Origin of the sequence: Bacillus sp. SRB3LM (genome assembly GCF_015712745.1) — a bacterium.
GTDB classification, from domain to species: domain Bacteria; phylum Bacillota; class Bacilli; order Bacillales; family Bacillaceae_G; genus Bacillus_A; species Bacillus_A thuringiensis_K.
Genome location: NZ_VWVQ01000007.1, coordinates 1 through 115,343, shown reverse-complemented (window position 1 = coordinate 115,343; position 115,343 = coordinate 1). Strand labels below are relative to the sequence as shown.

Genomic DNA, 115,343 nt, shown 5'->3' with positions numbered 1-115,343 from the left:
TAGCGTTGTTTGCTGCAGGAATTATTTTTATCCCGCAAGCATTTGTAACCTCAGCTTGGCAACTATTAATTCTTCGATTTTTATTAGGTATCGCACAAGCAGGATTATTACCTTCCGTACAAACTCTACTAAAACAACATACACCAACCCATGTTACGGGACGAATATTTGGATATAATCAATCATTTCAGTTTTTAGGAAATATGATTGGTCCAGTGCTCGGGGGACAAATTGCAGCGCATGCAGGTTTTCAATATGTTTTCCTCTCTACATCATCACTATTATTTATTGCATGTATCTGGGTTTATTTTCATAATAAGAACGAAGAGGTATCAGAGAAACGACATTTGGAAGTTAGTTAACTAAGTGAATGAAAAAAGGATGAAGCAATGATTGCTTCATCCTTTTCTTTAAAATTTAAGACATAGATAGCTTAATGTACCAAGCTCATAACTACGGTGAATGACTTCACCGCTGTTCTCGCCACTTCCCATTGCAATAAACAAAGGAACAAAATGCTCTGCTCTTGGTACTGCTAATTGTGCATGAGGAGCATTTTTCTCCCAATTAAACAATGCATCTTTATCGTTATTCTGCATATGTTTAATAATCCAATCATCAAATTCAATTGCCCATTTTTCAGGTGTAGTTTGATTCCATTTCAGTGCTCGTAAATTATGAACGGTAACGCCACTACCGATTACTAAAATATCTTTTTGTCCAAGTCCTTTAAATGCTTCTCCAATTTCAAATTGTTCTTTTGCAGAAAGGAATGGATTTACTGATATTTGCACGACAGGAATATTTGCTTCTGGATACATGCGGTGCAGAAGTGTCCATGAACCATGATCTAAACCTCTCGTCATATTATGATGGACTGGAATACCTTTGTTCTTAAATTTTGTTTCTAACATAGATGCAATGCTAGAAGAGCCTTTCGCACGATATTTGATTTCGTATAACTCAGGGGGGAAACCTCCAAAATCATAAATTGTTTCATACTCGTTATCTGATGAGGAAATCGTTAATACTTCACTTTCCCAGTGAGCAGTGAAAATAACAATTGCTTTCGGTTTATATGTTTCTCCAAGTGTTTTTAAAAATCGTGTATAGTCTGTATCTTGAATAGCGAGCATAGGCGAACCATGTGCTAAAAATAGTGATGGCATCATAATAGAAACCTCCCAAAAATATAATAATTACTTTATGTAAGTAACTATATAATTTTACGGATGATTCGTCAACATATTAATTTAAGAGCTAATTAGAAAAGTGAGTCATTTGTCATAATGAAGGCAATTGCATATAATACATAGTAAGAATAATGAATGGATATTCATTTTTAAAGATACATAATAGAGTTGGGAGCTGACGAAATGAACGTACAGGAAAGTTTCGTTACGGCATTGGATGGATCGGAAATTTATTTGCGTAAGTGGTTACCAGAAGGTGAACCGAAAGGGATTATTCAAATTGCACATGGTATGACAGAACATGCAGGTGTTTATACAGACTTTATTGATGCTTTATTAGAAGCAGGCTATGGTGTTTATGCACATGATCATAAAGGTCATGGGAAAACGGTGAAGAGAGAAGAAGATTATGGTCATTTTGAACCAAATATAGGGTGGAATCAAGTTGTATCGGATGTTATCTTTGTTTCAGAAAGGATAAAAGAAGAGCAGTCAAGTCCTTTGTTTTTACTAGGACATAGTATGGGTTCTTTTTTATCAAGACGTGCTGTACAACTTAGGGGTGAACTATACGATGGATTTTTGATTTCAGGAACAGGTGGAAATCCAGGGCTTTTAGGAGTTATTGGTCATAAAGTAGCAACAATTGAGATGAAGTTGCGTGGGGCAAAAACGAAAAGTCCAATGTTAAACTTTTTATCTTTCGGAAACTTCAATTCGAACTTTAAGCCAAATCGTACAAAATTCGATTGGTTATCTTCAGATAATAATCAAGTTGATAAATATATTGCGGATCCGTTATGTGGTTTCATTTGTACGACGAGTTTTTACCGAGAATTATTTTCTGGTGTATTAGAAGTAAATAAACTAGAAGAATACAAGAAGACGCCAAAGAATCTTCCAATACATATATTCTCTGGTGATCGTGATCCTGTTGGCGATATGGGGAAAGGTGTAAAAGAAGTATATGAAAACTATAAAAAATGTGGTGTGAAAGACGTGACACTACGTTTATATGAAAATGGTAGACATGAAATGTTTCATGAAGTAAATAAGGATGAAGTATTTAAAGATTTAATTTCGTGGTTAAATGCGCATAATAAATGAGAAAGATAAGCCCAAACTGTTTACAGTTTGGGCTTATCTATTTTACAGAAATACGGGCAATAAATTCTTAAATTCACTTTACTTAATAAAAAATAAATCTTATTCTATAGTCGTTAAAAAATAAAGAAATATTGTATGAGAGGAAACCTCAATTTTCTGAAGTGAGGTTTTTTGTAGTAACGAAGTAATAGTGAATAAAACTAATTTTAAAAATAACTTAAAATCAAACTATTTATAAAGAAACAGATGCCTGTTCATAATAGTAGTATAATAGTGAATGAGGTGTTAATAGAATGGAAGATAGAACATTAGGTTTATTACTAGATGTTGTTGGGGAATTATTTTCAGATGAAATTTCAATTGCTGTTTCGAATACGAAAGAATATATTTACTATCGGCCAAGTAAACGAATTGATTTAAAGATTAGTGCCGGGGATCCCATAAAGGAAGGAACGATTGCTCATAAAGCGATGGTGATGAATCAAAAAACCTCTGAGTTTATGAATCGGGATGTTTTTGGTATTCCTTATCATGGAATGGCTGTACCATTTTCCAACAATGGAAAGCTTGAAGGGTGCGTAACGGCAATTTATCCAGCTTTAACGGATGGAAAGTCAGTCGTTACTTTAAAAACAACAGACGGCTGGATTCCGGTTCCTTTTTCAAAGGTTATGTATTTAGAGGCTAAAGATAAAAAGACGTATGTGAATTCAGAAGAGTTATCAGGAACACATAAATACTCTCTGCAAGAATTCGAATACTTGCTTCCTAAAGATTCATTTATTAGATGTCACCGCTCATTTATTGTAAATGTTAATCATATTAAAGCGATTTATCCTGATACCCATTCTACTTTTGTACTTTCGATGGATAATGGTGAGAGAGTACCAGTTAGTCAATCATACGCTAGTTATTTCCGTAAGCTTCTAGGATTCTAAATTTTTCTGCTTTAGAACCTAGATTTGCTGTTCTGTCTGAATTTTCGGCATTGTATACTAAAATCCCTATTTTGATAGTGTTAATGTGTAAAATAATTATGAATATTCAATGAGAGAGGGATTACATATGGAGAATAATTTAGATAGAATCAGAGATCAACGTCTAAAAGATCGGGTAGTTACACCTGAAGAAGCAGCTTCTTGGATTCAAAGTGGAATGACTTTAGGCTTAAGTGGGTTTACACGTGCAGGTGATGTAAAAGCAGTCCCATTTGCGCTTGTAAACCGAGTTAAGAATGATGAATCTTTTAAAGTAAATGTTTATACTGGGGCTTCTTTAGGCTCGGATGTAGACAAATTATTTGCTGAGGCAGGAATTTTAGGGAAAAGATTACCTTTCCAAGCTGACGCGACTATGCGAAAAGGAATTAATAACGGAGACTTTTTATTTGTGGATCAACACTTGTCTCATACAGCAGAGTTACTCCGCGCAGACGTTCTGGATATAGATTTTGCTATTTTGGAAGCGGTTGCGATTACAGAGGACGGAATGATTATTCCAACCACTTCAATTGGAAATTCCTTAGCGTTTTCCTTAAATGCTAAGTCTATTATTATTGAAATGAATATGGCTCAATCCGCGCAATTAGAGGGGCTACACGATCTATATGAACCAGGTAAACAAGGGGAGAGACTTCCAATTCCGCTTGTGAAAACAGATGACCGAATTGGAACAATCGGTATTCCAATTGATCCTGAAAAAGTGAAGGGAATTGTGTTTACGAATCAATTGGATTCGCCATCGACAATTGTTCCTCCGGATGAAGAAACTGTTATTATGGCACAGCATTTAATAGAATTCCTTCGAGAAGAAGTCAAAGTAGGCCGATTAACAAATCGTTTAGCGCCGTTACAATCAGGAATTGGTTCAGTGGCTAACGCCGTATTGCACGGAGTGTTAGATTCAGAATTTGAAGATTTAGAAGTATATTCCGAGGTTTTACAAGATGCAGTTTTTGATCTTATGGATGCTGGAAAAGTCAATTTTGCTTCTTGTTGTTCTATCACGCTTTCTGAAGAGAAAATGCAACAAGTATTTTCTAACTTTGAAAAATATCGTGACAAATTAATGATGCGTCCACAAGAGATTTCCAATCATCCTGAAATCATTCGTCGCCTTGGATTAATCTCAATTAATACGGCTTTAGAATTAGATATATACGGAAATGTTAACTCTACTCACGTTTTAGGTACAAAAATGATGAATGGTATTGGTGGTTCTGGTGATTTTGCGAGAAATGCACGCCTAGCTATCTTTGTTACGAAATCGATTGCAAAAGGTGGTAACATTTCAAGTATCGTTCCTTTCGTTTCGCATGTAGACCATACTGAACATGATGTAGATGTTATTGTCACTGAACAGGGGTATGCCGACTTAAGGGGACTTGCGCCAAGAGAAAGAGTGGAACTTATTATTGAGAATTGCGCACATCCAATGTATCGTGATCAACTACGTGCTTATTACGAAGAAGCAAAAACAAGAGGTGGACAAACTCCTCATATTTTAGAAAAAGCTTTTTCTTGGCATACGAATTATGCTAAAAATGGAACAATGCTTGAAGCGGTAGTAGAAACTGTATAGAAATATAAGAATGATTCTTAGAATAATATGCTATAAAGATTGAAAGAAAAGAACGCCAATTTTCAGGAATGGCGTTTTTTTCTTTTAAAAAATTATTATCTATTATGAAGAATTATAAAAGTAATCTCTTATTTACGGAAATAAGAGGTTTTTTAAATTAATTTTCGAATCATTTTATAGTGTATATCTCGAAGGTGAGGAGAAAGAATCATGAAGATAAGAAAAGCGTTATTAAGTGAAGCAAATGAATTGAGTGAACTCGCACTACACTCAAAAGCAACGTGGAATTATAGTGAAGAATTCATACTTGCTTGTAAGGAAGATTTAACAATTACAGAAGAGTACATAAAAAATAACTTTGTATATGTTTTAGAAAACGATAATACGAAGATTGGTTTTTTCTCATTTTTACGTAATGATAAAGCTCTCGATTTCCTGTACATTCATCCCCGATACAAAGGGAAAGGCTACGGGAAAATACTTTGGGAGTATGTAATAGAAAAAGCAAATGAACTAGGTTTAAAAAGTTTTACGATTGATAGTGATCCGAATGCAAAAGGATATTACCTGAAAATGGGAGCACAGTTAATCGGAGAAACACCATCAACTGTTTTTAAGAATCGTTTACTGCCCCTTTTGAAATATGATGTGTAAAACAATTAATAGTAGGAGAAGCTGAGAATGGATCATGTAAAGAGAAAGCAAATATATGAAGCACTAATAAGATCGTGGTCGATTGAAACAAGCTCAAAGTGGACAATTGAAAATCCAGCAAAGGGACAATGTGGTGTTACAGCTCTAGTCGTTCAAGACATATACGGAGGGAAAATTAAAAAGACAAAAATAGGGAGCGTGTGGCATTTTTATAACTTTATAGATGGGCAGAGGTTTGATTTTACAGAGGTTCAATTCAATGAAAACCTGAATTATTTGGATGTGGAATCAAATCGGGAAGAAGCATTTGCAGATACAAATGAAAAACAATATAGCATTTTGAAGGAAAAGATAATGAAAGAATTGAAATTATCTTTTGACTCTTAATCTTTAATAAGTTACTATAATGGTGGTAACTTATTAAAGGGAACTTCATAGAGTTGAAAGGGGAAATACTTTTGAAAACAACTTATGTAAACGCTACAATCGTAACGATGAATGAACAAAACGAAGTGATAGAAAATGGATATATCATTGTAGAAAATGATCAAATTATAGATGTAAAGAGCGGAGAATTCGCTAATGATTTTGAAGTAGATGAAGTAATTGATATGAAAGGAAAGTGGGTTTTACCAGGACTTGTAAATACACATACACATGTTGTAATGAGTCTCTTAAGAGGTATTGGCGATGATATGTTATTACAGCCGTGGCTTGAGACGAGAATTTGGCCACTTGAAAGTCAGTTTACTCCAGAGCTTGCGGTTGCTAGTACGGAATTAGGATTACTTGAAATGATGAAAAGTGGTACAACATCATTCTCTGACATGTTTAATCCAATTGGAGTAGATCAAGATGCAATTATGGAAACGGTATCAAGGAGTGGGATGCGAGCTGCTGTTTCAAGAACTTTATTTAGCTTCGGAACGAAAGATGATGAAAAGAAAGCAATCGAAGAAGCTGAAAAATATGTGAAGCGTTACTATAACGAAAGTGGTATGTTAACTACGATGGTTGCACCACATAGCCCATATACATGTTCTACAGAATTGTTAGAAGAATGTGCACGTATTGCAGTAGAAAATCAAACGATGGTTCATATTCACCTTTCGGAAACAGAGCGTGAAGTACGTGATATTGAAGCACAGTACGGAAAACGTCCAGTAGAATATGCAGCAAGTTGCGGATTGTTTAAACGTCCAACAGTTATTGCACACGGTGTAGTATTAAATGAAAATGAGCGTGCATTTTTAGCAGAACATGATGTTCGAGTAGCACATAACCCGAATAGTAATTTAAAACTAGGATCTGGTATAGCGAATGTAAAAGCGATGTTAGAAGCAGGAATGAAAGTAGGAATTGCAACAGATAGTGTGGCATCTAACAACAATTTAGATATGTTTGAAGAAATGCGTATAGCAACATTATTACAAAAAGGTATACATCAAGATGCAACAGCATTACCAGTTGAAACAGCTCTTACACTTGCGACTAAAGGGGCTGCTGAAGTAATCGGCATGAAACAAACAGGATCACTTGAGGTCGGAAAATGTGCTGATTTTATTACAATTAATCCATCTAATAAGCCGCATCTACAACCAGCAGATGAAGTATTATCGCACCTTGTATATGCTGCTAGTGGAAAAGATATTAGCGATGTCATTATTAATGGAAACCGTGTCGTTTGGAATGGCGAATGTAAAACGTTAGATGAAGAGCGTATTATATTTGAAGCAAGTCGTTATAAACGAGGTTTGCAAAGATAGATAATTATGTGGCAGTTGAAAAAAGCTATCCTTTAAAAGGATAGCTTTTTTCTTGAACGAATAAATATTCAAAAGAATGTCGCATCTTTCTGTTATTATTTCTGCTATAATATATTACGCTTTATAATATTTTATATTTAAGGAGAACAACTCATGAAGCGAAAAAAGAGCCATTTAATGGTAATGGCACTTGTTACATCTTTATTATTAACAGCTTGTAATAATAAAGCAAATAAAAGTGATACAGAGGTTAAAAAACAAGTGTTAAATGTAACAGTATCAGAAGAAATTCCTTCTCTGGACACTGCTAAAACGATGGATGGTACATCAGCACACGTTATGCAGAATATATTTGAAGGGTTATATGTATTAAATGATCAAGATCAGCCTACTCCAGCCATAGCAAAATCGTTTAAAAGGAGTGAAGATGGTAAGAAATATACATTTGACTTGCGTAAAGATGCAAAATGGTCAAATGGAGACAGTGTAACAGCAAACGATTTTATGTTTGCGTGGAAACGTGCAATTAACCCTGAAACAGCATCTCAATATGCGTCTATGCTCTTTTATGTGAAAAATGCGAAAGAGATTAATAAGGGAGCAATATCTCTAGATGAACTTGGAGTTACGGTTATAAATGATTATAAGTTAGAAGTTGAACTCGAACAGCCAGTTCCGTATTTTTTACAGTTGTTAGCACTACCTATATACTTACCACAGCATGAATCATTTTTGAAAGAACAAGGAAACAATTATGCATTGGAACCTAGTAATCTCATATATAACGGTCCATTTGTATTAGAGAAATGGAAGCATGAACAAGAGTTTCAATTAAAGAAGAATGCTACATATTGGGATCGAAAGAAAGTGAAATTAGACGAAATAAACTTTCATATCGTAAAGGATACAATGACAGCTGTAAATTTATATGAAGCCGGAGATTTGGATCGAGTACCTATTAATTCGCAAGTTGTAGACAAGTATAAAGGGAATAAGGAATTACATATGTCGAGTGATCCTGGAATTGCTATGCTTCGTTTTAATGAAAAAAATACCGCGTTAGCAAATAAAAAGGTGCGTCAATCTATTTCATTAGCGTTAAATAAAGATGATTTCGTTGCTCACTTTATTAATAACGGAGCAAAACCTGCAAGTGGACTTGTACCAGTTGGTCATGTAAATGAAGTGACTGGTAAAGATTTTAGAAAAGAAAACGGCGATATTTCCTCATATGATTTGCAAAATGCTAAAAAGCTTTGGGAAGAAGCGAAAAAAGAACTTGGAGTAGAGCAAGTAAACCTCGAGTTTTTAACGTTTGAACAAGATAATGCAAAACGGATGGCAGAATATATAAAAGGTGATTTAGAAAAGAATTTGCAAGGACTCGCGATACAAATTAAACAACAGCCATTTAAGCAAAAATTACAGTTAGAACAAACAGGTGATTACGATATAACTATGGCAAATTGGGGACCTGACTATAAAGACCCAATTAGTTACTTAGAGATATTTACGACGGGTAATCTAAATAACAAAATGAATTACTCTAATTCTCATTACGATGAATTAATGAAGAAAGCGAAAACTGATTTTGTACTAGAACCAGAGAAACGATGGGGAGCATTGCTAGAAGCTGAGCAGGTATTATTAGAAGATTCAGCTGTAGCTCCACTCTATCATATTGGCTCAGCATATGTACAAAAGGATTATGTAAAAGGAATTGAGAAGCACCAATTTGGTGGTATTTATACTTATAAGAATGCTTATATTGCTAATGAATAAATACAAAAAACCTTACTTTTTAAAAGTAAGGTTTTTTACACATGAATTCTATTAAACCGATTTTAATAAAGAATAAAAATTCGTGTCATAGGGGATATCATCTTGATACATATAATTTTTTAGAACTCCTTCTTTTTCAAATCCTAATTTTAATAGCACCTTATTTGAAGCTTCATTTTCAAGAAATACAATTGCTCCGATCCGTTTTAAATGAAGTGTGTGGAAACCGTACGATATAACTTCAGAAACAGCTTCCGTCGCATATCCTTTTCCCCAGTGTTCAGGGAGGAAGGCATAGCTTATATTGGCTCGTTTATGCTCAGAAGACCAATCGTGAAATCCGATTGTTCCGATGAGTTCTTTCTTGCCTTTTAATTCAATTCCCCACTTTATACCGCTTCTTGCATTGTAACTCAGCTTAAAGTTATGAATAATTTGTCTCACTTGATCAAGATCCTGTAATGGTTTTTGGCCATAATAACGCAGTACGTCAGTATTAGAAAAGCATTGTAGTATACTCGGTGCATCTTCTTCTTTAAGTTCTCGTAAAATGAGTCGGTCGGTTTTCAATATAGGAAACATGCTTTCACTCCATTTCTTCTGAAACTAGAATGTGTTTTTATTATATAATCTAGTCTGAAAATAAAGATTATTCAAGTGAGAAGTACGGTTTTAATTTATGATAAAATTGATTGTGGAATATATTTCAAAAAGAGGTTTGTATATGGAGAAAAATCTAATTTTAATTGTAGATGATGATCAAGATATTGTTCGATTTGTGAACGTAAATTTAATGCAAGAAGGTTTTAAAGTTTTTAGTGCTCATAATGGAGAAGAGGCTTTAGAAATAATAAATAATAACAGAATTCAACTTGCTATTTTGGATATTATGATGCCACAAATGGATGGAATAGAATTGTGTAGAAGGATTAGAGAGAAACATAGTTTACCAATTATGTTTTTAAGCGCAAAATCATCGGACGTAGATAAGGTAATAGGATTTAGTACTGGAGCAGATGATTATATTGTGAAGCCGTTCAGTACAATTGAATTTATAGCGAGAGTGAAAGCTCAATTAAGAAGGTATACATATTTCAATCAAAATGTTGCCCAAGAAATAGAAAAGAAAATAAACATTAGAGGTTTAGAAATAGATGAAGTGTCTAGAACTGTAATGTTATATGGAGAAACAATCAATCTTACGAGAACTGAATATGATATTTTGTACTTAATGGCCGCTGTAAAGAATCGTGTATTTACTATTGAAGAAATATATGAGAGCGTTTGGAAAGAAAGGGCCTATGAAAGTAATAATACAGTAATGGTTCATATTGCAAGATTAAGAAATAAAATTGAAGAGAATCCAAAAGAACCGAAGTTTATACAAAATGTTTGGGGAGTCGGATATAAAATTGAAGATTAGATCTTTACAGGGTATTAGGGCGAAATTTTTTTTAGCTTTCATATGTAGCATCTTGTTAGCGACTGTAAGTATAATAGTGCTTCAAATTTTAGTTGGAAATATATATAGTCATGTTAATGCGTTAGAAGAAAAATATTCATTTTTATACTTTATAGTTTTTTTGATTTTTACTACGACATACTTTGCATGTATGACAAAAACAATGATGAAAAGATTGTCTGAAATTAATAAGAACGTGAAGGAAATAAGTAATGGTAATTTTGAAGTACATATACCTATTTCAAAAAATGACGAGATTGGTGAATTAGCGACGAATGTAAATAGAATGGTCAAAAGTTTAAAAGAGTCTATCGAGAATGAAAAAAAATCACAGGAAATGAAAAATGAAATGATTAGTAATATTTCTCATGATTTACGAACGCCAGTAACATCTTTAATCGGTTATGCGGACCTGTTAGGAAATAAACTCCATTCGAATGGAGAAGAATGTGAACAGTATGTAAGTATATTAAAGCGAAAAAGTTATGAATTAAAACATCAAGTAGATGATTTATTAGAATACTGTCAAATAAATTATAGAGAGATTGAATTACATAAAGATGAAGTAGATATGAAAGCATTAATTGAACAAATCATGATTGGCTTTGTACCACAATTAGATGATGCTAATATGAGCTTTTATATTAAAAGTGATGAAGTGCTGTATGTAGAAGTTGATGTGGCACTTATAGTGAGACTATTTGAAAATATAATAGGTAATAGTATTATGTATGGAAAAGATGGAAAGGAAATTGCAATTGGAATTTCCAATAAAACAATGAATGTTGAAGTAGAAATTAAAAATTTTGGACAATGTATTCCGGAAGAGGACCTTCCTTACGTTTTTGAGAAATTTTATCGTAGTGAAAAATCACGTAGTTCTTATACTGGTGGGAAAGGAATGGGGCTTGCAATTTCAAAAAGTATAGCCGAGCTCCATCAAGGGGATCTAACTGTACGTAGTAACGATAAAGAAACAGTTTTCACTGTGAAATTACCGCAGTATAAAAAAGTAAGAAAGTCGTAAGTATTTCTTTTATATGTCGTAATTTTTACTTTGTATCATTGAGAAAAAGGATATGAGAGTAGGGATGCGACATGTGGAAGAAATTTTTATTAGTGATTATAGTTTCTTTTTTAATTATAAGTTGGATCTTAGTTTATGTAGCTAAAGGCGTTATATCAGTCATTTTTTGGTGGAGTATACAAGCCTTTAGCATAGTATCACTCTTTATTTTGATAGGATCAGTTTTACTATTTGTGTGGAAAGGGATTTTCAGAAAGCGAATAGATAGAGCGCTACTCTTCATCGTTCTTTTCTCTATAATTGGAGCTTGGCCTTTAGGGTGGTTTGCTAACATAGGAGGACTTGCTTATCCAGCAGATGTACATTCTATGAATCCTAAAGCAGTAGTTCGCTTTCCTTTGAATGAACGAGCATTAGTGGGATGGGGTGGTGATCGATTAGAAACGAACTATCATGTTATAAAACCAAATGAACGCTGGGCATATGATGTTCTTATTCCGCCTGCTGAAGTGAAAAGTAGTAAGTTAGAGGATTATGGAATATATGGAGCGGAAGTAATGGCACCAGCTTCTGGAACAGTTGTATCTATCAATAATGATGAAAAAGATGTAGTTCCAGGAGAGGATGATTTTCAGTCAATGGCGGGTAATCATATTTATTTACGACTAGATGAATCAGGGACATTTATGGTTCTGGCCCATTTAAAGAAAGGATCAATTAAAGTGAGGGAAGGACAACATGTAAATGAAGGAGAGGTTCTTGCTCAAGTCGGTAACTCAGGAAGTTCAAGTGAGCCGCATTTACATATTCATCATCAAAGGCAAGATCCGTCCAAGGTAAGTATGTTTTTTGCGGAAGGATTGCCACTTTACTTTCGAACTGAAAATGGTATCATGATGCCGGAAAGAGGGACATACATAAGTGGTAACTAGAAGAAAATCATTTCATCCAAAAAGGGTATTCCAAATTAAAATTGGAATACCCTTTTTCATTACCCTACAAAAGTTTGATACAGTAAGAAAATATTTAAAATGATAACAAGTATAGCAATTATCCATGCGATAAATGTTGTTATGCGGTGGTTAACGAGTGCACCCATTATCTTTTTATTACTTGTAAACATAATAAGTGGTACTAATGCAAATGCAATACCGAATGATAAGACGACTTGGCTCATAACGAGAGCGTAAGTTGGATTTACACCTAAAGCGATAATAACTAATGGTGGAATCATTGTAATAAATCGGCGTAAATATAACGGAATATGCATTCGAATGAAACCTTGCATAATAATATCACCCGACATTGTACCGACAGAAGAGCTAGATAGTCCTGCTGATAAAAGTCCAATCCCAAATAATGCAGCCGATACAGGACCTACTAAATTGGTAAATTGAGTGTAAGCAACATCTAAATCTTCAACGTGCAAGCCGTTTTTAAAGAATAGAGCAGCTGCTACAATTAACATACTTGCATTAATTGCTCCAGCAATAACCATTGCAATAATAATATCGATAAACTCGAAGCGGAAAATCTTTTTCTTTTGTTCATCATTTGTTCCGACTACGCGCCGCTGCGTTAAGGCGGAATGTAAATAGATTGCATGCGGCATAACTGTCGCACCTAAAATCCCTGCTGCAAGTAATATACTATCTACACCATGAAATCTTGGAATAAATAGTCCTGAAAGAAGGGGACTTAATTCTGGTTTTGCATAAAAAACTTGAATTCCAAAAGCGATTACTACAATGAAAATCATTCCTGTAATAATAGCTTCTAGTGGACGAAATCCTCTACGTTGAAACTCAAGAATAATAAATGATCCGGCTGCAGTAATTAAAGCGGCAGGTAGCATCGGGATTCCAAATAGTAAGTAAAGCCCCAAAGCAGCTCCAATAAATTCCGCTAAATCTGTAGCCATAATAACTAGTTCACCTTGTATCCATAAACCGATAGACACAGGCTTTGGAAAGTTTTCACGAGCTATTTCGGGTAAATTGTTTCCTGTAGCAATTCCTAATTTAGCTGATAAAGTTTGGATTAATACAGCCATTAAGTTAGAAGCGAGTATAACCCATAATAGTAAATATCCATATTGTGAACCAGCTGCGATATTTGTAGCAAAGTTGCCAGGGTCAATATAAGCAACGGATGCGATAAAAGCGGGTCCTAAAAATGGTAACAGTCTTTTCCAACCTTTTGTTTCTCCACTTAAAGCTAAGTGAGCTGATTGTACAGTTGTACTTTCAGAAGGGAGATGTTCATCTTTTGTTATATCTTTATTCATAGTAGTTTTCCCCTTTAAAATGTTAACTTGATGAAATTATTGTATGTATTCTTACTCATTATTTCAATACATTTAAATATGTTATGTGATAATTTCATTTGAACACGAAAGTTTCCTTAATGCAAATTATATGCCTTTATGCAATGGATGGTGTGATAATGTAAAATAAATTGGGAGTTTATGGTGTGATGACGTAGGGAAACATAATAAATTAAAGGGTTAATTTTGAAATTTATGTGAACATAAAGCCGATAATCCAGCATATTAATTGATGGAATTGCATTTGTATGATATATAATATATTGGGATTACAACATAACCATAGTGTTTTGATGTGTAATCTTGTTTTTTATTTTTGTTAACTGATAGAAAATAGTATAAAGAAAAGAAAATGGGATTCATTTTCTTATTATATATGTTTTGATATGAACGTTAACTTATACATGATTTTAAAAATTAGATAGGTGGTAGAAATACATTGGCAACTACAAAACCATACAGAGTATTACTATATTACATGTACACAACAATTGAAAACCCAGAAGAATTCGCGGCAGAGCATTTAGCATTTTGTAATTCACTTGAATTAAAAGGAAGAATTCTTGTAGCAAAAGAAGGTATTAACGGAACTTGTTCTGGAACTGTAGAACAAACAGAGAAATACATGGAAGCAATGAACAATGATCCACGTTTTGACGGTATCGTATTTAAAATAGATGAAGCTGATGGTCATGCATTCAAGAAAATGCACGTGCGTCCTCGTCCAGAGTTAGTTACACTTCGTCTAGAAGATGACATTAACCCACACGAAATAACTGGGAAGTATTTAGAGCCAAAAGATTTTTATGAAGCAATGAAACAAGAAGATACAGTTATCATTGATGCACGAAATGATTATGAGTTTGATTTAGGCCACTTCAAAGGTGCGATTAAACCTGATATCGAATCATTCCGTGAATTACCAGATTGGATTCGTGAAAATAAAGAAGTACTTGAAGGTAAAAAGATTTTAACTTATTGTACAGGCGGAATTCGTTGTGAGAAGTTTTCTGGCTGGTTAGTTCGTGAAGGCTATGAAGATGTAAGTCAGCTTCACGGCGGAATTGTAACGTACGGAAAAGATCCAGAGGTACAAGGTGAGCTTTGGGATGGACAATGTTACGTGTTCGATGAGCGTATCGCTGTACCAGTAAACCAAAAAGAACATGTTATCGTTGGTAAAGACCACTTTACAGGTGAACCTTGTGAGCGCTATGTAAACTGTTCAAATCCAGAATGTAATAAGAAAATTTTATGTTCTGAAGAAAACGAAGCGAAATATTTACGTGCATGTTCTCATGAATGTCGTGTAAGTCCACGTAACCGCTACGTAATACAACATGAATTAACGGAAGAGCAAGTAGCTGCTGCATTAGAGCAAATCGAAGCAGGGAAGTAAGAGGAAAAAGGCTAATCTAAATTTTATTTTGGATTAGCCTTTTTCATATTCGATTCTTTTTTGTCGTTTTTTGTCGGTAAGTCGATATGTTTAAATAATCGCTGATATATTTTGATTTGCGTCGATATAATTTGAAAATCGCTGATATATTTCGAGTTGCGCCGATATAATTTGAAAATCGCTGATAAAAATTTCACTTACTGAATTGTACTACGTATTTGTAGTTTAAAAATAATCTTCTTTACTTCTTATCGTCTTTCTCTCTCACAGCAGAAAGTACAGTTTGTTTTACCCAAGCTTTTCTTCGTTTATGTTGTAGACCCCATTGGTATAAACTTTGGGCTCCTAAAATAAGTGAAATGACAATACCGCTAATCGCAATTAATAGAGCGAAAAATTCAAGAGGTGACGATATTTTGTTTGAATCGGTGTTTCTTAAAAGGTCAATCATAGTAAACCCTAACATTTGGCCCACTACAGAGTAGAGCGTTAAAATTAATAATAAAAGGCTATCTTTTTTAGAGGCGACGTTTTCTTGATATTTAAACAAACTATCAAGATTTTGTTTCGCGTTCGAGTATAGAACCTCAATATTAAAAAGTTTTCTTAAGCGGAAGAAAATATCTTCACTCTGTGATTGGGATACTAATTCTAAAGAAAAATAATTAGCAGTGAACGAATTGATCGAATAAATTAATTTCTCTATTTCATTAGTATCTTGTTCAATATTTAGCTCAGCATAGGCGTTTGCCATTTTTAATAAAACAATTTTATGGAATAGATTTAATAATAAAGCGTAATAAAATTCCCCATACATTTGACTAGCAAGTTTAGAGATTTCGCGTTCGCCTTCATTTGTTACACATGTAAAAATATGTTCTTCCATAATGAAATAACGATTTGGAGCCCATCTCTGGTAAGCGTGTTTTTTTAAATAGTCATGAATGTAAGGAAGGTTATTTGCACTCACATAGGGCTTACCATCACTTGTTAATCCGGAAAGACTAGAAGTACGATAAACATCCACTTCATTAAGTTCCATACCTTCTTTTAGTGACAATAAAGTTTGGACGTACATTCTTTGGTCTTCGAAGAAAGGGAAGGTTTGAAAGTATGAACTTCTTAATCTCTTCTTTTCAAAGAAATCAGTTACACCATGAAATAAATAACCAAAAATGAATTTTTCAACTTGGGAATACTTTTTTCCGTTACATTCAATACAAATAGTCTCATTCGTATCATTTTTAGTTTCAAGTACACGGAAGCGAGCAGCGAATTCGATTGCTTCAGATAAAGTCATGTTTGGAGCAGTGTTTACTTCTGTTCGAATTGTTAAGAAGCCAAGTTCATAGGGACAAAGTGTTACATCAATAGAGTGTATATTAAATGGGATTGAAATAAGGTTTGTTGTTAAATGTCCAGTTAAGTTAAGGTCCTTTGAATAACGTTGCAAGCCCTTTTGATGCTCTGAGTGAGGAAAGAGAATTTTATTGGTAAATGAAAGATAGTATGCTTCCATATTTTGATGTGAAACTTTAAACTCCCCATAATATGTATTTTCATCATCGAGATGATCGAGCCGAAAAGGACGAAAATCGTTTTTTTGTAAGAAAGGGAACATATTTTGTTCATATCCAGTTTTAAAAGAAAACGGGAATATAAATTGAAATATAGCTGTTGCTACATCTTTTTCCTCAATTGCTTGTATTGCCTCCATCTACATTGTTTCCTTTCCGTATATGCTATAGAAACAACATGCCCAAATTTATTTGAAAATAACCACTGTTTTATACCCGATTGAGAGTGAAAATTCAGCTTATTTAGCAGAGGACATGTATAATGTTATGTATACTAAAAGTTATAAAATTTTATTTTGAAAAGGGGGATGCTGTATGCGGATTTTAGTATTAGGCGCTGGTGGAGTCGGAGGATTTTTTGGTGGCAGATTAGTCGAAAAGGGAGAAGATGTTACATTTCTTGTTCGTAGTAAACGGAAAAAACAATTAGAGGAAAGAGGACTTGTAATCCGAAGTGTTAACGGGGATTTTTCCTTTCAACCGAAATTAATAACGAAAGAAGAGAGAACTTCTCCATTTGATGTCATTTTATTTTCAACAAAAGCGTATCACTTAAACGAGGCAATTCAAGATTTGAAGCCGTTTGTTGGCGAAAATACTGTAATCATTCCATTGTTAAATGGTATCGCTCATTTATCGCTATTACAAAAAGAATTCGGCGAAGAAAAAGTAATTGGCGGTTTATGCTTTATCGAGACGACGTTAAACGATCAAGGAGAAATTGTACAAACTAGCGCTGCCAACAGACTTGTGTTTGGAGAAATTAAGTCTCAAAATTCAGAGAGAGTAAAGCATATTTCTAAAGCATTTGCAGGTACGAAATCTAGTTTTGTTTTAAGTGAAAATATTACGCAAGATATGTGGCATAAATATTTATTTATTACTGTAATGTCCGGTGTGACAACGTTAATGCGTGCACCAATTGGACCAATCCGTGAAAGTGAAGGCGGCCGTGATTTTATCCGTAATGTGTTTGAGGAATCTGTACAAATCATGAGAGTATTAGGAGCTCCAATAAAGGTTAATATTGTCCAGGAACATATGAAAACAATTGATAAAATTTCGTATGATATGAAGTCATCGATGCAACGTGATATGGAGAAGGGGTCGTTTATTGAAGGGAAGCACTTGCAAGGATATTTACTGGATGTAGCAGAGCAATTTTCTATAGCGGCACCATTATTAGGCACTATATATCAAAATTTAAAGGTGTATGAAGAGATGACCTTTAACAGATCTGTAATAGAATTAGATGTATGAAAAAATAAAAAAGATAGCAATATATAAGTGTATTGCTATCTTTTTTATTTTTTTTATGACAAATTATTTATTTCTTTTCGTTCTATCTGTCAAATTTATTTCCTGTTCACGTTTACCATATAACTGATTAATTTCATTTGCTACTGCATCTAAATATGAATCGGAAAAAATAGGCTTCTTTTCTTTAGACATAGGGGTCTCCTTTGCGGATTTTTTAGTATTCATTATGTATATTTCTCAGTGGATTATGCACAATCATTTTAATTTTTTTCTTATTAAAAATTTTTGTTTACTTTTTGAAAATAAAGGAGTATTATAATCCACAGTTTCAATTTTCTAAATCGCTGAAACCGCATGGTACGGGGGACCCGTTTTTACGGATTAGTACATAATCCGATGGGGTGAATCCTTAAAAAAGGTAGGGCTACTCATAGGCCCGAATCCGACAGCTAACCTCGTAAGCGTTATATTGAGAAGGAAGGTGGAGCTTGTGCGACAAAAAAAATAATGTCTACAAGTCTATTTCGCTATGGCTTGTAGACATTTTTTGTTTTCTGAGGAAATAGTTTACTGGCTGCAACAAGCAGAAAAGTTCGTACAAAATTATTGGAGAGTGGACAGCATTGGTTTCATCTATTAAAAGATTTTTAATTGGAAGACCGTTAAAATCAACGGAGCTTGGAGAACAAAAGCTTAATAAAACGAAAGCTTTAGCTATTTTATCTTCTGACGCATTGTCATCAGTTGCTTACGGTCCAGAGCAAATTTTAATTGCTTTAGCAGGTGTTGGAGCGATCGCTTATTGGTATTCCATTCCGATCGCTGTTGGGGTATTAGTATTATTGACAGCCCTTATTTTATCTTATCGTCAAATTATTTTTGCTTATCCGCATGGCGGGGGAGCGTATGTTGTATCAAAAGAAAATTTAGGGATGAATCCAGGCTTAATTGCTGGAGGATCTTTATTAGTTGACTATATTTTAACTGTTGCGGTAAGTGTGTCCGCTGGTACAGATGCAATTACGTCTGCGTTTCCTAGCTTACATGCACACAACGTAATTATTGCGGTTATATTTGTTATATTAATTACGATATTAAATTTAAGGGGAGTAACGGAATCAGCTTCCGTTTTAGCATATCCTGTTTATTTATTCGTTTTAGCACTATTTATATTAATTGGTGTGGGCATATATAATATTTTAACTGGTCATGTTTCACCCACTTTACATGCGCCAATTGGTACACCAGTTGCAGGGATTAGTTTATTTTTATTACTAAGAGCATTTGCATCAGGTAGTTCTGCTTTAACAGGTGTTGAAGCAATTTCAAATGCAATTCCGAACTTTAAAGATCCTGCGCCAAACAATGCTGCAAAAACATTGCTTGCAATGGGTGCATTACTTGCTGTGTTATTTTCAGGAATTGTATTTTTAGCTTATTATTACGGAGTGACTCCGAGTAAAGAAGTAACAGTTGTTTCTCAAATTGCTGAACAAACATTTGGACGTAATTTCATGTACTATTTCATACAAGGTACAACAGCTTTAATATTAATTCTTGCTGCTAATACAGGTTATTCTGCATTTCCTTTATTAGCGGTTAACCTTGCAAAAGATAAATTCATACCGAGAATGTTTACGATTAGAGGAGACCGCCTAGGTTACTCAAACGGTATTATTATACTTGGAGTTGCTTCGATTATTTTAATTGTAGCTTTCCAAGGACAAACAGAACATTTAATTCCACTATATGCAGTAGGTGTATTTATTCCATTTACACTTTCTCAAACAGGGATGGTATTAAAATGGCTTCGCGAAAAGCCTGAAGGATGGGCTTTAAGATTAACGGTTAATTTAATTGGTGCAGTTATTAGTTTTATCGTAATGAGCATGTTCTTTTTAACTAAATTTGCACAAGTTTGGTCGATTCTTATTTTCTTACCAGTTATTATCTTCTTATTCCATCGAATTAAGAAGCATTATGATGCAGTGGGTGATCAATTAAGTTTAAAAACTTGCGAGCCTCTTATTCCAATTGAGGGGAATGTAATTGTCGTTCCTGTAGCAGGTATGACGCATGTAGTAGAAAATTCATTGAACTATGCGAAATCGCTTTCGGCAGATCAAGTTATCGCAGTATATGTTGCTTTTGACAGAGAAGAGGAAAAGAAATTTGAGGAGAAATGGAAGAAGTGGCAACCTGAAGTAAGGCTTGTTACATTACATTCTCATTATAGAAGTATTATTCAGCCGCTAACGAAGTTTATCGATACAGTGCAATATAAGGCAAGTGAATCGAATTACCGTGTTACGGTCGTTATACCACAGTTCATTCCGAAAAAAGGTTGGCATAACATTCTTCATAATCAATCCAGTTTACTTATACGTGCGTATTTACTTTATAAAAGAAATGTTGTTATTACGACAGTTCCATATCATTTGAAAAAATAAGAAAATTTTTTAAGGATAGCTTCGCGAAAATGAAGCTATCCTTTTTGTGTATATGCTATGCATAATTGCATATGGGGTTAAAAATTATACTAATATAACTTCATTGGTTATTTGAAAGTAGTGTTTTCTGTTGTGATATATAGATATTTCAATCGATAAAGTGAATCGGATTATATTTTGAAATAAGGACATGAAAGCTTGAAAATAAAGGGAATGAAAATACTTCTTTACGATATATAAACAGCTGTGTTTAAATGACCTTACAGTACAAAACTTATATGGAAACAAAATAAAATTTCATATTTACGTATGTTGTTTAGTTTAAAATGAATAATATTTTTATGTAATATATTCACTGTGTGAATGTGGGAATTTCGATGAAATAGAAAATTTATACAATATTATTCATACTAAACACATATGAAAAATAATAAAATGTTTTGTGACGATAAGTAAGTACTGTAGCAATACGAGAGAGGTGGTTCATACATAGATCACGTTGAGAACGTTCTCTATTTTAACCATCTCAAATTATGGGCAAGAAAATAGAATAATAAAATGCGATAGTAATAGTTGCTAATACATAGGAGGAGTTAAAGTGAAAAAGACTTTAATTACAGGGTTATTGGTTACAGCAGTATCTACGAGTTGCTTCATTCCTGTAAGCGCTTACGCTAAGGAGGGGCAAACGGAAGTGAAAACAGTATATGCGCAAAATGTAATTGCTCCAAATACATTATCCAATTCAATTAGAATGTTAGGATCACAATCACCGCTTATTCAAGCATACGGATTAATTATTTTGCAACAGCCAGACATTAAGGTGAATGCGATGAGTAGCTTAACGAATCATCAAAAGTTTGCAAAGGCGAATGTACGAGAGTGGATTGATGAATATAATCCGAAGCTAATTGACTTAAATCAAGAGATGATGAGATACAGCACTAGATTCAATAGCTATTATAGTAAGCTCTATGAACTAGCAGGAAACGTAAATGAAGATCAGCAAGCAAAAGTAGATTTTATGAGTGCATATGGAAAATTACAATTGCAAGTACAGAGCATCCAAGAGAGTATGGAGCAAGATTTATTAGAGTTAAATCGATTTAAAACAGTATTAGACAAAGATAGTAACAACTTATCAATTAAAGCCGATGAAGCAATAAAAACACTGCAAGGATCAAGTGGAGATATTGTGAAATTAAGAGAAGATATTAAAAGAATTCAAGGGGAAATTCAAGCTGAACTAACTACTATTTTGAATAGACCTCAAGAAATCATTAAAGGTTCTATTAATATCGGTAAACAAGTATTTACAATCACAAATCAAACTGCACAAACGAAAACAATCGATTTTGTTTCTATTGGTACTTTAAGTAATGAAATTGTAAATGCTGCAGATAGTCAAACGAGGGAAGCAGCTCTTCGCATTCAACAAAAGCAAAAAGAGTTATTGCCACTTATTCAAAAGTTATCACAAACTGAAGCAGAGGCGACTCAAATTACATTCGTTGAAGATCAAGTAAATAGCTTTACAGAATTAATTGATCGTCAAATTACAACTTTAGAAACGTTATTAACCGATTGGAAAGTTTTAAATAATAATATGATTCAAATTCAAACAAATGTTGAAGAAGGCACGTATACAGACAGTAGTTTACTTCAAAAACATTTTAATCAAATTAAAAAAGTAAGTGATGAAATGAATAAGCAAACAAATCAATTTGAAGATTACGTTACAAACGTTGAAGTACATTAAATAGAAAAATAATTAGCGATATAGGGAGAGAAGAAAAATGACAAAAAAACCATATAAAGTAATGGCTCTATCAGCACTTATGGCAGTATTTGCAGCAGGAAATATTATGCCGGCTCATACGTATGCAGCTGAAAGTACAGTGAAACAAGCTCCAGTTCATGCGGTAGCAAAAGCTTATAATGACTATGAAGAATATTCATTAGGGCCAGAAGGCTTAAAAGATGCAATGGAAAGAACAGGTTCAAATGCTTTAGTAATGGATCTGTATGCTTTAACAATTATTAAACAAGGTAATGTTAACTTTGGAAATGTATCGACTGTTGATGCAGCTTTAAAAGGAAAAGTGATTCAGCACCAAGATACAGCTAGAGGAAATGCGAAGCAATGGTTAGATGTATTAAAGCCACAGCTTATTTCAACGAATCAAAACATCATTAACTACAATACGAAATTCCAAAACTATTATGATACTTTAGTTGCTGCGGTAGATGCAAAAGATAAAACGACTCTTACGAAAGGCCTAACTAGATTATCAAGTAGTATTAATGAAAATAAAGCGCAAGTGGATCAGTTAGTAGAAGACTTGAAGAAATTCCGAAATAAAATGACGTCGGATACGCAAAACTTCAAGGGTGATGCAAATCAAATTACATCTATATTAGCTAGTCAAGATGCAGGAATTCCGCTTCTGCAAAATCAAATTACAACGTACAATGAAGCAATTAGTAAATATAATGCAATTATTATCGGTTCATCTGTTGCGACAGCTCTAGGACCAATTGCAATTATTGGTGGTGCAGTAGTTATTGCTACGGGCGCAGGAACACCGCTAGGAGTAGCATTAATTGCAGGTGGTGCAGCAGCTGTAGGCGGTGGTACAGCTGGAATTGTATTAGCGAAGAAAGAGCTTGATAATGCACAAGCAGAAATTCAAAAGATAACAGGACAAGTTACAACTGCGCAATTAGAAGTAGCTGGGTTAACGAACATTAAAACACAAACTGAGTATTTAACAAATACGATTGATACTGCAATTACAGCGTTGCAAAACATTTCAAACCAATGGTATACAATGGGATCAAAATACAATTCTTTACTTCAAAATGTGGATTCAATTAGTCCAAACGATCTTGTTTTCATTAAAGAAGATTTAAACATTGCGAAAGATAGCTGGAAAAACATTAAAGACTATGCAGAAAAGATTTATGCTGAAGATATTAAAGTAGTAGATACGAAAAAAGCATAATCGAATACGAATCGTTAGAGCGTTAAGTGTTGATGAATGATTTGAAGCTCCTGTTCAGTTGTGAGCAGGAGCTTTTGATATCCTTATAAAGAGAATAGGTGAAAAATATGCAGAAAAGATTTTATAAAAAATGTCTTTTAGCGGTAATGATTGCTGGGGTGGCAACTAGTAACGCATTTCCTTTACATCCTTTTGCAGCAGAACAAAATGTAAAGGTGCTACAAGAAAATGTGAAAAACTATTCTCTTGGACCAGCTGGATTCCAAGATGTAATGGCACAAACGACATCAAGTATATTTGCAATGGATTCATATGCAAAATTAATTCAAAATCAACAAGAGACGGATTTAAGTAAAATAAGTTCGATTAACAGTGAATTTAAAGGGAATATGATTCAGCATCAAAGAGATGCAAAAATTAATGCGGCATATTGGTTAAATAATATGAAGCCTCAAATTATGAAAACGGATCAAAATATTATTAATTACAATAATACGTTTCAATCGTATTATAATGACATGTTAATAGCGATTGATCAAAAGGATAGCGGAAAATTAAAAGCGGATTTAGAAAAGTTGTATGCGGATATTGTAAAGAATCAAAATGAGGTAGATGGATTATTAGGAAATTTGAAAGCTTTTCGCGATAGAATGGCGAAAGATACAAATAGTTTCAAAGAGGATACAAATCAGTTAACAGCGATATTGGCAAGTACGAATGCTGGTATTCCAGCTCTAGAGCAACAAATAAATACATATAACGATTCGATTAAAAAGAGTAATGATATGGTCATTGCTGGTGGCGTACTTTGCGTAGCTCTAATAACATGTCTTGCTGGCGGGCCGATGATTGCGGTTGCGAAAAAAGATATCGCAAATGCAGAAAGAGAAATCGCCAATTTAAAAGATAGAATTTCAGGAGCACAAGCAGAAGTCGTAATTTTGACTGATGTAAAAAATAAAACAACAAACATGACAGAAACAATTGATGCAGCAATTACAGCACTACAAAACATATCAAATCAATGGTATACAGTAGGTGCAAAGTATAATAATTTATTACAAAACGTAAAAGGAATTAGTTCGGAAGAGTTTACGTTTATAAAAGAAGATTTACATACAGCGAAAGATAGCTGGAAAGATGTAAAGGATTATACAGAAAAATTACATGAAGGCGTGGCAAAGTAAACAGTGGACTAGTTCTGCTGTTTATTTTTTTTATCCTGTTTTTTTGTGAGAGTTGAACTTGTAATTATATATAAGTTTGTCATGTGTTTTATCAATGTGGCTATTGGGTAATATTTAATCAAATTGATACGAATAACCTAAATAAATTTCTGATCAAGTCTTTTATATGTAATGTTTTAATGAAAAAAGCTATACTGTAAGCAAAACTAAAAATTGGAGAGGAAATACTACAACATGGAAAATTATCTATTATTTATCCTTACAGCAATGCTAATCATAATGATGCCTGGTCCTGGTTTTGCACTAGTTACAAAAAATACTATCTCGCATGGTAAAAATGGCGGGATAAAGACTGTTTTAGGAACGATATCTGGAATGATGATTCATACAATAATGGCTACGTTAGGACTTTCTGCTATCTTAATGAAATTTGCTATGTTATTTACATTTATAAAATATGCTGGGGCTGTTTATTTAATTTATTTAGCTGTAAAGTCAATTAAAAGTGCCTTACATAAAAAAGAAGATATGTCAGGTTCAGCAGAAATGGACTCTAAGGATATTGGGGCAATTAAAAGCTTTAGACAAGGATTTACTACGGCAATTTTAAATCCAAAAACCGCTGTATTTTTCCTTAGTTTTTTACCCCAATTTATTGTGAGTAATCAAAATCATTTCCTCCAATTTCTTTTATTAGGAGTCACATTTACGACTTTGACAGCAATATGGTATTTACTTTACATCTCACTCATACGTCAATTAAGAACTTTTTTAAGAAAAGAAAGAGTGAACCGTACAATAGAGGGTATTACAGGCGCCATATTATTAGTATTTGGAGTTAGATTGTTTTTCCAAAAATAAATATGTAGATAAAACGAGAAATAAAAAAGTTGATTATTTCTCGTTTTATTCTTTAAAATCTGCAACAGAACCAGGATCTCCCATCAAAGTATAAATTCCAAGGGAGGAACCGTTTTTTTTTATTTACTTATATACGTACAGCTGTACCACTGACAGCAACCATTAACATTCCATCACGAACAACTTCGTAATCTACGTCAATACCAACGATAGCGTTCGCACCTTTTTCTTTTGCAAGTTCTTTCATTTCGCCCATTGCAATATCACGAGCGTCTTTTAGTTTACTTTCATAAGCACCAACACGGCCGCCGACAACATCACGAACGGAAGCGAATACATCGCGGACAATATTTGCACCCATAATAGCTTCACCATTTACAATATCAATATACTCAATAATCTCTTTACCTTGAATTCCAGAAGTTGTTGTTACAATCATGACTGACACTCTCCTAATATCTTATAATTTTTGATTAGCTTTCTTATGTCATAGAAAAAGTAGTTCTGGTGCCAAAAATGCTTGATAGAAACATAGAATATTTTTGGCATCAGAAACAAGTCTGGTTTCTTACAGAATGAAACCAAGGCAATTGTTTAACATGTGTATCGCTATAACATATGCAATGGATCTTTTAGAAATAAGATAAGCCGCAGTAAGTATCAACGATCCAGGTAAATAAATAGCAATATCCGAAAGTTGGTTCGTATGAAGAAGTGTAAAAATCATAATCGAAATGATAGATGCAATAGCAGTACCAATATGGTAAGAAAAACGATTTATTAATATGTGGCGAAATACAATTTCTTCAAGTATTGGACCCAGAATACCAAATACAAGCAATGTAAATACAAGAGGTACCTTTGCACCCGTTTCAAGGAGCTGCTCTTGGTTCTCTGGTTGACCAGTTGCTAGAAAATGCATAACACACTGTTCCACAATTAACGTAAATAAAACTACCATAGGAATACTTACTATTTTCAAAATTGTCTTCTCTTTAAAATAAGTAAAACTTTCAATAATTTCTTTCCTAAAGCAAATGATTCCTACAATAGCAGGTACAGTAAAACCGATGGCACTAAGAACAAATTCTGATTCAATTAAATTGACATTAGCTAAAAGTGATATGCCAAATAATATGTACAAGCCAATTTGAAATGGTACAAACAGTGTAAAGATTATTAGCATAATAATTTCTTTTTTATTCATTTTTATAAAGTTCACTGTATTGCCCCCATAATTAAATTACCTATAATTTTTGATTTTTCTTTCTGCATAACGATCTCCTTCTAAATATATTTATATAAGATTCTAAACCGGACGGTTCGGTCCGAATCGAAATCTAATGATACTACAAGTTTCTAGTTTTTTAAACCCTTTTTATAAAGTATTAACAAAATCAAAATGGAAAAAAGCAAATATATTTATATTTCAGTTGCTTTGTTACAATTTAATTCCAGTAATCATTAATGGTTAATCTTTTATAGAATGAAGTGAAAGTGGGAGTAGTTCAAACACTTTAGCTAAACATATTAATAAAAATTATATATAATAATCATATGTCTATACATTAAAATTAACTATATATTTTTACACCTACTACGAAGTTAGGTGAAATTAGTTGTATAACATGACTGAATTAAATAATTGGTCATGTTAATTTTGACAGAAAATTCATTTGAATGATATAGATAATACAATTTGATTAATCTCTTTTCAAACTGTATTGTTTGAGGTTCACATAATATAGGGGTTGATAAGATATTTTCGCTCCAAACTTCTTTATACTTACAAAAAAATTCAAGAAAATAGATGGTAAATATCACCTGGAATATTAAGCTCGTTTTTATTAGGAGGATTACAAAGCATGACTAAAGTTGATAAGGTTAAAGAAAAAATTATTGAAACATCTTTATATTTATTTAATACTAATGGGATAACTCGCACATCCATCCAGGATATAATGACAGCTACTGAACTACCTAAAGGATCTATTTATCGTAGATTCAAAAGTAAAGAAGAAATTGTCCTTGCTGCCTACGACAAAAGTGGTGAGATTATGTGGAGTCATTTTCATAAAGCAATGGAAAATAAAAAGACAGCAATTGATAAAATCCTTGCAATTTTCCTTGTATATCAAGATGCAGCTAATAATCCTCCTATTGCTGGAGGCTGTCCATTACTTAATAGTGCCATTGAAAGTACTGGAGTATTTCCAGAATTACAAAAAGCAGCAGCAAAAGGTTATGATGATACAGTAATGTTAATGGCTTCTCTCATAAAAGAAGGAATAGAGAAACAAGAACTTAAAGAAGATATAGAGGTTATATCACTCGCTTCCTTTCTTGCCTCTTCAATGGAGGGGGCTATTATGGCAAGTCGAGTATCTAATGATAATATACACCATCATTATTTTATTGAACAAATAAAACATCATCTTTTCACTTATTCTAAATAAGTGAGAACTTGCATTGTTTCCATCCAATTTTTATAAAATTAAATTGAGTAAATACCCCTTATAAATAGTAACTTCTGTTTATAAGGGGTATTTGAATAGACTTTAGCAAAGGGAGCTTTTACACGTTGTTTGGATTATTTCACTAATACGAACTTTAGTTGAAGAGCAAGCCATAATGAAAAAGCTGTTTTAATATACTAATTATGTATCATATGTTAAAAAACTTATGTTATTTTGTTTTTCTAAGTTTATAGCTAAGAAGAATATAAGAATTAGAGGAGGGGGAAAATTGAAATTTTTTACGATATTTGCATCAAGGAATGATACAAGTGATATAGAAGGTTTCATTACTCAAGTTTTTCAAAATGGGTTTAAGGTTGAACGCAATAAAAATGAATATACGATTCAATCGAAAAGACTATTTGGCAAAAATAAAATTATTATTCGGGTGGATTCTGAAGAATCATCTCCTGATTATTTTTTCAATAATATTCCTGGAATGATGCACATGTACGATCAAATCGAATTTCAAGAAGAACATCTTAAGAAGATGGTTTTGGCACAGATTTCTGTAATTAATACCATAATCGCTATAGAGACGAAGAAGGATTATAGTGATGAATACGTGGAGCTGTTTCTTAAATTACTTAATGAGGTGAACGGTATTGGTTTTATTCCTGATCGAACTCTCATCGGGAAGGATGGAAAAGTAATTGTATTTCCGGATGGATCCTCTGGTCCTTCAGAATTTACTCCTCAAGCATGTACGAACAAAATAAGGGGACAGAATAGTACTTCTACCGATGGGGAGAAAAGAAAACAGAAATCGATAAGCTATCTGCAAGATAAAGGGATTCCATATATAGAAGGATTGCCTCAATTGCCTCCTTTGACAAGTATTCAGTTAAGAAGCCGAGAAGAGATTACGAAGAGAGCAGTAGCTTTGTTGATTGTCATACAATATGCTTGTGATGTTGTCCAAGAAGGAGATTTGAAAACTTCCAAAGAGTTCGTCATGGAGCTGCTGAATCAATTTGATGTGGTTGAATCATTAACGATGCAGGAAAGGAATTTTCTGAATTCAGAGGAACCTGATGAGAAAGAAGCAATACAGATTGCATGGCAGTATGAAGCCCAATGGGTTTTGCTTTGGTCAATAGGCCTCGTGAATACACTGAAATTCCCAAGAGAAATCTGTGACTGTCATTATGCAATTAAACTTGTTTCTGATTGTAGTTCTTTTAATGAATTTTATCAAAAAACAAAATTGCGAAATGCAGAAGAAATTTTGGACGAGGCCGACCTTATTTATCGGCTTCATTGGGCTTGTGTACATGATAGAATTAATGCGAGAGAAGCAACTGCAGGTATGCATGAAAGTATTGTTATTGAAAGACGAAGAGGCTTGTTTTGGCTAATCAATTATAAAAATGAAGATTGGGATTATATCTCCATGGATACATAATCTATATTCTTTGTTCTGTAGAGCATTTGTATTCTAGATAATCGAATTATTACTTCATCAGTTCAATCCATTATAGAAAAAAGGGCGAAAATGCCATAGATAGGAGAAAAAATAGTCTTTGATATCCTAAGCCTCATATACAACTTGAACGGCCTTGTTATTGTTACTGCAGAAAAAATGTGAATTAAATGTTAATCGATTTACATGTTTCAAGCGTATCTATATTGAGTTTGTAAATCTACACAATAAGTTTTCATTATATATATTAAGTGGAATAGAAGTTCAGTTAGATAAAATTCGGTAGTCGAATTTTTTTGCATAAAGCTGTATAATGCTTGTAACGAAAGGGAAATACAGGAAGGGATTTGTAATGAGTTACTATGGAAAAAGATAAACAACAATTAAGCGTTGAAGTTGCAAGATTATATTATCAATCAGATTATAGTCAGCAAGAAATTGCTAACAAATTAAATATTTCAAGACCGACGATTTCTAGATTGTTAAAGTACGCGAAAGAAAAAGGGTTTGTTCAAATTAGCATCGCTGATCCATTTGCGGATTTAGATAACGTTGGGAATTTACTGAAAGAAAAGTACAACTTGTTAGAGGCACATGTTGTATTTTCTCCAGTGCCGGAATATGCAACGATTACAGAGTATATAAGTAAATATGCTGCTGAGTATATGGAAAAGACGGTTAAAAACGGTGATATTGTTGGTGTAAGCTGGGGCATGACTATGTATGAAATCGCTAGAAAAATCGTACCGCAACATGTAAAAGGGGTAGAGGTTGTCCAGCTAAAAGGTGGTATTAGTCATTCAAGTGTAAATACATATGCGAATGAGACGATAGCTTTATTTGCAGATGCTTTTCAAACGACGCCAAGAAATCTACCTCTTCCAGTTATATTTGATAATGCAGTGACAAAAGAATTAGTGGAGCAGGATCGACATATTCATCACATTATCGAAATGGGAAAACAAGCGAATATTGCAATTTTTACTGTAGGAACAGTGCGAGACGAAGCGCTATTATTCCGATTAGGTTATTTCGATAAGGATGAAACAAATTTACTCAAAAAACAATCGGTCGGTGACATTTGTTCACGTTTCTTTGATGGAGACGGAAATATTAGTAGCGAAGAAATCAATAAGCGTACCATTGGAATTGAGTTAGAGGAACTGAAATTAAAGAAACGCTCTATTTTAGTTGCAGGTGGTAATAGAAAAATAAAAGCAATTGATGGTGCGTTACGTGGCGGGTATGCAAATGTATTAATTATCGATCAGCATACAGCAAAAGAATTGTTGCATTATCAAAAAGATTAGAAATAAAAGGCGTTCTCAAAATGTTAATTTTGAGAATGCCTTTTATTTTGTTATGTATGAATGATACGTGTTTTTTTGAACACAAATTGCCTCTTTAAAAATAATTCTGGATATAGAGATACATACTACCATTGTTAATATAAAAGTTTTGATTTTAAATGAGAAGTGTTTCTTAGTTAGAATGAGCTTTACTTACTACAAGAAAATTCCTTTTAAAAAAGAATGAACAAAATTTCAAAAGTATATTTACATTTGTTCAACTAAGAGTTAGAATGAAGTTGTTAAAAGATATGAGGAGTGAAGATAATGAACATTGCAAAGTTAATTGACCATACAATTTTAAAAGCTAATACTACTAAAGAAGATGTTATGAAAGTAATCGAAGAAGCAAAGGAATATAAATTCGCTTCTGTTTGTATTAACCCAACATGGGTAAAATTAGCGGCTGATGAACTAGCTGGACATGATGTAGACGTTTGTACTGTAATCGGTTTCCCATTAGGAGCAAGCACGACTGAAACAAAAGCATTTGAAACAAAAGATGCTATCGCAAAAGGTGCAACTGAAGTTGATATGGTAATCAACGTAGGTGCTTTAAAAGATGGCGACAACGAACTTGTTGAAAAAGATATTTATGAAGTAGTACAAGCAGCAAAAGGAAAAGCTCTTGTAAAAGTAATCATTGAAACTTGCCTATTAACAGATGAAGAAAAAGTACGCGCTTGTGAATTATCAGTAAAAGCTGGTGCTGATTTCGTAAAAACTTCAACTGGATTCTCAACTGGCGGAGCAACTGCTGAAGATATCGCATTAATGCGTAAAACAGTAGGACCAAACGTTGGTGTAAAAGCATCTGGCGGTGTTCGTACACGTGAAGATGCAGACAAAATGGTAGCTGCTGGAGCTTCTCGCGTTGGAGCAAGTGCTAGTGTTGCAATCGTATTAAATGATGCAAAAGGTGCTACAGATAACTACTAATTGATAAAAGGTTAAAGCAATAGATATACGTTTAGAGTATATCTATTGCTTTAATAATTGAAAAAATGTAAGCGGATACGAATGGGAGGAAACGGCTTATGAAATACTTAATCGGTGTTTTTGGCCTCGTATTGATTTTAGGTATCGCTTGGCTTGCTAGTAATGATAGAAAGAAAGTCAAATATCGCCCAATCATAACGATGGTTATATTACAATTCATTTTGGGGTTTTTATTATTAAATACAAGTATAGGGAATATATTAATTAGCGGAATAGCAGATGGTTTTGGAGAGCTATTAAAATATGCCGCTGACGGTGTGAATTTCGTATTTGGTGGATTAGTAAATCAAAAAGAGTTTTCGTTCTTTTTAAGTGTATTAATGCCAATCGTATTTATATCAGCCTTAATAGGTATTTTGCAACATATTAAAGTATTACCTATTATTGTGAAATCTATCGGTCTAGCATTAAGTAAAGTAAATGGAATGGGGAAACTAGAATCATATAACGCTGTTGCATCTGCGATTTTAGGACAATCTGAAGTATTTATTTCAGTTAAGAAACAACTAGGGTTATTGCCAGAGAAAAGAATGTATACATTATGTGCATCAGCAATGTCTACAGTTTCTATGTCTATCGTTGGATCATATATGGTGTTATTAAAACCACAATATGTTGTAACCGCTTTAGTGCTTAACTTATTCGGTGGCTTCATCATTGCTTCTATCATTAACCCATATGAAGTTACTGAGGAAGAAGATATGTTAGAAGTACAAGAAGAAGAGAAGAAGACCTTCTTTGAAGTATTAGGGGAATACATTATTGATGGATTTAAAGTTGCGATTACAGTAGCAGCTATGTTAATTGGTTTCGTAGCTCTTATCGCATTCATTAATGCAGTATTTAAAGGTATAATCGGTATTTCATTCCAAGAAATTCTTGGTTATGTATTTGCACCATTTGCATTTATTATGGGTGTTCCATGGCATGAAGCAGTTAATGCCGGAAATATTATGGCAACAAAATTAGTATCAAATGAATTTGTTGCTATGACAGATTTAGCACAAGGAAACTTTAATTTCTCAGATAGAACGACAGCGATTATCTCTGTATTCTTAGTTTCATTTGCAAACTTCTCTTCAATTGGGATTATTGCAGGAGCAGTTAAGAGCTTAAATGAAAAGCAAGGGAATGTAGTCGCAAGATTTGGTTTGAAATTACTATTCGGTGCAACGTTAGTAAGTTTCTTATCAGCAACAATCGTTGGTTTATTATTTTAATAGATTTATATAATATAAAAAGGAATGGTGATTGTAATGAGAATGGTAGATATTATTGCAAAAAAGCGTGACGGCAAAGAATTAACGACTGAAGAAATCAAATTCTTTATTAATGGATATACAGACGGAAGTATTCCTGATTATCAAGTGAGTGCGCTTGCAATGGCAATCTTCTTTAAAGATATGACAGATCGCGAACGTGCAGATTTAACGATGGCGATGGTTGAGTCTGGAGAAACGATCGACTTATCAGCAATTGAAGGAATTAAAGTAGACAAACATTCAACTGGCGGTGTTGGTGATACAACAACTTTGGTATTAGGACCATTAGTTGCTGCTTTAGATGTACCAGTAGCAAAAATGTCTGGTCGTGGTTTAGGACATACTGGCGGAACAATTGATAAATTAGAAGCAGTAGAAGGATTCCACGTTGAAATTACGAAAGAACAATTCATCGATATTGTAAACCGTGACAAAGTAGCTGTTATTGGACAAACAGGAAACTTAACACCTGCAGATAAAAAGATTTATGCATTACGTGACGTAACAGGAACTGTTAACTCAATTCCTTTAATCGCAAGTTCAATTATGAGTAAAAAAATTGCAGCTGGTGCTGATGCAATCGTACTTGATGTAAAAACAGGTGCTGGTGCATTTATGAAAACAGAAGAAGATGCAAAAGAATTAGCACATGCAATGGTACGTATCGGAAATAATGTAGGACGTCAAACAATGGCAGTTATTTCAGATATGTCACAACCTCTTGGATTTGCGATTGGTAATGCTCTAGAAGTGAAAGAAGCGATTGATACGTTAAAAGGTGAAGGTCCAGAAGATTTAACAGAATTAGTACTTGTATTAGGAAGTCAAATGGTCGTACTTGCGAAAAAAGCAAATACGTTAGAAGAAGCTCGTGAAATGCTAATTGAAGTGATGAAAAACGGAAAAGCAACTGCGAAATTTAAAGAGTTCTTAAGCAATCAAGGCGGAGATAGCTCAATTGTAGACAATCCAGAAAAAATGCCACAAGCTAAGTATGTAATTGATGTACCTGCAAAAACTTCAGGTGTTATTTCTAACATTGTTGCAGATGAGATTGGTATTGCAGCTATGTTACTTGGTGCAGGTCGTGCAACGAAGGAAGATGAAATCGATTTAGCAGTAGGATTAATGTTACGTAAAAAAGTTGGCGATGCAGTAAAAGAAGGCGAGCCATTCGTAACAATCTACGCAAATCGTGAAAATGTAGAAGATGTAAAAGCAAAAATTTATGAGAACATCTCTATCGCTGAAACAGCAGTGGCTCCTAAATTAGTTCATACAGTTATTACTGACTAATCATCATTTCATTTACTTTGAGGGGGAAATAATATGGATAAGAAAAAATATATTGAAGAAGCAAACAAGATGTTATCGAAAGCGTATATTCCGTATTCTAAATTTCCTGTTGGCGCAGCGTTAGTTACGAAAGAAGGGAAAATCTATACTGGTTGTAATATAGAAAATGCTTCTTACGGTTTATGTAACTGTGCAGAAAGAACAGCAATATTTAAAGCAGTATCAGAAGGTGAGCGTGATTTTAGTTACTTAGTTATTACAGGAGAAACTGATGGCCCGATTTCACCATGTGGTGCGTGTAGACAAGTAATTGCTGAATTCTGTGATCCGAAAATGCCTGTATTATTAACGAATGTAAAAGGTGATGAAAAAGAAGTGACTGTTGAGCAATTACTTCCAGGTGCTTTCACAATTGACGATTTAAAATAAGTTAAAAAGCCATTCTGCAATTATTAATTGCAGAATGGCTTTTTTGTTCATATTCCGTTCATAAACTTTGCGTAAAATGATTGCAGTGAATATGGAAAGTTTACAGCAGGAGGAATATAATGAAGAAATTCTATAATATGGCATGTAGTTACTTATTGGTTTATGATTCTGCTAAAAAAGTCATTTAAATAGATAGGAGTGGAAAGTATGATAGCACTTTTATCAAGTATCGTAGCAGTTTGTATGGCTGTTGGGTAATGTTTCTACGTTTTAAAGCAGCGAAAAAGCCGGTAACGAAAAAGAAAATTATATTGCCAACAATTTTTATGAGTACAGGCGCGATGATGTACTTTTTACCTGACTTTCGATTAACATCGTTAGAAATAGTCGAGGCAATTAGTATAGGGCTTATTTTCTCTATTTTTCTTATTAAAACAACTAAGTTCGAAATAAAAGGCGAACATATATTTATGAAACCTTCAAAAGCATTCATATTCATTTTAGTAGGCTTATTAGCTGTACGCGTGGCATTAAAGTCATATTTAAGCCAATCAATTGATTTGGCAGAGTTAAGCGTAATGTTTTTCTTACTTGCATTTGCGATGATTGTGTCGTGGAGAATTGCGATGTATCGCTCGTTTACTAAATTAGAAAAGACAATAAACAGAGCTGGAATTTCTATATAGGAAATCCAGCTCTGTTTATGTTTTATTGAAATTCTTTAGCGCGGAACTCATTTGCTTAATTTTAAACGTATTTGAGCATCTTGTAATGCAACTGGTGTAACGTTAAGACCATTAGAATCAACAATTTTTGTATTTAATAAAATGGAATCTAGGCTTCCACGAAATGTTTCTGTATAGTTTTGGCGCAACATTTGTTGTTCTTGTTTTTCATCAACTGTTAATCCAGATGTTCTTTCTTTTTTTGATAATTCATTAATACGGAATAAAATGTTTTGCATTTTGTTCACCTCTTATTTTAAAATAAATTAGCTGCTTACTAATTTATAGTTATTGTAACTTGTTTAGTTGTTTGTGTCAATACTATCTAAAATTAAGTTAAAAATTGACGAAAAATTATAACAATAATAGAATGAATTGTATTGATGATTAGTTTCACAAGCATACATAGAACACTAGGAGGATTATTATGAAATCAACATTTTTTGCTCAAAATAGAGAACGATTAGCAAACACATTACCAGAGGGATCTATTACGATTTTATTTGCGGGACAAGCACCGCATATGTCAGCTGATGCACATTATAAATTTGTACCGAATCGTAATTTTTACTACTTAACGGGAATCGATGAACCAAATGTTATTTTTATGCTGAAAAAGGTTGGAAGTAGTGTTGAAGAAACACTTTTCATTGAAAAGTCAGATCCAGTAATGGAAAAATGGGTCGGTAAAACAGTTTCTAACGAAGAAGCAGAGAAAATTTCAGGTATAAAGAAAGTTGTATATTTAGATAGCTTTGAAAAGACAATGTCAAATATACTTTTTACAGGAAATGCGAAGCATCTATATTTAGATATAGAACGTCGTGATTGGAATGGTACGGAGACAAAAACATTAGCATTTGCTAAACATGTAAGAGAAAAATACCCACACGTAACAATTGGTAATGTATATCCGAACATTTGTGAATTACGAGTATTTAAAACAGAGGAAGAAATTGAAATTATTAAAGAAGCGATTGCTATAACGAAAGACGGTATTTACAACGTACTTAAGCATGCAAAAGCAGGCATGATGGAGTATGAATTAGAAGCTCAATTTGATTTTACACTGAAATCATCTGGCATTAAGCATCATGCGTTCAATACAATTTTGGCAAGCGGTAAAAATGCTACAGTTCTTCATTATGAAGATAATGATGCACAAATTCAAAATGGTGACTTAGTATTACTAGATTTAGGTGCTCAAAAAGACTACTATAACGCTGATATTAGTTATACATTCCCGGCAAATGGAATATTCTCTAGTCGTCAAAAACAAATTTATAATATTGTATTAAAAGCATTAAAAGAAACAACAGAGATTATTAAGCCGGGATTAAAGTTCGCTGCATTAAATGAGCATACAAAAAAGGTACTGGCAGAAGAGTGTAAAGCAATTGGTTTAATTCAAGAAGATGAAGAGTTATCAAAATACTATTATCATGGTGTCAGCCATTTCCTTGGTTTAGATACACATGATGTAGGAACATATAAAGATAGAATGTTAGAAGAAGGTATGGTTATAACAATTGAACCTGGTCTTTATATTGAAGAAGAATCAATTGGAATTCGTATTGAAGATGACATTCTTGTAACGAAAGACGGGTATGAAAACTTGTCAAAAGATATCATTAGAGAAGTTGAAGAAATTGAAGAATTTATGAGTGTAAATAATGAACATGTAAAAGGAAACCAAGCTGTAGTTAAATAATAAAAAAGTCATCACTAATTTATTTGAACTTTATCTCGAATCGTGGACAATTAAAAAATCCATGATTCGGGATAGGGTTCTTTTCTTCGAAATACTAATCTTTAATTATTAATCCTAATAAAGTAGCAAACTGAACAGCTTGATATGTTGATACTTTACATCCTCTTAAATCGTTCACTGAAACTGTAAGTGTATCAAAGGTAGAAGAACTAATATCTATCCCCTTCAGTGATGTCTGATCAAAATTAGCTGCATTAAGACTACATAATTGGAATTCAACTTTTTTAAGTTTACAGTCAAAAAAATCTGCATTATTTAATGAAGTTTCATTAAATATAATTTTTTCTAGTTTAGAATTTCCAAATGCCGCTAAATTCAAAATTGAATTCTCAAATTTAACATTTCCTAAGCTAGATTCTGCAAAATTAACCCCGATTAATTTACTGTTTTTAAATTCGACTCTATGAACAGAAGAATTGCTTAAATTAACATTTGATAAATCGCAGTTTTCAAAACAAACATCTGTAATATCAATATTGCTAAAGTCTGTATTAGTGAATTTACAATTCTTTATCACTGCATCATACAATCGCACTCTATCTACAGATTCATTTTCGAAAGTGGAGTCTATAATTTCACACACTTCTAATGTTGGATCTTCTTCATAAAAAATATCTTGAAAATTCTTTGAAGATAACTCTGGTGAAATTTTTGGTCTATCAATTTTCATCGTATATCAATCCTCTTCTATTTGATATATTTGTGTAATTTGAGTCCATTGTCTGTGAAGAACATTAGTTCTTATTATACAAAAATGTAAGTTCTTTTGTGAAGAGCATTTTAGCTACATTTTTCTTAATTTAATAATAGTAGTGTTATTGTTTCATAAGAAATAACGTCAAAACAAATACGAGAACGGCTAATATAGTCGTTACAAGGAAAGTATTTTGTCTTTCTAAAATATTCGCTTCCTGTAAAGTCTCCGCTTTTAGTAATTTTCCAATTAAGTTACGTAAAATCTAATTACATCTCCTTATTTTCTTGAAAATCAACTTCTATAATGATTTTGAAAAATAAGAAGGAGGGATTTTCCATGAAGCGATTTGTATTAACAGCCGTTACTGTCTCTGTAATATTTTTAATTGCTGCATGTTCTTTGGCCACAAATACAACAAATGATCATAAAAATATGAAAGATAAAAAAACACTACAGACTGAAACAGCTACAAAACCATTGAAAGTTGAAAAAGGACCAGAAGTTACTTTAATAGCGAAAGAAGAAAAGCAAAAGTTAAGTAACGGTGTTATTGTTCCAGTCTGGACATTTAATGGCTCATCTCCTGGTCCAGAAATTCGGGTGAAAAAAGGTGAAAAGGTGAAAGTGACATTAAAAAATGAATTATCTGCACCAGTATCTATTCATTGGCATGGATATCCTGTCCCAAATAACATGGATGGAATTCCAGGCGTGACACAAGATGCAGTTGAACCAGGAAAAAGTTTCACTTACGAATTTGAAGCGAACGTACCAGGAACGTACTGGTATCACTCGCATCAAGATTCTGTAAATCAATTAGATAGAGGTTTGTATGGAGCGCTCATTGTAGAAGATACAAAGGAAAAATATGATAAAGATTACACATTACTGTTGGATGAATGGGTTACAGATAAAGAAGAAATGAATAAGCAGTTAAAAGAAATGACAAAAGGGCAAATAGGTAATAAATCTAAAGGTAATGAAAATGGGGAAAAGAATGATGATAAGAACGGCATGGATCATTCTGGTATGGACATGGACAGTGATCAAAAAGATTCTGGCAATATGACAATGGACCATGGAAATATGAAGATGGAAGGTCATGATATGAGTATGTATGATTTATTCACAATCAATGGAAAAAGCGGTGATTTAGTAGTGCCATTGAAAGTGAATAAGGGAGATAAAGTTCGTCTTCGACTCGTTAATGCTGGTTATCTATCACATGATATACATGTTCACGGTCATGATATAAAAGTAATTGCGACAGATGGTCAACCAATAAACGATCCAAAAGTTATAAAGGATAAAGTAATTTCAATCGCACCGGGTGAACGTTATGATATTGAATTTACTGCTAATAATACTGGGAAATGGTATGTTGAAGACCATTCGAAAAATAAAGATGCAAAAGGAATGAAAGCTATTATTGAATATGATGGCAGCAAAGAGATGAAAGATAAAGCAGACGAAAAGGGAAAATTAGCGAAATTAGATATGACGAAATATGGTGCTAAAAAATTAGGTAGTTTCACGTTAAATCAAGAGTATACTGCCACATATAATATGGACTTAAATACGCAAATGAATGAAAATGAAATGGTATATACAATTAACGGAAAGGTATTTCCGGATATTGACCCAATTCAAGTGAAAAAGGGTGATTTAGTAAAAGTGAAATTGGTAAATCGTTCTAAAATGGATGATCACCCAATGCATTTACATGGTCACTTCTTCCATGTGTTGAGTAAAGATGGAAAACCGATAAAAGGTTCTCCAATTGTAAAAGATACATTGAACTTAAAACCAGGAGAAGAATATGAAGTAGCCTTTGTAGCAGACAATCCCGGTGAGTGGATGTTCCACTGTCACGACCTACATCATGCTTCAGCAGGGATGGTAACGGAAGTGAACTATACAGATTATAAATCTGACTATGTTCCAAACCAAAACATTCCTAATAAGCCAGAATAATAGGAAGCAGTTATCCTATGGATAGCTGCTTATTCATTTTTGTTGCAAGTACTAATGTATATGTTGATTATGCTCAGGTGAAGGTGAAGGTGAAGGTGCAGGAGTATGATCTGGGAATGTCGCGAATACGGCAACGATAATTACTACACTAATTGAAAGGAATAACAAAAAACGACGTTGGATAAAAGTAGAAAAGTTCTCCGATAACAATTGAATCACACAGGACATAGTAATCGTTATAGTAAGTAAAAGGCTAATGAACAATATACTATGAGCTTGTTGAGCGTTTAACATTTCTGTAATCATTGCTCCCATCATACTTGCCATTAATCCAGAGAACATTCCTTCTAAAGCAGTATATAGGTGAAAACGTAGACCCACTAAAAAACCGATAAAACCACTAATTAAAATAGCAAGTAAAGTAGAATATAGTAATTCCCCCTTAAAGAGAATGCCTAAATAAAAACCAATACTTAAACCGATACTCATACTAAAAGACATAATAAATACCATATACTCCATTAGGGTACCCTTACGTTTAGAAATATTGGATACAATAAGAATTGAGGTACAGCAAAGTGTTAAGGTAGTTAACGTATAAGCAAACATTATGATACCTCCTTGTCCTATCGTTCATTTCATCATATGTGTACTTATGATAATTTATATCTGCATATTATCTGCACAATTTCATAGATGTAGGCAAAGGAACGCTTGATTTTTTAGGGCGTCTTTTTTAATTGTAAGAATGTGAAAGAAATTGTTATATTATGAGTTTCTATTGTGAAGCCATAAAGAATAAGCGTATAATATTATAGGTCTCCCATTTGCGAGACAAACAAACCGCGAATGATAAATAAGATTGTTGTTTTATCATCGCTTCTAAACATATAGACAATGAAAGTAACACTGGAATACAGATAGGGAGTTATAAAATGAAATTAATTATTGCCGAGAAACCAGATCAAGGTTTGGCTCTTGTTTCACAATTTAAATATCGCCGGAAAGATGGGTATTTAGAAGTAGAAGCGAATGAGTTATTTCCAAATGGAGCGTACTGTACATGGGCAATTGGTCATTTGACGCAGTTATGTAATCCAGAGCATTATCACGCAGAGTGGAAAAAATGGTCACTTAATACATTACCGATGATTCCAGAGCGTTTTCAATTTGAAGTAACAAAGTCAAAGTATAAGCAATTTAACGTTGTGAAACAGCTGTTACATAATCCACAGGTAACAGAAATTATTCACGCAGGCGATGCTGGGCGTGAAGGGGAACTAATCGTACGAAATATTATTAATCTTTGTAACGTGCAAAAGCCGATGAAGCGTCTATGGATTTCGTCTTTAACGAAGCAAGCTATTTATCAAGGGTTTAAAAATTTACTTGACGAATCAGATACAATTAATACGTATTACGAAGCATACACAAGATCTTGTGCTGACTGGGTTGTTGGTATGAATGCATCACGTGTGTTTAGTATTTTGCTAAAGAAAAAAGGAATGAATGATGTATTTTCTGCTGGTCGTGTCCAAACACCAACGTTAGCATTGATTGTAAAGCGTGAGAAAGAAATTGAAAACTTTAAGTCAGAGCCTTTCTGGGAAGTGTTTGCAACCTTTAATATAGAAGGAAAGAAATATGACGGGAAATGGGAGAAGGATAATGAATCCCGCTTAAAAGACCCTGATATGGCGAATAAAATTGCGGCATTTTGCCAAGGGAAACCGGCTGTTGTGAAGGAAATGAAAACGGAGCGTAAAGAGTTTCAGCCGCCGCTTTTATTCAACTTATCATCACTGCAAGCAACGGCAAATAAAGCCTTTAAGTTTTCACCGAAAAAGACGCTTGATATAACGCAAGCACTCTATCAAAAAGGGATTGTTTCTTATCCACGTTCAGATTCTAACTATGTTACTCAAGGAGAAGCAGCGACTTTCCCTGATATTTTACAGAAGTTAAGTCAGTTTGATGAATATAAAGGTTTATTACCGGCTCCGGTTGAATCCATTATGAACAATAAGCGTTATGTAAATGAAAAGAAAGTAACAGATCACTACGCGATTATTCCGACAGAGCAAGTTACAAACCCAAGCAGACTATCAGGTGATGAAAAGAAAATATACGATATGATCGTAAGAAGGCTTATTGCAGCTCATTATGAAGTTGCAATCTTTGACTATACTACAATCATTACGCTTGTAGATGAACGCGCTGAATTCATTTCAAAAGGAAAACAGCAAATTCAAGAAGGTTGGCGTAAAGTTATTTTCCAAGACGATAAAGATGACGAAACCATTCTTCCAATTGTAGCTGAAGGTGAAGAAGGAAAAGTTGTAAAGGTGAAAGTGAAAGAAGGAAAAACACAGCCACCGAAGCGTTATACAGAAGGACAACTTATTACGTTAATGAAAACAGCCGGTAAGTATTTAGAGAATGAAGAGCTAGAGAAGGTATTGAAGAAAACAGAAGGTTTAGGTACGGAAGCGACCCGCGCGGGTATTATTACGATGCTGAAAGACCGTAAATATATAGATGTAAAGAAAAACCAAGTGTATGCGACTGATAAAGGAAAAGTATTAATTACCGCAATTGGTGACAAAATACTAGCTTCACCGGAAATGACTGCGAAATGGGAACAACGTCTTGCGGAAATTGGTGAAGGTACAGCTTCACCAGCTACATTTATGGAACAGACGAAAAAGCTATCAGCTAAAATTATTGAAGACGCAGTGGAAATGTCTGAGAAGTGGGATTTCACGGGACTACATGTTGAATCGATTGAACGAAAAGGATCGAAATTTACAACGGGTAAAAAGGTTGGTAGCTGTAAAAAATGTGATGGCGATGTAATTGATAAGTCAACGTTTTACGGTTGTTCTAACTATAATACAACGCAATGTGATTTCACCATTTCAAAGAAGATATTAAGTAAAACAATTTCGCAAAAGAATATGACAAAGCTCTTAAAAGGTGAAAAGACTGATTTAATTAAAGGCTTTAAAAAGGGCGAGAAAACGTTTGATGCGAAATTAGAGTGGAAAGATAATAAGATTAATTTTGTATTTGAGAATTAATTTGTTAAAAGAGCATGACATAAAACTGTCATGCTCTTTTGTTTTTTCTTTTATATAAAATTTAACGATAAAAAAAATCCCTTAAATAATAATTTTTTATTGTAAAACGATAAATTTTGTATTAAAATCAAAATCATAATAAATGAGTGAGGTGCTTTTGTTAAAAGGTAACAACCTTATTTTTAAAATTAGAGGAGGTATAACTATGAACATTAACAATTTGATTGTTAAACATATGGATAACCCCCATGAGTTGGAGAAGATGTATAGAAAAGATCCGAAAGCTTTTAAAAAAGCATTCTCACAAGCATGGGACCAAAACCCTGATTCTCAAATTCTAGGTGCTTGGTATGAAAGGTTGCATTTCAAGGAGAAGGTAAATAAAGAAAAAACATCTTTGTTTCAAAAAGGTTTCTTATTCATGGGCCTTTTAGCTATTCTGGCCGGCATAAGCACTAGAATCATTTTCCACTTTGTTGAGCAGGAAGCAATTGCTCCAATTAATTTGGCTTTTGGTGTAATTCCCTTTATTGCTGCTTATTTTGTTTACAATAATAAGCCGAAAAAAAGTATTATTTATTCCCTTATAGCGTTATTCCTAGTTTCCGGGGTGTATCTTAATACGTTGCCAATAAATTATAAAGACAGTACCATACTTGCGTATTTACATCTTCCTATATTTTTATGGGTCTTAGTAGGGCTTGCGTTTACAGGAAATGAATATTCAAAAGGCGGTACAAGATTAGCCTATATTAAATTTAATTTAGAATATTGTCTTCTCTACGGGAGCATGGCAGTGAGCGGAATGATACTAGCAATATTCACCATGCGTTTATTTAGCTTTGTTGACTTAGATATAGGAGAATTCTATTTTAGTAATGTTGTTTTATTTGGAGCAGCGGCTCTCGCTATTGTGGCTGCATACTTAGTATCAATGAATCTTAAGCTTGCTAAAAATATTACACCATACATATCTAAAATTTTTAGTCCTCTCGTCCTGATCACGTTGCTTATCTATCTTATAACGGTAATTTGGGTCGGGAAAAATCCGTTCTTGGATCGCAATTTCCTAATGGCTTTCAACGGAATACTCCTTGGTGTATTGGCTGTTACCATATTTTCTATCGTTGAAAGTGACTCGGACGAGAAAAAGAACATTTCAGATTATATAAATTTTTCCTTAATTGTTCTGGCACTTATTATTGACACTGTTGCATTGTCAGCCATCGTATTTAGACTTTCATCTTACGGGATTACACCTAATAGACTAGCTGTTTTAGGTGTAAACATATTGATCTGGGCAAATCTAATTTGGATTATGTTTTCCTATATGCGTTTCTTGCAAAACAAATCAGGACCGACAGCTATCCAAGATGCCATTACGAAGTATTTGCCAATCTACGGACTTTGGGCAGCTTTCGTTATATTTACGTTTCCTATCATTTTTAATTAGAAAGGATCTGTTAATGTAACGAAAAGTTAATTCTCTATAACATATAAAATTTTTAGAGCCCATCGATTTATAATTGGTAGTATTATGTTTGTAGTTTCGGTAATTTCATTTGTAATGATAAATAAGAAATAAGTGTTGTATGTAATCTTTCCATAATAAAAAACGTCCCAAAATGGGACGTTTTTTATTATGCGTATTGCCGTTTTTTCTTAATAAGCAACAAAACTTGTGACACACAAGCTAGTACTGGTAACTCAATCAATGGTCCAATAACGAGTGCAAGTGCGATAAGAGGCTCATCTGGAAAAGCGGTCACAGCGATAGCTAGTGCAACAGGTGAGTTTCTTGCTAACGTTGTTAAGCTTAGACTTACTGTATCTTTGTAAGATAAATGCATCATGCGCCCGATAAATTGTCCTAGTAAAAAATTAATGATGAAGAACAATAGAACAGGAACGAGTAATAATAAAACAACATTCATATTTTGTAGTAAATATTTACCTTGTGATGCAAACATCGCTACTATTGCTAAACTTAAAAATACAATTTGAGCAGAGCTAAAAAACGGAATGAGTTTATTCTCGAGAGTTTCAGCTTTTTTTATTTTATCCATAATGAATTTTGTAGCGTGTGCAAGTATAAATGGTAAGACGATTACGATAACAATACTTTCTACTAAAACAGAAACCGCTACAGTTTTCATGACACCAGCAAATAAAAATAAATAAATGGGAAGGAGTAGAACTTGCAAAATTAAATTTACAGGTAAAATTGCAGTAGAAAGTGCTACATTACCTTTCGCTATTTCAGTAAAGATTAAGTACCAATCTGTACATGGAGTAACCATTAACATTATAAATCCAACCCAAAGTGCTGGATGATCGGAAAGAAATAGTGCCCCTAACCCCCAAGAGAGTAAAGGTGTCCATAAGAAGTTAATAGTAAGACTTGTTCCAGCAAATTTTAAATTGCGAAATCCGTTTTTTATTTCTTTTAATGGGATGCTGAGGAATAATCCATATAGCATGAAGAATAAGAAGGGAACAATAAACTTGTCTGAATACGTATGTATCATATTAAATTGTCCGAGTACGATGCCGCATGTAACAGCAAAAAGAATAATAAAAGTTTGAATCTTTTCTATAGTGCTCATGAATAAATCCTTTCTATCTATGAATTTTCCTCTCTAAGTTTATTATACAAGTAATAAAGATGTATTTGGTGTTCAATTGTATTTCACTTAATGTTTTTAAGTTGAGATTTTATTTTTTATTAAAAGTTACTTGACTAAAGTTAGTAACTATATTAAAATCACTTACATAAGGTAATTAAATAACAAAAGTACAATAGTGTAACTTAAGGTATCTATTGGAACTTTTTCTTAGAATAAGAATTTTTATGATGATGAATAATGAATATGAAAAGAAAGATTAGGTGAAGAAAATGGGACTATTTAGCTCATTATTTGGTAAAAAAGAAGAAAATACGACTGTAGAGGGGAATAAAAAAATGTCGAAAGTATTATTTGTAAAAGCAAACGATCGTCCAGCGGAGCAAGCAGTTAGTTCAAAAATGTATGAAACATTTGTAAGTACTTATAAAGAAGCAAATCCAAATACAGAAATTACGGAATTAGATTTATTTGCATTAGATCTTCCTTATTACGGAAATATTGCGATTTCAGGTGGATATAAACGTAGCCAAGGTATGGAGTTAACAGCTGAAGAGGAGAAGGCAGTTGCTACAGTAGATCAATATTTAAATCAGTTTTTAGAAGCTGATAAGGTTGTATTTGCATTCCCATTATGGAACTTTACAGTACCAGCACCATTAATCACATATATTTCATACTTATCTCAAGCTGGAAAAACGTTTAAATATACAGCAAATGGCCCAGAAGGTTTAGTTGGTGGTAAGAAAGTAGTTGTGTTAGGTGCTCGTGGTTCAGATTACTCTTCAGAACAAATGGCTCCTATGGAAATGGCAGTTAATTACGTAACAACTGTACTTGGATTCTGGGGAATTACAAATCCAGAGACAGTTGTAATTGAAGGACACAATCAATATCCAGATCGTTCACAACAAATTGTTGAAGAGGGTCTAGAAAACGTTAAAAAAGTAGCAGCAAAATTTTAATTCATGATAGTAAATGGAAAAACCAACATGGATGACTATGTTGGTTTTTTAGTCTATTTTTCATGTTAAAAAATGTATATTTATAAAATAAAAGAAAAGTTCGAAAATAGTATTGCAAAATATTATATAGCAAACTATAATGAGTTCAAGAATAGTTGATACTTAAATTAAATATTCAGAAAATTCAATTAGTTAAAATTGGAAAATGAGATAAGGAAACTTGAATGGGGGTTATATTATGGCGAATAAAGTACCGTTTTCGTTCATAGTAGTTATTGGATTAATGTTATTTGCACTATTTTTTGGAGCGGGAAATTTAATTTTCCCAGCGATGCTTGGTCAATCAGCAGGAGAGAATGTATGGATTGCTAACGCTGGATTTTTAGTAACTGGTGTTGGACTACCATTACTAGGTGTACTAGCATTTGGTTTTTCAGGTAAAGATGATTTGCAGTCATTAGCAAGTCGCGCTCACCCAGTGTTTGGGATTGTGTTTACAACAGTTTTATACTTAGCGATCGGTCCGTTATTTGCAATACCGAGAACAGGAAATGTATCTTATGAAATTGGTCTTAAGCCGTTTATGCCAGAGGGAGTAGGTTCTACACCTTTAATTCTTTTCACAATTATATTCTTTAGCATCACTTGTTTTTTTTCGCTAAATCCCGCGAAAATTGTCGATATTGTTGGAAAAATTTTAACGCCAATTAAGTTGACTTTCATCGGTATTTTAGTAATCGTTGCTTTTATACATCCGATTGGAGATATGCAAGCACCAGCGGAAGCTTATACATCACATGCATTCTTTAAAGGATTCCAAGAAGGATACTTAACGATGGATACGCTCGCATCATTCGTATTCGGGATTATCATTATCAATGCTATTAAAGAAAAAGGTGCGAAAACGAAAACACAAATTATGGTCGTTTGTGCAAAAGCGACAATAATTGCAGCATCTATTTTAGCAATTATTTATACAGCTCTTTCTTATATGGGTGCTTCAAGTGTTGCGAAGCTTGGACATTTAGAGAACGGCGGAGAAGTATTAGCGAAAGTTTCTAACTACTATTTCGGATCATATGGCGGAGTATTATTAGGATTAATGATTACAGTAGCTTGTTTAACAACTAGTGTGGGACTTGTATCAGCATGTTCTTCATTCTTCCATAAGTTATTCCCAAATGTTCCTTACAAAGCAATTGCAATTACGCTATGTGTATTTAGTGCAATTGTTGCAAACGTAGGATTAACACAATTGATCGCAGTTTCTGTTCCAGTATTAACAGCAATTTATCCACTAGCAATCGTATTGATTTTCTTAACATTCTTCCATTCATTATTTAAAGGAAGAGCTGAAGTTTATCAAGTAAGCTTAATCGTAACATTTATCATCAGCTTATTTGATGGATTAAGTGCAGCTGGAGTTAACATTGAAGTAGTAAGCCAAGTGTTCACTAAATTCCTTCCGATGCAGGAAGTAGGATTAGGCTGGATCTTCCCAGCGATTATCGGTGGATTTATCGGATATGGCATTAGCATTTTAAAAGTGAAAAATCAAGTTCAACCAACAACTAGAGCGGATAAGAAAATAGGTTAAATAAAAAAAGTTATAGACTTGTTTCTATAGCTTTTTTTGTTACTATTAATAATGAGAAAAAATAAAGTAGTAGGGGAAATAAAATGAAAAAAACAATTGATCATATCGGAATCGCAGTTCGTGATATAGATAGTACGATACGTTTTTATGAACAGGTTCTATCAGGAGAATTAATAGATCGTTACGTAAGTGAAGCTCCTGGTGTGGAAAGCGAAGTAGCCATTCTTGAAGTGGATGGAGATAGAATTGAATTACTTGCACCGACGAATAATACGACATCTCCAATTGCCCGTTTTATTAAACAAAAAGGTAAAGGTGTTCATCACGTTGCGTATCGTGTCGATGATTTAGATGTGGCTCTAGAAGAGTTAAAAGAACAAGGTATTCGGACATTAGAGCATACACTACGCATTAATAAGCACGGTAGAAGGTTAATTTATCTTAACCCAGCGGATACAGAAGGAACGATTATCGAGTATTGTGATTATCCGGAAGAGAAATAGAAGAGGGATATTTTTTTAAAGGTGTTATGTTATTACGTAACACCTTTTTATTTATGCATTTCACATTTTCTTCACAAATGATTCACGATAACTTTTCTTCTTTGATAACTTACATAAATATATTTTATGATATAATAACAATCGGCTTTAAAAATGTAAGTTGTATCTATAGTGATAGTTACTATTGTATTAGAAGTTAAGAGGTGGAAGAGAAATAAGAGTTATACTTTACAGAAGTTTATATTTAATCAGGTTAATATTTCGCCCGAGAATCAAACTTCGGAAGTTAAAGTAATGAAAATAGAGCGATGAGGAAGAAAGAAGTGAAATGAGTGTGAAAGTAATGAGAAGATTAGGGACATGGTTATTACTTGCATGTGTGGTTATCATATTGATACCGAAAAGTGCATCTGCTCATGCGTACGTTGTGAAATCAAACCCTACTGAAAATGAAACATTGAAGAAAGCACCATCTGTTGTGAAAATTGAATTCGATGAGGACATACAAGTTTCAAGTTTTAATACATTGTACGTGAGAGATACATCAGGTAAAAGGGTCGATTTAAAAGATGCTCATATTGATAAAAAAAATAAAAAGCTATTAGAAGCCGGATTAAAAGACAATCTCAAAAATGGTCTTTACTCTATTCAGTGGAAAGTGATTTCAGCTGATGGACATCCAATTCAAGGAGTTATCCCGTTCCGGGTTGGATTAGCGGGAGTGGAAACAGAAACAGACGATATACAAGTGGAAGAGATGGGTTACATCCCACAAATCGATATGATTATGGAACGTGGAATTTTATATACAAGTTTCTCACTATTTATAGGAGTGCTATTCTTTAATCTTATTATGTATAAAGGAAATGCAACCTCGGTTCAATTAAGGAGTAAGAACATAATATGGATTTCTCTATTTGGGATATTGATTAGCTTGTTATTCAATCTACCATTGCAAGCGAAAATAAATGCTGATGTTTCATGGCTAGAAGCATTCAATCCTTTACTATTAAAAGAAACATTACAGCTTTCTGTTTTTGGTTATGTATGGATTACTCAAATGGTTCTCATTAGTACGCTTATAATTGTTACGTATTTTGCGGTGAAGCATGAGAAGTTTTCGTCGTTTAAAGTATGGAGTATTCCAATACTATTGTTTATAGGGTTACTTGTTATGAAGGCCTTTAATAGTCACGCATACGGTTTAAAGTTTAAAGACATTGCTGTCGTTATGGATTTTCTACATTTATTAGCAGCTTCATTATGGGTTGGTGGTTTATCATCTATTATTCTTCTTTTACGTAAAGAGGATAACAAGTGGCATATGTATTGGGATATGATTAAGCGTTTTTCACCGTGGGCAACAGGTGCTGTCATCGTGATTTTAATAACAGGCCTTTTTAACAGTACATTTTTTATTCCAACAATCCACTCATTATTTGATACAAAGTATGGATTGGCTTTATTAGCAAAGATACTATTATTTATTTTCATGGGGATATTGGGAATTGTTCATTATGTGAAAGGGAGAATAAGAGCGCAGCAAGGATTAGGAGCTACGGTGAAAGTAGAGTTTGTCATTGGAATTATCATTTTCGTAATCGTAGCTTTTATGACAAACGTACAGACACCACCGATGCCTCCTACTGGACCATTTACAGAGAGTAAGCAATTAGATAATGGATATGAACTTACGCTAAATGTAAGTCCGAATAAGGTAGGACAAAATAAATTCCATATTAAACTAAAGGATGAAAAGGGACAGCCTGTTACTGATATGGAACAAATGATATTGACGACTCAATCATTAGATATGAACATGGGAAAAGGTTCATTTAAAGTTTCAGTAGTTTCACCGGGAGAATATGAAGCAGAAGGTATGTATATTAACATGACAGGAAACTGGAATATACATGTTCATGGATTAACAAAATCTCTTGATAGTTTCGATACAGATTTTAAATTTATTGTAGGTGGCAGATAAAATTGTACCAATCATGCTGCTAGCGAGCAGCATGATAAACAGATGTTATAGATGAAAAGGAGTAAATAGAAAATGAAACGTATAAAAAAATTAGGAACAACAATGATCGCAACAATTATTGCAATGGGAATGTTTTCGTTACCTGTTAGTGCGCACGTCACTGTAAAACCAGCAACTTCTGACGTTGGTTCTTGGGAGACATATACGATAAAAGTACCAGTTGAAAAAAATGTAGCAACAACAAAAGTTACACTGAAAATACCGTCTGGAGTAGAGTTCCAGCAGTATGAACCAGTGCCAGGATGGAAAGTTGAGGAGCAAAAAGATACAGCTGGAAAAGTTAAAACTGTAGTATGGGAAGCAACAGGAGAAGGGATTTTACCCGGTCAGTTCCAGCGATTTACTTTCGTCGCTAAAAATCCGGATAAAGAACAAAAAATAGCTTGGGATGCATATCAACAATATAAAGACGGAGAAATTGTTGAATGGACAGGCGATGAAAAAGCTGAAAAACCGCATTCACTTACTACAATTGCAAAAGGTACGTCATTAACAGGAGAACATGGTGAAGTTTCTAGTGTAGAAAAGAATGAAGGTACTAGTAATATGCAATTGATAGCAATTGTCTTATCTATTTTTGCGATAGTATCGTCGGTAAGTGCGTGTGTTTTTGTAGTACGTCGTAAAAAGTAAGACGTAAGAAAGAGCCTACAAACAGTAGGCTCTTTCTTACGTTTATTTCAATTCAACTTGCTGCCTTACAGCAAGTGTTTTCGGTTTTATATTTACAAAACAAATACTCACAACAATAAATAATAGTCCGATGAATAAGCTAATGGTAATAGCCTCATGTAAGAAAATTGAACTTACAATAATAGCTATTAGTGGAATGAGGAATGTATAAGCCCCAACTTTACTTGCTTCACCAGCTCCAACAAGTGTGAAGTATGCAAGCCACCCCATTGCAATAACAAAGAATGAAATAAAGAGAAGTACGCTAACAAATGGCATACTCCAAGCGATACTAGACCAGCTTTCAAACTCTGTACCAAATCCAATTAAGCAAAGACCACCAATAATAAGCTGAAGTGTTACCATCCAAATGGCATTAACACGGTGACCAGTCTTCTTAATGAATACTGTGCCAAGTGCCCAGCCAATAGCGCATCCTAACGCGAGAAGGATTCCAATAACAGAAATGTGTCCTGTTAAACTGCTTGAGCTAATAACGCCTACACCAATAAATCCGAGAACAAGCCCGAAAATTTTCAAGCCGTACATTGATTCTTCAAGCCATATCCACGAGAAAATACCGAGTAAAACTGGTTGTAGAAATACAATGGCGGAAAATAACCCAGCAGGCATATATTGAAGGCCGACAGTTTGTAATCCGTAAAATATAATGATGTTAAGTAAGGAAGAAATAACGTATAAATGCCACGTTTCTTTTAAATGTAACTCTTTGTATTTCGGTAATGCGAACAGAAGTAAAATGAATCCTCCAATTAAAGTTCGAACGCCTGCAAATAAAACAGGTGGTGTATAATGCAGGGCAAACTTTGATAAAGGCCAATTGATTCCCCACATGAAAACGAGAAAGGTAAGGATGATGGCCGTCTTAGTTCGAGAAAGCTGTGTCACTGAAAGACCTCCTTGTTGTTATTCATTTCACTATGATATGATATCGACTGTAATAAATAAAATGAATCTTTTTTATGAGGAGTATAAGTGATTAGTTATGACCATTACACAACTGCAAGTATTAATAAAAACTGTTGAGTTAGGTAGTTTTACGAAGGCTGCTAGGGTGTTAAATATGACGCAGCCAGCTGTAAGTCATGCCATTTCAAGTATTGAGTCAGAGTTAGGAGTTACGATTCTTATACGTGATAAACGAAAAGGGCTCCTCGTTACGGATGTAGGAAACAGGATTCTTGTACATATTAGAGAGATTTTGAACGGTGTAGAGAAGATTGAACAAGAAGTTGCGATGGAGAAAGGACACGAAGTTGGAACGATTCGAATTGGTAGTTTTCCGAGTGCTTCTGCACATTTCTTACCCAAAATGATAAACCTTTTTAAGGAGAAGTATCCGAACTTAGAAGTAGTTCTTTGTGAAGGAACGATTAAAGAAGTTGAAGATTGGTTAGTATCGAGGGTTATTGATATAGGGATTGTTATTTTGCCTAATAAAGATATGGAGATTGTTCCATTAACGAAGGGGAAAATGGTTGCTATCTTAAGAGAGGATCATCCTCTCTGTAAGAAGGACGCTCTTACAATTTGTGATTTAGAGAATGAACCGATCATATTATGTAAGGGTGGATATGAACCACCCATTATTGATATGTTTAAACAAGCAAACGTACCACTTCGGGCTGAATATGTAATTTCGACAGTTACTACAGCTTTAAATATGATTCAAGAAGGATTGGGCATTGCAATATTAGCTGAATTATCTTTAACGAATTTACCAAAAAATGTGCAAACGAGAGAATTGGAACCACAAGTATGGAGAGAAATTGCATTAGCTGTTCCTTCATTAAAGGATTCTTCAATCGCTGTGCAGCTATTTATTGAAGAATTTCAATCGCTATTTGCAGAATAAAAAGAGGTGTCTCATATATCATAATGGGACACTTTTTAATTTACTTATAAAAAATCTATGAAAAGGATTGACTTATTTTTCGGTTGTAACTATAATGATTACATCGAGGTGGTGATTACGATGAAAATTAGTAGCCGCTTTTCCATAGCTGTTCATATTTTATCTATTTTGAAAAACAATCCATCTTCACTTTGTACTTCAGACTATATGGCTGAGAGTGTCAATACAAATCCAGTAGTCATTCGTAAAATCATGTCGTACTTGAAACAAGCTGGCTTTGTTTACGTAAATCGTGGACCGGGTGGCGCGGGATTACTAAAGGATTTACATGAAATCACATTGTTAGATGTGTATCATGCAGTGAACGTAGTCGAAGAAGACAAGCTATTTCATATTCACGAGCAACCGAATCCAGATTGTCCAATTGGGGCGAATATTCAAGCGGTGTTAGAAATTATTTTAATTCAAGCACAATCCGCGATGGAAGAAGTTTTGAGAAATATTACGATGGGGCAGTTGTTTGAAACTTTGCAAGAAAAAATGAATGCTTAAATCATATTTATATTTTTTTATCATTAATGTAACTGATTTGATTACAACTATAAAGGGAAGGTGTAAAAGTTATGACTGTAAAAATGAAAGTATACTCAGATTTTATATGTCCGTTTTGTTTTTTAGCAAAAGGTCCATTAGATGAGGTAGCGAAAGAGAAAGATGTAGAGATTGAATGGATGCCATTTGAATTACGTCCAAGTCCATATTCAAAAATAGATCCATGGAATGAACCAGAAAAATTAGGTTCATGGGATGCTTTCATTCTTCCGACAGCGAAGAAGTTAGGAATTGATATGCGCTTGCCACGTGTTTCACCACATCCATATACACATTTAGCTTTCGAAGGATGTCAATTTGCGAAAGAACGTGGACTAGGTAATGAGTATCATCACCGCGTATTCACAGCATTTTTCCAAGAAGAGCAAAACATTGAAGATATTGATGTGTTAACAAAATTAGCGGTAGAAGTAGGACTTCCTGAGGCGGAATTTAAAGATGCTTTAGTAACTCGTAAATATAAAGAAAAGCATCAAGAAGCAATTCAACACGCATATGATGAAGCGAATATTATGGCCGTTCCAACTGTCATGATTGGAGATGAAGTCATTCAAGGGCTTGCTAGTAAAGAAACACTAGAAAGGGTCATTGATAAAGAAATTGAAAAGGATAAAACAAATTCATTTGAAGGTATGCAATGTAATACCGATGGATATTGCTAATTCGCTTGTTATGAAATAACAAAATAAATTATAAAACAAACATTTGGAGGAATTAAAATGTCAGCAACTACAACAAACTTAAAAGAAGCAATCGTGAACCGCCGTTCAATTCGTAAAGTAGCAAAAAACGATGCAATTACGAAAGAAAGAATTGAAGAAGTGTTAAAAACAGCTTTACACGCACCAACATCTTTCAATATGCAAAGTGGTCGTATGGTTGTATTAATGGATGGAGAGCATGAAAAGTTTTGGGATATCGTTAAAGAAACACTAAGAGCCCGTGTACCAGCAGAAAACTTTGAAGCGACTGTAGAAAGACTAAAAGGTTTTCATGCAGGTGTAGGAACAGTGCTATTCTTTGAAGATCAAGCAACTGTAGAAAAAATGCAAGAAAATGCACCATTATATAAAGATCAGTTCCCATTCTGGTCTCATCAAGGAAATGCGATGTTACAACATACTGTGTGGATGCTATTATCTGCTGAAGGAATTGGGGCGTCATTACAACATTACAACCCAATCGTAGATGCTGAAGTGAAAGAAACTTGGAACATTCCGGCAGAGTGGAGCTTAGTAGGTCAAATGCCATTTGGTGAACCAAACGAACAACCAGCAGAAAGAACGTTCTTGCCTACTGAAGATGTAGTGAAATTTTATTAAGAAATACAATATGTAACGAGAAGGAAGCTGTACTTAAAAACAGCTTTCTTTTTTGTAGTGGTGTTAATTTATGCGCATTTAGGGAAGAAATATAAGAAATAATATGGTGAGAAGGGAATTAGAAAAATGAATGATGAGAAAAAATATACAGTGGTAGGTACTGATGTTGAGGAAGTAAAGCGTTTAAATAAAAATTCAGGATTAACGTATAATCAAGTGAAAGAAATGTTAGCAAAGCAAATGCAAAAAAAGAAGTAATTAGATTGAAATCTTTCATTTTTTCATTTAGCATTTTGATTGGAGAGAGTTAAGTAAAAGGTAACTCTCTTTTTTGTATAGCTAAGCATCTTATAGAGTGGAGGAAGCAACATGAAGAAATGGGTAAAGGTAACGCTGTCTATCACTGGAGGCATTGTCTTATTAGCGTGTGCCGGTGGATATTACGTGTATAAAAATTATTTTCCAAAGGAACCTGAGCGTATTGTATATGATAAAGAAAGAGTGCTACAACCGATACATAATCAGCTTAAAGGAATCAATATAGAAAATGTAAAGATAAAAGAAAAAGAAGTCGTAAATGCGACTGTAGATGAGCTTCAAAAAATGATTGATGATGGAAAGTTGTCATATGAAGAATTAACGAGTATTTATCTCTTTAGAATACAAGAACATGATCAAAATGGAATAACATTAAATTCTGTTACAGAGATAAATCCTAATGCGATGGAAGAAGCAAGAAAGTTAGATCAAGAGCGGGGTAGAAACAAAAATTCGAATTTATATGGTATTCCTGTCGTTGTAAAAGATAATGTACAGACGGAAAAAGTGATGCCGACTAGTGCAGGAACTTATGTATTAAAAGATTGGATTGCAGATCAAGACGCAACAATTGTGAAGCAGTTGAAAGAAGAAGGAGCATTTGTTTTAGGAAAAGCGAATATGTCTGAGTGGGCGAACTATTTATCTTTTACAATGCCAAGCGGGTATAGCGGGAAGAAAGGACAAAATTTAAACCCGTACGGTCCGATTACATTCGATACTTCAGGATCAAGTTCAGGATCTGCTACAGTAGTTGCAGCAGATTTTGCGCCGCTTGCAATTGGAACAGAAACGACGGGATCGATTGTTGCACCCGCGGCGCAGCAATCAGTAGTTGGGTTACGTCCATCTTTAGGTATGGTAAGCAGAACAGGAATTATTCCGTTAGCTGAAACTCTTGATACAGCAGGACCTATGGCAAGAACGGTAAAAGATGCAGCAACGTTATTTAATGCAATGATAGGTTATGACGAAAAAGATGTTATGACAGAAAAAATGAAAGATAAAGAAAGAATTGATTATACAAAGGATTTATCGATAGATGGATTAAAAGGGAAAAAGATAGGGCTTCTTTTTTCTGTATACCAACAAGATGAAAATAGAAAAGCAGTAGCAGAAAAAATTAGAAAAGACCTTCAAGATGCAGGTGCGATATTAACTGATAATATCCAGTTAAGTGCTGAGGGTGTAGATAATTTGCAAACATTAGAATATGAGTTCAAGCATAATGTAAACGACTATCTTTCACAGCAAAAGAATGTACCGGTAAAATCGTTAGAAGAGATTATAGCGTTTAATAAAAAGGATAGTAAAGGACGAATAAAATACGGACAAACATTAATTGAATGGTCTGAAAAATCTGTTATAACGAAAGAAGAGTTTGAAAACGTAGTGCAAACGAGTCAAGAAAATGCAAGAAAAGAGCTAGATAGGTATTTAGTAGAAAAAGGTTTGGATGCTCTAGTTATGATTAATAACGATGAAGTTCTTCTATCAGCTGTAGCTGGTTATCCGGAATTAGCGATTCCTGCTGGATATGATAAAAATGGAGAACCAATCGGTGTAGTGTTTGTAGGGAAACAGTTTGGTGAAAAAGAGCTTTTCAATATTGGATATGCGTATGAACAGCAGTCTAAAAATAGAAAAGCACCTAAATTGTAAAAGGTTAAACGAAAAAAAGAGCTCAACTGAAGTAAGTAAGCGGGCTAATATAAATAGAATCTAACAATATAAGAATAAAAAAAGGATTCTTCCTAATTAGTAAGAAAGATTGTCTATAGAAGTTCATAAAATGTAATATATTCAATTTCCATCCATTGAAGGGGGAGGTTAAATCTTAATGAATGAAGTGAAAAATTTCTTTCGAAGTAGAGGGTTTCAACGGTTTCTCGTTTTAATAATATTAGCGTTAGTATTATATGGATTAAAAAGTATGATCAACTTAATATTAATTACGTTTATACTGACATTTTTAATGGATCGATTCCAACGTTTTATTTCAAAGAAATTGAAAGTGGACCGGAAAATTGTTATTGCCTGTTTGTATATCATATTAGTTTCCTTTATTGGCACGACATTGTATAAATATTTACCTGTGCTAACGATACAAATTTCACAATTAATTTACCAATTTAAACTATTTTTTCAAAATCCACCTGATAATGAAATCGTTAAATATGCACTTTCGACAATTAATGGGATGGAAGTATCAAAATATATAGAACAAGGTGTAGATGTCATCTATCAATCGATAGCAAATATAGGGAAGGTAAGTTTACAAATATTATTATCTCTAATTTTAAGCTTATTTTTCTTATTAGAAAAAGAGCGTATTATTACATTTACATCTAAGTTTAAAGATAGTAAGTTAAAAATGTTTTATGAGGAAATTGCATATTTTGGTGAAAGATTTGCAAGATCGTTCGGCAAAGTAATTGAAGCACAGTTTTTAATTGCGGTTGTAAATTGTATTCTTACTGTCATTGCATTAATTGTTTTAGGATTTCCGCAGCTTCTTGTATTAGCTGTTATGATTTTTCTACTAGGATTGATTCCTGTTGCAGGTGTGATTATTTCTTTGTTTCCACTTTGTATCATTGCTTACAACGTAGGTGGAGTTATGTACGTAGTATACATACTTGTGTTCATTACAGTCATCCATGCTCTTGAAAGTTATTTTTTAAATCCGAAGTTTATGTCTGCAAAAACAAATTTACCAATCTTTTATACATTTATGATTCTCATCTTCTCAGAGCATTTCCTCGGAATATGGGGGCTTATTATCGGGATACCAATCTTTATCTTTTTATTAGATGTACTTGATATAAATAATGAGGATGAGACTAAAAAATAAGAAATGATAGAAAATCACTAAAAAGTCATAGGAGATAATGAAAATAAAAAAGCAATCCAAAATAAATTGGATTGCTTTTTTATTTTCATTAAAGAACCGGAGCCATTGTTTCTTTCAATACTTGAACAGAGTGGTCGAATTTTAATTCTTCATCTTCACTTAATTCAACCTCTAAAATTTCACGAACACCGCCGCGATTTAAAACAGCAGGTACCCCGATATACACATCTTTTTGACCGTATTGACCTTCTAAGTAAGCTGATACAGTTAATACACTATTTTCGTCGTTTAAAATTGCTTTTGTAACACGTAGAAGTGACATACCGATACCATAATAAGTTGCGCCTTTACGCTCAATAATATGGTAAGCTGCATCACGGACGTTTATGAAAATTTTGTCTAAATCTTCTTGATTATACGTGTTGTCTTTTTCAAGCAATGTTTGTAGTTTTTGGATACCAACGGAAACATGGCTCCAAACTGGAAGTTCAGTATCGCCGTGTTCTCCGATAATATAAGCGTGAATGTTGTGTGGACCAATATTGAAGTACTCACCTAACATATAGCGGAAACGAGCAGAATCAAGCGTTGTACCAGAACCGATTACACGTTCTTTCGGTAAACCAGATTCTTTCCAAGTTACGTAAGTTAAAATATCTACAGGGTTTGTTGCGATTAAGAAGATGCCATCAAATCCGCTATCCATAATACTGCGAACGATTTGTTTAAAGATTTTGGCGTTTTTCTCAACTAAATCTAAACGTGTTTCGCCTGGCTTTTGTGGTAATCCAGCTGTAATAACTACAAGGTCAGCATCTTTACAATCTTCGTAGCTGCCTTTCCATACTCTAGTTGGAGCTGGTGCGAATGGAACAGCATGACTTAAATCCATTGCTTCTCCTTCAGCTTTTGCCTCATTTACATCGACTAAAACAAATTCTTCAGCTACGGCTTGGTTAATCATGCAGTAAGCATAACTACATCCAACTGCTCCTGTTCCTACTAATACAACACGGTTAATACCTTTTTTCATTTCAAAATTCCTCGCAATTTCATTGGTTTTGTTATGTAAGATAATACGTCTTACTTCTATAGAGTCATATCTAGTTTATTACATTTTATAAAAGATATTCAAGTATTTGAAAATGTATCCGTGTAGTTTCTTGCATGAAACATAGGAAGTAAGTTAACCGAATATAATGCAATAAAATCCTTTATTGAAGGGGAAAAGACCATGATGCAGCCATTAACGATGGAAAGAATGCTTCATATTATTAATGTGGGGCTCGTTAAAACGAAGAATCCAAAGCAGATTATTATTGTTGGTGCAGGAATTTCAGGTTTAGTTGCAGCATCATTATTGAAAGAAGCAGGGCATAAAGTAACAATTTTAGAAGCGAATAATCGAATAGGCGGAAGAATATATACGATCCGTGAACCGTTTAGCAGAGGTTTATATTTTAATGCAGGACCAATGCGGATTCCTGATACACACAAGTTAACTTTAGCTTACATTCGTAAATTCAAATTGCCGTTAAATCTTTTTATAAATAAAACCGTTTCAGATATTATTTATACGAATAATATTAAAACGAGATTGAGCATATTCGAAAAAAATCCAAGTATACTTAGATATCCTATTTTAGAGAGCGAAAAAAGTAAAACGGCAGAAGAGTTAATGTTAGATGTATTAGAGCCGATTCTAAATTATATTAAGAAAGATCCTAATAAGAATTGGAGTATTGTTGAGAAAAAGTATAAAGCATATTCGCTCGGCACATTTTTAACTGAATATTATTCAGACGGTGCAATAGATATGATCGGTGTACTTCTTGATATGGAAGCGTATATGGGAATGTCTTTAATTGAAGTATTACGAGAAATGGTCTTCTTTACTTCAACGACGAAATATTATGAGATAACGGGCGGGATGGATGCATTACCAAAAGCATTTTTATCGCAGTTAAATGAGAATATATTTATGCGGTATAAGGTTGAAAAAATTATACAAGAAAATAGCAAAGTGATGATGCAAGTAAACCATGAACAAACTATAGAGAGATTCATGGTTACAGGTGATGTTGCAATTGTTACTATCCCATTTTCAGCTTTACGTTTTGTTGAAATTCAGCCTTACAATCTATTTTCTTATTATAAAAGACGAGCAATTCGTGAATTAAATTACATTGCTGCAACGAAAATTGCGATAGAGTTTAAAAGTAGATTTTGGGAGAAAACGGGACAGGGTGGCGGTAAATCTATTACCGATTTACCGATACGGTTTACATATTATCCGAGTTATGGCATTCAGACACCAGGAGCAGCTACCGTTTTAGCGAGTTATACGTGGGCAGATGAGGCGTTAACATGGGATAGTTTACCGAATAGGGAACGCATTCGTTACGCATTAAAAAATTTAGCAGAAATATACGGTGACATCGTCTATAGTGAGTTTGTCACTGGAACATCTTTTAGCTGGAGTAAAAATCCGTATTCTTGCGGTGCATTTACAGCTTTCGAACCAGGCCAAGAGCTCGAGTTATTTCCGTATATTACACCACCATCTGGAAAAGTACATTTTGCAGGAGAGCATACGACATTAACACATGGATGGATGCAAGGGGCAATTGAGTCTGGAGTAAGAGTTGCATATGAAGTAAATGAACAGTGAATCTCTTATATTTACAAATGGTCATTCTTTTAATAAAATGATAAATATAAATCGTAATTATTACGCTTTGAATACATTTGAAGTAAAGAAATGGATGGTCGGTTGAATGAATAAAGTGGAGATTCATATATTAGGTGGTTTTTTAGGTAGTGGAAAATCAACATTATTACAAAATTTATTGTTAGCAGAGAAAAAGAAGAATAGAAAAGTTGCAGTATTAATGAATGAAATTGGTGAATACTCGGTAGATACAGATATTATTGGAAAAGAGAATGTTTTAAGAGAACTTCTTAAAGGCTGTATTTGTTGTACGTTAAAAGAAGAGCTTGAAATACAATTACATTCGTTATACCAACAAGAAAGACCAGATGTGATTTATATAGAAACGACAGGTGTTGCACATCCAATTGAAGTGTTAGACGCGTGTGTCTCGCCAATTTTAGCTCCTTTTCTGGAAGTGAAATCAATTGTAGTCGTTTTAGATGCAGTAAGGTGGTTAAACCGAAGTATATTAAGTGCAAATGTACAACAGCTATTGCATGAGCAACTGAAATTTGGTAGTCACATTCTTGTTAATAAAGCAGATTTACTAACAGATGAAGATAAGAACACAGTATTTGAAGAAGTAAAGGCAATAAATGATCATGCGAAAATGTATGAGACAAAGTATTGTAATATATCTTTAAAAGATATAGAGAAAGCAGAATTTCCAAATGATGAGGAACATGAGACACTACATGTCAAACAGCATTTACATATACAAACGATGACGTATCAATTTTCGAAACCGATTGATCAAGACAAATTATATGAATGGCTTTCGAATTTACCAGATAGTATTTATCGAGTGAAAGGTTTTGTGAAATTCCATGGAGATAAATACCCTCACCTATTCCAATATTCGTTCGGAGTACCAACTTTATTAGAACAAGACTTCGGTTTCCCGACAAACTTAGTAGTAATAGGAGAAGGACTAGATAAGAAACAATTGGCTGAAGGGTTAGAGAAAGTAGAACTTAACTCTAATTAAGGTGAAAAGACTAACTTAAAAAATAAGTTAGTCTTTTTGTATGATCATTACTGAAATGAAACAGTATTTTCAATTGGATTGCAGAATATATATTGATTGTATGTCCGTTTCCATTACATAGGAAGGTGATTATATATTTGTGCCGAATGTAGAGGGTACTACAAGAGTTTTCCATTATCTATCGAATTAGTTAGTCATGATTACGGACAGGGGATTTTGGCGTGTTTGATTCTATCAGAAAGTAAAGTATGGGGAGGATCACAATGTCGATGAAAAAACGTAAGTGGCTAAAGACAATGTTTACTGGTTGTGTTTTAGGTTCGTTATTAATAACGGCAGCTTGTTCAGGAAAGAAAACAAGTACAGAGGATGAAAAAACGGTTAAGGTAGGAGTCCTTGCTTCTTTAACAGGACCGCTAGAATCGTATGGAAAACAAACAGTGAACGGATTTGAATTAGGGTTAGATTATGCAACTGGTGGAACTGGGAAAGTAGATGGGAAAAAGATTAAGTTTGTTGTAGAAGATACAGAAACGAAAGCGGATGTAGCAGTTAAAAAAGCTACGAAGTTATTAGAAGAAGAGAAAGTTGATTTTTTAGTTGGATCGTCTAGTTCCAGTGATACGTTAGCAGTTTTACCACTGGCCGGGGAATATGAAAAGATTATGGTTGTAGAACCAGCAGTAGCGGATAGTATTACCGGGAAGAACTGGAATAAATATATTTTTAGAACTGGAAGAAGTTCCTCACAAGATGCGATTGCAGGAGCAGCAGCAATTGCGAAAAAAGATGTAAAGATTGCGACATTTGCCCCAGATAACGCTTTTGGTCGTGAAGGGATTGCTGCATTTAAAGCGGGTGCGAAAAAATTAGGTGCGAACATTGTGAATGAGCAATACGCGGATACAAATTCAACAGATTTTACAGCGAATATTCAAAATATCATTAGTTCAAAACCAGATTACTTATTTATCGTTTGGGCAGGGGCAAATTCACCTTGGAAACAGTTGAAAGATATGAATGTGGAAGCGCAAGGTATTAAAATTTCTACAGGTGCGCCAGATATACCAGCATTAAAAACAATGGATGCATTAGTAGGTATGCAAGGTTTTTCTGTATATTATCACACACTTCCAAAAAATAAAGTGAATGATTGGCTAGTTGAAGAGCATAAAAAACGTTTTAATGGTGCAGTGCCAGATTTGTTTACAGCGGGAGGAATGTCAGCAGCAATTTCTATTGTAGAAGCCTTAAAGAAAACAAAAGGTGATACAGATGTAGATACATTGATTAAGAAAATGGAAGGAATGGAATTTGATACACCGAAAGGAAAGATGAAGTTTAGAGAGAAGGACCACCAAGCGATGCAGACGCTGTATTCTGTCACATTGAAAAAGCAAGATGGTGTTGATTATCCGGTGCCAGTATTAGAGCGAGAATTAACGATGAAAGAGACAGAACCACCAGTTCAAAGTAAATAGACTGAATTTTCTGTTGTTTTTGTATAAAGAGGGGGGACCCTCTTTATACATATTTCTTTCATACTCACGGCTTTAAAGGGAGGGATTTCGTGACACATTTGCTAGAGACGAAAAATCTTAGCGTATCTTTTGGTGAACATCATGTTATTAAAGATGTAAATTTAACTGTCCAAAAAGGAAAGCTCATTTCTATTATCGGGCCAAATGGTGCGGGGAAGACAACATTATTTAATTTACTAAGTGGACAGATTTCACCCACAACAGGTGAAGTGTATTTTAAAGGGCAAGATATTACAAAACTATCGATTTCAGATCGAACACGCTTAGGAATCGGTCGCTCTTTTCAGCTTACAAACATATTCCCAGAATTAACGGTACTTGAAAATGTCCGTTTAAGTGTTCAATCATTCGTACAAGATTACTATAGTTTTTTCCCGAGTCCAGCAAAATTAAAGCAACAAGTTGGAGAGGCGAGACGTTTCTTAAAAACAGTATTACTTCACGAGAAAGAGAACGTATTAGCGAAAGATTTGGCACATGGAGAGAAAAGAAAGCTAGAACTTGCGATGTTATTAGCTTTAAAAACGGATGTGTTATTACTTGATGAGCCGACGGCAGGTATTTCGGTTGAGGAGGTCCCTGCTATATTACAAGTGATTGAAAATATTAAGAAACATCCAGAGAGCACAATTGTACTTATCGAACACAAAATGGATATGATACTAGGTTTGTCAGATCATCTTATCGTTTTATTTCATGGAGAGTTATTGGCTGAAGGATTGCCAGAAGAAATTATGAAAGATGAGCGTGTACAAAGTGCTTATTTAGGGGGATTATATAGTGGCACTATTACAAGTGAATAATATAGAAACGTATTTAGATCAGTTTCATATTTTGCAAGGAGTATCTCTTGCTGTTGAGAAAGGGACAATTACTGTACTGTTTGGTAGAAACGGGGCAGGGAAAACAACGACATTACGTTCAGTTATGGGGTTTCACCGCATTGCAGATGGTGAAATTTATTATGATAGTGCAAAAGTAAGTGGATTACCTACACATTTAATTTCAAGGAAAGGAATAGGGTATGTACCAGAAAATCAAGGTATTTTTCATGATTTGACAGTAGAAGAAACATTCGCTCTTGCTAGGGGAAAAGGTGAGGAAGTAGAAGGGAAAATAGAGTGGATGCTGGAACTATTTCCGGATTTAAAGCAGTTTTGGAATAAGAAAAGTGGGCTCTTGAGCGGAGGGCAAAAGCAAATGTTGGCTATTTCAAGAGCGTTTATTAATAGTGATGGATTATTACTTATTGATGAACCGAGCAAAGGGCTATCCCCGATAATGGTGGAGAAATTAATGGTAGCTATTTTGAAGATGAAAGAGAAAACAACAGTTTTACTTGTTGAGCAAAATTTTATGATGGCCAGTCAAATTGGCGATTATTTTTACATTATGGATAACGGACGAATGGTTCATAACGGTTTTATGAATGAATTAAAAAAGGATAAGGAAATGTGTCATAAATATTTAGGAATCTCTTAACATGAATCCGAGGTGAAAAGGGTGGATGTGTTAATCAATTTATTTGTAAATGGGATTTCAACAGGGATGCTCATTTTTTTGTTAGCATCAGGTCTTTCACTTATTTTCGGTCTAATGAGTGTTTTAAACTTTGCACACGGTGGTTTATTTGCATGGGGAGCATTTACAGGTGTTTGGTTATTTAATATGACAGGAAGTTATATATTAGCTTTAGTTGGAGCAGTAGCCATGGGAATGTTCCTAGGATTTATTTTAGAAAGGTTTCTTATTAGACCGGTATATGGAAATCATGTTCGACAGCTGCTCGTTACGCTTGGAGGAATGCTCGTTCTTAGTGAGTGTATTAAAATATTTTGGGGGCCAAACCCTATTAGTGCAAAATTACCGTTATGGTTACAAGGAAGTTTTACATTCGGAGGTATTATATTAATTAAATATCGTCTATTTGTTATTTTGATTGGGATAATTATTTACATTGCACTACTACTATTACTCAAAAAGACGAAGATAGGTCTTATGATCCGTGCAGGTGTAATGGATAAAGAAATGGTTCAAGCGCTTGGTATTAATGTAAAAGCGATATTTTCTTTCGTCTTTTTATTAGGAGCAGGGATGGCAGCTTTGGGAGGATTCTTATTAGCACCGTATTCGGGCGTTATTTTCGCCGAGATGGGCATGCAGTATGCAATTTTAGCTTTTATAGTAGTAATTATCGGTGGATTAGGAAGCGTACAAGGTTCAGCTATTGCTTCTTTAATTGTTGGATTAGCTGGTGCTTTTACAGCGTATTTTATACCAGATTTATCACTTGCAATTAATATGTTAATGTTACTATTTTTCTTAATAGTGAAGCCAACTGGACTTGTTGGTGAAAAGGGGTGAAATGGTGAACAGCACATCGGACCGAATTAAAGTATACTTCGGAGTATGTATGCTCATTTGTTTAAGTGTATTTCCGTTCGTAAATGATTCACGGAGCCTGTTAATTTTGTTCACTCAAATCTTCATCTTTGCTATTTTTGCAATGAGTTTTGATGTATTGCTTGGGTATACAGGAATTGTATCGTTCGGTCATTGTATGTTCTTTGGGATAGGAGCATATGGGGTAGCGCTTTTATTTGATCGACAAGGCGTATCAATAACGAACTTTTTAATTGGAATAGTAGCTGCAATTATCATTTCAGCAATCGTTAGTTATATAATTGGTTTACTTTCTTTACGGCTGAAAAGTCATTTTTATGCGATGTTAACACTTGCTATTTCACAGTTGTTTTTCGTCCTTGCTGAAAAATGGCGTGGGCTCACTCACGGAGGGGATGGTTTTACATTTGGTGTACCAGACGTATTCCGTGATCGTTTTACGTTTTATTATGTAACACTTATATGTTTACTTATCATTTTTGTTCTGTTACGTCTTTTCACCAAATCTTCTATTGGAAAAGTATTAAAGGCAATTTCACAAAATGAGCAACGTGTTGAAGCACTAGGATATAAAGTGCTTCATTATAAAATTATTGCTAGCATTGTTGCAGGAGTAGTAGCTGCGATTAGCGGTGGTTTATTTGTTATCACTTTACGCTTTGTTAATACGACTGTATTTTCAATTGAAATGACATTAAATGCATTATTGATGACAATGATTGGAGGCGTCGGAACGTTAATTGGAGCAATTGCAGGAGCTGGAATTATTGAATCTCTGAAATATTATTTATCAGAACTAGCTACAGAGTATCCGATTTTTGAAAGATGGACGATTATTCTTGGTTTATTGTACATTATCGTATTGCTAGTTTTCCCGAAAGGATTAGTTGGCACGGTTAAGGGACTGAAGAATATGAAACGGAATAAGAAGGGGAAAAGTGCAGAAGTGGAGCAAAATGTGTGAAAAATCAATTGTATAGAATATGAAAATCCCTCTTTTAGATTCATAAAGGAGGGATTTTTTATTAACCAAATAGTTCATCAGGGATTTGTTTGAAAGAGTTTTGATTTGTAAAAAAATGAACAGCTAATTTCTCAACTGGAACATCTTCAATTGGTACCAATTTATCATTTTTAATCGGTAAAAAAGCTATTCCTTTTCCATCATCAATAAACTCTTCCATAAGCGAATAAGAATCCAACTGTTGAAGTTGTTGCTGAGATAGATTGTTTTCTTTTAGAAATTGTATCGTCTTATTTCTAAAAGGGCACTTTTTGTCATTGCTAACGAAGAAAATTTCTTTTGAATAATCAATGGTACATTTTTCTTTCGCTTTTAATAAGCCTACAGAAATTGAGGTCGTGAACACTTTTTTAAACGATGCGTCAGGATAATCCTCATAAGTTATGACCATATCAACTTTTTGTTGCTGAAGTAATTTTTGCAAATGACTACTACTTTCTACATATATTTGATAATTTCTGAAGTTTTCTTCAATACGCTTACTTAAATAATTTGTCAAAATAGATTGTGATGTCGCTATTATATAAGAAGAACCACTCGTTTTAATTTCATCTTTTACTTCTTCTAATAGAGTTAATATTTTATTCGTGTAATCTAATAAAATGTCACCAGCAGGTAACAAGGAAACGCCTTTGTTATCTCTATGTAGTAAAGGCGTTTCTAATTCTTGTTCTAATTTTTTGATTCGCTCAGTTACGTTCGGTTGAACATATCCTAACTCTTTAGCAGCTTTACTAATAGAACCCTCACTGGCTACAGTTTTGAATATAATAAGATCATTTATTTCCATGTATCTCAGCCCCTTATGCACTATCATTATAAATGATACCAAACATAATTTATACCTATTTTACGTTAGCCACTTATCGATTTATCATAATGTATATAAGATTGAAAGCGAGTGATAAACATGATTGGAATGCAATATAAGGTCATTCTTCCAAAGGATTATGACATGGAAATTATTAAGAAAAGGGTAAAGGATAATGGCTATAAAACTGATGGTTTCCAAGAACTAAATTTTAAAGCTTATTTAATTACGGAAACGGAGAAAGACGGGAATTTTTATAACTGCTATGCACCTTTATATATTTGGAATGGTCATGAAGGGATGAATAAATTTATCTTTGAAGGGTATTACGATAATATTTTACAATCGTTTGGTTGGCAAAAAATACATATAGGTGTTACATTAGTTGTTAATCTAAGTGGTGATTTTAAGAATTGTAAGTATGTTGTTGAATACGTGGGGAGTATTTCTCAAAAGAATTCATTGATTGAAACTCAATTTAACATTTTTAATAAGAATGTCCAGAATACAGAAAATTGTAAAGGGAATGTAATAGTGTATAACCCAGATAGGTGGGGATATAGTCAGTTTGAATTTTATGAAGTAAAGCCTGAGACTGAAGAGATAGAGGATATTACAATATATGAGATTTTACACATTTCACAGTAGATGCGGAATTGAAATATAAATAAATTATTTATAAAAAATCCATTTTGATTCAAGTAATAATTTTCAAAATGGACTTTTCTTAATTATCTTATGTATATTCAAAACAAATGACTGCTTTTCTTAATTCTTTATTAAAGAATAAGTAAATACGATCGGCACCATAAGCTTGAAAATAATAACCTGTAACAAATCCAACATATGTAAAGGGATGTCCGTATTCATCTTTTGGTACATATAGAAGATTCGTAAAATCAAAAATTTCGTCTTCGTTATCGCAGTTTTCTAATAATTCTTCACCTTCTTCTGTCATAAAACGAACATCATCTAGGATACCATTTATCATGGGATAATTTAATCCCCAGCCATTTGTTTGTTTTTCAGCAAACTCTCGTTCTAATACTTCTACAGATGTTATTTCTTTTCCAAAGCTAGAATAAGGATAAATTTTTTGATTACGTTGAAAATATTCTTTACGGATTTGATAATTTCTTTCATTACTCTCGTAGGCTTGTTCTATTATGTCAGAATTATTTTGTTCGATTTCGAAATAATTCCAATCCGCTTCAAATTTATATTTTCCATTAATGACATCGAATCCTAATGTATCTACTTTCGTAAAATTTGTGTGAAATGGTTTGGTGAAATCACCCACGCAACCATCATGGATTTCTTTTGCTGACACAATATGTAACCATTCGTCCAATTCCGGTTCAATACATTGTAAGTTTATAGAACAAATGGGTAAAAAGTGCTTTTTATGTTGTTCCAAATCATCATAAAATATGTCTTCATATTCAGGAAATGGTTTTATAAATTGTTTAGAAATATGCATGTTCTGCCCACCTTTATATTAGTACTTTGTTTAATTTTATCATTTTATTTGAATTTTTTCTTATTTAAAATTTTATAATACTCATAGTTATGGGAAGAAAGAGTTCGTAAGTAAGGTGGATATCTTATTGTTAAAATTTTATCATATATCGAACAGTTGAGAGATGATGCGAAGTAAGACTTCATACTTATACATAGCCTTATTACATTCGACACATAGCGACAATATACTGTTCATTTATCTGTTAGTATAATATATAGTTTTTGGGGATTTTTATCATTTTCACATTGGGGGAAGGGAATTTATGTTTAAAAAAATCGCGACAGTCACTTTAGCAGGGACGTTAGCTTTCAGTTTATCGGCATGTGATGAGAAGAAAGAAGTAGCTAAAACTGTATCAAATAATACGAAGGAAGAGCAAAGTAGTGCTAAAAAAGAAAATACGAAGAATGAAGATACAAGAGAATATAATGTTGAAAAAACTACTCAAATTAGAAATCAAAAATTAACAGTCCATAAAGTACAAATAGCACAAGTGGCAGAATATGACAAGCTGGAAAAAGGTAATGAGTTTGTTATTGTTCATGTTACAGTAGAGAATATTGGTAATCAAAAAGTTAGAATTAATCCATTAGATTTTTACCTTGAAAGAGGAGATGGAAGTATCGTGGACCATACATTTTCAACTAGTAATAAAAATATTTTTAAAATTAAAGATGTAGATCCAAACGGTAAGTTAACAGGAGCCATAACATTTGAAGCGAAAAAAGGTGATTCTAATCTTGAATTAATTTATAGACCTGATGTTATGTCTAAAGAGGAAGTAAAAGTAGAACTTAAATGATTTATCCCGTAAGAGCCCGATTGGTGTAAACAAGGGCCTTTTATGCAAACTTATACAACTTTTACATGAAGACGGTATACTCAAATGAATTTACGGTACGATAAAAGAAAATAATAGATTAGAAGACGATGTGAATTTCAAACATATTGTTTTGAAAACAAAAAATAAATGCATGATAAGGATTGGCGTTGGAGCTTAATCCTTTTTTTTATGGAGGTGTAGAGAATGGCAAGTAGACCTAATACTACACGAGTGATGCCTTTAGTTAAGTACAAGTAAGTTGAGTTATATATAAAATGAAATTATTTCTTGCATTACTATCACTTGAGTGGTAAAGTGATAGTAAGATTAACGCTAGGAAGTGACAAAACATGCGTGATAATACGATAGGATCATTAATATGGTTACGTTTAATACGATTTACGAACCAAAGTAATCAAATGTCAAATGAGTTTTTAAAACGTTTTGATTTAACGACAGCTCAATTTGATGTGCTTTTGCAAATACGTACGTATCAACCACTAACACAAATGGAGTTAGCTGAAAAGGTAACTGTTACACAAGGTGGCATTTCTCGAATGTTAACTCGTCTTGAAAAAGAAGGATATATTGTACGAAAACAAGATTGGAAAACGAAAACAATTAGTCTTACAGAGCAAGGAGAAGCAGCTTTAGAGAGAGCATTGCCAGAGCAACTTGCATTTCAATCATCTTTTTTTGATGATGTATTAAATGAAGAAGAACAGAAAATATTATACGAGCTAATGACAAAAGTTCATAAGCATAGTGAAAAAAAAGAATTACCGAAAGAGTAATTTTTTTTACAATATCAATTGACTAATCAAGTGAAGTTATAGGCAATAGGAAAATACATTTGACTTACAAACATTTTTAAAAGAGAAACTAATAACACTTCATTAAAGGAGAGAGTAATGATGGAAAAATACCGTATGGATACAAATAAAGGGATGGAGTTTGGATTATATTCAATTGGTGATCACGTTTTAAATCCGCATAACGGAGAGAAAATTAGTGCAGAACAAAGAATTCATGAATTAATTGAAACAGCTAAGTTAGCGGATGAAGCTGGACTTGATGTATTTGCTGTCGGTGAAAGTCATCAAACGCATTTTACAACACAAGCTCATACAGTTATTTTAGGAGCTATTGCACAAGCTACGAAAAATATAAAAATTGCAAGTTCAGCAACGATAGTAAGTACATCTGATCCGGTACGAGTATATGAGGATTTTGCTACAATTGACTTAATTTCTAATGGACGTGCAGAAATCGTGGTTGGTCGTGGATCTCGTATTGGGGGATATAGTTTACTTGGTTATGACGTGAATGATTATGAAGAATTATTTGAAGAGAAGATGGATCTTTTATTAAAAATTAATAACGAGGAACATGTAACTTGGAATGGACAGTTCAGAGCACCACTTGCATACGCATCGGTTATTCCAAGAGCGAAAAATAATAATTTACCAATTTGGCGTGCAGTTGGTGGCCCACCAGCTAGTGCGATTAAAGCAGGGCGTGTGGGTGTGCCAATGATGATAACAACACTAGGTGGTCCAGCTATTAACTTTAAAGGATCAGTAGATGCTTATCGTGAGGCTGCTGTACAAAGCGGATTTGATCCAGCTAGTTTACCAGTTGCGACAACGAGTTTATTTTATACGGCAAAAAATTCACAAGATGCACTTAGTGAATATTACCCTCACATTAATGCTGGTATGCTTACACTGCGCGGTGGTGGGTATCCGAAACAGCAATTTACAAATGCAATAGATTACCGTGATGCTTTAATGGTTGGTAGCCCACAACAAATCATTGAGAAAATGCTGTACCAATATGAATTATTTGGCCAACAACGCTTTATGGCACAAATTGATTTTGGCGGTGTACCATTTGATAAAATTGAGAAAAATATTGAATTAATTGCTACTGAAATTTTACCAGCCGTTAGAAAACATACAGCAAAATAAATAAAAAAACTGAGAGTCTAATCGACTTTCAGTTTTTTTTATTTGTTCTGGAAAAATGACAAAAAAATGAACTTTTAGTCGAGGAAGAGGGAAGTTATTTTCTATTTTTGAATAACATTATTTCGAGTTTGAATTTTGAAAATACATTTTTCTCTTGACAAAAAACAAGCGTTTATCGAGGGTGGTTTCGAGGACATTTTTTCGGGTGAAAGTCAAGTGTATGAAGAGAAAAACGATTGTTTTATAGATATAAAAGTAAGAAGTATATTGAAAAAACACATTTTGCTAATGAGAAAAATCTGATTCAAAAAAATGACAAAAGACATATTTCAGACAAAATGATGTCAATAATACGTCAAAAATAACCTGAATTTACTATGCAGGTATATTATACAATTCGATTAACGAATAAAACACTACAGAAATAGTGAAAAGGTAAAAAATAGCATTACAATAGTTTGAAAAACTGAAACTTCATATTTTTCGACAATACATACAAAATGTTTTTGTCTTTTCGTATTTCTTAATAATTGAGTTTGATAAGATTGCTCAATTAACTTTTATTATAAAAACTATGAAGGAAGTGATTTTAGTATGGAAACGCTCGAATTGGCACGAATACAGTTCGCATCAACAACGATTTTCCATTACTTTTTTGTTCCGCTGTCAATTGGTTTAGCTTTTATTATTGCGATCATGCAAACGTTGTATGTGGTAAAAGGGCAAGAAGTATATAAGAAGATGGCAAAGTTTTGGACGCAATTATTCCTTATTAACTTTGCAGTAGGTGTAGTAACAGGGATTTTACAAGAATTTCAGTTTGGTATGAACTGGTCAACGTATTCACGTTTTGTAGGTGATGTATTTGGTCCATCACTTGCAATTGAAGGATTACTGGCATTTTTCATTGAGTCTACATTCCTAGGTTTATGGGTATTCGGTGAGGATAAATTACCGAAGCGAATTCACTTAATGTGTATTTGGCTCCTTTCAATTGGAACGATGTTATCAGCATTCTGGATTTTAACCGCAAGTGCATTTATGCAGTCACCTGTCGGGTATGAAATGGCAGCGGATGGTCGTGCGCAAATGAATGATTTCTTAGCCATTATTCAAAACCCACAACTATGGGTACAATTCCCGCATACAATTACAGCGGCAATTGCAACAGGTGCATTCTTTATTGCTGGTGTAAGTGCATGGAAAATTACAAAAGGACAAGAAACTGTAGTATTTAAAAAATCTTTCCGAATTTCTATCATTGTTGGAACAATTACAACGGCGCTTGTATTATTCTTCGGTCATGCACAAGCGCAACAATTAATTAAGACACATCCAATGAAGATGGCGGCAGCTGAAGCGCTATGGAATACAAGTGAGGATCCAGCACCATTTACAGTATTTTCGAAAATTGATACAGAGAAGAAAGAAAATTCGTTTGAAATTCAAATACCTTATATGCTAAGTCTATTATCGTATGATAAGTTTAGCGGTCAAGTTGAAGGGATGAATCAAATTCAAAAACAATATGAAGAAAAATATGGACCTGGAGATTATATTCCACCAGTGCATACAATGTTTTGGAGTTTTAGAGCGATGGTGATGAGTGGAACATTCATGCTTCTTCTAGGAGCTTACGGATGGTTCTTATCAAGAAAAGATCGTTTAGCTGAAAAAACGTGGTATTTAAAATTAATGGTGTATGCAATTTCTCTTCCATTCATTGGTAATACAGTAGGGTGGATTATGACTGAAATGGGTCGTCAACCTTGGGTAGTATTTGGTGTAATGAAAACAGAAGATGCTGTATCACCAAATGTAACATTCGGTGAAGTATTATTCTCACTTATTTCATTCACATCAATGTATTTAATTATGGGTGGAATTTGTGTGTACTTATTTGTTCGTACCATTAAGGGCCACAAGAATAAGAAAACGAAAAAGGATTATCAAAGCCATGATCCATTTGATAAGGAGGAAGAGTATGTTATCTCTTAATGAGTTATGGTTTTTAGTTATTGCAATCTTATTTGTTGGATTCTTCGTACTGGAAGGTTTCGACTTTGGGGTAGGAATGGTTTCGAGGTTTTTAGGAAAGAATGATTTTGAAAAACGAGTTTACTTAAATACAATAGGACCGTTCTGGCACGCGAATGAAGTATGGCTTGTTTGTGCTGGCGGAGCGATGTTTGCAGCATTTCCGCACTGGTATGCAACTTTATTTAGTGGTTTTTATATTCCATTTGTATTTATGCTTCTTGCTTTAATTTTAAGAGGTGTTTCCTTTAAATTTCGTGCGAAAATAGATAATCATAAATGGAAGAGTGCATGGGATTGGGGGATGTTTATTGGAAGTATGTTACCTCCTATCCTTTGGGGAGTTGCGATTGCAAACTTTATGGTAGGTGTACCTATTGATGAGAGTAAAAATGTTGTAGGTGGATTCTTGCAACTACTTCATCCATTTGCGTTACTTGGAGGAGTAATGTTTCTCCTACTATGTATTGTTCACGGATTACAATTTCTTACGATACGTACAACTGGTAAATTGAGAGAACGTGCACGAATTGCTGCAATAAAAATTGCACCATTTTCATTAATTACACTTCTTGTTTTTGCTGGTGTGGGGTTATGGAAAACCGACATTTTCACTGCTCATGGAACAGAATGGATTATGGTGCCAATCGGAGCTTTTGTAGCACTATTAGTGTCCACTTTATTAAATAAAAGAAGAAGAGATGGTTGGGCTTTCTTTATGACGAGTTTAACAATCATTTTACTAAGTGCGAGTGTATTTATCGGTATGTTCCCACGTGTTATGATTAGCTCTTTAGGAGCAATGAATGATTTGACAATTTACAACGCAGCATCAGGAGCTTATGCATTAAAACTTATGACTTACTTTGCGATTGCTATTTTGCCTTTCGTTATCGGAAGTCAAATATGGAGTTATTATGTATTTAGACAACCTGTTAAGTCAGACAACGATTTGGAGTACTAATGAAAAGAAAAAGAGGACTTCCGTCTTATCCCGGTAGCCGTATTTTATATGTAGCGTTAACGATTATTAGTATTTTAGAAGCTTTTAGTATTATTGCGCAAACAATCTTTTTAGCACGAGCTATTACGTTTTTATTTCATGGAGAGACAGTACAAACAATATTAAGTGAAATTGTTTATTTTGGTATCGCGTTTGCAGCGCGACACATAGTAGTTCGAACATCACAAATATTAGTGGAACGTTTTGCTGAAAAAACAGGGTCGTTACTAAGAAAACAACTAATAGAGGCATATTTCACATTAGGTCCAAGGTATGTTCAAACTGTCGGAACTGGTCATCTGGTTACCTTATCAATTGAAGGGATTGAGAAATTTAAAACATATATTGAATTAACGATTCCTAAAATGATTAGAAGTAGCATCGTTCCAGGTCTAATTGTACTATACGTTTTTACGCTAGATATTGAGTCTGGAATCATTTTAGTTGTAACGATTCCTATCGTGATCATATTTATGATTCTTCTCGGATTAGCAGCGCAAAAAATGGCAGATAGTCAGTACGAGATATATCGTGTACTTTCGAACCATTTTGTAGATACGTTAAAAGGTTTAGAAACATTAAAGTATTTAGGGAAAAGTGAACAGCACGAAGGAAAGATTGAAAAAGTAAGTAAAAGGTATAGAAAAGCAACGATGCGTACTTTGCGAGTTGCTTTTCTTTCTTCTTTTGCATTAGATTTCTTTACGAGTTTATCAATCGCGTTTGTGGCAGTTGGATTAGGGATACGTTTAATAGATGGAACGATTATACTATTACCAGCCCTAACAATTTTGATTTTAGCTCCGGAATATTTTCTGCCGATTAAACAAGTGGGAGCAAATTATCATGCAACATTAGATGGACAAATTGCGATGGAGCAAATAGAAGAGATTTTGCAACAACAAAAAAGAATACAAAAGAAAGATTTAAATGAAGATATAGTATGGAATGCCTCTAGTAGCTTGAAATTACAAGACATCAAAGTTAATAATACTGAATCTGAAAAGGCTATATTAGAAGGAATTAATTTTACTTGGGAAGGTAACGGTGCTATTGGTGTTATTGGTGAAAGTGGTGCAGGCAAATCGACGTTAATCGACGTATTAGCAGGTTTTTTATCTCCTTCGAGTGGAAAGATGTTAGTAAATGGTGTAGAAGTTGATGGATCTACTCGTGAAGATTGGCAAAAAAATATCGCTTATATTCCGCAGCAACCTTATATTTTTCCGCTTTCATTAAAGGATAACATTCGTTTTTATGAAACAAATGCAACAGATGAAGAAGTTGAAAGAGTTATTAATGAAGTCGGCCTTCGTTCACTCGTTACATCACTTCCAAATGGGATGCACGAAAGAATTGGGGAAGGTGGACGTATGCTAAGTGGCGGACAAGAACAGCGTGTTGCTATGGCGCGTGCGCTTTTAAGTAAAAAACCAATCATTTTATTAGATGAGCCTACGGCACATCTTGATATTGAAACCGAATTTGAAATAAAGCAAGCGATGTTACGTCTATTTAATGGAAAGTTAGTATTTTTAGCAACCCACCGTCTACATTGGATGAAACAAATGGACCATATTCTTATTTTAAATAAAGGGGAAATGAAAGACAGTGGGACGTATGAAGAACTTTTAGAGAATGAGACATTACATTTTCATAGGGAAGAGAGGGGAGAGAAATGAGTAACTGGGTTAAACCTTATATAAAACAAAATAAAGGTAGAATGACTTTAACTATTTTCCTTGGTCTTCTTGGAGTTAGTTCAGGAGCGATGTTACTTTTTATTTCAGGTTATTTGATCTCAAAATCTGCCCTTAGACCAGAAAATGTAATGGCTGTATATGTTCCTATTGTTGCAACAAGAGCGTTTAGTATAGGGCAAGCTGTATTTCATTATATAGAGCGCTTAGTTGGACATGATGTCGTACTACGTATATTAGAAAAAATGAGAACGAGGCTATATAGAATAGTAGAACCACAGGCGTTATTTTTCCGTTCTCGATTTCAAACGGGTGATATGTTAGGAGTGTTATCCGAAGATATAGAGCATTTGCAAAACCTATATTTACGTACAATATTTCCTAGCATATTAGCGCTAGTTGTTTATAGTATCTTCGTACTTGTTATCGGTGCATTTGATTTTGTTTTTGCACTTATTGTAGGTTGTATGTTAGCTATTATCGTTTTTCTTCTTCCGTTTGTATCATTACTTTTGATGAAGAAACATCATGTTACTTTAAAGCAAGGAAGAAACCGTTTGTATCAACAACTGACAGATGCTGTTTTTGGATTATCTGATTGGCAAGCAAGTGGTCGTAAAGATGAATTTATTAATGAGTATGTAAAACAAAATGATCAGTTGTTAAAAATCGAAAAGAGAGTGAAACGCTGGTATCATATTCGGGATAGTATCATTCAATTAGTAGTAGGTATTGTAGTTATTTCGATGATCATATGGACTGGGAATGAAGCGGCAAGTGAACAAATTGCTCCTACAGTTATCGCAGCTTTCGTATTAATGACTTTATCTGTAACGAACGCGCTTATTCCTATTGCAGATGCCATCGATCGAATACCGTCGTATGTAGAATCTACCCATCGTCTTAATGGCGTAGAAAGTGATAGTGTTTTACATGATGAAACGGATTTGCATGGAGAGAAAGATTATATTGAACCAAAACATGTAGATATTGAACTGAATCACGTATCGTATAGTTATCCAGATAGTAATGAGATTGTATTAAAAGATGTATCATTACAAATAAAAGCAGGGAAGAAAATTGCTATTTTAGGGAGAAGTGGCACAGGGAAATCTACTTTACTAAAATTGTTAACAGGGGCGTTAAGCCCAGTAAATGGCCAAGTTGTACTAAATGGTGAACGAGCTCATACGAATCTTTTATCTAAATATATTTCTGTATTAAATCAAAAGCCCCATTTGTTTGATACGACAATTGGAAATAATGTACGAATTGGCAAACCAGAGGCGACGGATGAAGAGATATGGAAAGCTTTAGAGAAAGCACAATTAGCTTCACATGTTACTTCTCTTCCAGACAGATTACAAACAAAAATGCATGAAATGGGAAAGCGGTTTTCTGGTGGGGAAAGACAAAGGGTTGCTTTTGCTAGAACTCTTATGCAAGAAACACCAATTATTGTACTTGATGAACCGACTATCGGTTTAGATCCAAAAACAGAATTGTCTTTAATTGAAACAATGTTTTCTGCAACGGAAGAAAAGACGGTTATTTGGATTACGCACCATCTTGTAGGAATAGAACATGTAGACGAAGTTATATTCCTTGATCGTGGCCAAATTGTCATGCAAGGTAGTCATAAACAACTTCTGAAAGAAAATGAAAAGTATCGTAAACTTTATGAGTTAGATAAAGGAATATAATTTGAATAAGCAATAATTGTAAAAATAGCTACGCCTAATGGTGGAGCTATTTTTTTTGTTAGATCGCAGGTGTATATGATTGTTACGAATTAAAAAGGAATTTCATATTATACATATAATGGAGGGGATGTACATGAAGGAGCAATATAAAATCATTGTTTTAAGTGATGAATTATCAGGGGATAGGATTCGAAATACGTTAGACAAAAATAAATGTAAAACAATAGTTCATGTTGTGGACGTTTCAGATGTTGTTCGTATAGAAAGTTCTTTTCAATATATAGTCATTTGGAGAGGGGACGCAGAAAAACTTACAAATGACTTGATAAATAGGGGCGTGCAAAGTTCAAAAATTATTAATTTAACAAAATACATGTATGAATGGAAGGATAAATTAATTTCTATCTATCAAATAAATCCGGATCTTATGTCTTTATACATTTCTATGAAAAAAGCAAAGAGTGATCCGACGTATGAATTGTTTGCTACCGGTTTGTCTTATCCGCATTGTGGCATAAGTACGGAGCTTCTCTCAAAAAAGTCAATAAAATTAACACTTCCATCGCAAGATCTATACTATGATTATTTAATAGCGTCACAACTTTTATCAAACAATCATTCATTTCAATATTGTTTAATAGGAATAGCCTATTTCTCGTTTTACTTTGATATGTCGTTATCCTCCGAATCATATAGAATTCACAAAGTATATTATCCATTGTTTCAAGATGGTCATCATACTGTAGTTCACTCTCCTCTACCCACTGATGGATTCTCCCATCTAAATACTCCGAAACCACTTCTTTCTATTTTTAATTTGCATTTTGAATATATTTTATTAGATGAACTAAAAGATGAATCATTGATACTGCCTTGGATAAATGCTGAATGGAATACTACTCCTCTTCATATTCCTTTTGAAGAACACGGGAAAATAAGAGCAGCTTCACATGCTAAATTGGCGTATCCTCAAACTTTAGTTGAAAATAAAATAATTTTTAAAAAATATTTAGAATTACTGTTAAAAAATGATATAAAACCATTAATTGTTGTATTCCCAGTTACTTCACATTATTTCAATTGTAGTAGTAAGAAATTAAAAGAAGATTTTTATAAAGTTATAAATGATTTTCAAACTCAATATTCTTTTCAAATTATAGATCTATTTGATTCACCATTATTTTGTGATGATGATTTTTATGATAGTGATCATATGAATAAAAAAGGTGCAAATAAAATGTCCGCATTATTAAATATGTTTATTCAGGAACGAAAAGTATGATAATTTGTTTCATGTTTGCATAAAAGTATATAGGCTCCATACAGTTAAAGTAATGTGATTTTTGTGTCGCGTATATAAATAATATGCGAAGAGGTGAGAGAGTTAAAATGAGAACTCGTATTGAAAGAACTGAAGAGGTGGTAGAGCAACTTCCGTTGGTAAGTGTATTAATTCCTACGTATAATCGTCCTCGTTACTTTGAAAAGGCGCTATGTAGTGTGTTAGAACAAACGTACCCTAATATAGAAATTATAGTTGGAGATGACAGCACGAATGATGAAACAGAAAAAGTGTTACAAAAATACTTATGTGATCATTCAAATATTATTTATATAAAAAATAGATCAACTCTCGGACAATTTGAAAATGCGCTAATGTTATTTAATGAAGCGAACGGTGAATATATAAATTTTTTAATGGATGATGATGTATTTCATGTGAATAAAATTGAAAAAATGATGAAGTATTTTTTCGATGATTTAGATAATGAAATTAAGCTTGTAACATCTCATCGTCAAGTCATTGATGATAAAGGGAAAGAGCTACGACATATTTATTCGACTGTCCGTTTATTTGAAGAGGATACCATTATAGCGGGAACAGAATTAGGAAATAAGGTAATTGTGGATCAAAAAAATTATATTGGAGAACCGACAACAGTTTTATTTCGTAAAAATGATTTACAAGAACCGTTTGGGATTTTTGATAAGAGGCGGTATTTATGTAACGTAGATATAGCTTCATGGTTATCTTTATTAAGTAAAGGAAAAGCTGTATATATAGCAGAGACACTTAGTTACTTTCGATTACATCCAGATCAACAGTTAAATGAATCTAATAAAATGATGGATGGGTTAGAAGATTTTTCACACAGTATTATAGCAGGAGAACAATATGGTTTCTTATCCAGTGAAAAAGAGTTAAACAAAGCGATAACTAATTTTCTAGATTATGCAAGAAGGATAGTTCCATCATCAATATTATATACATTAGACTATTACCAAAAAATTAGAGCGAAGAAAATAAACATAGAAAAGAAAAAACAACATATAAATAATAATTCTTCTTTACCGAAAGTAAGTATACTTATTCCTGCGTACAATAGACCTTATTACTTGGAATTAGCACTCAACAGCGCTTTGAATCAAACATATGAAAATATTGAAATTATTATTTCTGACGACAGTACAAATAATGAAGTCAATGCTATGATTCAACCGTACTTACGTGAATATGAGTGTATTACATATGTTAAAAATGAAACGCCGTTAGTTGCCGAAAACTTTAATAAGTGTGTAGAACTTGCGAATGGGGACTATATAAACTTTTTATTAGATGATGATTTATTTCATCATGAAAAAATCGAGAGAATGATGAAATACTTTTTGACGTTAGAAAATATTTCATTTGTGACGTCATATCGTGAACTGATTGATGAGAATGGAGAGATATTACCACCTTCAACATTAAATATGAAAATCGCGAAAGAAACTACACTTTTTGAAGGAAAAGAATTAGGGAATTATATGTTAAAAAACTTGAAAAATGTAGTTGGTGAGCCGACAACTGTTTTATTTAATCGGAATTTGTTTGACGGGAAGTTTGGATATTTTAAAGGAAAGGCTTATTCTGCTATTAATGACATTGCAACTTGGCTAGATATGATGAGGAAAGGAAAAGTAGTTTATATACAAGAACCTCTTAGTTATTTTAGACAACATAGTGGACAAAATCAAAAACAAATGCATTTTATTTTAATGACAATTGAAGAGTGGATTGAATTAATTATAGATGCATATAATAGTGGATTTTTAAGCTCCGAAAGTGAGTATAAAGAGAGTTTATCTTATTGTTTAGAAAATGCGGGATTTATAGTTAAGGATGCAGTAAGAAATGGCGAACTAGATCAAATTTATAATGAAAAGATAAAAAAAGGGTTAAACAAGTTAGTTGCTCATATGTTTGAGAAAGAATGTTGTTATTGTCAATATTGCAATCAACAATTTGAAAAATTTTCACCTTGGCCAGCGCATTATGATTTTCCGAAATATAAATTTGAGATGTGGAATAAAGATACAGGGATATGTCCAGTTTGTAATTCGATGGATCGTGAAAGATTGTATCGTGCGTACATTGAAACGGAAACGGACTTGTTAAATAGAAACTATACAATGCTTCATATTGCACCTGAAGCAAAGTTAAGAGATTGGTTTAACGAGTATAAAAATATTACGTATGTATGTGGTGACTTAGAACCAAAGGATCCATTAATGAAGGAAATTGATGTTACAAGGATTACATATGATAGTAATACTTTTGATGTAATATTATGTAGTCATGTGTTAGAACACGTTCCTGATGATGATAAAGCAATGCGAGAGTTATATAGGGTTCTAAAGCCAGGTGGATGGGGAATTATTCAAGTACCAATCGTAATGAATGTGGATTCTATTATAGAGAATGAATTAATTGTAACTCCACAATTGAGGAAATTAGCTTTTGGTCAAGAAGATCATGTGAGAATTTATAATCAATCGGGATTTGTTCAACGATTAATGAATGCAGGATTTAAGGTAGAATTATATAACATAGCGGAAAAACAAGGAATGAAAAGTGCTAGGAAATTTGGATTATCTGAAACAGATATGCTCTACATTGTCCGAAAATGATAGGAAGGAATAGATAGATATGGAGAGTATTCCTTTTTTACGTGCTTCAACTGTACCTGTAAGTGAGTATTTGGACGAATTGAAGGAAATTGATACATCTCACATATATACGAATTATGGACCTATAAATCAACGTTTTGAGGAAACAATTATGTCGTCATTTTTTCAAAACAGGGGAGCTGTTACAACAGTAGCAAACGCAACGTTAGGGTTAATGGCGGCTATTCAACTAAAGAAAAGAAGAAAGGGAAAGTATGCTCTCATGCCTAGCTTTACATTCCCTGCGACTGCCTTAGCCGCTATTTGGTGTGGATTGGAACCTTACTTTATTGATATTTCAATAGATGATTGGTATATGGATAAAACCGTACTTTTGCATAAGATAGAAGAATTAAAAGAAGAGGTTGCGATTGTTGTCCCGTACGCCACTTTTGGATCATGGATGAACTTAGAAGAATATGAAGAATTAGAGAAGAAGGGGATTCCGGTTGTCGTAGATGCGGCGCCGGGATTTGGTTTAATGAATGGAGGAATGCATTACGGTCAAGATTTTAGTGGAATGATCGTATATAGCTTTCATGCAACAAAGCCTTTCGGAATTGGTGAAGGAGGGCTCATATATAGTAAAAACGAAGAAGATATACAACGTATTAAAAGAATGGGGAATTTCGGATTTGATAAAAATCGTGAATGCACGATGATGGGGTTTAATTGTAAAATGTCTGAATACGCAGCAGCTATTGGGATTGCGACTATAAAAAAGTGGGATCAAAAATTAAAAGAACGCACTCGTATTTCTGAATGGTATAAACAGTTATTACAAAATACTGGGTTAATGAAAAAAGGGTGGAAAGTCCAAAAGACAGAAGCAGTTATTCACCAATTTATGCCTATCATTTGTCCAGAAGAAGTTCGCAACATACAAGTAATAGAAGAACTGAAAAAACAGAAAATAGAAGCTAGATTATACTTTTCACCATCTTGCCACCAACAAGTTCTTTTTAAAAACTATAAGTCTACAGATTTAACAAAGACGAATAAAATAGCAAAACGAATCGTAAGTTTACCTTTATGGGAAGGAATGACGAAAGAACTAGTAGAGCAAATTGTAATCTGTTTAGAGCAGAAGGTGGTGTCGGTAGATGAATAGTTTTTATAGTCAAGAAGAACTAAAGGAAATTGGATTTTTATCTGTTGGGAAAAATGTATTGGTTAGTAAAAAAGCAAGTATATATAATCCGAGTGCTATATCAGTTGGCAATCATGTAAGAATTGATGATTTTTGCATTTTAAGTGGTAAAATCACAATTGGAAGTTATTCGCACATATCAGCGTATACAGCGTTATATGGAGGGGAAGTTGGGATTGAAATGCATGATTTTGCAAACATCTCAGCTAAAACAATCGTATATGCAGTACTTGATGATTTCAGTGGAAATACATTAATGGGGCCAACCGTCCCGAATCAATATAGGAATGTGAAAGCAGAAAAAGTTATTTTAAAAAAACATGTGATTATTGGTGCCAATTCTATTATTTTTCCAAATGTAATTGTAGGAGAAGGTACGGCAGTCGGCGCGATGAGTATGGTAAAAGAGAGTTTAGATGATTGGTATATTTACGCTGGAGTTCCCGTAAGGAAAGTAAAACCTCGTCAAAAAAAGATGCTAGAGTTAGAAATTGATTTTTTAAAAAGCATTTATTCTTAACAAAAAAGAATGAATGCTTTTTATTTTTATCTCGCTATTTGCCGAGCAGTAAAACCCCATCTCAAAATTGAGTGAAAGGAATGAAGTTAGGTTGGGGCCTTGTTGCCAGTAAAAAACGATTGGTGAGGGCTAATTAAAGTTTCACTTTATGATGGAGCAGAGAGTATCTTAACTTATTATGTTTTAAATTTTGCTGACCAAGGCAATACTGAGCCATAGTGAATGTAAAGTTGGAGGGCGAGCGTATATGTTTGATGAGGATGGGATTGTTTTAATTATGGAACCAGCTGATGAAAGAAACTTGAGGAGATTTATTTTTTCAGTGCCAAAGTCAGTGTATGAAAAGAAAGGGCTTACATTACACTATGGAACAGCTATAGGACAAGGATATATGGATATAATTGAAGATATTATAAGCGTACATATAGAAATAGATGTTGTAACGATAATAGGGCATGTAAGAGGATAAATAGCTATTTGAAAAAGGTTATAAACAATTTAGCTAGAAGTTATGTATAGAGAAAATTACAGACAATGATAAAGACGAAGGGAGTCTAAAATGAAAATAAAATCAATTTTATTAGTATTTATAGTTTCAATTGGTTTAATGGGATGTTCAATAGTGGAAGAAGGAAAGAACTCCATAGATTATGCTCAAAAGGCGACAGACTATGTAAATGAAATAAGTGCATTTGCAAATGATGCACCAGCATTAGCAGAAAAGGCCGTCAATGATAGTGAGGCTCGAAAAGAATTAGAAACGAAGCTTAGTGAAATTAAACAAGATATACCCGCATTCAATGAATTAACGCCACCTGATGTAGCAAAGGATCTTCATCAACAAATCGTCGGATATAACGAAAAGTTAAATACGTTAATTGATACGGTGATGACAAAGATAGAAGAAGGGAAAGTGGATGTAGAGCAATTTAAAAACTCTGAGCTTATGCAGACGGTAGATCAAGTTCGAGATTTGAAAGATAAAGTGCAAAATTTAGGTCAATAGTAAAAAGCTCCGTTTGTGATAAACGGAGCTTTTTACTATTGGATACAATAAACGATTACACCAACGATAATAATCATGTTGCCGATGAGTTTACGTTTCGTTATTTTTTCTCCTAGGAAATACCAACCAAAAATTAATATGATGATATAACTTAAGGATTCTAATGCTGATGCTTGTTTTAATGCCATGCCCTTCATGGCGATAACATTTAATCCGGCGTTAATTACAAATAAAGAGTAGCCGATAATAACATAAGGATTCACATATTCTTTTATTCTAGAATCGTATTGTTGCAAAGTAGCTTTTTTTAATAATATTTGTGAGTAATTAGCTAAAATTATCCCGAAAATAAATAATAACATATAACTATTCATCTTTTGTCACCACCACAATTCCGACGATAATAATAGCTGCACCAAGTAGATGATTCCACTGAATCGTATCTCCAAATAGAAATACTGACCAAAGCATTGACCACAGTATAATAATCCCGCGATGTGAATATGCTTTTGAAATTTCGAAATGTTTAATTACTTGTTGCCATAAAATTGCATATCCGAATAAAAGTATAACTAATCCGAAATAAGCAACAAAAAATGAGATGGAAGCAATGGGGAATTTAGCTGCCCATTTCATGTAAACCATAATGATAGAATATATCAAAAAAGCTACATGTAAAAATACGTAATTTTTAATAGTTGGTTTCATTTATTCACTCTCTTTTACATATAAATATATATTTATATCTATCTTTTCCTAATAATAGATATTGGAACGTATTTTGTTTAATCTTTCACATTCCAAAGTATATAGTATCATGGCTTTTATTGTAAGACAATAGAAGCCATGCATTCATTTTTTCCAAGGTTCTACAATATGTATCGTTTTATTTGTTGCATCCAACTCTACTTGAACACCGATAGGTATGGTAATCATTGGATGTGTATGACAACAATCAAAGTCAGCTAGAAAAGGAATTCTTTGATTTTGAAGTACTTCTAATAGTATTTCAAAAGGTTTTCGATTTGTACCACAATCATCAAATTGCTCATGTTTTCCAAGAATGATACCTGAAATTTTATTGAATACACCGTTAATTTTAAGTAATGAAAAGCTTCTTTCAATAGTAGCTGCATCTTTTGAACTGTCCTCAATAAAGAGAATGTCACCTTCTTGAATATGTGGCATATAGGGGCTATCCCAAATTCCTTGTATCGTGTTTAAATTCCCGCCAATAATACGCCCGGTAGCTTTTCCATCAATTACTGAAATCCAATCGTTTGGTCGAAGTTCTTTCTTCTTTGTCTTTTCTTCCCAATTAATAAATTCATCTGACCAAAATAATGGTTGTTTTATATGATAAGGAAGAGAATGATCATGTAGTAAAGTTTCAGCGAAATATTTGTATGTGCAATCAACAAAAGGTTCAAATTCGCCAAAGGAAGGGACGAGAGCTGGTCCATAAAATGTAGGGATTCCTGTTTTGGCGTAAATTGCTAGTAATAAAGCAGTTGCATCTGAATACCCAATCATTATTTTAGGGTTCTTTAGAAAAGCATCATAATCAATATAAGGTAATATTGAATTTGAATTCACCCCACCAATTGTTGACATAATACAAGAAATATTAGGATTTCTTATTAAGACATTTAGCTCCTCAGCACGCTCTTGTATACTACCAGAACGATAAAAATCATATCGACCTGTTAATGAACCTTCTAATATATGAAACCCTTTCTGTTGTAAGTAAGATTTTGCTCGTTCAAATCTCTTTGGTGAAGTGTAGGTTACTGGTGAAGAAGGGGAGTAGATCCCAATTGTGTCTCCGTATTTTAATGATTTTGGAAGTAGCATTTGTATGAATCCCTTCTATTAAATAGTTTATCTCGCTATTTGACGGGTAGCCAGATTGGGGGCTGATTAAAGTTTCGCTTTATTTACGAGATTTTATTATTGAATATTCTTACGTTTCAACATTGTAAGTTTAACATAAGTAAATTAAAATAATCATTGCTGTACTATGAATAAATATACCTTTTACCTTGACTATATAAAGGAATTGTTGTTAAGGTTAAATGTGAGTGTATAAAAGGTTTGCTAAAGGAGTTTTGAAATGAATCGGTTAAAATGGGGAAGGATGACAGTCCTATTAGTCATTATTTTAGGGATATGTTGGTTCTTATTCCAAGGAAATCAAAAAAGCGTAGCGAATGTAGAAGGACAACCTTTGCAAGTGGCAGAACTACCTAAAGCAGGATTTACTGAAAAAGTAGTCCCGCCAAAGTACATCCCACCAGAAATTAACGCAAAAGCAGCTATGATTATCGATGCGAGTGATGGAGATATTATTTATCAATATAATGAAAATGAAGCTTTTGCACCGGCTAGTATGTCTAAGATGATGACAGCGTATCTTCTACTAGAGAGTATACATAACGGGAAAGTTCGCTGGGAAGATCCAGTGAAAATGAGTGCGAAGGCGGCACAAACAGAGGGAGCGAGAATCCCAGTACAAGTTAATGACACATTAACTGTTAAAGATTTATATCATGCATTAATGATTGAGTCAGCTAATAATTCAGCTGTGGCTTTAGCAGAACATATGGCAAAATCGGAGAAAGATTTCGTTCAGCTTATGGATGCAAAAGCGAAACAGTTAAAAATGTCGGAACATGCTAAATTTGCAAATGCGTCTGGATTACAAGAGCCAGATGGAAGTGAAACAAAAATGACGGCTGCTGATGTAGCGCAATTGGCGTATCATCTTATAAAAGATTATCCGGAAATATTAGAAGTGACTCACTTACGCCAAAGTCAGCTAGCATTTAATAATATTAATGTTATAAGCACAAACGACATGTTAAATAGAAATAATAAAAGTTTATATATAGAAGGAATGGACGGACTAAAGACTGGATTTACAGATAGTGCAGGATACTGTTTTACTGGGACTGCAAAGCAAGGTGATAATCGAATTATCACAGTGGTCATGGGGACATCAAATAAAACAAAACGTTTTACAGAGACAAATAAGTTAATGTCGTATGCATTTGGATTAGTTAAGTAAGTAAGTAAGTAAAATACGAATCTAAATCGCTACATAAGTAAGACTGTTTGTTGTTACTAATTTTAGATAACAACAAACAGTCTTTTTATTTTTATTTTAAAAAGGAAAAAGCTTCTAAATATAAGTGTTATTATTTGAGTTTGTTTGTTGCTGTGATATTATAAAGTTATAAGCTTATTAATAATAAGTTTGAGGGGCGTAATATGATATATACATATGAAATAGCCTCAATTGAAAATTGGAGGGAATTATGATGGCAAAAGATTTTTACTCAGCAATTGAAGACAGAAGATCTATTTATGCAATTAGTAAAGAGCAAGTAGTTTCTGATGAGAAAATTCAAGAAGTGATTTATCATGCTGTAAAACATACACCTTCAGCTTTTAATTCTCAAAGTGCTCGCGTTGTTGTTTTATTAGGAGAACAACATGATAAATTATGGGATATTACGAAAGAAACGTTACGAAAAATTGTACCTGAAAATAACTTTGCACCTACTGAAGAAAAAATGAATGCATTTAAAAGTGGTTATGGAACGGTTTTATATTTTGAAGACAGTGAAGTAGTGGAAAGCCTTCAAGCTAACTTTGCATTATATAAAGATAATTTCCCAACTTGGTCTCAGCAATCATCAGGAATGTTACAATTTGCAATTTGGACAGCTTTAGAAATTGAAGGGTTTGGTGCTACGTTACAGCATTACAATCCGCTAATTGATGAAGAAGTGAGAAAAGAGTGGGATGTTCCAGAGAATTGGAAACTTATTGCACAAATGCCATTTGGTAAACCGGTAGTACAGGCTGGGGAAAAAGAATTCCAACCGCTAGAGGACCGTGTGAAAATTTATAAATAATTTGATAAAAGGTGAACAGGAATATAACCTGTTCACCTTTTTTATACGTAATAAGGTTTTTTTTGTCCGGCATTTTTCATCTGATTTTTTAATTCATTTTTACGTGTTTCAATAGCTGATACTTTTTGTAATGTTATCATTGAAACGAATTGAATAAAAGCATAGTATAGCTCTATGTTTTTTTGTATTGGATCATCTATTATATTTCTCACAAATATGCCTCCCCTTTTTATTCCAATAAAACTCCGTATTAATGGGCAGCCCGAGTGGTGAGGGTTAATAATTAGCGGAGGATGTATAAAACCCTTACTGATTAAAGTTTCATTTTATAAGGGAATGAAACTTTAATCAATTCGCTAAAATTCTTTTTTATTAAGATATGTATATAATACTATAAACATCCTATAAATTCCATTATGGGAAAAAGAGAACAATTGATATAGTGTGTGTTTTCTTTAAAGGAGAAATGGCTTTTTTGAAATAAATCTTACAATTCGTCAAATTATTTCAAAAATGTAGATAGTATAGAAATTTAGTTTTCTAAAAATATTATACTATTGATAAATAGAGTGATTTTTGTCATGATGAAAGTATACTTCATGTAAGGAGCTTTATAAGGAAATACATACTTGAGTTTGTATTAGGTTAATAGAATTTTTTATAAAAGATAGAAAAGGGATGTTTTATATTGAGATATTAAATGAAATGTCGAATTTTCATGCGATATATGAGAAATTTGAAAAAATCATTGCAAAAACACTGTGTTTAATGATAAAGTTCACATGAAGTTCACACGGATTTCACTTCGTTCATTTAAAATGAACTCTGTGTGAAAAATAAAACTCTTGCTAAAAAATGGAACTGGATGAATATTTTACTTTGATAATATTGTAAAGTATTAAGTTTTAATTTTTTTTTAAGAGGATAGTAGGGAAAGGAAGTAAAGACAACTTATGAAAAAAGTAATTGCAGGTTTAGCAGCAGCTTCTGTAGCTGGCGTTGCAGTTCCAGGAATGGATTCTGCTCATGCACAAGTTTCAAATGAAGCGCTAAAAGAAATTAATGGACAAACTCAAACTCAAACGACTGTAACTGAAACAAAAACTGTAGAAACAACTTCTGAATTAAAATACACAGTAACTGCTGATGTATTAAATGTTCGTTCAGGTGCTGGTACAGGACATAACGTTATTTCTAAAGTAAAATCAGGCCAAGTGCTACAAGTAGTTGGACAAGAAAATGGTTGGTTCAAAGTAAACGTAAATGGTCAAACAGGTTATGTAAGTGGTGACTTCGTAACGACTGGTGGCAAAACAGGAACGACTGTTCAACAAGGAACAGGTACTTACACAGTAAACGTTTCTTCACTTAACGTACGTACAGGCCCAAGTACATCTCATACAGTATTAGGTTCTGTAAATAAAGGTAAAACAGTACAAGTTGTAGGTGAAGTACAAGATTGGTTTAAAATCAACTTCAATGGTGGAACTGGATACGTAAGCAAAGACTTCGTAACAAAAGGTGGTTCTGCTGTATCTAACCAAACACAACAACCAACTACAAACAACAATACTACAACAGTTCAAACTGGTGGTTCTTATGTTGTTAACACTGGTGCTTTAAAAGTACGTACAGGCCCAGCTACATACAACGCTGTAATCGGTGGAGTAACAAATGGTAAAGTATTAAACGTTACTGGCGCTGAAAATGGTTGGTACAAAATTAACCATAACGGCCGCACAGGTTACGTAAGTGCAGACTTCGTTAAGTTTGTAAAAGGCGGAGTAAACAACGTTACAAATAACAATAATGTTACAAATAACGTTCAACAACCAGGTAAAGACGTACAAAAACCAACAACAGGTGGAGATACATCTTCAATCGCTGGATTCGCTAGATCTTTAAATGGTTCACCATACAGAACTGCTGGTACAACACCTGCTGGTTTTGATTGCAGTGGATTCATTCACTACGTATTAAATCAAACTGGTCATAAAGGCGCTCGTCAAACAGTTGCTGGATACTGGAGCTCTAAAACAAAAACTAGCAATCCACAACCAGGTGATTTAGTATACTTCCAAAATACTTATAAATCAGGTCCTTCTCACATGGGTGTTTACTTAGGAAACGGTCAGTTCATTAGTGCAGAAACAGATGCAACTGGTGTACGTATTAGTTCTGTAAGTAATTCTTACTGGAGCAAGCACCTATTAGGTTACACAAAAGCATACTAAGAAAAAGTAGTTTTATATACTTTTCGTATAGAGAAAAGGCTTTCCAAGGAAATTTGGGAAGCCTTTTTATAGTTGAATAAATTGGAAGTTTAATAGTTTTTATTTTAACTTTCCATTTAAAAATCGATCATATAAGTCATGGAAATAGTTAGGACGAAATAAGTTAGCTGCATGTCCCGCTAACGGTATTTCCTTATATAGAACGTTAGGTAAAATAGATTTTAAATCAAATAGACAAGATTTATAGAGATGATCATGCTCTCCCATTACCCATAGTATAGGGTGAGGAAGTGATTTTAATTTAGATTTTAAATCGAATTCTAACCTATGTCGTAATGACTGGGCAATTATGGATGAATGTAATTGTAATCCGAAACGGTAGTAAATATTTCTTGAAATGACTGCGAACGGATTTGCTTTTAGTATACCACTTGGAAAAATAGTATTTGCGTATTGAGAGAGCCATTTAGAGTATTCATCTCCTCGCTTCTCCCAAAAATTTTGAAATACATTATATAAACGAGAAGGGTTATTGTAATGTCCTCCAATATGACAAATACTTAATACTTTTTCTGGATGCATTTGTGCAAAAATTGTAGAGATGTAACAGCCGTAACTTAGCGCACAAATATGTGCTTTTTTAATATCTTCTTGTTCATATAAGTTTAATAATTGATCTACGAGGCGCTGTAATGAAAAGTCGATTGCTTCTCCTTTATCATCACCGTGACCTAATAAGTCATAAGTTATAATGTTGTAGGAGGCAGAAAAACGTTTTTGCTCCTTTTTGAAGGCGCGACGATTGCCAACTAATCCATGAATAAAAATAATTGTTTCCTTTTCAGAATGTATATTTGTTTGCAAAAAGGATACTCCTTTCACTAACTGGAGATTTATATCGTGTTGTAAATTATTTATCTATCATTTACATAGAATAATATTAAGTACCAGGTAATAATATCAGATGTTTATATCTGTTGTAAAGATGAGTTTTTATGTATATTTTGTAAAAATAGAAAAAGTGTGTTTACATTCAGTTTACATTTGTATCGTATTCTAATTTTAGAAAGAACAGTTTTGTTTACCACGAGGAGATGAACAGGAATGGAAGTTAGAAATGAAATGAAGAAAAAAGGGAGTTGGAGGCAGTTTTTACGCCTTATTCAAGATACAAATCCTCCGAAAGGAATTTTAGCTTTTGCGTTATTAATGAGTTTGCTTTCTACGGGAGCGAGTTTATTTATTCCTATGCTTACAAAAGGATTAGTAGATAATTTTTCGCTTTCTTCAATTAGTGCAGGACAAATTGTTGGATTAGTTGCTTTCTTTGTAATGCAAACTATTGCGGCAGGGTTGTCTATATATTTACTAAATTATATTGGGCAGAAGATTGTAGCGGGACTAAGAGAACGTTTGTGGAAAAAGGTACTTATCTTGCCGGTATCTTATTACGATCAAAATAGAACAGGTGATACGATTAGCCGTATGACGAATGATACAGGTGTTGTGAAAACGTTAATTTCTGAGCATTTGTCAAACTTATTAACAGGCGGTATTTCAATTGTTGGATCGTTAATTGTATTATTTGTTTTAGATTGGAAAATGACTGCGTTACTTTTAACGGTTATTCCGTTGTCTGTATTAATTTTAGTTCCACTTGGACGAAAAATGTATAAGATTTCAAAAGCGCTTCAAGATGAAACGGCATCTTTTACAAGTGTGTTAACGCAAGTGTTATCAGAAATTCGTTTAGTGAAATCTTCAAATACAGAAAAAAGAGAATATGAAACGGGCAATACAGGTATACAAAAGTTATTACAATTTGGTTTGAAAGAAGGGAAAGTGCAAGCATTAATTTCGCCAGTTATGTCGTTTGTTTTAATGGCACTACTTGTTATTATCGTAGGATATGGCGGGATGCGAGTTTCTAGCGGTGCATTAACAACCGGTGAACTTGTAGCGTTTATTTTGTATTTAGTTCAAATTGTAATGCCGATGAGTCAATTATCTATGTTCTTTACACAATTCCAAAAGGCAATTGGTGCAACGGAAAGAATTAGTACGATTTTAGAATATGAAGTAGAAGATCATGAAACTGGTGTGAAAGTGACAAATACTAAGCAACCAATTGTTCTTGAAAATGTACATTTTGAGTATAACGAAGAAGAGCAAGTTTTGAAAAATATTGATTTCACAATTGAATCTGGAAAAGTGACAGCGATTGTAGGACCAAGTGGTAGTGGGAAAACAACGTTATTCTCATTACTGGAACGTTTTTATGAGCCAACTAGTGGTGCCATTAAATTAGGAAAAGAATCAATTACGAGTTATTCATTACAGTCATGGCGACGTCAAATCGGTTACGTATCACAAGATAGTCCGTTAATTGATGGAACGATTCGTGATAATATTTGTTATGGTGTCGAGGGCGAAGTAACGGATGAAGAAATTGAAAAAGTAGCTGCAATGGCATATGTTGATGCGTTTATTCATGACTTACCAAACGGTTATGCAACAGAAGTTGGAGAACGCGGTGTGAAGCTTTCTGGGGGACAAAGACAGCGAATTGCTATTGCCCGAGCGTTACTTCGAAATCCGCAAATTCTTATGCTCGATGAGGCAACTTCAAGCTTAGATAGTAAATCTGAGTCTGTCGTTCAAAAAGCATTAAATAACTTAATGAAAGGCAGAACAACATTAGTGATTGCACATAGACTTTCTACTGTTGTAGATGCAGATAAAATTATCTTTATTGAAAAAGGGAATCTTACAGGTAGTGGTACGCATGATGAATTATTACAGACGCATGATATGTATCGTGAGTTTGCAACGCAGCAATTGAAAATTAAAGAGGGGGCATTATAAAATGAATCATCAGTGGGATTTTACTCCACTGATGATTCATTTTTAAAAAATATATTAGATGCTAAGTAGAAAGGAAATGGTTCCTTTGATACCTAAAATTTTAATAGTAGACGACGATCCACACATTAGAGAACTCGTTTCTGTATTTTTAGAACGAGAAGGTTTTCAAACATATGAGGCAATTGATGGAGTAGATGCACTTCAGAAAATGGATGACGTAAAAGTCGATATGGTTATTCTTGATATCATGATGCCAAATATGGATGGATTTGATGTATGTTTTGAATTAAGAAAATACTATGATATCCCGGTTCTGATGCTAACTGCCAAAGGAGAAACATCACAAAAAGTAAAAGGATTTCACCTTGGGACAGATGATTATCTTGTAAAACCATTTGATCCTATAGAACTAGTAGTGAGAGTAAAGGCATTATTGAAACGTTACCAAATTACAGTTTCGCAATCGATTCAAGTTGGAAATGTATTATTAAATCGTAAAACATTCGAAGTTACATCTGGAGAACAAACGGTTACGTTACCGTTAAAAGAATTTGAGCTGCTCTTTACTTTAGGGGCTAAATCGGGAAGAACTTGTTCGAGAGAGCAATTAATTGAAGAAATATGGGGATATGATTTTGAAGGGAATGAACGTACACTAGACGTTCATATTAATCGGTTACGTGAGAAGTTTCAAGAAGAGCAATCGAAATTTAGTATTAAAACAATAAGAGGATTAGGGTATCGCTTAGAGGTAAGTAAATGAGAAAAAGAAAACGAATGAGTAAGTTGAAGATGCTGAAAGTATTTGGAGCGGTATTAGCGCTCTTTTCTATTCTTACTATCATTTGGTCTATCGCATTTTATGTAGCAACTAGTTTATTGAATGCTTTTGACGTAAACGTATCGCCGTTTGTTGCCTTTCTAATTAGTGATATGGTCGGTTTTGTCTTTATTATTTTTATTTGGACATTGATTGGAATATTAATGAGACCAAAACGAGAGGCGATGATTTGGACTATTATTGAACCAATACAAAAAATTGCAAAAGGAGACTTCTCTGTAAAAATAAGAAATGAAGAAAAGTATGATGGTGAAATTGGCGTGCTCGTAAAAAGTATAAATGACATGACAGATGAACTGAATACGATGGAGAAAATGAGACAAGAGTTTGTATCGAATGTTTCTCATGAAATACAGTCGCCATTAACTTCTATAAAAGGATTTGCTAGAGCACTACAAGACGATAATCTTTCTGAGGAAAAAAGAAAGCATTATCTTACCATTATTGAAACTGAAACAACGAGATTATCTAAACTAAGTCAAAATTTACTAAAGCTAACTCTTTTAGAATCAGAAGAGTATACACCAGAAAGAGTGAGCTATCGATTAGATCAACAATTAAAGCAAATTGTGTTAAATAGTGAACCACTCTGGGCTGAAAAAGAAATTGAGTTAGAACTAGATTTAGAAAAAGTATATGTTATTGCTGACCAAGAAAGTATGAGTCAAGTGTGGATTAATTTAATTCATAATAGTATTAAATTTACTCCAAGCGGTGGTACGATTACTATTCAGTTAAAGGAACATGAGACAGTAGTGGAAGTGCGTATCCGTGATTCAGGAATTGGTATATCAGAAGAACAGAAACAACATATTTTTGAGCGTTTTTATAAAGCGGATTCTTCACGAAATCGTGCCTATGGAGGAAGTGGCTTAGGTTTAGCTATTGTAAAGAAAGTACTCGACCTTCATCAAGGAGAGATAAAAGTGGAGAGTGAGGAAGGAAAAGGTACTGAATTTATTGTGCGTATTCCTAATTATGAAGAAAAATAGTGTAGTGATAAAGAACCATTTTTTATTTCATACGCAGACACTCTTTTATGAGGAGGGTGTCTTTATTTTGCATGAATAATGATAAATACGTGCAATGAATGCATAGTAATTTTCTATAGTTACCTATAAGTAACCTACGCACATGAAAGTGCATCATTGCCTTTTTACATAAACATAGATACAATTTTAATATAATACATAACTGAAATGATTAAGGAGTGTTATACTTGGCAGAATTATTACAAGGCAAAAATGCTTTAATTACAGGAGCAGGTAGAGGGATTGGTCGCGCTGTAGCGATTGCATTAGCGAAAGAAGGCGTAAATGTAGGACTTTTAGCTCGCTCAGAAGAAAACTTAAAAGCTGTAGCGAAAGAAGTAGAAGCAGAAGGCGTAAAAGCTGTTATTGCAACTGCAGATGTTTCTTCATACGAAGAAGTAACAACTGCGATTGAAACGTTAAAAAATGGTTTAGGATCTATTGATATTTTAATTAATAACGCTGGTATTTCTAAATTCGGTAAGTTTTTAGAACTAGACGTTGCTGATTGGGAAAAAATCATTCAAGTAAACTTAATGGGTGTATACTATGCAACTCGTGCAGCTTTACCGAGCATGATTGAACAACAATCTGGTGATATCATTAACATTTCATCTACAGCAGGACAAAAAGGTGCACCTGTAACAAGTGCATATAGTGCTTCTAAATTTGGTGTCCTTGGCTTAACAGAATCGTTAGCGATGGAAGTTCGCAAACATAACATTCGTGTAACAGCTTTAACTCCAAGTACAGTAGCAACTGATATGGCTGTAGATTTAGGATTAACTGATGGAAACCCTGATAAAGTAATGCAAGCGGAAGATATTGCAGAATTTATCGTAGCGCAGCTGAAATTAAATAAACGTACATTTATTAAATCTGCTGGACTTTGGTCTACTAATCCATAGGAATTAAATTTAACTTTAAAAGAAGGGATATCTATTCTGTAAGGGGTAGGTGTCCCTTCTTTATTTTTTGTATTCGAGACAGAATTTTCTGTATAATTAAAAGTGAATGGTAGAAAGCATTGGTAAATTGAAAGGAATGGTAGTTGTAAAAGAGTGATGTAAGGAGGGAAAAGGGATGAAAAAGAAGTTTCAAAAATTATAACATGTATCGTGTATAACGAGATTAGCTCGTGGACCTCCAGTATACATAGCATTATATTGTATATTAAAAAATTGGAGGCTATAAATAGATGAGAACTGAAAAAGAAATGCTAGACGTAATTATAAATATAGCAAAAGAGGATGAAAGAATTCGAGCAGTTATCATGAATGGATCGCGTGTAAATCCAAATGTGAAAAGAGATTGTTTTCAAGACTATGATATTATGTATGTTATAAATGATATACAATCTTTTACGTCTAATCATAATTGGATTCATAGATTTGGAGAAATAATGATTGTACAAATGCCAGAAGAAATGTCGTTAGTTCCACCAGATGAAGACGGGAAGTTTCCATATTTAATGCAGTTCATGGATGGGAATAGGATTGATTTAACGCTAGTTCCAGTTGAGTTAATACAAAAGTTCGTTGGACAAGATAGTTTAAGTAAACTGCTTCTTGATAAAGATAATTCTCTGGAAGAATTCCCACCAGCAAGCGATAAAGATTACTTAGTAAAAAAGCCTACAGAAAAAGAGTTTTTAGATTGCTGTAATGAATTTTGGTGGTGTAGTACGAATATCGCAAAAGGGTTATGGAGAGAGGAGCTTTCTTATGCAAAAGGAATGCTTGAAGGACCAGTGCGAGATATGTTCATCGTAATGCTAGAATGGTATATTGGTATGAAAACAGACTTTACAGTTAATACAGGGAAGTTTGGAAAGCATTTTGAGCAATATATTGAAGAAGATATGTGGGAGCAATTTAAAAGAACATTTTCTAATGCAGAATATGAAAACATATGGGATTCATTCTTTGTCATGGGTGATTTATTTAGGGAAGTGGCGAACGAAATTGCTAACACGTATGAATATCAATATCCGCAAGATGATGATGATAAAGTGACGAACTATTTAAAACATGTGAAAGCTTTGCCGAAAGATAGTACATCGATTTATTAATAATATAAAGCAGCAAGACTGTCCTAATGAAGGACAGTCTTATTTTTTGTTTATGAATAACAATTTCTCTAACAAAGTGCAGAGGAATCACATATGAAAAATTAGGGAGGTTTTTATTATGTATTATTTTTATTCGCCAGAAATGTTTGCTCCATATCAATGGGGACTAGAACGAGATGTTTCGTATGCTTATATGCCATATAACTCATTTTATTATGGAGACTATATAAGTTCATTGCCATACGTATATACCCCTCAAAACTATGAAGTACAAATGAAAGCATATGAGCGTGGATCGTGGACACCATTTTCATGGGTCGAAAAATATGCGTACGCATTTTCCGGACCGTACAATAAAGCGGAAGTAGCTCTTACATTTGATGATGGACCAGATTTAGAATTTACGCCAAAAATATTAGATAAGTTAAAACAACATAATGTAAAAGCTACTTTTTTCTTACTTGGTGAAAACGCAGAAAAATTTCCGAACGTAGTAAAGCGTATTGCGAATGAAGGGCATGTAATTGGTAATCATACGTATAGTCATCCGAACTTAGCGAAAGTAAATGAGGATGAGTACCGTAATCAAATTATAAAAACGGAAGAAATATTAAATCGTTTAGCTGGTTATGCACCGAAGTTTATACGTCCGCCATACGGTGAAATACTTGAAAATCAATTAAAATGGGCCACAGAGCAAAATTTTATGATTGTACAGTGGAGTGTTGATACGGTTGATTGGAAAGGTGTGAGTGCTGATACGATTACAAATAATGTGTTAGGGAATTCATTTCCTGGAAGTGTCATCCTCCAACATTCAACACCAGGTGGGCATTTACAAGGATCTGTAGATGCACTAGACAAAATCATTCCGCAGTTAAAAACGAAAGGGGCACGTTTTGTAACACTTCCGAGTATGTTCCAGACATCAAAAGAAAGAAAGTAAATGTGTTATGAATTGGAAAAATAAGGTTTGTGTCGTATAATGAAAGTGTAAGTTAGGGGGGATATAATTGATTTATGCACTAGTAAACATAGGAATAAGCATATTGATTAGTATTATTTTTATACTTGCGGCAATTATTCTTCAAAAAAATCCACCGACCGATATTAATGCGGCATATGGTTATCGTACGAAACGATCTATGAAAAATAAGGAATTATGGGGTGCGGGTAACAGGTATAGTGCAGAAGTGATGAAGCAAAATGGATTCATCATGATGTTAATTGGAAGTGTTATTAGTATACTGTTTAGATATCCACATACAATAATAGCGATTATGGTGGTTATGCTGTTATTAATTATTCGTTTATTTATACAAGTAGAGAAAAAATTAAAGATACTTGAACAATAATAAAAAAAGGGACTCTACGCAATATTATGCTAAGAGTCCTATTTTATTTATAAACTATTATTTTTTAATAATTCTTTTCCTTTCTCTATAACAAATTCATAGTATGCAAGATCATACGGGTAAATATCTTCAAATGTTATTGTAATTGGTTTATTGTTTAAAACAGAAATAGCTGTAAAAGATGAAATTTCTCCATTTAATAGTTGTAGAAAAGAAGTTGCATGTACTTTCATCACATCGTCTACTTCTTCACCTGGTGCGAATGGAAGTGGATTGATGACATTGTGGAAATACATATGACAAAACTCGCGATCCGTAAGATTTGAAATTTCATAATCTATTTTAAAAATGCCCTTGTATGCTAAATCAGTCGTTTGGAAAGAAAGCCCTAATTCCTCTTCAATTTCACGAAGACCACCACTTTGTACATCTTCATCATGCATAATATGTCCGGCTGAAGTAATATCCCAAATGTTTGGAGCTTCTTTTTTATTTTTACAGCGTAATTGGAAATATAAGAATATATCTTTAGCATCTTTTTCTACAAACCAACAATGAAATGTTTCGTGCCAATCACCGTCACGATGCACTTCATCGCGTAATTTCTTCCCAAGTGTATTTCTTTCAGAATCAAATATTGTTAACCACTCTGTCATTTTAATTCCCCTTTCTGCAAATTTTATTATACAATATTCGTATTGAATTTTGGGAAAATAAAGAAAAATGGGCGATTATAAGTGGAGATAGAGCGTATGGAAATAAAATCGATTATTTCAACAGAGGAAGAGTTACGGAAAATATTGGGGAAACCAAGTGAGCGAGCATTGAAAAAAGTTATTTCATCATTAGACCACCATTGTGTAGATTTCCTTTCTAAATCTCCTTTTCTAGTATTATCTACTGCAAATAAGTTGGGGGAGTGTGACGCCTCGCCGAGAGGAGACGCACCTGGATTTGTATACGTACTCAATAATAATAAAATTATCATTCCAGAAAGGCCAGGAAATCGCCGTATAGACTCCATTTTGAATATTGTTTCAAATCCACGTGTAGGACTAATCTTTTTTATTCCAGGTCTTGGGGAGACACTCAGAATAAATGGCCGAGCGTATATTACAAACGACGAAGAAATTTTGAAAGAAATGCAGGCGAATGGACGTAATCCGTTGCTTGGAATTGTTGTTGAAATAGAAGAGTGTTACATTCATTGTGCAAAAGCGTTTATTCGTTCTAAGATGTGGGATCCAGAATCTTGGTTACATAAAAAAGAGTTACCTTCAGCAGCAAAAATGTTGTTAGAGCATGCGAAAGTGAATGCTTCAGAAGAAGATGTTGCACGTTCTTTAGAAGAAAGTTATACAAAAAGATTGTATTAAAAATTTTATTGATATAATTTTGTAAGGTGAGTATGTACGGGTTTTAGAATGGGGATTTATCCCGCATTAACGGGCAGTAACACCCCTACCTCAAAATTCAGCGAAAGCAAAGAAGTTAGGTGGGGATCAACTGCCGGTAAAAGCCCGAATGGTGAAGGCTAATAATCAGTGGGGATGAACAAAATCCCCACTGATTAAAGTTTCACTTTATATATGAACCGTTGATTTATAAACTGGAGAAATGACAAAATAGGTAAATTGAGTGGCAGTTGCATAATGCTATTGTGAAATATAATAAAAAATTATTTTGAAAATAGTTAGTAAAAATAGGCTTGCTTTTTAAAAATTTGATAACTATAATAAATTAACAAATAGACATGAACGAAAAAGTAATGATAAGGACACGAAATCATTTTTATGGTTTACAGAGAGGGAAGCCAAGGGTGTGAGCTTCCTAACACGAGAAATGATTTTACCACCTTTGAACTTCAATAGTGAACGAGTAATCTAGTAATTATTGGCGGTATCAGCCGTTATCTGAACTTGAGCAATCTAGGGAGAAATACGTCTAGATTGGAACAAGGGTGGAACCACGAAAACACATTCGTCCCTTTCCTAGGGATGGGTGTGTTTTTTTACTTTGAAAGGAGGTGCAGTAACATGGAACGATTTGTACGTACGGAAATAACCACCACCTGCATGATTAAAAAGCAGAGTAAGGTGATTGATAGAGATAAATAATAAAATTGTAGGAGGAGATTAGAAGATGAATAACGTTATAAATGTTGGGGTATTAGGTTTAGGTACGGTCGGAAGTGGTGTTGTCCATATTTTGAAAGAACATTATAAAAAAATCGCTCTTGATACAGGATACGAAGTGAAAGTGAAAACAGTCGTTGTACGTGATTTGGAAAAAGAACGCGATGTTTGTATTGACGGAATTGCAGTAACAAGTCATGCAGATGAAGTTCTAAATGATTCAAATATTGATATTGTAGTAGAGGTAATGGGCGGAATTGAAGAAGCAAAACAGCATATTGTTAAGGCTTTACGAAATAAAAAACATGTCGTAACAGCAAATAAAGATTTAATGGCTGTATATGGTGCAGAGCTTCTTCAACTGGCGAACGATAATGATTGTGATTTATGTTACGAAGCGAGTGTAGCGGGCGGTATTCCAGTGTTAAGAGGATTAACGGATGGATTAGCTTCAGATCAAATTGAAAAAATAATGGGAATTGTAAATGGTACAACAAATTATATGTTAACAAAAATGAGTCAAAATGGATGGTCTTATGAAGAGGCTTTACAGGAAGCACAAAAATTAGGCTTTGCAGAATCGGATCCGACAGCAGATGTAGATGGACTAGATGCGGCGAGAAAAGTAGCAATTCTTGCAAACTTAGGTTTTTCGATGAATGTTTCATTAGATGATGTGCAAGTAAGAGGGATTCGAAAGGTCGAAAAAGAAGATTTACAAATGGCTGAAAAGTTAGGATTTACTATGAAGTTAATTGGTAAGGCTGAAAAACAAGGACCAGCCATTCATTTAAGTGTAGAACCGACGCTTTTACCGAGCCAGCATCCATTATCAAATGTGAATAATGAATTTAATGCGGTGTATGTTCATGGCCAAGCGGTAGGAGAAGTAATGTTTTATGGACCCGGAGCTGGGAAGTTACCGACTGGTTCTGCTGTAGTAAGTGATATTATTTCAATCGTTAAAAATATGAATCAAGTTCCGAAAAATAAAAGTGCGTTAAAAGAACCAGTTCCTTATGAATTACAAGGTGATGAAGAAGTAGTTTCGAAATATTTCTTACGTATTTCATTACGAGATGAGCCTGGGATGTTACAGAAAATAACAGAATGTTTCGTTAATTATTCTGTAAGTTTAAAAGAAGTTATTCAATTACCTTTAAACCGTGAACTGGCAGAAGTCGTGGTTGTGACACATCGAACTTCCAAGTATCAATTCGAACGAGTTTTAGAAGCGATAGAAGCTGTCGCAAGTGAAATAAACAGTTACTACATTATTGAGGAGGAAAAACAATATGTATAAAGGACTATTAAAACAGTATGCGTCTTATTTACCGGTGAATGAAAATACACCTGATGTCAGCTTAATGGAAGGAAACACACCACTTATTCCATTATTAAATATATCAAAACAATTAGGGATTCAGCTATATGGTAAGTACGAAGGAGCGAATCCGACAGGTTCTTTTAAAGATCGTGGCATGGTCATGGCAGTTGCTAAGGCGAAAGAAGAAGGTTCAGAAGCAATCATTTGTGCATCAACAGGTAATACATCAGCATCAGCTGCAGCATATGCAGCACGTCTTGGGATGAAATGCATTATCGTAATACCGGAAGGAAAGATTGCACATGGAAAATTAGCACAAGCAGTTGCCTATGGTGCTGAAATCATTTCAATAGAAGGGAATTTCGATGATGCACTTAAGGCTGTAAGAAATATTGCTGCAGAAGAGCCAATTACGTTAGTAAACTCAGTAAATCCTTATCGAATTGAAGGGCAAAAAACGGCAGCATTTGAAATTTGTGACCAATTGCAAAATGCACCAGATGTTCTAGCTATCCCTGTTGGGAACGCAGGAAATATTACAGCATATTGGAAAGGTTTCTGTGAATATGAGAAAGAAAAAGGTTATAAGAAGCCAAGAATTCATGGCTTTGAAGCGGAAGGAGCAGCTGCAATTGTAAAAGGGCATGTAATTGAAGAGCCTGAAACAATTGCAACAGCGATTCGAATCGGTAACCCGGCAAGTTGGTCATACGCAGTAGAGGCTGCTGAGCAGTCTCACGGTGAAATAGATATGGTATCAGATGAAGAAATTTTACATGCGTATAGGTTATTGGCAAAAACTGAAGGAGTTTTCGCTGAACCGGGATCAAATGCTTCATTAGCCGGTGTAATTAAACATGTTGAATCTGGAAAAATCAAAAAGGGAGAAACAGTTGTTGCAGTATTAACTGGAAATGGTTTGAAGGATCCTGATATCGCTATTTCTTCAAATCAACTAGACATCGCAAGTGTGTCAAATGATATAGAACAAATTAAAGATCATATTAAAGGGGTGATTATGTCGTGATACCATTTAGCGTTCGTGTCCCTGCTAGTACGGCGAATGTTGGTCCTGGATTTGATTCAGTTGGAATAGCTTTGTCATTGTATTTAGATGTGGTGGTTAAAGAAAAAGTTGATAAATGGCAAGTAATCCATTCCTTTGAAGAATCAATTCCGACAGACGATAAAAATTTAATCGTTAGCACGGCATGTAAAGTATGTCCTTCTATATCACCCCATATAATAGAAGTTACTAGTAATATCCCATTAACGAGAGGGCTAGGAAGTAGTGCATCAGCAATTGTAGCCGGGATAGAGCTTGCGAATCAACTAGGCAATTTGAACTTAACTGCTGATCAAAAAGTTCAAATTGCTACAAATTTTGAAGGACATCCTGATAATGTTGCTGCTTCTATATTAGGTGGAACTGTAATTGGAGCACTTGATGGAAAGGATGTTTCCGTCGTAAGAATTGAGAGCAAGGAATTGGGTGTAATTTCTCTCATTCCGAATGCAGAATTAAATACAGATGAAAGTCGATCTGTATTACCAAAGATGTTTCCGTTTCATGAGGCAGTTAAAGCTAGTGCGATAAGTAACGTATTAGTAGCTGCATTATGTCAAAAGCGGTGGGAAGTTGTAGGTGAAATGATGGAGAGAGACCATTTTCACGAACCATATCGTTTAGAACTCGTACCATTATTACCATCTATTCGTAAATGCGCAAAAGAATTTGGTGCGTACGGCACAGCACTTAGCGGTGCGGGGCCATCTATTTTTATATTAACGCCATATGAGAAACGTCAAGAAATCGCTGAGCAATTAGCGAGAGTATTTACAGATATGAAAGTATGTGAGCTTGAAATCGACCATAAAGGTATTATTGTAAATAAGGAAGAGCATATTGGAACGTAAAGAAAGCTGGCATGGCTAGCTTTCTTTACGTTGCAAACGTATTTTAAATTAGGTTTTTTCGGAAAAAATATAAAACAAATGTTGATTTTGAATAATGTAAGTAAAGAGTGCATTCATTTTGGAGGTGATTAAATGAATAAAGAGTCACCAGAAGAAAAAAGAGAGCGTATGAGACAAAGTGAATTAAAAAATAATCCTACGGGTTCTTTACGTGACGGACTCAATAGGGCGGAAACGGGTAGTCCAGTTGATATAGCAGGCGGTATGAATTGGAAAGGTACAGGAATAATCATTTTAGTACTACTTTTAGGATACATTGTATACACTTATTTTTTCAGTTGAAGAATGCTTGTTAAAATTTTGATTTGTTTAGTTTCATAATTGTTGAGAAAAAATGCAGTTACTGTATTACATATCTTCTAAGCGAATTATAGTTGTTCATATCAACTTTTAATACTCCAAACAGAGCTAGCAAAATGCTAGCTCTGTTATTTTTTGCCACATTCCTGTAACAAAGCATCTGTATATTCATTGGTGGAGGTGCAGAGGATGAAAAAAATGATAGCGATATGTCTTCTTACAACTATGTCGTTTTCGACTTTAGTCGGTTGTGACGTAAAAGGTAGTAATGCTGTACAAGAGTCTAAAATAAAGAAAGCGACGTATAAAGATTTTACTTATGATGTAAATCCAGAAACATTCACATTAACTGTAGAACATGAGGGGGTAAAGGAACAGGCATCACAACCCCTACCGAAAATGAAGGTATCGAATGTAAAAAAAGAAAAGGATCGTACATCGTGGGAATATCCAGATCAAAAAGTAAAAATAAAATTAGAAAAGAAAAAAGACCACTTAAACATTGAAGTGGAATCGACTGGTGCAGAAAGCTTTACATGGCCGAAAGTAGAAGCTGAAAATTATACACTTCCGTTATGGGAGGGTAAGCAAATTCCGAGCAATGATGAGAATTGGAAGAAGTTTTTAAAGGATGATGCATATTCATTTGCTGAATCATTTTCTATGAAGTTTTTCGCATTAAATGGTTCGAAATATTCAATTGTATATATTGCAACGAATATGTTTAATAATGAATTGAAATTTCATTCGGATCCGAAAATAGGATTTGATTTTACACATGAATTTCCGAGCATAAATAAAAATAAAACATATGGATTTCAATTATATGTGACAAATAATGATGCGGTAAGCATTGCTAAACTGTATAAGGATGATATTGTTCGAAAAGGTGAATTTAAAACATTACAAGAAAAGGCTAGAAAAAATAAAGAAATCGAAAAGTTATATGGAGCGGCGCATTTTTATTTTTGGAATCAAAATGGTTTATTAGAAAATAATATAAATTGGCCAAAACTAAGGGAGCAAATAAATAGCCCGCTGTTTAGTCATATAAAAGAACTTATTCAAAAGAATAGTTCCGAGCCTGGGGAACTGAATGTATTGGATCAAGTAAGTAAACAAGATTTCATTGATAAGTATCAAAAAAATGTTATTTTACGTTATATAAACGAAGTATTATCGATGAAGGAATTTTATAAAGAGGATATTTTTCAAAACGTTAATCAGGAAGCTAGTGTGCTATTAAAGAAAGGTGTAGGTCACTTAACGAATACAGAATTGTATAGCTTAAATAAGCATTTATTAAAGTCGCTACTTGGTGACGCGGTTGAAGAGGTAAGTAAATGGGGTAATGCAGATGGAACGGATATATTAAAGGAAATGAAAGAGGCAGGAATAGAAAAAGCGTGGATTGGTCTGCCGAACTGGGAACAAGGATTTATGCAACCTAATTTCGTGACAAAAGCTAAGGAAGTGGGGTATTTAGTTGGTCCGTATGATTCGTATCATTCCATTCACGAAAAAAGTGATAAAAATTGGAACACAGCATCCTTTAATGACCCGTCATTATATGAAGAGGCTACTGTAACGAAGAAAAACGGAGAAAAGGTACAAGGCTTTTTAGGAAGAGGTCGCAAGTTAAATCCGACTTTATCGCTGCCTAGTGTAAAGGAACGCATGAATGATATATTACAAAATGGTCCTAAATATAATTCATGGTTTATTGATTGTGATGCGACAGGTGAAATTTACGATGACTATTCAGCGAAACATATAACGACGCAAGAGCAAGATTTAAAAGCACGTTTAAAACGAATGGACTACATTGCGCAAGAAAAGGGTATGGTCGTTGGTTCTGAAGGCGGAAATGATTTTGCTAGTAGTACGATTGCATTTGCACATGGAATTGAAACACCTGTTATTAAATGGGACGATGAAGATATGCGGAAAAATAAAACAAGTCCGTATTATGTCGGTGGATATTGGTCACCAAATCAAAATGTGCCTGAAAAATATGCAAAACAAGTACCATTGAAAGAAGAATATAAACAAGTATATTTAAACCCAGTATATTCGGTACCATTATATAAATTAGTATACAATGATTCCGTTATTACAACGCATCATTGGGAATGGGGAAGTTTAAAGGTAAAAGATGAAGTTGGAAATCGAATGCTGTCTGAATTATTGTATAATGTTCCTCCGTTGTACCATTTAGATGAAGTAGAGTGGAATAAGCATAAAAAAGAAATTACAGAGCATCTAAAAGTTTGGAATGAAGTTCATGAAAAAGCAGTAAAAGAAGAGATGACGAATTTTGCGTATTTGTCAGAAGATAAGCTAGTACAATCTGTTTCTTATGGAAAAGATATTAAAATCATTGTGAACTTCTCAAATGAAGACATGGAAGTAGAAAAAACGAAAATAAAAGCAAAGTCGGCTTACATTGATAATCAGGGGAAGAAAAGCGTGTATACGCCGTTTGAGAAATAATAACGTCAAATATACTGTATTCATAGAGATTTTATAATTAGCTGGATTCTTTATTTATATCGTTTGTTAAGAAAAAGACATCCTAATTTAAAATGAAAGAGTTAATAAATTTGTAAATTTATATGTTGCGAAGTGCTAAAATTTTGAAATTGGTAAATAGTGACTTGCCAAAAATAAGTACGAGAGTATAATGTGAAATGGAATACGTATTGGGTTTAAGTAGTAACCTTACAAAATTGTAAGGTTACTGAAAGGAAATTCAATATGAAGATAAATAGACTTACATTATACTTGGTAAAGAGAAAGAGAGGCGAATGGGTATGAGCTCTGAATTAGAACAAAATACGAGAAGTAATAAAAAGCGTTCTAAAAGAAAGTCAATAAAATGGTTCATATTAATTCCATTTTTCCTACTTATTTTTGGAGGAGTAGGATATGGTTCGTTTATATATAATAAAGCAAAAGCTGTTGTAAATGATGCGTATGCAAAAATTGATAAGTCATCAAAGCGTGATAAAGAAGTCGAACCTTTAAAGGATAATATTTCAATATTAATCATGGGTGTAGATGGAAGTGAAATGAGAAAAAGCCAATATGGCGAAGCAGTTCGAACAGATGCACTTTTATTAGCAACAATTAATAAAGATGATAAGTCTGTTAAGCTAGTAAGTATTCCACGTGATTCACGTGTTTACATTCCAACTAGAAAAAAATTAGATAAAATTACTCATGCTCACGTATTTGGTGGCGTAGAAAGCACACGCGATACGGTGGAAAGATTTTTGAATGTACCTGTTGATTATTATGTGAAGTTTAACTTTGAATCATTCGTACAAATTGTCGATTCAATTGGTGGTATTGATATTGATGTACCAGTTACTTTCACTGAACAAGATAGTAAAGACCAAGCTGGTATGATCCATTTAGAAAAAGGTTACCAACATTTAAATGGAGAACAAGCTCTTGCACTTGCAAGAACGCGTAAAATTGATAGTGACGCAATGCGTGGACAGAGACAGCAACTTGTAATAGAAGCAATTGCCAAAAAAGCGATGTCTGTTCAATCAATTAGCAAAATGGGCTCTTTACTAGATGCGGTTGATAAAAATATGAAAACGAACTTAACATTTGACGATATGCTTGCCATTACAAAAAATATGGCAGGATCTAATTTGGAAATGGAAAAATTGCAAATAGAAGGTACAGATAAACGTATCGGTGGTATTTATTATTACATTCCAAATGAAAAAAATGTAAAAGATATTTCAAAAAAATTAAATGATCATTTAGGTGTAACGCCAAAATCAGTCCGAAACGAATAATAAAAAAAGATTGGCTTTTGCCAATCTTTTTTTTTGGAATGTATTTGTAACTTTTCTGTAACGATTTTTTAGTTTAGAAAAATTATACTTATATGTATGAGTATAATGGATAGGTAAAAAAGTAAAAGGATATATTCAAAATTTGTGGTAAGGAAAGATATCATATGCAGAAATGGTTAAGCATGATGGGAATTATCTTTATATTGACTGGATGTAAAATGTCTGAAGCTCCAACAAGTCTAATGGAAGCTCCTACAAATGAAAAATGGATTAATGAATTAAAGGAACAAATTGATAAAGATTTACCTGTTAATTATCGCTTACTTACTCCAATGTCTAATAGAGATAAACAGACGACATGGTCAATGAATTTCGAACGAGATAATAAAAAAGAAGCTGTCATCGTATATAAAATACCTAATGAAGATTATCATATATATTTAGCCGTATATGAGAAGAAAAATAATGGATGGAATATGAAGTCAACCTATACATTTGATGGGGAAGAAGTAGATATTGTTGAGGTAGGAGATTTCACAGGGAGTGGAAAAAGAGAACTATTGATAGGAATAACTACCAATCGTGATTTATTAGAAAACACAATGTATGTTTTTTCCAATGAGAGTGACGATATAAAGGAATTTTATAGACAGAAGTATACAAAGTTATTTATAGATGATTTAAACAAAAATGGTTTTAAAGACATAAGCCTTGTTTCGTATATGAAAGATGAACAGTTGAAGGTTCAGTTCATTGAAAAGTTTAAGGTATTGTCAGAGGTTACATTTGATCCGTATATAAATAGTATTCAAAGAATACAAATGGGCCGTATTTCTAAATCATTAAAGGCAGTTGTAATCGATGCGGGAACAGGGGCTCATTCAGGTATAACTTATGTAGCAAAATTTGATCAGGATCATTATGAAGTATTACCTATAGGTGGGAAAGAAGATTTATTTAATGAATATGTTGTAGAAAGTAAAGATGTTAATGAAGACGGCATTATTGAATTTGTTCGTACTGTACGTCCAAAAGGTTGGGAGGATAAATCACATGGTGATAGTCCGCTTTTTGAACGTTACATACAGTGGAGTGAATCTGGAATTAAACCAATTGAAGAACGATATATAGATATAGAAAAAGGGTATTATGTGAAAATTCCTAAAGAGTTAATAGGGAAAATTACAATACCAGATCAGCAAAAAGAATCAAATTCTCAAAAGTTTTTGGATACAAGAACAAATAAAATATGGCTTGAAGTTCATATTTTTAAGCGGAAAGAATGGTTCAATATAAAAGGCTACAGCGCAGCAATTAAAACGGCTTCTCACGTATATGCAGTACCGAAGCAATCGGAATTTGAAAAAGTGAAAGCATATATAAAACCGCTAGCGGATTATCAACAAGAGTAGGAGGTGGGAATTATGTCAAAAATTTTAGTTTTAGAAGATGAATTAACGATCCGTAGCTTTATTGTTTTAAATTTAAAACGTGCTGGATTTTATGTAATAGAAGCTACTACTGGAGAAGAAGCGTTACAGATTTTGAGTGAACAAACTGTTGATATAGCACTGCTGGATGTAATGTTACCGGGGATTGATGGTTTAGAAGTTTGTAAGGCTATCAGGAAAGAAGATAAAAAAATGGGTATTATTATGTTAACCGCACGTGTACAAGATGAAGATAAGGTGCAAGGACTAGGAATAGGTGCAGATGATTATATTGCAAAACCGTTTAGTCCAGTAGTATTAACTGCACGTATACAGTCTTTATTAAGAAGAATAGAAGTACATGAAGAAAAAACGAATATTGTTACGTCAGGTCCATTTTCGTTAAATATTATAGAAGAAAGATTGTATAAAGATGGACAATTAGTCGATTTAACACCTACAGAGTATATGATATTACAGTATTTAATGAATCAGGCTTCAAAGCCAGTTTCGCGTGATGAAATTTTAAATATGATTTGGGGAACCAATTACGTAGGTGAGACGAAAGTAGTAGATGTAAATATGAGACGGTTACGTCAAAAGATAGAATGTAATCCATCAGAACCTGAATTTATTCTTACGGTGTGGGGAAAAGGATATGTGTGGAAGGAAAGTATAAGATGAAACGGAAAGTGACTTTATATTTTATGACGGTCATTACACTTATGCTTGTATTATTTGAAGTTGTATTTTCAGTCTCAATTTATCGATACTATTATAATGGTATTGTGCAATATATAGAGTCTCATGCAAAAACGAGTACACGTTTTTTTTCAGAATACAATTCACTATACTTTATTCGATTACAAGAATATAGTGGTGACATAATTAGTAGCTTTCAATTAGAAGGAACAGAATTACAGTTAATTGATCGTCATGGCTCGGTTATACAATCTTCAAGTGGTGAAAAGGTAGAAGGTAAAGTGAATATTCCGCAATCATTATTAGAAGGTGAAATGTATAACCAAGTTACTATGAAAGGTAATAAAAAACAACTAGAGGTGCTAAGTCCACTTATACATCAAGGACAAACTATTGGTGTTTTAAAATATACGACTGTTTTAACAAATGTAAATAAAAAGATTATTGAAATTATTACGTTTACTATTTCTGTAGGTATTGTTATTTCGGGAGTCGTCTTCTTAATTAGTAGACGTTTGGCAAATTCATTTGTTGAGCCAATTGAATCTATTATTCAGGCCTCTTCACAAATTGCAGAAGGCACATTAAAGCAAAAAATTAAAGAAGATTATCCTGGAGAATTAGGTGACTTGGCACATAGTTTAAATTATATGGCCTATAAAATAGATAAGGCTGAGCAGATGAAAAATGAATTCATTGCTTCTATTTCGCACGAAATACGAACGCCTTTAACAGGAATTAAAGGTTGGAGTGAGACGTTAAAAACAGTAGATCATTTAACAGAAGAAGAAATAAAGCAAGGTATGGGCATTATTTCAGGTGAGACAGATAGATTGATTCATTTAGTAGAAGAATTGCTAGATTTTTCAAGATTACAATCAAATCATTTTAATTTATATAAACAAAAGGTTCAATTGTACGATATACTAGAGGAGACGATTTGGCAATTAACTCCTAAATCGGAAGAGAAGGAAATTCAATTTATTACTACTATAGACCGAATTGAATTGATGGGAGATCGAAATAGGCTAAAGCAAGTTTTCTTGAATATTGTTCAAAATGCAATTAAGTATTCACATAAAAAAAGTACAATACACATTGAAGCGACTAAAATAGAAGGACAAGCAGTGATTAAGGTAAGAGACGAAGGGATTGGAATTGCTAAAGAACATTTACCATATATTGAGCAATCATTTTACCAAATTAATAATCATGTTGCAGGTGCAGGTATTGGTTTAGCTATCGTTAAAAAAATGGTAGAGCTTCATGGCGGTGCGTTTAGTGTTACAAGCAAAGAAGGAATAGGAACAACAATTTTGATAAAACTCCCATTATAATACAAATAAAATCTATTTATATAGTGAAATAAAAATAAATAGATGTATAATTATATTGGGCGATTTATATATAAGATTAATAGGGAGAGGAATTCGATAGAATGGAAAAAGCTTTAAAAATTAAACAAATAGTAGTCGTTTTAATAGCGATTGCCGCAGTAGCTATTGGGTATTACATGTTTCAATCAATTACTTCACCAGCAAAAGCTGTTGCGAAACAAGAAAATGTAGTGCAGCTTGCAAGTGAACAGCCGAAAGTTGAAATGAATAAAACGGCACCAAGTCGTTTTAATGGAAAAGAAAGAAAAGTTGCTTATCTTACATTTGACGATGGGCCAGGGAAATATACGGCCGAATTATTAAATACGCTAAAACAACATGATGCGAAGGCAACGTTCTTTTTAATTGGAGCAAATGTAAAAGAATTTCCTGATTTAGTGAAACGTGAAAATGCTGAGGGTCATTATGTAGGCATGCATAGTATGACACATAATTTCGCAAAGTTATATAAAAATGGCGAGTATGTAAATGAGATGAAAGAAGATCAAGGTTTAATCGCTAATATTATTGGGAAATCACCTAAATTAACACGTCCTCCGTATGGTTCGATGCCTGGATTGAATGAAGGTCTTCGAAATAAAGTGGTAGAAGGCGGATTTAAAGTATGGGATTGGACAATTGATTCATTAGATTGGAAATACAATAAAATGCCAGTTGATGCAGCTGCAGCACAAATTGCTCAAAACGTATTAACAAATGCAACAAAACCACAAGAAGTTATTTTAATGCATGATATTCACCCGCAATCAGTTGCTGCTGTGCCAGCAATTTTAAAGGGACTAAAAGAAAAAGGTTATGAGTTTGAAGCTTATCATGAAGAGAGTCACTTCCCAGTGAACTTTTGGCATGATAACCGTATGTAATGGAGGAATGAACGTTGAAGTATGGAAAAGTAGCAGTAGTTGGAGCATTATCAGTAGGACTTTTAACAGGTTGTTTCGGTGAAAAGCCAGAAGAAAATCTATATACAGCTTTTGAAACAGCAGCAACACAAGAAAAATCTTTAGTGGATGAAGCAAAAAAATTAGAGCAGTTAGAGAAAAAAGGACAAGAATTATATGCTCAAATTTTGCAAGAAGGTAAAGATCATAATGAAGCAGTTGTGAAGAAAATAGAGCAAGCTACTGCAAATGTAGATGATCGTGAAAAAGTATTAAAAAGTGAGAAAGAAATGCTAGAAAAAGCACAGAAGGAAACGAAATCTGTTCAAAGTAATATAGAGAAGATTGAAGATAAGAAGTTACAAAAACAAGCAAAAGCAGTAGAAGAGTCGTATAAGAATCGTTATGATGCATTCCAAAAAATGAATGAAAATTACACGAAAGTGTTAGCGACTGAAAAAGAACTGTATGAAAAATTAAAAGTAAAAGAAACGAAATTAAAAGAAATCGGTGAAAGAGTTAAAACTGTTAATGAATTAAATGTGGAAACACAAAAGTCGAAAGAGCAGTTTAACAAATTTACAAAAGAGTATAATGACAGTAAATTAGCATTCTACAAAGGTGCAGAAATTAAGATTAAAGATCAGAAATAAAGAAGAATCTAAAGTGTGATAAAAAGCCGGAGAAACATCGTTATAAATGTTTTTTCGGTTTTTTTACGTTAAATGAATAGAAAAGACTGGAATTGATATCATAAAAGAGTTATAGTGAGTTATTCTAAGGGAAACATTGTAAAGTAAGGAGAATGGAAATATGTCATATGAATTTTTACTCAAATTAGGTTTAGCACTCTTTTTAGGATTATTCATCGGGATAGATAGGCAGCTAAAGAATAAACCACTTGGTGTGAAAACAAGTATGGTTATTTCTGTAGCAAGTTGTTTAATTACGATGGTTTCAATTGAATCTGTGCATGTATATTCTGTTCCAGGACATACAAATATGGATCCGATGCGACTGGCTGCTCAAATTGTTAGTGGAATTGGTTTTCTTGGCGCAGGTGTCATTTTACGAAGAAGCAATGACGTTATTTCTGGATTAACAACAGCTTCTATGGTGTGGGCTGCTTCAGCTTTAGGAATCGCAATTGGTGCGGGATTTTATTTACAAGCGACAGTTGCTATGGTTTTAATTATTTTAGCGATTAATGTACTTCCGCAACTTGTGAAAATTGCAGGACCGTATTCATTAAGACAAAAGGATTTATCTATAAAAATTACTGTTAAAGAGCATCATGAGTTAGATGGTATATTTAAGCAAATTAAAAATTTAGGCATGCATGTGAAACGCGTGAAAATTAAAGATATAGATAGTGGAGCATTTCAGCAACTAGAGATGGTTATTTTAGCTCCAGAAGATTTATATACAACAGAGTTATATAGTTCCCTGAAAGAGATTGATCGAGTAGTTTCAGTTGAAGTGGAAAGTAGATAATTGTGATAAAAAAGAGTGAAGTGAATTGAAGTGACCCCTAAAAGTTAGACACGGTTATTTCATTAGGCAGCTTGATAAAAATGAGTTCGGTATTGTACCGGACTCATTTTTAATTTTGCC

At 33.7% G+C, this 115,343-nt stretch carries 106 protein-coding genes, 1 pseudogene, 1 riboswitch and 1 other annotated feature (1 of these 109 running past the window's edge); of the genes and pseudogenes, 86 read left to right on the top strand and 21 right to left on the bottom strand.

What is annotated here, in order from left to right; all coding sequences use genetic code 11:
* Nucleotides 1–362, top strand: the final stretch of a protein-coding gene (locus F3I02_RS05190) for a multidrug efflux MFS transporter (RefSeq protein WP_000179321.1). Its footprint begins 853 nt before the window's first position; 362 of the gene's 1,215 nt are visible here — the last part of the coding sequence; the start codon falls outside the window, past its left edge; it ends in the stop codon at nt 360–362.
* Nucleotides 363–410: 48 nt separating this feature from the next.
* Here the strand turns inward: F3I02_RS05190 and F3I02_RS05185 are convergent, their stop codons facing one another.
* Nucleotides 411–1,172: a DODA-type extradiol aromatic ring-opening family dioxygenase gene (locus F3I02_RS05185; RefSeq protein WP_000982906.1), complete on the bottom strand. Its 762-nt coding sequence runs from the start codon at nt 1,170–1,172 to the stop codon at nt 411–413.
* A gap of 204 nt (nt 1,173–1,376) precedes the next feature.
* On the opposite strand from F3I02_RS05185, the gene F3I02_RS05180 reads away from it, so the two are divergent.
* The 7 genes from F3I02_RS05180 to F3I02_RS05150 all read left to right on the top strand — a co-directional run bounded on the left by F3I02_RS05180 (nt 1,377) and on the right by F3I02_RS05150 (nt 9,082).
* Nucleotides 1,377–2,300, top strand: coding sequence for an alpha/beta fold hydrolase (locus F3I02_RS05180; protein WP_001102594.1), 924 nt, complete (start codon nt 1,377–1,379; stop codon nt 2,298–2,300).
* A gap of 293 nt (nt 2,301–2,593) precedes the next feature.
* Complete coding sequence (locus F3I02_RS05175) at nt 2,594–3,238, top strand: LytTR family DNA-binding domain-containing protein (protein ID WP_000390207.1); 645 nt, start codon at nt 2,594–2,596, stop codon at nt 3,236–3,238.
* Nucleotides 3,239–3,365: 127 nt separating this feature from the next.
* Nucleotides 3,366–4,880: a succinyl-CoA:acetate CoA-transferase ScpC gene (gene scpC, locus F3I02_RS05170; protein ID WP_000429816.1), complete on the top strand. Its 1,515-nt coding sequence runs from the start codon at nt 3,366–3,368 to the stop codon at nt 4,878–4,880.
* Between the two features lie 210 nt (nt 4,881–5,090).
* On the top strand, nt 5,091–5,534 hold the full coding sequence (locus tag F3I02_RS05165) for a GNAT family N-acetyltransferase (protein WP_000702233.1): 444 nt from the start codon (nt 5,091–5,093) through the stop codon (nt 5,532–5,534).
* Between the two features lie 27 nt (nt 5,535–5,561).
* On the top strand, nt 5,562–5,921 hold the full coding sequence (locus tag F3I02_RS05160; RefSeq protein WP_131249769.1) for a YunG family protein: 360 nt from the start codon (nt 5,562–5,564) through the stop codon (nt 5,919–5,921).
* Between the two features lie 53 nt (nt 5,922–5,974).
* A complete protein-coding gene (locus F3I02_RS05155) occupies nt 5,975–7,300 on the top strand; it encodes a bifunctional S-methyl-5'-thioadenosine deaminase/S-adenosylhomocysteine deaminase (RefSeq protein WP_131249771.1) in 1,326 nt (441 codons plus the stop codon).
* Between the two features lie 153 nt (nt 7,301–7,453).
* Nucleotides 7,454–9,082 carry a peptide ABC transporter substrate-binding protein gene (locus F3I02_RS05150; protein WP_000823518.1) on the top strand — a complete coding sequence of 543 codons (1,629 nt, stop codon included), beginning with the start codon at nt 7,454–7,456 and terminating at the stop codon, nt 9,080–9,082.
* Between the two features lie 51 nt (nt 9,083–9,133).
* Here the strand turns inward: F3I02_RS05150 and F3I02_RS05145 are convergent, their stop codons facing one another.
* Entirely contained in the window at nt 9,134–9,664 is a 531-nt protein-coding gene (locus F3I02_RS05145; protein WP_000483962.1) for a GNAT family N-acetyltransferase, read from the bottom strand.
* Between the two features lie 142 nt (nt 9,665–9,806).
* Here F3I02_RS05145 and F3I02_RS05140 point away from each other — a divergent pair, with 142 nt between their 5' ends.
* The 3 genes from F3I02_RS05140 to F3I02_RS05130 all read left to right on the top strand — a co-directional run bounded on the left by F3I02_RS05140 (nt 9,807) and on the right by F3I02_RS05130 (nt 12,503).
* A complete protein-coding gene (locus F3I02_RS05140; protein WP_196477716.1) occupies nt 9,807–10,505 on the top strand; it encodes a response regulator transcription factor in 699 nt (232 codons plus the stop codon).
* Complete coding sequence (locus F3I02_RS05135; RefSeq protein ID WP_116777434.1) at nt 10,471–11,571, top strand: HAMP domain-containing sensor histidine kinase; 1,101 nt, start codon at nt 10,471–10,473, stop codon at nt 11,569–11,571. Before F3I02_RS05140 ends, F3I02_RS05135 begins: the two co-directional genes overlap by 35 nt.
* Nucleotides 11,572–11,642: 71 nt before the next feature.
* Nucleotides 11,643–12,503 (top strand): M23 family metallopeptidase, encoded by an 861-nt coding sequence (locus tag F3I02_RS05130; RefSeq protein ID WP_000265529.1) that lies wholly within the window; start codon nt 11,643–11,645, stop codon nt 12,501–12,503.
* Between the two features lie 59 nt (nt 12,504–12,562).
* Here F3I02_RS05130 and F3I02_RS05125 read toward each other — a convergent pair whose 3' ends face one another.
* On the bottom strand, nt 12,563–13,858 hold the full coding sequence (locus tag F3I02_RS05125) for an Nramp family divalent metal transporter (RefSeq protein ID WP_196477715.1): 1,296 nt from the start codon (nt 13,856–13,858) through the stop codon (nt 12,563–12,565).
* A 478-nt stretch (nt 13,859–14,336) separates the two neighbouring features.
* Between F3I02_RS05125 and trhO the strand changes: the two genes are divergently transcribed.
* Nucleotides 14,337–15,296: an oxygen-dependent tRNA uridine(34) hydroxylase TrhO gene (gene trhO, locus F3I02_RS05120; protein ID WP_000246214.1), complete on the top strand. Its 960-nt coding sequence runs from the start codon at nt 14,337–14,339 to the stop codon at nt 15,294–15,296.
* 241 nt (nt 15,297–15,537) lie between these two features.
* Here trhO and F3I02_RS05115 read toward each other — a convergent pair whose 3' ends face one another.
* Complete coding sequence (locus tag F3I02_RS05115) at nt 15,538–17,013, bottom strand: hypothetical protein (protein WP_196477714.1); 1,476 nt, start codon at nt 17,011–17,013, stop codon at nt 15,538–15,540.
* Nucleotides 17,014–17,188: 175 nt separating this feature from the next.
* Between F3I02_RS05115 and panE the strand changes: the two genes are divergently transcribed.
* A complete protein-coding gene (panE, locus tag F3I02_RS05110; protein ID WP_001221903.1) occupies nt 17,189–18,133 on the top strand; it encodes a 2-dehydropantoate 2-reductase in 945 nt (314 codons plus the stop codon).
* 63 nt (nt 18,134–18,196) lie between these two features.
* Here the strand turns inward: panE and F3I02_RS34350 are convergent, their stop codons facing one another.
* A complete protein-coding gene (locus F3I02_RS34350; RefSeq protein ID WP_000031873.1) occupies nt 18,197–18,325 on the bottom strand; it encodes a hypothetical protein in 129 nt (42 codons plus the stop codon).
* 140 nt (nt 18,326–18,465) lie between these two features.
* Nucleotides 18,466–18,612: riboswitch (cyclic di-AMP (ydaO/yuaA leader) on the top strand.
* 144 nt (nt 18,613–18,756) lie between these two features.
* Between F3I02_RS34350 and F3I02_RS05105 the strand changes: the two genes are divergently transcribed.
* The 5 genes from F3I02_RS05105 to F3I02_RS05085 all read left to right on the top strand — a co-directional run bounded on the left by F3I02_RS05105 (nt 18,757) and on the right by F3I02_RS05085 (nt 25,636).
* On the top strand, nt 18,757–20,583 hold the full coding sequence (locus tag F3I02_RS05105) for an APC family permease (protein WP_000254887.1): 1,827 nt from the start codon (nt 18,757–18,759) through the stop codon (nt 20,581–20,583).
* Nucleotides 20,584–21,181: 598 nt separating this feature from the next.
* Nucleotides 21,182–22,342, top strand: coding sequence for a non-hemolytic enterotoxin NHE subunit A (gene nheA / locus F3I02_RS05100; RefSeq protein ID WP_061884005.1), 1,161 nt, complete (start codon nt 21,182–21,184; stop codon nt 22,340–22,342).
* A gap of 37 nt (nt 22,343–22,379) precedes the next feature.
* A complete protein-coding gene (gene nheB / locus F3I02_RS05095; protein WP_000162982.1) occupies nt 22,380–23,588 on the top strand; it encodes a non-hemolytic enterotoxin NHE subunit B in 1,209 nt (402 codons plus the stop codon).
* A gap of 107 nt (nt 23,589–23,695) precedes the next feature.
* On the top strand, nt 23,696–24,775 hold the full coding sequence (nheC, locus tag F3I02_RS05090; RefSeq protein ID WP_131249778.1) for a non-hemolytic enterotoxin NHE subunit C: 1,080 nt from the start codon (nt 23,696–23,698) through the stop codon (nt 24,773–24,775).
* Nucleotides 24,776–25,009: 234 nt separating this feature from the next.
* Nucleotides 25,010–25,636 (top strand): LysE family translocator, encoded by a 627-nt coding sequence (locus tag F3I02_RS05085; RefSeq protein ID WP_000433000.1) that lies wholly within the window; start codon nt 25,010–25,012, stop codon nt 25,634–25,636.
* Between the two features lie 127 nt (nt 25,637–25,763).
* Here F3I02_RS05085 and F3I02_RS05080 read toward each other — a convergent pair whose 3' ends face one another.
* Both F3I02_RS05080 and F3I02_RS05075 read right to left on the bottom strand, forming a co-directional pair.
* A complete protein-coding gene (locus tag F3I02_RS05080; RefSeq protein WP_000637518.1) occupies nt 25,764–26,075 on the bottom strand; it encodes a heavy metal-binding domain-containing protein in 312 nt (103 codons plus the stop codon).
* A gap of 129 nt (nt 26,076–26,204) precedes the next feature.
* Nucleotides 26,205–26,858: a CPBP family intramembrane glutamic endopeptidase gene (locus F3I02_RS05075; RefSeq protein WP_131249780.1), complete on the bottom strand. Its 654-nt coding sequence runs from the start codon at nt 26,856–26,858 to the stop codon at nt 26,205–26,207.
* A 643-nt stretch (nt 26,859–27,501) separates the two neighbouring features.
* On the opposite strand from F3I02_RS05075, the gene F3I02_RS05070 reads away from it, so the two are divergent.
* The 8 genes and pseudogenes from F3I02_RS05070 to F3I02_RS05035 all read left to right on the top strand — a co-directional run bounded on the left by F3I02_RS05070 (nt 27,502) and on the right by F3I02_RS05035 (nt 35,596).
* Nucleotides 27,502–28,092: a TetR/AcrR family transcriptional regulator gene (locus F3I02_RS05070; RefSeq protein ID WP_000169651.1), complete on the top strand. Its 591-nt coding sequence runs from the start codon at nt 27,502–27,504 to the stop codon at nt 28,090–28,092.
* A gap of 289 nt (nt 28,093–28,381) precedes the next feature.
* Nucleotides 28,382–29,557: a DUF4272 domain-containing protein gene (locus F3I02_RS05065; RefSeq protein WP_131249782.1), complete on the top strand. Its 1,176-nt coding sequence runs from the start codon at nt 28,382–28,384 to the stop codon at nt 29,555–29,557.
* A gap of 380 nt (nt 29,558–29,937) precedes the next feature.
* The gene (locus F3I02_RS05060; protein WP_000409780.1) at nt 29,938–30,885 is read left to right on the top strand and encodes a DNA-binding transcriptional repressor DeoR; all 948 of its coding nucleotides are present in this window, start codon (nt 29,938–29,940) and stop codon (nt 30,883–30,885) included.
* 306 nt (nt 30,886–31,191) lie between these two features.
* Nucleotides 31,192–31,863: a deoxyribose-phosphate aldolase gene (gene deoC / locus F3I02_RS05055; protein WP_001017441.1), complete on the top strand. Its 672-nt coding sequence runs from the start codon at nt 31,192–31,194 to the stop codon at nt 31,861–31,863.
* A 98-nt stretch (nt 31,864–31,961) separates the two neighbouring features.
* The gene (locus F3I02_RS05050) at nt 31,962–33,143 is read left to right on the top strand and encodes a NupC/NupG family nucleoside CNT transporter (protein ID WP_074594122.1); all 1,182 of its coding nucleotides are present in this window, start codon (nt 31,962–31,964) and stop codon (nt 33,141–33,143) included.
* A gap of 36 nt (nt 33,144–33,179) precedes the next feature.
* Entirely contained in the window at nt 33,180–34,481 is a 1,302-nt protein-coding gene (locus F3I02_RS05045) for a pyrimidine-nucleoside phosphorylase (RefSeq protein WP_002093946.1), read from the top strand.
* Nucleotides 34,482–34,514: 33 nt separating this feature from the next.
* Complete coding sequence (locus F3I02_RS05040) at nt 34,515–34,910, top strand: cytidine deaminase (protein WP_000358533.1); 396 nt, start codon at nt 34,515–34,517, stop codon at nt 34,908–34,910.
* A gap of 207 nt (nt 34,911–35,117) precedes the next feature.
* A pseudogene (locus F3I02_RS05035) lies at nt 35,118–35,596 on the top strand (CcdC family protein).
* Nucleotides 35,597–35,643: 47 nt separating this feature from the next.
* Here the strand turns inward: F3I02_RS05035 and F3I02_RS05030 are convergent.
* Nucleotides 35,644–35,874, bottom strand: a complete 231-nt coding sequence (locus F3I02_RS05030; protein WP_001179618.1) for a DUF896 domain-containing protein — start codon at nt 35,872–35,874, stop codon at nt 35,644–35,646.
* 188 nt (nt 35,875–36,062) lie between these two features.
* Here F3I02_RS05030 and F3I02_RS05025 point away from each other — a divergent pair, with 188 nt between their 5' ends.
* The gene (locus F3I02_RS05025) at nt 36,063–37,346 is read left to right on the top strand and encodes an aminopeptidase P family protein (RefSeq protein ID WP_196477713.1); all 1,284 of its coding nucleotides are present in this window, start codon (nt 36,063–36,065) and stop codon (nt 37,344–37,346) included.
* 94 nt (nt 37,347–37,440) lie between these two features.
* Here F3I02_RS05025 and F3I02_RS05020 read toward each other — a convergent pair whose 3' ends face one another.
* On the bottom strand, nt 37,441–38,076 hold the full coding sequence (locus F3I02_RS05020; RefSeq protein ID WP_046945395.1) for a pentapeptide repeat-containing protein: 636 nt from the start codon (nt 38,074–38,076) through the stop codon (nt 37,441–37,443).
* A gap of 363 nt (nt 38,077–38,439) precedes the next feature.
* Here F3I02_RS05020 and F3I02_RS05015 point away from each other — a divergent pair, with 363 nt between their 5' ends.
* Nucleotides 38,440–40,077 (top strand): multicopper oxidase family protein, encoded by a 1,638-nt coding sequence (locus tag F3I02_RS05015; protein ID WP_131249784.1) that lies wholly within the window; start codon nt 38,440–38,442, stop codon nt 40,075–40,077.
* Between the two features lie 51 nt (nt 40,078–40,128).
* On the opposite strand, the gene F3I02_RS05010 is transcribed toward F3I02_RS05015, so the two are convergent.
* On the bottom strand, nt 40,129–40,686 hold the full coding sequence (locus F3I02_RS05010) for a hypothetical protein (RefSeq protein ID WP_196477712.1): 558 nt from the start codon (nt 40,684–40,686) through the stop codon (nt 40,129–40,131).
* A gap of 326 nt (nt 40,687–41,012) precedes the next feature.
* On the opposite strand from F3I02_RS05010, the gene topB reads away from it, so the two are divergent.
* Together topB and F3I02_RS05000 are read left to right on the top strand one after the other, a co-directional pair.
* Entirely contained in the window at nt 41,013–43,157 is a 2,145-nt protein-coding gene (topB, locus tag F3I02_RS05005; protein ID WP_000766769.1) for a DNA topoisomerase III, read from the top strand.
* Nucleotides 43,158–43,362: 205 nt separating this feature from the next.
* Nucleotides 43,363–44,610 carry a DUF4153 domain-containing protein gene (locus F3I02_RS05000; RefSeq protein WP_001024707.1) on the top strand — a complete coding sequence of 416 codons (1,248 nt, stop codon included), beginning with the start codon at nt 43,363–43,365 and terminating at the stop codon, nt 44,608–44,610.
* A gap of 187 nt (nt 44,611–44,797) precedes the next feature.
* Here F3I02_RS05000 and F3I02_RS04995 read toward each other — a convergent pair whose 3' ends face one another.
* A complete protein-coding gene (locus F3I02_RS04995; protein ID WP_000103819.1) occupies nt 44,798–45,763 on the bottom strand; it encodes an arsenic resistance protein in 966 nt (321 codons plus the stop codon).
* 290 nt (nt 45,764–46,053) lie between these two features.
* On the opposite strand from F3I02_RS04995, the gene F3I02_RS04990 reads away from it, so the two are divergent.
* From F3I02_RS04990 to F3I02_RS04970, 5 genes are all read left to right on the top strand, one after another.
* On the top strand, nt 46,054–46,746 hold the full coding sequence (locus F3I02_RS04990; protein ID WP_000522529.1) for an FMN-dependent NADH-azoreductase: 693 nt from the start codon (nt 46,054–46,056) through the stop codon (nt 46,744–46,746).
* 238 nt (nt 46,747–46,984) lie between these two features.
* On the top strand, nt 46,985–48,343 hold the full coding sequence (gene brnQ, locus F3I02_RS04985; RefSeq protein WP_001284778.1) for a branched-chain amino acid transport system II carrier protein: 1,359 nt from the start codon (nt 46,985–46,987) through the stop codon (nt 48,341–48,343).
* A gap of 83 nt (nt 48,344–48,426) precedes the next feature.
* Nucleotides 48,427–48,846, top strand: a complete 420-nt coding sequence (locus F3I02_RS04980) for a VOC family protein (protein ID WP_000750855.1) — start codon at nt 48,427–48,429, stop codon at nt 48,844–48,846.
* 328 nt (nt 48,847–49,174) lie between these two features.
* Nucleotides 49,175–50,830 carry a copper resistance CopC/CopD family protein gene (locus tag F3I02_RS04975; protein WP_046945393.1) on the top strand — a complete coding sequence of 552 codons (1,656 nt, stop codon included), beginning with the start codon at nt 49,175–49,177 and terminating at the stop codon, nt 50,828–50,830.
* A 72-nt stretch (nt 50,831–50,902) separates the two neighbouring features.
* Nucleotides 50,903–51,523: a YcnI family copper-binding membrane protein gene (locus F3I02_RS04970; protein ID WP_000821401.1), complete on the top strand. Its 621-nt coding sequence runs from the start codon at nt 50,903–50,905 to the stop codon at nt 51,521–51,523.
* A 42-nt stretch (nt 51,524–51,565) separates the two neighbouring features.
* Here the strand turns inward: F3I02_RS04970 and F3I02_RS04965 are convergent, their stop codons facing one another.
* The gene (locus tag F3I02_RS04965) at nt 51,566–52,471 is read right to left on the bottom strand and encodes a DMT family transporter (RefSeq protein WP_000192815.1); all 906 of its coding nucleotides are present in this window, start codon (nt 52,469–52,471) and stop codon (nt 51,566–51,568) included.
* Between the two features lie 97 nt (nt 52,472–52,568).
* On the opposite strand from F3I02_RS04965, the gene F3I02_RS04960 reads away from it, so the two are divergent.
* The 7 genes from F3I02_RS04960 to F3I02_RS04935 all read left to right on the top strand — a co-directional run bounded on the left by F3I02_RS04960 (nt 52,569) and on the right by F3I02_RS04935 (nt 58,544).
* Nucleotides 52,569–53,438 carry a LysR family transcriptional regulator gene (locus tag F3I02_RS04960; RefSeq protein WP_000156773.1) on the top strand — a complete coding sequence of 290 codons (870 nt, stop codon included), beginning with the start codon at nt 52,569–52,571 and terminating at the stop codon, nt 53,436–53,438.
* A 120-nt stretch (nt 53,439–53,558) separates the two neighbouring features.
* On the top strand, nt 53,559–53,990 hold the full coding sequence (locus F3I02_RS04955) for an Rrf2 family transcriptional regulator (RefSeq protein WP_000704073.1): 432 nt from the start codon (nt 53,559–53,561) through the stop codon (nt 53,988–53,990).
* A gap of 71 nt (nt 53,991–54,061) precedes the next feature.
* On the top strand, nt 54,062–54,712 hold the full coding sequence (locus F3I02_RS04950; protein WP_000216673.1) for a DsbA family oxidoreductase: 651 nt from the start codon (nt 54,062–54,064) through the stop codon (nt 54,710–54,712).
* 57 nt (nt 54,713–54,769) lie between these two features.
* Nucleotides 54,770–55,372 carry a nitroreductase family protein gene (locus tag F3I02_RS04945; RefSeq protein ID WP_001277011.1) on the top strand — a complete coding sequence of 201 codons (603 nt, stop codon included), beginning with the start codon at nt 54,770–54,772 and terminating at the stop codon, nt 55,370–55,372.
* Between the two features lie 126 nt (nt 55,373–55,498).
* Complete coding sequence (locus F3I02_RS34345) at nt 55,499–55,630, top strand: hypothetical protein (protein WP_000997344.1); 132 nt, start codon at nt 55,499–55,501, stop codon at nt 55,628–55,630.
* 111 nt (nt 55,631–55,741) lie between these two features.
* Complete coding sequence (locus F3I02_RS04940; protein ID WP_196477711.1) at nt 55,742–57,352, top strand: amidase family protein; 1,611 nt, start codon at nt 55,742–55,744, stop codon at nt 57,350–57,352.
* A gap of 178 nt (nt 57,353–57,530) precedes the next feature.
* Nucleotides 57,531–58,544, top strand: a complete 1,014-nt coding sequence (locus F3I02_RS04935; RefSeq protein ID WP_001006571.1) for an AI-2E family transporter — start codon at nt 57,531–57,533, stop codon at nt 58,542–58,544.
* 88 nt (nt 58,545–58,632) lie between these two features.
* Here F3I02_RS04935 and F3I02_RS04930 read toward each other — a convergent pair whose 3' ends face one another.
* Nucleotides 58,633–59,577: an L-lactate dehydrogenase gene (locus F3I02_RS04930; protein ID WP_000715326.1), complete on the bottom strand. Its 945-nt coding sequence runs from the start codon at nt 59,575–59,577 to the stop codon at nt 58,633–58,635.
* A 201-nt stretch (nt 59,578–59,778) separates the two neighbouring features.
* On the opposite strand from F3I02_RS04930, the gene F3I02_RS04925 reads away from it, so the two are divergent.
* The 7 genes from F3I02_RS04925 (at nt 59,779) to F3I02_RS04895 (ending at nt 67,153) form a co-directional block, all read left to right on the top strand.
* Nucleotides 59,779–61,215 (top strand): flavin monoamine oxidase family protein, encoded by a 1,437-nt coding sequence (locus tag F3I02_RS04925; protein ID WP_074594110.1) that lies wholly within the window; start codon nt 59,779–59,781, stop codon nt 61,213–61,215.
* 106 nt (nt 61,216–61,321) lie between these two features.
* Nucleotides 61,322–62,245 carry a CobW family GTP-binding protein gene (locus F3I02_RS04920; protein WP_001044945.1) on the top strand — a complete coding sequence of 308 codons (924 nt, stop codon included), beginning with the start codon at nt 61,322–61,324 and terminating at the stop codon, nt 62,243–62,245.
* Between the two features lie 263 nt (nt 62,246–62,508).
* Nucleotides 62,509–63,726, top strand: a complete 1,218-nt coding sequence (locus F3I02_RS04915) for a substrate-binding domain-containing protein (protein WP_046945390.1) — start codon at nt 62,509–62,511, stop codon at nt 63,724–63,726.
* 89 nt (nt 63,727–63,815) lie between these two features.
* Nucleotides 63,816–64,589 carry an ABC transporter ATP-binding protein gene (locus F3I02_RS04910; protein ID WP_000149324.1) on the top strand — a complete coding sequence of 258 codons (774 nt, stop codon included), beginning with the start codon at nt 63,816–63,818 and terminating at the stop codon, nt 64,587–64,589.
* The gene (locus F3I02_RS04905) at nt 64,567–65,268 is read left to right on the top strand and encodes an ABC transporter ATP-binding protein (protein ID WP_196477710.1); all 702 of its coding nucleotides are present in this window, start codon (nt 64,567–64,569) and stop codon (nt 65,266–65,268) included. Before F3I02_RS04910 ends, F3I02_RS04905 begins: the two co-directional genes overlap by 23 nt.
* A gap of 21 nt (nt 65,269–65,289) precedes the next feature.
* Nucleotides 65,290–66,150 (top strand): branched-chain amino acid ABC transporter permease, encoded by an 861-nt coding sequence (locus tag F3I02_RS04900; RefSeq protein ID WP_000382787.1) that lies wholly within the window; start codon nt 65,290–65,292, stop codon nt 66,148–66,150.
* Nucleotides 66,151–66,199: 49 nt separating this feature from the next.
* A complete protein-coding gene (locus F3I02_RS04895) occupies nt 66,200–67,153 on the top strand; it encodes a branched-chain amino acid ABC transporter permease (protein WP_002163942.1) in 954 nt (317 codons plus the stop codon).
* Nucleotides 67,154–67,214: 61 nt separating this feature from the next.
* On the opposite strand, the gene F3I02_RS04890 is transcribed toward F3I02_RS04895, so the two are convergent.
* Nucleotides 67,215–68,003, bottom strand: coding sequence for a LysR family transcriptional regulator (locus tag F3I02_RS04890; protein WP_000404989.1), 789 nt, complete (start codon nt 68,001–68,003; stop codon nt 67,215–67,217).
* Between the two features lie 120 nt (nt 68,004–68,123).
* Here F3I02_RS04890 and F3I02_RS04885 point away from each other — a divergent pair, with 120 nt between their 5' ends.
* Nucleotides 68,124–68,672 carry a DUF4865 family protein gene (locus tag F3I02_RS04885; RefSeq protein ID WP_074594106.1) on the top strand — a complete coding sequence of 183 codons (549 nt, stop codon included), beginning with the start codon at nt 68,124–68,126 and terminating at the stop codon, nt 68,670–68,672.
* Nucleotides 68,673–68,760: 88 nt separating this feature from the next.
* On the opposite strand, the gene F3I02_RS04880 is transcribed toward F3I02_RS04885, so the two are convergent.
* Nucleotides 68,761–69,504 (bottom strand): hypothetical protein, encoded by a 744-nt coding sequence (locus F3I02_RS04880; protein WP_000548211.1) that lies wholly within the window; start codon nt 69,502–69,504, stop codon nt 68,761–68,763.
* 304 nt (nt 69,505–69,808) lie between these two features.
* On the opposite strand from F3I02_RS04880, the gene F3I02_RS04875 reads away from it, so the two are divergent.
* The 13 genes from F3I02_RS04875 (at nt 69,809) to F3I02_RS04815 (ending at nt 85,448) form a co-directional block, all read left to right on the top strand.
* A complete protein-coding gene (locus F3I02_RS04875) occupies nt 69,809–70,348 on the top strand; it encodes a DUF4352 domain-containing protein (protein ID WP_000473158.1) in 540 nt (179 codons plus the stop codon).
* Nucleotides 70,349–70,719: 371 nt separating this feature from the next.
* Nucleotides 70,720–71,163: a MarR family winged helix-turn-helix transcriptional regulator gene (locus F3I02_RS04870; protein ID WP_001205522.1), complete on the top strand. Its 444-nt coding sequence runs from the start codon at nt 70,720–70,722 to the stop codon at nt 71,161–71,163.
* 120 nt (nt 71,164–71,283) lie between these two features.
* The gene (locus tag F3I02_RS04865) at nt 71,284–72,339 is read left to right on the top strand and encodes an LLM class flavin-dependent oxidoreductase (protein ID WP_074594104.1); all 1,056 of its coding nucleotides are present in this window, start codon (nt 71,284–71,286) and stop codon (nt 72,337–72,339) included.
* Between the two features lie 594 nt (nt 72,340–72,933).
* Nucleotides 72,934–74,337: a cytochrome ubiquinol oxidase subunit I gene (cydA, locus tag F3I02_RS04860; RefSeq protein ID WP_000448869.1), complete on the top strand. Its 1,404-nt coding sequence runs from the start codon at nt 72,934–72,936 to the stop codon at nt 74,335–74,337.
* Entirely contained in the window at nt 74,324–75,340 is a 1,017-nt protein-coding gene (gene cydB / locus F3I02_RS04855; RefSeq protein WP_000950083.1) for a cytochrome d ubiquinol oxidase subunit II, read from the top strand. Before cydA ends, cydB begins: the two co-directional genes overlap by 14 nt.
* Complete coding sequence (gene cydD, locus F3I02_RS04850; RefSeq protein WP_074594103.1) at nt 75,340–77,061, top strand: thiol reductant ABC exporter subunit CydD; 1,722 nt, start codon at nt 75,340–75,342, stop codon at nt 77,059–77,061. Before cydB ends, cydD begins: the two co-directional genes overlap by 1 nt.
* Nucleotides 77,058–78,782, top strand: coding sequence for a thiol reductant ABC exporter subunit CydC (gene cydC, locus F3I02_RS04845; protein WP_074594102.1), 1,725 nt, complete (start codon nt 77,058–77,060; stop codon nt 78,780–78,782). The genes cydD and cydC overlap by 4 nt, the downstream gene beginning before the upstream one ends.
* Nucleotides 78,783–78,915: 133 nt before the next feature.
* Nucleotides 78,916–80,064, top strand: coding sequence for a hypothetical protein (locus tag F3I02_RS04840; RefSeq protein WP_000664247.1), 1,149 nt, complete (start codon nt 78,916–78,918; stop codon nt 80,062–80,064).
* Nucleotides 80,065–80,171: 107 nt separating this feature from the next.
* Entirely contained in the window at nt 80,172–82,733 is a 2,562-nt protein-coding gene (locus tag F3I02_RS04835) for a glycosyltransferase (protein WP_074594100.1), read from the top strand.
* A 19-nt stretch (nt 82,734–82,752) separates the two neighbouring features.
* On the top strand, nt 82,753–83,883 hold the full coding sequence (locus F3I02_RS04830) for a DegT/DnrJ/EryC1/StrS aminotransferase family protein (protein ID WP_000443945.1): 1,131 nt from the start codon (nt 82,753–82,755) through the stop codon (nt 83,881–83,883).
* The gene (locus tag F3I02_RS04825; protein ID WP_001084165.1) at nt 83,876–84,442 is read left to right on the top strand and encodes an acyltransferase; all 567 of its coding nucleotides are present in this window, start codon (nt 83,876–83,878) and stop codon (nt 84,440–84,442) included. Before F3I02_RS04830 ends, F3I02_RS04825 begins: the two co-directional genes overlap by 8 nt.
* A gap of 247 nt (nt 84,443–84,689) precedes the next feature.
* Nucleotides 84,690–84,911 carry a hypothetical protein gene (locus F3I02_RS04820; RefSeq protein ID WP_000459099.1) on the top strand — a complete coding sequence of 74 codons (222 nt, stop codon included), beginning with the start codon at nt 84,690–84,692 and terminating at the stop codon, nt 84,909–84,911.
* 90 nt (nt 84,912–85,001) lie between these two features.
* Nucleotides 85,002–85,448 (top strand): DUF6376 family protein, encoded by a 447-nt coding sequence (locus F3I02_RS04815; protein ID WP_196477709.1) that lies wholly within the window; start codon nt 85,002–85,004, stop codon nt 85,446–85,448.
* Between the two features lie 35 nt (nt 85,449–85,483).
* Here F3I02_RS04815 and F3I02_RS04810 read toward each other — a convergent pair whose 3' ends face one another.
* From F3I02_RS04810 to F3I02_RS04800, 3 genes are all read right to left on the bottom strand, one after another.
* On the bottom strand, nt 85,484–85,822 hold the full coding sequence (locus tag F3I02_RS04810) for an EamA family transporter (protein ID WP_001089868.1): 339 nt from the start codon (nt 85,820–85,822) through the stop codon (nt 85,484–85,486).
* Nucleotides 85,815–86,156: an EamA family transporter gene (locus F3I02_RS04805; RefSeq protein WP_000805125.1), complete on the bottom strand. Its 342-nt coding sequence runs from the start codon at nt 86,154–86,156 to the stop codon at nt 85,815–85,817. The genes F3I02_RS04810 and F3I02_RS04805 overlap by 8 nt, the downstream gene beginning before the upstream one ends.
* Nucleotides 86,157–86,300: 144 nt before the next feature.
* The gene (locus F3I02_RS04800; protein WP_196477708.1) at nt 86,301–87,302 is read right to left on the bottom strand and encodes a S66 family peptidase; all 1,002 of its coding nucleotides are present in this window, start codon (nt 87,300–87,302) and stop codon (nt 86,301–86,303) included.
* Nucleotides 87,303–87,561: 259 nt separating this feature from the next.
* Here F3I02_RS04800 and F3I02_RS04795 point away from each other — a divergent pair, with 259 nt between their 5' ends.
* Nucleotides 87,562–88,515: a D-alanyl-D-alanine carboxypeptidase family protein gene (locus F3I02_RS04795; RefSeq protein ID WP_046945383.1), complete on the top strand. Its 954-nt coding sequence runs from the start codon at nt 87,562–87,564 to the stop codon at nt 88,513–88,515.
* A 250-nt stretch (nt 88,516–88,765) separates the two neighbouring features.
* Nucleotides 88,766–89,368 (top strand): nitroreductase family protein, encoded by a 603-nt coding sequence (locus F3I02_RS04790; protein ID WP_002163947.1) that lies wholly within the window; start codon nt 88,766–88,768, stop codon nt 89,366–89,368.
* 41 nt (nt 89,369–89,409) lie between these two features.
* Here F3I02_RS04790 and F3I02_RS04785 read toward each other — a convergent pair whose 3' ends face one another.
* On the bottom strand, nt 89,410–89,580 hold the full coding sequence (locus tag F3I02_RS04785; protein WP_001244278.1) for a hypothetical protein: 171 nt from the start codon (nt 89,578–89,580) through the stop codon (nt 89,410–89,412).
* 741 nt (nt 89,581–90,321) lie between these two features.
* On the opposite strand from F3I02_RS04785, the gene entFM reads away from it, so the two are divergent.
* A complete protein-coding gene (gene entFM, locus F3I02_RS04780) occupies nt 90,322–91,602 on the top strand; it encodes an enterotoxin EntFM (RefSeq protein ID WP_196477707.1) in 1,281 nt (426 codons plus the stop codon).
* Nucleotides 91,603–91,701: 99 nt separating this feature from the next.
* On the opposite strand, the gene F3I02_RS04775 is transcribed toward entFM, so the two are convergent.
* Entirely contained in the window at nt 91,702–92,466 is a 765-nt protein-coding gene (locus tag F3I02_RS04775; protein ID WP_001194303.1) for an alpha/beta fold hydrolase, read from the bottom strand.
* Nucleotides 92,467–92,706: 240 nt separating this feature from the next.
* Here F3I02_RS04775 and F3I02_RS04770 point away from each other — a divergent pair, with 240 nt between their 5' ends.
* The 7 genes from F3I02_RS04770 to F3I02_RS04740 all read left to right on the top strand — a co-directional run bounded on the left by F3I02_RS04770 (nt 92,707) and on the right by F3I02_RS04740 (nt 99,765).
* Nucleotides 92,707–94,467, top strand: coding sequence for an ABC transporter ATP-binding protein (locus F3I02_RS04770; RefSeq protein ID WP_196477706.1), 1,761 nt, complete (start codon nt 92,707–92,709; stop codon nt 94,465–94,467).
* 85 nt (nt 94,468–94,552) lie between these two features.
* Entirely contained in the window at nt 94,553–95,230 is a 678-nt protein-coding gene (hitR, locus tag F3I02_RS04765) for an envelope stress response regulator transcription factor HitR (RefSeq protein WP_000612413.1), read from the top strand.
* Nucleotides 95,227–96,300, top strand: coding sequence for an envelope stress sensor histidine kinase HitS (hitS, locus tag F3I02_RS04760; RefSeq protein ID WP_131249802.1), 1,074 nt, complete (start codon nt 95,227–95,229; stop codon nt 96,298–96,300). The genes hitR and hitS overlap by 4 nt, the downstream gene beginning before the upstream one ends.
* A gap of 227 nt (nt 96,301–96,527) precedes the next feature.
* Complete coding sequence (locus tag F3I02_RS04755; protein WP_000818985.1) at nt 96,528–97,247, top strand: 3-ketoacyl-ACP reductase; 720 nt, start codon at nt 96,528–96,530, stop codon at nt 97,245–97,247.
* A gap of 290 nt (nt 97,248–97,537) precedes the next feature.
* On the top strand, nt 97,538–98,410 hold the full coding sequence (locus F3I02_RS04750; RefSeq protein WP_074594080.1) for an aminoglycoside 6-adenylyltransferase: 873 nt from the start codon (nt 97,538–97,540) through the stop codon (nt 98,408–98,410).
* A 118-nt stretch (nt 98,411–98,528) separates the two neighbouring features.
* Nucleotides 98,529–99,356 (top strand): peptidoglycan-N-acetylglucosamine deacetylase, encoded by an 828-nt coding sequence (locus tag F3I02_RS04745; protein WP_074594079.1) that lies wholly within the window; start codon nt 98,529–98,531, stop codon nt 99,354–99,356.
* Between the two features lie 67 nt (nt 99,357–99,423).
* The gene (locus F3I02_RS04740; RefSeq protein WP_074594078.1) at nt 99,424–99,765 is read left to right on the top strand and encodes an SdpI family protein; all 342 of its coding nucleotides are present in this window, start codon (nt 99,424–99,426) and stop codon (nt 99,763–99,765) included.
* A 47-nt stretch (nt 99,766–99,812) separates the two neighbouring features.
* On the opposite strand, the gene F3I02_RS04735 is transcribed toward F3I02_RS04740, so the two are convergent.
* A complete protein-coding gene (locus tag F3I02_RS04735) occupies nt 99,813–100,421 on the bottom strand; it encodes an NUDIX hydrolase (protein ID WP_196477705.1) in 609 nt (202 codons plus the stop codon).
* 81 nt (nt 100,422–100,502) lie between these two features.
* Here F3I02_RS04735 and F3I02_RS04730 point away from each other — a divergent pair, with 81 nt between their 5' ends.
* The 13 genes from F3I02_RS04730 to F3I02_RS04670 all read left to right on the top strand — a co-directional run bounded on the left by F3I02_RS04730 (nt 100,503) and on the right by F3I02_RS04670 (nt 115,223).
* The gene (locus F3I02_RS04730; RefSeq protein WP_074594077.1) at nt 100,503–101,141 is read left to right on the top strand and encodes a pyridoxamine 5'-phosphate oxidase family protein; all 639 of its coding nucleotides are present in this window, start codon (nt 100,503–100,505) and stop codon (nt 101,139–101,141) included.
* A gap of 383 nt (nt 101,142–101,524) precedes the next feature.
* Nucleotides 101,525–101,756 (top strand) — a binding site (T-box leader).
* A gap of 151 nt (nt 101,757–101,907) precedes the next feature.
* Nucleotides 101,908–103,203, top strand: a complete 1,296-nt coding sequence (locus F3I02_RS04725; RefSeq protein WP_001066901.1) for a homoserine dehydrogenase — start codon at nt 101,908–101,910, stop codon at nt 103,201–103,203.
* Entirely contained in the window at nt 103,196–104,254 is a 1,059-nt protein-coding gene (gene thrC, locus F3I02_RS04720) for a threonine synthase (RefSeq protein WP_000276435.1), read from the top strand. Before F3I02_RS04725 ends, thrC begins: the two co-directional genes overlap by 8 nt.
* Nucleotides 104,251–105,144, top strand: a complete 894-nt coding sequence (thrB, locus tag F3I02_RS04715; protein WP_000612103.1) for a homoserine kinase — start codon at nt 104,251–104,253, stop codon at nt 105,142–105,144. Before thrC ends, thrB begins: the two co-directional genes overlap by 4 nt.
* Nucleotides 105,145–105,276: 132 nt before the next feature.
* Nucleotides 105,277–105,486, top strand: coding sequence for a DUF6366 family protein (locus F3I02_RS04710; protein WP_196477704.1), 210 nt, complete (start codon nt 105,277–105,279; stop codon nt 105,484–105,486).
* Between the two features lie 207 nt (nt 105,487–105,693).
* A complete protein-coding gene (locus tag F3I02_RS04705; protein WP_196477703.1) occupies nt 105,694–107,997 on the top strand; it encodes a glycoside hydrolase in 2,304 nt (767 codons plus the stop codon).
* Nucleotides 107,998–108,317: 320 nt separating this feature from the next.
* Nucleotides 108,318–109,319 (top strand): LCP family protein, encoded by a 1,002-nt coding sequence (locus tag F3I02_RS04700; RefSeq protein ID WP_002163948.1) that lies wholly within the window; start codon nt 108,318–108,320, stop codon nt 109,317–109,319.
* 164 nt (nt 109,320–109,483) lie between these two features.
* Nucleotides 109,484–110,731 carry a hypothetical protein gene (locus F3I02_RS04695; protein ID WP_001174877.1) on the top strand — a complete coding sequence of 416 codons (1,248 nt, stop codon included), beginning with the start codon at nt 109,484–109,486 and terminating at the stop codon, nt 110,729–110,731.
* Nucleotides 110,732–110,743: 12 nt separating this feature from the next.
* Nucleotides 110,744–111,433 carry a response regulator transcription factor gene (locus F3I02_RS04690; RefSeq protein WP_196477702.1) on the top strand — a complete coding sequence of 230 codons (690 nt, stop codon included), beginning with the start codon at nt 110,744–110,746 and terminating at the stop codon, nt 111,431–111,433.
* A complete protein-coding gene (locus F3I02_RS04685; protein ID WP_000824530.1) occupies nt 111,430–112,788 on the top strand; it encodes a sensor histidine kinase in 1,359 nt (452 codons plus the stop codon). The genes F3I02_RS04690 and F3I02_RS04685 overlap by 4 nt, the downstream gene beginning before the upstream one ends.
* Before the next feature lie 101 nt (nt 112,789–112,889).
* Nucleotides 112,890–113,711, top strand: a complete 822-nt coding sequence (locus tag F3I02_RS04680) for a peptidoglycan-N-acetylglucosamine deacetylase (protein WP_000409482.1) — start codon at nt 112,890–112,892, stop codon at nt 113,709–113,711.
* Nucleotides 113,712–113,725: 14 nt separating this feature from the next.
* Nucleotides 113,726–114,382: a YkyA family protein gene (locus tag F3I02_RS04675; RefSeq protein WP_074594072.1), complete on the top strand. Its 657-nt coding sequence runs from the start codon at nt 113,726–113,728 to the stop codon at nt 114,380–114,382.
* A 160-nt stretch (nt 114,383–114,542) separates the two neighbouring features.
* The gene (locus F3I02_RS04670) at nt 114,543–115,223 is read left to right on the top strand and encodes an MgtC/SapB family protein (RefSeq protein ID WP_000119510.1); all 681 of its coding nucleotides are present in this window, start codon (nt 114,543–114,545) and stop codon (nt 115,221–115,223) included.
* Nucleotides 115,224–115,343: the final 120 nt, after the last annotated feature.

What these genes read in the sequence shown, in the direction of transcription:
- F3I02_RS05185 (WP_000982906.1), bottom strand. Translation starts at nt 1,172, where the DNA reads ATGATGCCATCACTATTTTTAGCACATGGTTCGCCTATGCTCGCTATT.
- F3I02_RS05180 (WP_001102594.1), top strand. Translation starts at nt 1,377, where the DNA reads ATGAACGTACAGGAAAGTTTCGTTACGGCATTGGATGGATCGGAAATT.
- F3I02_RS05175 (WP_000390207.1), top strand. Translation starts at nt 2,594, where the DNA reads ATGGAAGATAGAACATTAGGTTTATTACTAGATGTTGTTGGGGAATTA.
- scpC (WP_000429816.1), top strand. Translation starts at nt 3,366, where the DNA reads ATGGAGAATAATTTAGATAGAATCAGAGATCAACGTCTAAAAGATCGG.
- F3I02_RS05165 (WP_000702233.1), top strand. Translation starts at nt 5,091, where the DNA reads ATGAAGATAAGAAAAGCGTTATTAAGTGAAGCAAATGAATTGAGTGAA.
- F3I02_RS05160 (WP_131249769.1), top strand. Translation starts at nt 5,562, where the DNA reads ATGGATCATGTAAAGAGAAAGCAAATATATGAAGCACTAATAAGATCG.
- F3I02_RS05150 (WP_000823518.1), top strand. Translation starts at nt 7,454, where the DNA reads ATGAAGCGAAAAAAGAGCCATTTAATGGTAATGGCACTTGTTACATCT.
- F3I02_RS05145 (WP_000483962.1), bottom strand. Translation starts at nt 9,664, where the DNA reads ATGTTTCCTATATTGAAAACCGACCGACTCATTTTACGAGAACTTAAA.
- F3I02_RS05140 (WP_196477716.1), top strand. Translation starts at nt 9,807, where the DNA reads ATGGAGAAAAATCTAATTTTAATTGTAGATGATGATCAAGATATTGTT.
- F3I02_RS05135 (WP_116777434.1), top strand. Translation starts at nt 10,471, where the DNA reads ATGTTTGGGGAGTCGGATATAAAATTGAAGATTAGATCTTTACAGGGT.
- F3I02_RS05130 (WP_000265529.1), top strand. Translation starts at nt 11,643, where the DNA reads ATGTGGAAGAAATTTTTATTAGTGATTATAGTTTCTTTTTTAATTATA.
- F3I02_RS05125 (WP_196477715.1), bottom strand. Translation starts at nt 13,858, where the DNA reads ATGAATAAAGATATAACAAAAGATGAACATCTCCCTTCTGAAAGTACA.
- F3I02_RS05115 (WP_196477714.1), bottom strand. Translation starts at nt 17,013, where the DNA reads ATGGAGGCAATACAAGCAATTGAGGAAAAAGATGTAGCAACAGCTATA.
- panE (WP_001221903.1), top strand. Translation starts at nt 17,189, where the DNA reads ATGCGGATTTTAGTATTAGGCGCTGGTGGAGTCGGAGGATTTTTTGGT.
- F3I02_RS34350 (WP_000031873.1), bottom strand. Translation starts at nt 18,325, where the DNA reads ATGTCTAAAGAAAAGAAGCCTATTTTTTCCGATTCATATTTAGATGCA.
- nheB (WP_000162982.1), top strand. Translation starts at nt 22,380, where the DNA reads ATGACAAAAAAACCATATAAAGTAATGGCTCTATCAGCACTTATGGCA.
- nheC (WP_131249778.1), top strand. Translation starts at nt 23,696, where the DNA reads ATGCAGAAAAGATTTTATAAAAAATGTCTTTTAGCGGTAATGATTGCT.
- F3I02_RS05085 (WP_000433000.1), top strand. Translation starts at nt 25,010, where the DNA reads ATGGAAAATTATCTATTATTTATCCTTACAGCAATGCTAATCATAATG.
- F3I02_RS05080 (WP_000637518.1), bottom strand. Translation starts at nt 26,075, where the DNA reads ATGATTGTAACAACAACTTCTGGAATTCAAGGTAAAGAGATTATTGAG.
- F3I02_RS05070 (WP_000169651.1), top strand. Translation starts at nt 27,502, where the DNA reads ATGACTAAAGTTGATAAGGTTAAAGAAAAAATTATTGAAACATCTTTA.
- F3I02_RS05060 (WP_000409780.1), top strand. Translation starts at nt 29,938, where the DNA reads ATGGAAAAAGATAAACAACAATTAAGCGTTGAAGTTGCAAGATTATAT.
- deoC (WP_001017441.1), top strand. Translation starts at nt 31,192, where the DNA reads ATGAACATTGCAAAGTTAATTGACCATACAATTTTAAAAGCTAATACT.
- F3I02_RS05050 (WP_074594122.1), top strand. Translation starts at nt 31,962, where the DNA reads ATGAAATACTTAATCGGTGTTTTTGGCCTCGTATTGATTTTAGGTATC.
- F3I02_RS05045 (WP_002093946.1), top strand. Translation starts at nt 33,180, where the DNA reads ATGAGAATGGTAGATATTATTGCAAAAAAGCGTGACGGCAAAGAATTA.
- F3I02_RS05040 (WP_000358533.1), top strand. Translation starts at nt 34,515, where the DNA reads ATGGATAAGAAAAAATATATTGAAGAAGCAAACAAGATGTTATCGAAA.
- F3I02_RS05030 (WP_001179618.1), bottom strand. Translation starts at nt 35,874, where the DNA reads ATGCAAAACATTTTATTCCGTATTAATGAATTATCAAAAAAAGAAAGA.
- F3I02_RS05025 (WP_196477713.1), top strand. Translation starts at nt 36,063, where the DNA reads ATGAAATCAACATTTTTTGCTCAAAATAGAGAACGATTAGCAAACACA.
- F3I02_RS05020 (WP_046945395.1), bottom strand. Translation starts at nt 38,076, where the DNA reads ATGAAAATTGATAGACCAAAAATTTCACCAGAGTTATCTTCAAAGAAT.
- F3I02_RS05015 (WP_131249784.1), top strand. Translation starts at nt 38,440, where the DNA reads ATGAAGCGATTTGTATTAACAGCCGTTACTGTCTCTGTAATATTTTTA.
- F3I02_RS05010 (WP_196477712.1), bottom strand. Translation starts at nt 40,686, where the DNA reads ATGTTTGCTTATACGTTAACTACCTTAACACTTTGCTGTACCTCAATT.
- topB (WP_000766769.1), top strand. Translation starts at nt 41,013, where the DNA reads ATGAAATTAATTATTGCCGAGAAACCAGATCAAGGTTTGGCTCTTGTT.
- F3I02_RS05000 (WP_001024707.1), top strand. Translation starts at nt 43,363, where the DNA reads ATGAACATTAACAATTTGATTGTTAAACATATGGATAACCCCCATGAG.
- F3I02_RS04995 (WP_000103819.1), bottom strand. Translation starts at nt 45,763, where the DNA reads ATGAGCACTATAGAAAAGATTCAAACTTTTATTATTCTTTTTGCTGTT.
- F3I02_RS04990 (WP_000522529.1), top strand. Translation starts at nt 46,054, where the DNA reads ATGGGACTATTTAGCTCATTATTTGGTAAAAAAGAAGAAAATACGACT.
- brnQ (WP_001284778.1), top strand. Translation starts at nt 46,985, where the DNA reads ATGGCGAATAAAGTACCGTTTTCGTTCATAGTAGTTATTGGATTAATG.
- F3I02_RS04980 (WP_000750855.1), top strand. Translation starts at nt 48,427, where the DNA reads ATGAAAAAAACAATTGATCATATCGGAATCGCAGTTCGTGATATAGAT.
- F3I02_RS04975 (WP_046945393.1), top strand. Translation starts at nt 49,175, where the DNA reads ATGAGTGTGAAAGTAATGAGAAGATTAGGGACATGGTTATTACTTGCA.
- F3I02_RS04970 (WP_000821401.1), top strand. Translation starts at nt 50,903, where the DNA reads ATGAAACGTATAAAAAAATTAGGAACAACAATGATCGCAACAATTATT.
- F3I02_RS04960 (WP_000156773.1), top strand. Translation starts at nt 52,569, where the DNA reads ATGACCATTACACAACTGCAAGTATTAATAAAAACTGTTGAGTTAGGT.
- F3I02_RS04955 (WP_000704073.1), top strand. Translation starts at nt 53,559, where the DNA reads ATGAAAATTAGTAGCCGCTTTTCCATAGCTGTTCATATTTTATCTATT.
- F3I02_RS04950 (WP_000216673.1), top strand. Translation starts at nt 54,062, where the DNA reads ATGACTGTAAAAATGAAAGTATACTCAGATTTTATATGTCCGTTTTGT.
- F3I02_RS04945 (WP_001277011.1), top strand. Translation starts at nt 54,770, where the DNA reads ATGTCAGCAACTACAACAAACTTAAAAGAAGCAATCGTGAACCGCCGT.
- F3I02_RS34345 (WP_000997344.1), top strand. Translation starts at nt 55,499, where the DNA reads ATGAATGATGAGAAAAAATATACAGTGGTAGGTACTGATGTTGAGGAA.
- F3I02_RS04940 (WP_196477711.1), top strand. Translation starts at nt 55,742, where the DNA reads ATGAAGAAATGGGTAAAGGTAACGCTGTCTATCACTGGAGGCATTGTC.
- F3I02_RS04935 (WP_001006571.1), top strand. Translation starts at nt 57,531, where the DNA reads ATGAATGAAGTGAAAAATTTCTTTCGAAGTAGAGGGTTTCAACGGTTT.
- F3I02_RS04930 (WP_000715326.1), bottom strand. Translation starts at nt 59,577, where the DNA reads ATGAAAAAAGGTATTAACCGTGTTGTATTAGTAGGAACAGGAGCAGTT.
- F3I02_RS04925 (WP_074594110.1), top strand. Translation starts at nt 59,779, where the DNA reads ATGATGCAGCCATTAACGATGGAAAGAATGCTTCATATTATTAATGTG.
- F3I02_RS04920 (WP_001044945.1), top strand. Translation starts at nt 61,322, where the DNA reads ATGAATAAAGTGGAGATTCATATATTAGGTGGTTTTTTAGGTAGTGGA.
- F3I02_RS04915 (WP_046945390.1), top strand. Translation starts at nt 62,509, where the DNA reads ATGTCGATGAAAAAACGTAAGTGGCTAAAGACAATGTTTACTGGTTGT.
- F3I02_RS04895 (WP_002163942.1), top strand. Translation starts at nt 66,200, where the DNA reads ATGCTCATTTGTTTAAGTGTATTTCCGTTCGTAAATGATTCACGGAGC.
- F3I02_RS04890 (WP_000404989.1), bottom strand. Translation starts at nt 68,003, where the DNA reads ATGGAAATAAATGATCTTATTATATTCAAAACTGTAGCCAGTGAGGGT.
- F3I02_RS04885 (WP_074594106.1), top strand. Translation starts at nt 68,124, where the DNA reads ATGATTGGAATGCAATATAAGGTCATTCTTCCAAAGGATTATGACATG.
- F3I02_RS04880 (WP_000548211.1), bottom strand. Translation starts at nt 69,504, where the DNA reads ATGCATATTTCTAAACAATTTATAAAACCATTTCCTGAATATGAAGAC.
- F3I02_RS04875 (WP_000473158.1), top strand. Translation starts at nt 69,809, where the DNA reads ATGTTTAAAAAAATCGCGACAGTCACTTTAGCAGGGACGTTAGCTTTC.
- F3I02_RS04870 (WP_001205522.1), top strand. Translation starts at nt 70,720, where the DNA reads ATGCGTGATAATACGATAGGATCATTAATATGGTTACGTTTAATACGA.
- F3I02_RS04865 (WP_074594104.1), top strand. Translation starts at nt 71,284, where the DNA reads ATGGAAAAATACCGTATGGATACAAATAAAGGGATGGAGTTTGGATTA.
- cydA (WP_000448869.1), top strand. Translation starts at nt 72,934, where the DNA reads ATGGAAACGCTCGAATTGGCACGAATACAGTTCGCATCAACAACGATT.
- cydB (WP_000950083.1), top strand. Translation starts at nt 74,324, where the DNA reads ATGTTATCTCTTAATGAGTTATGGTTTTTAGTTATTGCAATCTTATTT.
- cydD (WP_074594103.1), top strand. Translation starts at nt 75,340, where the DNA reads ATGAAAAGAAAAAGAGGACTTCCGTCTTATCCCGGTAGCCGTATTTTA.
- cydC (WP_074594102.1), top strand. Translation starts at nt 77,058, where the DNA reads ATGAGTAACTGGGTTAAACCTTATATAAAACAAAATAAAGGTAGAATG.
- F3I02_RS04840 (WP_000664247.1), top strand. Translation starts at nt 78,916, where the DNA reads ATGAAGGAGCAATATAAAATCATTGTTTTAAGTGATGAATTATCAGGG.
- F3I02_RS04835 (WP_074594100.1), top strand. Translation starts at nt 80,172, where the DNA reads ATGAGAACTCGTATTGAAAGAACTGAAGAGGTGGTAGAGCAACTTCCG.
- F3I02_RS04830 (WP_000443945.1), top strand. Translation starts at nt 82,753, where the DNA reads ATGGAGAGTATTCCTTTTTTACGTGCTTCAACTGTACCTGTAAGTGAG.
- F3I02_RS04825 (WP_001084165.1), top strand. Translation starts at nt 83,876, where the DNA reads ATGAATAGTTTTTATAGTCAAGAAGAACTAAAGGAAATTGGATTTTTA.
- F3I02_RS04820 (WP_000459099.1), top strand. Translation starts at nt 84,690, where the DNA reads ATGTTTGATGAGGATGGGATTGTTTTAATTATGGAACCAGCTGATGAA.
- F3I02_RS04815 (WP_196477709.1), top strand. Translation starts at nt 85,002, where the DNA reads ATGAAAATAAAATCAATTTTATTAGTATTTATAGTTTCAATTGGTTTA.
- F3I02_RS04810 (WP_001089868.1), bottom strand. Translation starts at nt 85,822, where the DNA reads ATGAATAGTTATATGTTATTATTTATTTTCGGGATAATTTTAGCTAAT.
- F3I02_RS04805 (WP_000805125.1), bottom strand. Translation starts at nt 86,156, where the DNA reads ATGAAACCAACTATTAAAAATTACGTATTTTTACATGTAGCTTTTTTG.
- F3I02_RS04800 (WP_196477708.1), bottom strand. Translation starts at nt 87,302, where the DNA reads ATGCTACTTCCAAAATCATTAAAATACGGAGACACAATTGGGATCTAC.
- F3I02_RS04795 (WP_046945383.1), top strand. Translation starts at nt 87,562, where the DNA reads ATGAATCGGTTAAAATGGGGAAGGATGACAGTCCTATTAGTCATTATT.
- F3I02_RS04790 (WP_002163947.1), top strand. Translation starts at nt 88,766, where the DNA reads ATGATGGCAAAAGATTTTTACTCAGCAATTGAAGACAGAAGATCTATT.
- entFM (WP_196477707.1), top strand. Translation starts at nt 90,322, where the DNA reads ATGAAAAAAGTAATTGCAGGTTTAGCAGCAGCTTCTGTAGCTGGCGTT.
- F3I02_RS04770 (WP_196477706.1), top strand. Translation starts at nt 92,707, where the DNA reads ATGGAAGTTAGAAATGAAATGAAGAAAAAAGGGAGTTGGAGGCAGTTT.
- hitS (WP_131249802.1), top strand. Translation starts at nt 95,227, where the DNA reads ATGAGAAAAAGAAAACGAATGAGTAAGTTGAAGATGCTGAAAGTATTT.
- F3I02_RS04750 (WP_074594080.1), top strand. Translation starts at nt 97,538, where the DNA reads ATGAGAACTGAAAAAGAAATGCTAGACGTAATTATAAATATAGCAAAA.
- F3I02_RS04745 (WP_074594079.1), top strand. Translation starts at nt 98,529, where the DNA reads ATGTATTATTTTTATTCGCCAGAAATGTTTGCTCCATATCAATGGGGA.
- F3I02_RS04735 (WP_196477705.1), bottom strand. Translation starts at nt 100,421, where the DNA reads ATGACAGAGTGGTTAACAATATTTGATTCTGAAAGAAATACACTTGGG.
- F3I02_RS04725 (WP_001066901.1), top strand. Translation starts at nt 101,908, where the DNA reads ATGAATAACGTTATAAATGTTGGGGTATTAGGTTTAGGTACGGTCGGA.
- thrC (WP_000276435.1), top strand. Translation starts at nt 103,196, where the DNA reads ATGTATAAAGGACTATTAAAACAGTATGCGTCTTATTTACCGGTGAAT.
- F3I02_RS04710 (WP_196477704.1), top strand. Translation starts at nt 105,277, where the DNA reads ATGAATAAAGAGTCACCAGAAGAAAAAAGAGAGCGTATGAGACAAAGT.
- F3I02_RS04705 (WP_196477703.1), top strand. Translation starts at nt 105,694, where the DNA reads ATGAAAAAAATGATAGCGATATGTCTTCTTACAACTATGTCGTTTTCG.
- F3I02_RS04700 (WP_002163948.1), top strand. Translation starts at nt 108,318, where the DNA reads ATGAGCTCTGAATTAGAACAAAATACGAGAAGTAATAAAAAGCGTTCT.
- F3I02_RS04695 (WP_001174877.1), top strand. Translation starts at nt 109,484, where the DNA reads ATGCAGAAATGGTTAAGCATGATGGGAATTATCTTTATATTGACTGGA.
- F3I02_RS04690 (WP_196477702.1), top strand. Translation starts at nt 110,744, where the DNA reads ATGTCAAAAATTTTAGTTTTAGAAGATGAATTAACGATCCGTAGCTTT.
- F3I02_RS04685 (WP_000824530.1), top strand. Translation starts at nt 111,430, where the DNA reads ATGAAACGGAAAGTGACTTTATATTTTATGACGGTCATTACACTTATG.
- F3I02_RS04680 (WP_000409482.1), top strand. Translation starts at nt 112,890, where the DNA reads ATGGAAAAAGCTTTAAAAATTAAACAAATAGTAGTCGTTTTAATAGCG.
- F3I02_RS04670 (WP_000119510.1), top strand. Translation starts at nt 114,543, where the DNA reads ATGTCATATGAATTTTTACTCAAATTAGGTTTAGCACTCTTTTTAGGA.